The 110,556-nt window shown below is 59.3% G+C and carries 112 protein-coding genes, 1 tRNA gene, 3 pseudogenes and 1 riboswitch (2 of these 117 cut by a window edge); of the genes and pseudogenes, 54 read left to right on the top strand and 62 right to left on the bottom strand.

What is annotated here, in order from left to right; genetic code table 11:
• The 5 genes from ACI5GA_RS12655 to ACI5GA_RS12635 all read left to right on the top strand — a co-directional run.
• Positions 1-141, top strand: partial view of a DUF3613 domain-containing protein gene (locus tag ACI5GA_RS12655; RefSeq protein WP_421422919.1) — the 3' portion only. Its footprint begins 135 nt before the window's first position; only the last 141 of its 276 coding nucleotides appear in the window; its start codon lies beyond the left edge, outside the window; it ends in the stop codon at positions 139-141.
• A 380-nt stretch (positions 142-521) separates the two neighbouring features.
• The gene (locus tag ACI5GA_RS12650) at positions 522-1,007 is read left to right on the top strand and encodes a hypothetical protein (RefSeq protein WP_421422918.1); all 486 of its coding nucleotides are present in this window, start codon (positions 522-524) and stop codon (positions 1,005-1,007) included.
• A 97-nt stretch (positions 1,008-1,104) separates the two neighbouring features.
• Positions 1,105-2,955, top strand: coding sequence for a PAAR domain-containing protein (locus ACI5GA_RS12645; RefSeq protein WP_421422916.1), 1,851 nt, complete (start codon positions 1,105-1,107; stop codon positions 2,953-2,955).
• On the top strand, positions 2,921-3,616 hold the full coding sequence (locus ACI5GA_RS12640) for a DUF2931 family protein (protein ID WP_421422915.1): 696 nt from the start codon (positions 2,921-2,923) through the stop codon (positions 3,614-3,616). Before ACI5GA_RS12645 ends, ACI5GA_RS12640 begins: the two co-directional genes overlap by 35 nt.
• A 28-nt stretch (positions 3,617-3,644) precedes the next feature.
• The gene (locus ACI5GA_RS12635; RefSeq protein WP_421422914.1) at positions 3,645-4,307 is read left to right on the top strand and encodes a DUF2931 family protein; all 663 of its coding nucleotides are present in this window, start codon (positions 3,645-3,647) and stop codon (positions 4,305-4,307) included.
• Positions 4,308-4,748: 441 nt separating this feature from the next.
• Here ACI5GA_RS12635 and ACI5GA_RS12630 read toward each other — a convergent pair whose 3' ends face one another.
• Entirely contained in the window at positions 4,749-5,513 is a 765-nt protein-coding gene (locus ACI5GA_RS12630; RefSeq protein WP_404634032.1) for a response regulator, read from the bottom strand.
• A 224-nt stretch (positions 5,514-5,737) separates the two neighbouring features.
• The gene (locus ACI5GA_RS12625) at positions 5,738-6,208 is read right to left on the bottom strand and encodes a prepilin peptidase (protein ID WP_421422913.1); all 471 of its coding nucleotides are present in this window, start codon (positions 6,206-6,208) and stop codon (positions 5,738-5,740) included.
• 75 nt (positions 6,209-6,283) lie between these two features.
• Between ACI5GA_RS12625 and ACI5GA_RS12620 the strand changes: the two genes are divergently transcribed.
• Together ACI5GA_RS12620 and ACI5GA_RS12615 are read left to right on the top strand one after the other, a co-directional pair.
• Positions 6,284-6,742, top strand: coding sequence for a TadE/TadG family type IV pilus assembly protein (locus tag ACI5GA_RS12620; RefSeq protein WP_404634028.1), 459 nt, complete (start codon positions 6,284-6,286; stop codon positions 6,740-6,742).
• Positions 6,732-9,506 carry an ATP-binding protein gene (locus ACI5GA_RS12615; protein ID WP_421422912.1) on the top strand — a complete coding sequence of 925 codons (2,775 nt, stop codon included), beginning with the start codon at positions 6,732-6,734 and terminating at the stop codon, positions 9,504-9,506. Before ACI5GA_RS12620 ends, ACI5GA_RS12615 begins: the two co-directional genes overlap by 11 nt.
• A gap of 93 nt (positions 9,507-9,599) precedes the next feature.
• Here ACI5GA_RS12615 and ACI5GA_RS12610 read toward each other — a convergent pair whose 3' ends face one another.
• The 7 genes from ACI5GA_RS12610 to ACI5GA_RS12580 form a co-directional block, all read right to left on the bottom strand.
• Positions 9,600-11,462: a TadG family pilus assembly protein gene (locus ACI5GA_RS12610; protein ID WP_421422911.1), complete on the bottom strand. Its 1,863-nt coding sequence runs from the start codon at positions 11,460-11,462 to the stop codon at positions 9,600-9,602.
• Positions 11,463-11,768: 306 nt separating this feature from the next.
• Positions 11,769-12,335, bottom strand: a complete 567-nt coding sequence (locus ACI5GA_RS12605; RefSeq protein WP_404634022.1) for a DUF4136 domain-containing protein — start codon at positions 12,333-12,335, stop codon at positions 11,769-11,771.
• Between the two features lie 27 nt (positions 12,336-12,362).
• Positions 12,363-12,992 (bottom strand): DUF4136 domain-containing protein, encoded by a 630-nt coding sequence (locus ACI5GA_RS12600; RefSeq protein ID WP_421422910.1) that lies wholly within the window; start codon positions 12,990-12,992, stop codon positions 12,363-12,365.
• A gap of 20 nt (positions 12,993-13,012) precedes the next feature.
• Positions 13,013-13,762 (bottom strand): methyltransferase domain-containing protein, encoded by a 750-nt coding sequence (locus tag ACI5GA_RS12595; protein WP_404634018.1) that lies wholly within the window; start codon positions 13,760-13,762, stop codon positions 13,013-13,015.
• Positions 13,759-14,064 (bottom strand): nucleotide pyrophosphohydrolase, encoded by a 306-nt coding sequence (locus ACI5GA_RS12590; RefSeq protein ID WP_421422909.1) that lies wholly within the window; start codon positions 14,062-14,064, stop codon positions 13,759-13,761. Before ACI5GA_RS12590 ends, ACI5GA_RS12595 begins: the two co-directional genes overlap by 4 nt.
• Before the next feature lie 191 nt (positions 14,065-14,255).
• Positions 14,256-15,113 (bottom strand): MaoC/PaaZ C-terminal domain-containing protein, encoded by an 858-nt coding sequence (locus tag ACI5GA_RS12585; protein WP_421422908.1) that lies wholly within the window; start codon positions 15,111-15,113, stop codon positions 14,256-14,258.
• A gap of 36 nt (positions 15,114-15,149) precedes the next feature.
• Positions 15,150-16,505, bottom strand: coding sequence for a 3-oxoacyl-ACP reductase (locus tag ACI5GA_RS12580; protein WP_421422907.1), 1,356 nt, complete (start codon positions 16,503-16,505; stop codon positions 15,150-15,152).
• A gap of 108 nt (positions 16,506-16,613) precedes the next feature.
• On the opposite strand from ACI5GA_RS12580, the gene ACI5GA_RS12575 reads away from it, so the two are divergent.
• From ACI5GA_RS12575 to ACI5GA_RS12565, 3 genes are all read left to right on the top strand, one after another.
• Positions 16,614-17,891: an acetyl-CoA C-acetyltransferase gene (locus tag ACI5GA_RS12575; protein WP_421422906.1), complete on the top strand. Its 1,278-nt coding sequence runs from the start codon at positions 16,614-16,616 to the stop codon at positions 17,889-17,891.
• A gap of 117 nt (positions 17,892-18,008) precedes the next feature.
• Complete coding sequence (locus ACI5GA_RS12570) at positions 18,009-18,815, top strand: AraC family transcriptional regulator (protein WP_404634008.1); 807 nt, start codon at positions 18,009-18,011, stop codon at positions 18,813-18,815.
• 232 nt (positions 18,816-19,047) lie between these two features.
• A complete protein-coding gene (locus ACI5GA_RS12565; RefSeq protein ID WP_404634006.1) occupies positions 19,048-19,941 on the top strand; it encodes a PA4780 family RIO1-like protein kinase in 894 nt (297 codons plus the stop codon).
• 21 nt (positions 19,942-19,962) lie between these two features.
• On the opposite strand, the gene cueR is transcribed toward ACI5GA_RS12565, so the two are convergent.
• The 3 genes from cueR to ACI5GA_RS12550 all read right to left on the bottom strand — a co-directional run bounded on the left by cueR (position 19,963) and on the right by ACI5GA_RS12550 (position 23,200).
• On the bottom strand, positions 19,963-20,382 hold the full coding sequence (cueR, locus tag ACI5GA_RS12560) for a Cu(I)-responsive transcriptional regulator (RefSeq protein ID WP_404634004.1): 420 nt from the start codon (positions 20,380-20,382) through the stop codon (positions 19,963-19,965).
• On the bottom strand, positions 20,379-22,577 hold the full coding sequence (locus ACI5GA_RS12555) for a heavy metal translocating P-type ATPase (RefSeq protein WP_421422905.1): 2,199 nt from the start codon (positions 22,575-22,577) through the stop codon (positions 20,379-20,381). The genes cueR and ACI5GA_RS12555 overlap by 4 nt, the downstream gene beginning before the upstream one ends.
• Positions 22,578-22,819: 242 nt before the next feature.
• Complete coding sequence (locus ACI5GA_RS12550) at positions 22,820-23,200, bottom strand: hypothetical protein (RefSeq protein WP_404634000.1); 381 nt, start codon at positions 23,198-23,200, stop codon at positions 22,820-22,822.
• 154 nt (positions 23,201-23,354) lie between these two features.
• Between ACI5GA_RS12550 and ACI5GA_RS12545 the strand changes: the two genes are divergently transcribed.
• Positions 23,355-23,552 (top strand): heavy-metal-associated domain-containing protein, encoded by a 198-nt coding sequence (locus ACI5GA_RS12545; protein ID WP_404633998.1) that lies wholly within the window; start codon positions 23,355-23,357, stop codon positions 23,550-23,552.
• A 162-nt stretch (positions 23,553-23,714) separates the two neighbouring features.
• On the opposite strand, the gene ACI5GA_RS12540 is transcribed toward ACI5GA_RS12545, so the two are convergent.
• Positions 23,715-25,589 carry a DUF4105 domain-containing protein gene (locus tag ACI5GA_RS12540; protein ID WP_421422904.1) on the bottom strand — a complete coding sequence of 625 codons (1,875 nt, stop codon included), beginning with the start codon at positions 25,587-25,589 and terminating at the stop codon, positions 23,715-23,717.
• Positions 25,590-25,664: 75 nt separating this feature from the next.
• On the bottom strand, positions 25,665-26,153 hold the full coding sequence (locus ACI5GA_RS12535) for a DUF3015 domain-containing protein (RefSeq protein ID WP_404633994.1): 489 nt from the start codon (positions 26,151-26,153) through the stop codon (positions 25,665-25,667).
• 282 nt (positions 26,154-26,435) lie between these two features.
• Between ACI5GA_RS12535 and ACI5GA_RS12530 the strand changes: the two genes are divergently transcribed.
• The 5 genes from ACI5GA_RS12530 (at position 26,436) to ACI5GA_RS12510 (ending at position 31,281) form a co-directional block, all read left to right on the top strand.
• Positions 26,436-28,868, top strand: a complete 2,433-nt coding sequence (locus ACI5GA_RS12530) for a Lon protease family protein (protein WP_404633992.1) — start codon at positions 26,436-26,438, stop codon at positions 28,866-28,868.
• A gap of 185 nt (positions 28,869-29,053) precedes the next feature.
• Complete coding sequence (locus ACI5GA_RS12525) at positions 29,054-29,386, top strand: hypothetical protein (RefSeq protein WP_404633990.1); 333 nt, start codon at positions 29,054-29,056, stop codon at positions 29,384-29,386.
• 179 nt (positions 29,387-29,565) lie between these two features.
• Entirely contained in the window at positions 29,566-30,054 is a 489-nt protein-coding gene (locus ACI5GA_RS12520) for a TIGR00645 family protein (RefSeq protein WP_404633988.1), read from the top strand.
• A gap of 216 nt (positions 30,055-30,270) precedes the next feature.
• Complete coding sequence (locus ACI5GA_RS12515; protein ID WP_404633986.1) at positions 30,271-30,576, top strand: DUF6482 family protein; 306 nt, start codon at positions 30,271-30,273, stop codon at positions 30,574-30,576.
• Positions 30,577-30,663: 87 nt separating this feature from the next.
• On the top strand, positions 30,664-31,281 hold the full coding sequence (locus ACI5GA_RS12510; protein WP_404633984.1) for an FKBP-type peptidyl-prolyl cis-trans isomerase: 618 nt from the start codon (positions 30,664-30,666) through the stop codon (positions 31,279-31,281).
• Positions 31,282-31,372: 91 nt separating this feature from the next.
• Here the strand turns inward: ACI5GA_RS12510 and ACI5GA_RS12505 are convergent, their stop codons facing one another.
• The 9 genes from ACI5GA_RS12505 to ACI5GA_RS12465 all read right to left on the bottom strand — a co-directional run bounded on the left by ACI5GA_RS12505 (position 31,373) and on the right by ACI5GA_RS12465 (position 38,646).
• Positions 31,373-31,615 carry a hypothetical protein gene (locus ACI5GA_RS12505; RefSeq protein ID WP_404633982.1) on the bottom strand — a complete coding sequence of 81 codons (243 nt, stop codon included), beginning with the start codon at positions 31,613-31,615 and terminating at the stop codon, positions 31,373-31,375.
• Between the two features lie 191 nt (positions 31,616-31,806).
• A complete protein-coding gene (gene ychF, locus ACI5GA_RS12500; protein WP_404633980.1) occupies positions 31,807-32,907 on the bottom strand; it encodes a redox-regulated ATPase YchF in 1,101 nt (366 codons plus the stop codon).
• A gap of 21 nt (positions 32,908-32,928) precedes the next feature.
• Positions 32,929-33,513 (bottom strand): aminoacyl-tRNA hydrolase, encoded by a 585-nt coding sequence (gene pth / locus ACI5GA_RS12495; RefSeq protein WP_400600295.1) that lies wholly within the window; start codon positions 33,511-33,513, stop codon positions 32,929-32,931.
• 76 nt (positions 33,514-33,589) lie between these two features.
• A complete protein-coding gene (locus ACI5GA_RS12490; RefSeq protein WP_404633976.1) occupies positions 33,590-34,189 on the bottom strand; it encodes a 50S ribosomal protein L25/general stress protein Ctc in 600 nt (199 codons plus the stop codon).
• Between the two features lie 139 nt (positions 34,190-34,328).
• Positions 34,329-35,270 carry a ribose-phosphate pyrophosphokinase gene (locus tag ACI5GA_RS12485; protein WP_037018241.1) on the bottom strand — a complete coding sequence of 314 codons (942 nt, stop codon included), beginning with the start codon at positions 35,268-35,270 and terminating at the stop codon, positions 34,329-34,331.
• Between the two features lie 47 nt (positions 35,271-35,317).
• Positions 35,318-35,392 (bottom strand) — tRNA-Gln (locus ACI5GA_RS12480).
• Positions 35,393-35,428: 36 nt separating this feature from the next.
• On the bottom strand, positions 35,429-36,295 hold the full coding sequence (gene ispE / locus ACI5GA_RS12475) for a 4-(cytidine 5'-diphospho)-2-C-methyl-D-erythritol kinase (RefSeq protein WP_421422903.1): 867 nt from the start codon (positions 36,293-36,295) through the stop codon (positions 35,429-35,431).
• Positions 36,296-36,297: 2 nt separating this feature from the next.
• Positions 36,298-36,915, bottom strand: coding sequence for a lipoprotein insertase outer membrane protein LolB (gene lolB / locus ACI5GA_RS12470; RefSeq protein ID WP_421422902.1), 618 nt, complete (start codon positions 36,913-36,915; stop codon positions 36,298-36,300).
• A 3-nt stretch (positions 36,916-36,918) separates the two neighbouring features.
• Positions 36,919-38,646 (bottom strand): tetratricopeptide repeat protein, encoded by a 1,728-nt coding sequence (locus tag ACI5GA_RS12465; RefSeq protein ID WP_421422901.1) that lies wholly within the window; start codon positions 38,644-38,646, stop codon positions 36,919-36,921.
• A gap of 258 nt (positions 38,647-38,904) precedes the next feature.
• On the opposite strand from ACI5GA_RS12465, the gene hemA reads away from it, so the two are divergent.
• From hemA to ACI5GA_RS12435, 6 genes are all read left to right on the top strand, one after another.
• Entirely contained in the window at positions 38,905-40,182 is a 1,278-nt protein-coding gene (hemA, locus tag ACI5GA_RS12460; RefSeq protein ID WP_404633968.1) for a glutamyl-tRNA reductase, read from the top strand.
• Positions 40,179-41,261, top strand: coding sequence for a peptide chain release factor 1 (gene prfA / locus ACI5GA_RS12455; RefSeq protein ID WP_404633966.1), 1,083 nt, complete (start codon positions 40,179-40,181; stop codon positions 41,259-41,261). The genes hemA and prfA overlap by 4 nt, the downstream gene beginning before the upstream one ends.
• Positions 41,262-42,095 carry a peptide chain release factor N(5)-glutamine methyltransferase gene (gene prmC, locus ACI5GA_RS12450; protein ID WP_421422900.1) on the top strand — a complete coding sequence of 278 codons (834 nt, stop codon included), beginning with the start codon at positions 41,262-41,264 and terminating at the stop codon, positions 42,093-42,095.
• Positions 42,089-42,844 (top strand): molybdopterin-synthase adenylyltransferase MoeB, encoded by a 756-nt coding sequence (locus ACI5GA_RS12445; RefSeq protein ID WP_421422899.1) that lies wholly within the window; start codon positions 42,089-42,091, stop codon positions 42,842-42,844. The genes prmC and ACI5GA_RS12445 overlap by 7 nt, the downstream gene beginning before the upstream one ends.
• An 11-nt stretch (positions 42,845-42,855) precedes the next feature.
• Complete coding sequence (gene murI, locus ACI5GA_RS12440; protein ID WP_421422898.1) at positions 42,856-43,656, top strand: glutamate racemase; 801 nt, start codon at positions 42,856-42,858, stop codon at positions 43,654-43,656.
• Between the two features lie 112 nt (positions 43,657-43,768).
• Positions 43,769-44,287: an acyloxyacyl hydrolase gene (locus ACI5GA_RS12435; RefSeq protein WP_404633958.1), complete on the top strand. Its 519-nt coding sequence runs from the start codon at positions 43,769-43,771 to the stop codon at positions 44,285-44,287.
• A 167-nt stretch (positions 44,288-44,454) separates the two neighbouring features.
• Here ACI5GA_RS12435 and ACI5GA_RS12430 read toward each other — a convergent pair whose 3' ends face one another.
• The 10 genes from ACI5GA_RS12430 to ACI5GA_RS12385 all read right to left on the bottom strand — a co-directional run bounded on the left by ACI5GA_RS12430 (position 44,455) and on the right by ACI5GA_RS12385 (position 54,112).
• The gene (locus tag ACI5GA_RS12430; RefSeq protein ID WP_404633956.1) at positions 44,455-44,970 is read right to left on the bottom strand and encodes a DUF2878 domain-containing protein; all 516 of its coding nucleotides are present in this window, start codon (positions 44,968-44,970) and stop codon (positions 44,455-44,457) included.
• The gene (locus tag ACI5GA_RS12425) at positions 44,963-46,225 is read right to left on the bottom strand and encodes a class I SAM-dependent methyltransferase (RefSeq protein ID WP_421422897.1); all 1,263 of its coding nucleotides are present in this window, start codon (positions 46,223-46,225) and stop codon (positions 44,963-44,965) included. The genes ACI5GA_RS12430 and ACI5GA_RS12425 overlap by 8 nt, the downstream gene beginning before the upstream one ends.
• A complete protein-coding gene (locus tag ACI5GA_RS12420; protein ID WP_404633952.1) occupies positions 46,215-47,012 on the bottom strand; it encodes a DUF1365 domain-containing protein in 798 nt (265 codons plus the stop codon). Before ACI5GA_RS12420 ends, ACI5GA_RS12425 begins: the two co-directional genes overlap by 11 nt.
• Positions 47,009-48,256 (bottom strand): NAD(P)/FAD-dependent oxidoreductase, encoded by a 1,248-nt coding sequence (locus ACI5GA_RS12415; protein WP_404633950.1) that lies wholly within the window; start codon positions 48,254-48,256, stop codon positions 47,009-47,011. Before ACI5GA_RS12415 ends, ACI5GA_RS12420 begins: the two co-directional genes overlap by 4 nt.
• Positions 48,253-49,029, bottom strand: a complete 777-nt coding sequence (locus ACI5GA_RS12410; protein WP_421422896.1) for an SDR family NAD(P)-dependent oxidoreductase — start codon at positions 49,027-49,029, stop codon at positions 48,253-48,255. The genes ACI5GA_RS12415 and ACI5GA_RS12410 overlap by 4 nt, the downstream gene beginning before the upstream one ends.
• A complete protein-coding gene (locus ACI5GA_RS12405) occupies positions 49,026-49,451 on the bottom strand; it encodes a nuclear transport factor 2 family protein (protein ID WP_404633946.1) in 426 nt (141 codons plus the stop codon). Before ACI5GA_RS12405 ends, ACI5GA_RS12410 begins: the two co-directional genes overlap by 4 nt.
• Complete coding sequence (phrB, locus tag ACI5GA_RS12400) at positions 49,444-50,889, bottom strand: deoxyribodipyrimidine photo-lyase (protein ID WP_421422895.1); 1,446 nt, start codon at positions 50,887-50,889, stop codon at positions 49,444-49,446. Before phrB ends, ACI5GA_RS12405 begins: the two co-directional genes overlap by 8 nt.
• Before the next feature lie 9 nt (positions 50,890-50,898).
• Positions 50,899-51,837 carry a MerR family transcriptional regulator gene (locus ACI5GA_RS12395; protein WP_404633942.1) on the bottom strand — a complete coding sequence of 313 codons (939 nt, stop codon included), beginning with the start codon at positions 51,835-51,837 and terminating at the stop codon, positions 50,899-50,901.
• Between the two features lie 3 nt (positions 51,838-51,840).
• Entirely contained in the window at positions 51,841-52,821 is a 981-nt protein-coding gene (locus ACI5GA_RS12390; protein WP_404633940.1) for a YbgA family protein, read from the bottom strand.
• A 304-nt stretch (positions 52,822-53,125) separates the two neighbouring features.
• Positions 53,126-54,112, bottom strand: a complete 987-nt coding sequence (locus ACI5GA_RS12385; protein WP_421422894.1) for an NAD(P)/FAD-dependent oxidoreductase — start codon at positions 54,110-54,112, stop codon at positions 53,126-53,128.
• 309 nt (positions 54,113-54,421) lie between these two features.
• Here ACI5GA_RS12385 and ACI5GA_RS12380 point away from each other — a divergent pair, with 309 nt between their 5' ends.
• Together ACI5GA_RS12380 and hemH are read left to right on the top strand one after the other, a co-directional pair.
• Positions 54,422-55,324: a TIGR01777 family oxidoreductase gene (locus ACI5GA_RS12380; protein ID WP_404633936.1), complete on the top strand. Its 903-nt coding sequence runs from the start codon at positions 54,422-54,424 to the stop codon at positions 55,322-55,324.
• A gap of 14 nt (positions 55,325-55,338) precedes the next feature.
• A complete protein-coding gene (hemH, locus tag ACI5GA_RS12375; RefSeq protein ID WP_404633934.1) occupies positions 55,339-56,367 on the top strand; it encodes a ferrochelatase in 1,029 nt (342 codons plus the stop codon).
• Positions 56,368-56,539: 172 nt separating this feature from the next.
• On the opposite strand, the gene ACI5GA_RS12370 is transcribed toward hemH, so the two are convergent.
• Positions 56,540-57,820 (bottom strand): uracil-xanthine permease family protein, encoded by a 1,281-nt coding sequence (locus ACI5GA_RS12370; RefSeq protein WP_421422893.1) that lies wholly within the window; start codon positions 57,818-57,820, stop codon positions 56,540-56,542.
• A complete protein-coding gene (gene upp, locus ACI5GA_RS12365; RefSeq protein WP_404633930.1) occupies positions 57,820-58,458 on the bottom strand; it encodes a uracil phosphoribosyltransferase in 639 nt (212 codons plus the stop codon). Before upp ends, ACI5GA_RS12370 begins: the two co-directional genes overlap by 1 nt.
• 198 nt (positions 58,459-58,656) lie before the next feature.
• Here upp and ACI5GA_RS12360 point away from each other — a divergent pair, with 198 nt between their 5' ends.
• From ACI5GA_RS12360 to ACI5GA_RS12345, 4 genes are all read left to right on the top strand, one after another.
• Entirely contained in the window at positions 58,657-59,214 is a 558-nt protein-coding gene (locus ACI5GA_RS12360; protein WP_404633928.1) for a hypoxanthine-guanine phosphoribosyltransferase, read from the top strand.
• A 2-nt stretch (positions 59,215-59,216) separates the two neighbouring features.
• Positions 59,217-59,693, top strand: coding sequence for a WbuC family cupin fold metalloprotein (locus ACI5GA_RS12355; protein WP_421422892.1), 477 nt, complete (start codon positions 59,217-59,219; stop codon positions 59,691-59,693).
• Positions 59,694-59,741: 48 nt separating this feature from the next.
• Entirely contained in the window at positions 59,742-60,233 is a 492-nt protein-coding gene (locus ACI5GA_RS12350; RefSeq protein ID WP_421422891.1) for a hypothetical protein, read from the top strand.
• 68 nt (positions 60,234-60,301) lie between these two features.
• Positions 60,302-60,589 carry a PA4642 family protein gene (locus tag ACI5GA_RS12345; protein WP_404633924.1) on the top strand — a complete coding sequence of 96 codons (288 nt, stop codon included), beginning with the start codon at positions 60,302-60,304 and terminating at the stop codon, positions 60,587-60,589.
• A gap of 115 nt (positions 60,590-60,704) precedes the next feature.
• On the opposite strand, the gene mqo is transcribed toward ACI5GA_RS12345, so the two are convergent.
• From mqo to ACI5GA_RS12330, 3 genes are all read right to left on the bottom strand, one after another.
• The gene (gene mqo / locus ACI5GA_RS12340) at positions 60,705-62,210 is read right to left on the bottom strand and encodes a malate dehydrogenase (quinone) (protein WP_404633922.1); all 1,506 of its coding nucleotides are present in this window, start codon (positions 62,208-62,210) and stop codon (positions 60,705-60,707) included.
• Between the two features lie 51 nt (positions 62,211-62,261).
• Positions 62,262-62,447: a hypothetical protein gene (locus tag ACI5GA_RS12335; protein ID WP_421422890.1), complete on the bottom strand. Its 186-nt coding sequence runs from the start codon at positions 62,445-62,447 to the stop codon at positions 62,262-62,264.
• Positions 62,448-62,939: 492 nt separating this feature from the next.
• Positions 62,940-63,173, bottom strand: coding sequence for a hypothetical protein (locus ACI5GA_RS12330; protein ID WP_404633919.1), 234 nt, complete (start codon positions 63,171-63,173; stop codon positions 62,940-62,942).
• Between the two features lie 224 nt (positions 63,174-63,397).
• Between ACI5GA_RS12330 and ACI5GA_RS12325 the strand changes: the two genes are divergently transcribed.
• Complete coding sequence (locus tag ACI5GA_RS12325) at positions 63,398-63,979, top strand: YajG family lipoprotein (protein ID WP_421422889.1); 582 nt, start codon at positions 63,398-63,400, stop codon at positions 63,977-63,979.
• Between the two features lie 129 nt (positions 63,980-64,108).
• Here ACI5GA_RS12325 and ACI5GA_RS12320 read toward each other — a convergent pair whose 3' ends face one another.
• Complete coding sequence (locus ACI5GA_RS12320; RefSeq protein WP_421422888.1) at positions 64,109-64,312, bottom strand: hypothetical protein; 204 nt, start codon at positions 64,310-64,312, stop codon at positions 64,109-64,111.
• Positions 64,313-64,452: 140 nt separating this feature from the next.
• Between ACI5GA_RS12320 and ACI5GA_RS12315 the strand changes: the two genes are divergently transcribed.
• Entirely contained in the window at positions 64,453-64,722 is a 270-nt protein-coding gene (locus tag ACI5GA_RS12315) for a hypothetical protein (protein WP_404633913.1), read from the top strand.
• Between the two features lie 164 nt (positions 64,723-64,886).
• Here the strand turns inward: ACI5GA_RS12315 and ACI5GA_RS12310 are convergent, their stop codons facing one another.
• Positions 64,887-66,050, bottom strand: coding sequence for a 1-acyl-sn-glycerol-3-phosphate acyltransferase (locus tag ACI5GA_RS12310; RefSeq protein ID WP_404633911.1), 1,164 nt, complete (start codon positions 66,048-66,050; stop codon positions 64,887-64,889).
• Between the two features lie 123 nt (positions 66,051-66,173).
• Between ACI5GA_RS12310 and ACI5GA_RS12305 the strand changes: the two genes are divergently transcribed.
• Genes ACI5GA_RS12305 through ACI5GA_RS12295 form a run of 3 tightly spaced genes read left to right on the top strand, consistent with a single transcriptional unit; the run spans position 66,174 to position 67,288 of the window.
• The gene (locus tag ACI5GA_RS12305; protein WP_421422887.1) at positions 66,174-66,356 is read left to right on the top strand and encodes a CPXCG motif-containing cysteine-rich protein; all 183 of its coding nucleotides are present in this window, start codon (positions 66,174-66,176) and stop codon (positions 66,354-66,356) included.
• Positions 66,356-66,616, top strand: coding sequence for a DUF2007 domain-containing protein (locus ACI5GA_RS12300; RefSeq protein ID WP_404634361.1), 261 nt, complete (start codon positions 66,356-66,358; stop codon positions 66,614-66,616). The genes ACI5GA_RS12305 and ACI5GA_RS12300 overlap by 1 nt, the downstream gene beginning before the upstream one ends.
• Before the next feature lie 42 nt (positions 66,617-66,658).
• Positions 66,659-67,288 carry an SOS response-associated peptidase gene (locus ACI5GA_RS12295; RefSeq protein WP_404633909.1) on the top strand — a complete coding sequence of 210 codons (630 nt, stop codon included), beginning with the start codon at positions 66,659-66,661 and terminating at the stop codon, positions 67,286-67,288.
• 158 nt (positions 67,289-67,446) lie between these two features.
• On the opposite strand, the gene ACI5GA_RS12290 is transcribed toward ACI5GA_RS12295, so the two are convergent.
• Complete coding sequence (locus ACI5GA_RS12290; RefSeq protein WP_404634359.1) at positions 67,447-68,190, bottom strand: methyl-accepting chemotaxis protein; 744 nt, start codon at positions 68,188-68,190, stop codon at positions 67,447-67,449.
• 111 nt (positions 68,191-68,301) lie between these two features.
• Positions 68,302-68,505 (bottom strand): annotated as a pseudogene (locus ACI5GA_RS12285) (HAMP domain-containing protein); the annotation flags it as partial.
• A 1,379-nt stretch (positions 68,506-69,884) separates the two neighbouring features.
• Between ACI5GA_RS12285 and ACI5GA_RS12280 the strand changes: the two are divergent.
• The gene (locus ACI5GA_RS12280) at positions 69,885-70,703 is read left to right on the top strand and encodes a M48 family metallopeptidase (RefSeq protein ID WP_404633907.1); all 819 of its coding nucleotides are present in this window, start codon (positions 69,885-69,887) and stop codon (positions 70,701-70,703) included.
• Positions 70,704-70,770: 67 nt separating this feature from the next.
• Here ACI5GA_RS12280 and ACI5GA_RS12275 read toward each other — a convergent pair whose 3' ends face one another.
• The 3 genes from ACI5GA_RS12275 to ACI5GA_RS12265 all read right to left on the bottom strand — a co-directional run bounded on the left by ACI5GA_RS12275 (position 70,771) and on the right by ACI5GA_RS12265 (position 73,650).
• Positions 70,771-71,355 (bottom strand): TMEM165/GDT1 family protein, encoded by a 585-nt coding sequence (locus tag ACI5GA_RS12275; RefSeq protein WP_404633905.1) that lies wholly within the window; start codon positions 71,353-71,355, stop codon positions 70,771-70,773.
• Between the two features lie 89 nt (positions 71,356-71,444).
• Positions 71,445-71,567, bottom strand: a riboswitch (yybP-ykoY riboswitch).
• Positions 71,568-71,606: 39 nt separating this feature from the next.
• Complete coding sequence (locus ACI5GA_RS12270) at positions 71,607-72,605, bottom strand: methyltransferase (RefSeq protein WP_404633903.1); 999 nt, start codon at positions 72,603-72,605, stop codon at positions 71,607-71,609.
• Between the two features lie 79 nt (positions 72,606-72,684).
• On the bottom strand, positions 72,685-73,650 hold the full coding sequence (locus ACI5GA_RS12265) for a 2-hydroxyacid dehydrogenase (protein WP_404633901.1): 966 nt from the start codon (positions 73,648-73,650) through the stop codon (positions 72,685-72,687).
• A 74-nt stretch (positions 73,651-73,724) separates the two neighbouring features.
• On the opposite strand from ACI5GA_RS12265, the gene ACI5GA_RS12260 reads away from it, so the two are divergent.
• A complete protein-coding gene (locus ACI5GA_RS12260; protein WP_421422886.1) occupies positions 73,725-74,354 on the top strand; it encodes a LysE family transporter in 630 nt (209 codons plus the stop codon).
• Positions 74,355-74,557: 203 nt separating this feature from the next.
• Here ACI5GA_RS12260 and ACI5GA_RS12255 read toward each other — a convergent pair whose 3' ends face one another.
• The gene (locus tag ACI5GA_RS12255) at positions 74,558-75,325 is read right to left on the bottom strand and encodes an AraC family transcriptional regulator (RefSeq protein ID WP_404633897.1); all 768 of its coding nucleotides are present in this window, start codon (positions 75,323-75,325) and stop codon (positions 74,558-74,560) included.
• 91 nt (positions 75,326-75,416) lie between these two features.
• Here ACI5GA_RS12255 and ACI5GA_RS12250 point away from each other — a divergent pair, with 91 nt between their 5' ends.
• The 7 genes from ACI5GA_RS12250 to ACI5GA_RS12220 all read left to right on the top strand — a co-directional run bounded on the left by ACI5GA_RS12250 (position 75,417) and on the right by ACI5GA_RS12220 (position 86,880).
• A complete protein-coding gene (locus ACI5GA_RS12250; protein ID WP_421422885.1) occupies positions 75,417-76,619 on the top strand; it encodes an MFS transporter in 1,203 nt (400 codons plus the stop codon).
• Positions 76,620-76,761: 142 nt separating this feature from the next.
• Positions 76,762-78,438, top strand: coding sequence for a fatty acid--CoA ligase (locus ACI5GA_RS12245; protein WP_421422884.1), 1,677 nt, complete (start codon positions 76,762-76,764; stop codon positions 78,436-78,438).
• A gap of 366 nt (positions 78,439-78,804) precedes the next feature.
• The gene (locus tag ACI5GA_RS12240) at positions 78,805-80,727 is read left to right on the top strand and encodes a DUF1302 domain-containing protein (RefSeq protein WP_404633891.1); all 1,923 of its coding nucleotides are present in this window, start codon (positions 78,805-78,807) and stop codon (positions 80,725-80,727) included.
• Positions 80,728-80,742: 15 nt separating this feature from the next.
• Positions 80,743-82,107: a DUF1329 domain-containing protein gene (locus ACI5GA_RS12235; RefSeq protein WP_421425474.1), complete on the top strand. Its 1,365-nt coding sequence runs from the start codon at positions 80,743-80,745 to the stop codon at positions 82,105-82,107.
• A gap of 312 nt (positions 82,108-82,419) precedes the next feature.
• Entirely contained in the window at positions 82,420-85,179 is a 2,760-nt protein-coding gene (locus ACI5GA_RS12230) for a LuxR C-terminal-related transcriptional regulator (RefSeq protein ID WP_421422882.1), read from the top strand.
• Positions 85,180-85,288: 109 nt separating this feature from the next.
• Positions 85,289-86,611: a type II toxin-antitoxin system HipA family toxin gene (locus ACI5GA_RS12225; RefSeq protein WP_421422881.1), complete on the top strand. Its 1,323-nt coding sequence runs from the start codon at positions 85,289-85,291 to the stop codon at positions 86,609-86,611.
• Entirely contained in the window at positions 86,608-86,880 is a 273-nt protein-coding gene (locus tag ACI5GA_RS12220) for a helix-turn-helix domain-containing protein (RefSeq protein ID WP_421422880.1), read from the top strand. The genes ACI5GA_RS12225 and ACI5GA_RS12220 overlap by 4 nt, the downstream gene beginning before the upstream one ends.
• Before the next feature lie 4 nt (positions 86,881-86,884).
• Here ACI5GA_RS12220 and ACI5GA_RS12215 read toward each other — a convergent pair whose 3' ends face one another.
• Positions 86,885-88,084: an HD-GYP domain-containing protein gene (locus ACI5GA_RS12215; RefSeq protein ID WP_421422879.1), complete on the bottom strand. Its 1,200-nt coding sequence runs from the start codon at positions 88,082-88,084 to the stop codon at positions 86,885-86,887.
• A 355-nt stretch (positions 88,085-88,439) separates the two neighbouring features.
• On the opposite strand from ACI5GA_RS12215, the gene ACI5GA_RS12210 reads away from it, so the two are divergent.
• Positions 88,440-89,084: an MBL fold metallo-hydrolase gene (locus tag ACI5GA_RS12210; protein ID WP_421422878.1), complete on the top strand. Its 645-nt coding sequence runs from the start codon at positions 88,440-88,442 to the stop codon at positions 89,082-89,084.
• Between the two features lie 108 nt (positions 89,085-89,192).
• On the top strand, positions 89,193-89,891 hold the full coding sequence (locus ACI5GA_RS12205; protein ID WP_404633881.1) for an OmpA family protein: 699 nt from the start codon (positions 89,193-89,195) through the stop codon (positions 89,889-89,891).
• A 98-nt stretch (positions 89,892-89,989) separates the two neighbouring features.
• Here ACI5GA_RS12205 and ACI5GA_RS12200 read toward each other — a convergent pair whose 3' ends face one another.
• From ACI5GA_RS12200 to ACI5GA_RS12190, 3 genes and pseudogenes are all read right to left on the bottom strand, one after another.
• Complete coding sequence (locus tag ACI5GA_RS12200) at positions 89,990-90,889, bottom strand: acyltransferase (protein ID WP_421422877.1); 900 nt, start codon at positions 90,887-90,889, stop codon at positions 89,990-89,992.
• A gap of 96 nt (positions 90,890-90,985) precedes the next feature.
• Complete coding sequence (gene pta, locus ACI5GA_RS12195; RefSeq protein ID WP_404633877.1) at positions 90,986-93,079, bottom strand: phosphate acetyltransferase; 2,094 nt, start codon at positions 93,077-93,079, stop codon at positions 90,986-90,988.
• 76 nt (positions 93,080-93,155) lie between these two features.
• Positions 93,156-93,519: pseudogene (locus ACI5GA_RS12190) on the bottom strand (DUF3565 domain-containing protein).
• Here ACI5GA_RS12190 and ACI5GA_RS12185 point away from each other — a divergent pair.
• The 3 genes from ACI5GA_RS12185 (at position 93,488) to ACI5GA_RS12175 (ending at position 95,965) form a co-directional block, all read left to right on the top strand.
• Positions 93,488-93,973, top strand: coding sequence for an FKBP-type peptidyl-prolyl cis-trans isomerase (locus tag ACI5GA_RS12185; RefSeq protein WP_404633875.1), 486 nt, complete (start codon positions 93,488-93,490; stop codon positions 93,971-93,973). The pseudogene ACI5GA_RS12190 and the gene ACI5GA_RS12185 overlap by 32 nt on opposite strands.
• Positions 93,974-94,104: 131 nt before the next feature.
• The gene (locus ACI5GA_RS12180; RefSeq protein ID WP_299607273.1) at positions 94,105-94,587 is read left to right on the top strand and encodes a glutathione peroxidase; all 483 of its coding nucleotides are present in this window, start codon (positions 94,105-94,107) and stop codon (positions 94,585-94,587) included.
• A gap of 274 nt (positions 94,588-94,861) precedes the next feature.
• Positions 94,862-95,965 carry an NADH:flavin oxidoreductase gene (locus tag ACI5GA_RS12175; RefSeq protein WP_404633873.1) on the top strand — a complete coding sequence of 368 codons (1,104 nt, stop codon included), beginning with the start codon at positions 94,862-94,864 and terminating at the stop codon, positions 95,963-95,965.
• A gap of 144 nt (positions 95,966-96,109) precedes the next feature.
• Here the strand turns inward: ACI5GA_RS12175 and ACI5GA_RS12170 are convergent.
• The 3 genes and pseudogenes from ACI5GA_RS12170 to ACI5GA_RS12160 all read right to left on the bottom strand — a co-directional run bounded on the left by ACI5GA_RS12170 (position 96,110) and on the right by ACI5GA_RS12160 (position 99,057).
• Positions 96,110-97,368: pseudogene (locus ACI5GA_RS12170) on the bottom strand (IS256 family transposase).
• Between the two features lie 112 nt (positions 97,369-97,480).
• Positions 97,481-98,647: a glycosyltransferase family 4 protein gene (locus ACI5GA_RS12165; protein ID WP_421422876.1), complete on the bottom strand. Its 1,167-nt coding sequence runs from the start codon at positions 98,645-98,647 to the stop codon at positions 97,481-97,483.
• A gap of 116 nt (positions 98,648-98,763) precedes the next feature.
• Positions 98,764-99,057, bottom strand: a complete 294-nt coding sequence (locus ACI5GA_RS12160) for a hypothetical protein (protein ID WP_421422875.1) — start codon at positions 99,055-99,057, stop codon at positions 98,764-98,766.
• Between the two features lie 171 nt (positions 99,058-99,228).
• Here ACI5GA_RS12160 and ACI5GA_RS12155 point away from each other — a divergent pair, with 171 nt between their 5' ends.
• Positions 99,229-99,837: a hypothetical protein gene (locus tag ACI5GA_RS12155; protein ID WP_421422874.1), complete on the top strand. Its 609-nt coding sequence runs from the start codon at positions 99,229-99,231 to the stop codon at positions 99,835-99,837.
• Positions 99,838-99,876: 39 nt separating this feature from the next.
• Here the strand turns inward: ACI5GA_RS12155 and cysZ are convergent, their stop codons facing one another.
• On the bottom strand, positions 99,877-100,629 hold the full coding sequence (cysZ, locus tag ACI5GA_RS12150; protein WP_404633865.1) for a sulfate transporter CysZ: 753 nt from the start codon (positions 100,627-100,629) through the stop codon (positions 99,877-99,879).
• A 261-nt stretch (positions 100,630-100,890) separates the two neighbouring features.
• Here cysZ and ACI5GA_RS12145 point away from each other — a divergent pair, with 261 nt between their 5' ends.
• Both ACI5GA_RS12145 and trxB read left to right on the top strand, forming a co-directional pair.
• The gene (locus ACI5GA_RS12145) at positions 100,891-101,490 is read left to right on the top strand and encodes a peroxiredoxin (protein WP_404633863.1); all 600 of its coding nucleotides are present in this window, start codon (positions 100,891-100,893) and stop codon (positions 101,488-101,490) included.
• A gap of 158 nt (positions 101,491-101,648) precedes the next feature.
• The gene (trxB, locus tag ACI5GA_RS12140) at positions 101,649-102,611 is read left to right on the top strand and encodes a thioredoxin-disulfide reductase (protein WP_404633861.1); all 963 of its coding nucleotides are present in this window, start codon (positions 101,649-101,651) and stop codon (positions 102,609-102,611) included.
• Positions 102,612-102,701: 90 nt separating this feature from the next.
• On the opposite strand, the gene ACI5GA_RS12135 is transcribed toward trxB, so the two are convergent.
• The 7 genes from ACI5GA_RS12135 to ACI5GA_RS12105 form a co-directional block, all read right to left on the bottom strand.
• Entirely contained in the window at positions 102,702-103,043 is a 342-nt protein-coding gene (locus ACI5GA_RS12135) for a HopJ type III effector protein (protein WP_421422873.1), read from the bottom strand.
• A complete protein-coding gene (locus ACI5GA_RS12130; RefSeq protein ID WP_421422872.1) occupies positions 103,040-103,330 on the bottom strand; it encodes a DUF1244 domain-containing protein in 291 nt (96 codons plus the stop codon). Before ACI5GA_RS12130 ends, ACI5GA_RS12135 begins: the two co-directional genes overlap by 4 nt.
• Before the next feature lie 218 nt (positions 103,331-103,548).
• The gene (folX, locus tag ACI5GA_RS12125; protein ID WP_404633855.1) at positions 103,549-103,920 is read right to left on the bottom strand and encodes a dihydroneopterin triphosphate 2'-epimerase; all 372 of its coding nucleotides are present in this window, start codon (positions 103,918-103,920) and stop codon (positions 103,549-103,551) included.
• A 3-nt stretch (positions 103,921-103,923) separates the two neighbouring features.
• Complete coding sequence (folE, locus tag ACI5GA_RS12120; protein ID WP_404633853.1) at positions 103,924-104,484, bottom strand: GTP cyclohydrolase I FolE; 561 nt, start codon at positions 104,482-104,484, stop codon at positions 103,924-103,926.
• A gap of 21 nt (positions 104,485-104,505) precedes the next feature.
• A complete protein-coding gene (gene folM, locus ACI5GA_RS12115) occupies positions 104,506-105,216 on the bottom strand; it encodes a dihydromonapterin reductase (protein WP_404633851.1) in 711 nt (236 codons plus the stop codon).
• Positions 105,217-105,507: 291 nt separating this feature from the next.
• Positions 105,508-106,077, bottom strand: a complete 570-nt coding sequence (locus tag ACI5GA_RS12110) for an antibiotic biosynthesis monooxygenase (RefSeq protein WP_404633849.1) — start codon at positions 106,075-106,077, stop codon at positions 105,508-105,510.
• A gap of 186 nt (positions 106,078-106,263) precedes the next feature.
• Positions 106,264-106,869 (bottom strand): hypothetical protein, encoded by a 606-nt coding sequence (locus tag ACI5GA_RS12105; protein ID WP_404633847.1) that lies wholly within the window; start codon positions 106,867-106,869, stop codon positions 106,264-106,266.
• A 247-nt stretch (positions 106,870-107,116) separates the two neighbouring features.
• Between ACI5GA_RS12105 and ACI5GA_RS12100 the strand changes: the two genes are divergently transcribed.
• The gene (locus ACI5GA_RS12100) at positions 107,117-107,572 is read left to right on the top strand and encodes a flavodoxin (RefSeq protein ID WP_404633845.1); all 456 of its coding nucleotides are present in this window, start codon (positions 107,117-107,119) and stop codon (positions 107,570-107,572) included.
• A gap of 9 nt (positions 107,573-107,581) precedes the next feature.
• On the opposite strand, the gene ACI5GA_RS12095 is transcribed toward ACI5GA_RS12100, so the two are convergent.
• On the bottom strand, positions 107,582-108,454 hold the full coding sequence (locus ACI5GA_RS12095) for a LysR family transcriptional regulator (RefSeq protein ID WP_404633843.1): 873 nt from the start codon (positions 108,452-108,454) through the stop codon (positions 107,582-107,584).
• A 152-nt stretch (positions 108,455-108,606) separates the two neighbouring features.
• Between ACI5GA_RS12095 and ACI5GA_RS12090 the strand changes: the two genes are divergently transcribed.
• The 3 genes from ACI5GA_RS12090 to ACI5GA_RS12080 form a co-directional block, all read left to right on the top strand.
• Positions 108,607-108,996 carry a CidA/LrgA family protein gene (locus ACI5GA_RS12090; protein WP_404633841.1) on the top strand — a complete coding sequence of 130 codons (390 nt, stop codon included), beginning with the start codon at positions 108,607-108,609 and terminating at the stop codon, positions 108,994-108,996.
• On the top strand, positions 108,993-109,679 hold the full coding sequence (locus ACI5GA_RS12085) for an LrgB family protein (protein ID WP_404633839.1): 687 nt from the start codon (positions 108,993-108,995) through the stop codon (positions 109,677-109,679). The genes ACI5GA_RS12090 and ACI5GA_RS12085 overlap by 4 nt, the downstream gene beginning before the upstream one ends.
• A 177-nt stretch (positions 109,680-109,856) precedes the next feature.
• Positions 109,857-110,556, top strand: the 5' portion of a protein-coding gene (locus tag ACI5GA_RS12080) for a class II aldolase/adducin family protein (protein WP_404634355.1). Its footprint extends 62 nt past the window's final position; the window shows 700 of its 762 coding nt (coding positions 1-700); the start codon lies at positions 109,857-109,859; its stop codon lies beyond the right edge, outside the window.

The raw sequence follows: 110,556 nt of genomic DNA, 5'->3' as shown, positions 1-110,556 counted from the left end.
ACCCCGCAGCCCCAGGCGCCCATCGAGCGCGACCTGAGCATGCAGCGCTGGTTGAACAACTACCAACACCCGATTCCTGAATTCTTCGAGCAGAAGAAGGGCGGGAGTGTGTCGGGCAGCGGTGGGGCGGGCGGGAGTTGAATGCGCTTGGTGCTGCGCAAAATCGCCCGTTGTACAGACACTGCGCTGTTGCGCAGTCAACACGGGGCCCTGTAGAGGTGAGCTTGCTCTGGGCGGCATTCCTACAGGTTTTTGTGTAGCCGGACGGCCATCGATTTTCCAACGGCTAAGCCTGCGCTGAAATCTCAATGTGCCGTCACCCTACTCGTAAAGCGAACATTAAAGGCTTCCTCTTTCTGTAGGAAACAGCCTAGGCCACTCTCCTGCATTTCTGACGCCCTGTATCGGCCATGCCGACATACGCTGCTCGTCTCGTCCTCCACCCTAAGCGCCCAAACGATGCTTGCTCATCCCTATCCCGGATCAGCAGCCCAATTACGCGCTCATGATCTGGAGTTCAAATGAGTACAGCGACACCGCTTTTCTACGACAACACCGTTACAGACGAGCACCTCCGTGCAATGAATTGCGCCACTAATCGCGAACCCGCGTTGGCGGGAGCGGATGAATTCGTGTTCACCACCGCTTGCCGGCCGGGGGTTCCTGTCGCTCCGAACCCGGTCATTGCGATCTATCGACCCGCCAGCGAAGGCAGCCAGAGCCGCGATGGCGGTGTCATTCTTCAAGCCACATCGGCCATCACCTGCGAGACGCGTGAGGGTGAGACGTTGCGCCTCGCGCAGCCGGGCGACGTCGTTACTTACCCCAATGGTACTTGCGCGCAGATCATCACCGGCTCAGGCACTACACAATTTAATCTCGCACTCGTCGGCAGCCGCTTGAGCAACGGGGATGAAATCATCAACACCCGAAATGACAGGTTCGTCTTTGTTGAGCGAGCCGACACGCCATTACCTGATGATTTCCTCGCCGAGCTTGAGGGCTAGAAGTCCCCGGACTGTGCTCGACCGCCGTTGAGTGGCCGACCCAACAATGGCTACACACCACTCGCATGGATGCGTGTTTCAACAGGGAAGCGAACGTATGGCGGAAGGGTATTTCATAAGGAAAGGCGACAAGACTTCATGCGGTGGTGTCGTCATCGATGCGCACAGCGGCGTGAACATGTTCGGCATCGATCATGCTCGTGAAGGCGACCGGGTCACCTGTGGCGTCGACGGCAAAATCTACACAATCGTAGACGGCATCGATTACATCGTCAGCCACGGTAAACGCGTGGCCGGTTCGTTGGACAGTTACAGCTCATGCCCCTGTCGCGCAACGCTAAACCCGTCGTTGTTCAAGTCGTCTTATGAGAGCAAAGCCAATCACGTGGCCGCGAGATCGGCTCCGGGTTATCCCCCCGCGCCGATGGCCTCCGTTCGTCCGCCACCTGCGAACGTGCAGCGCGAGATCATGCCTGCCAACTTGCAACTTGAAGAAGAGGAAGAAGAAGTCGAGCAGGAGCAGCTCATCACCTTGCGCCTGGGCGTGTTCTTCGATGGCACCGGTAACAACCAGGCCAACAGCGAATCCGTAGCGGGATGCATGGCACGGGATGTCGGGCTGGAAAATGAGGCTGACGCCATTCAGCAGTTCTGCGCCGAGCACGGTTATGGCCTCGACGGGAGTGCGCCGGATAGCAGTTATGGGAATGACACGTCGAATGTGGCGCGGTTGTATGACTTGTATAGGGATCAAACGGAAGAACCCATTGGGTCAGAAGATGAAGAGGCATCAATTGCTGTCTATCTGGAGGGGATAGGAACTATCAGTGGCGGCGCTGACGATCTGTGGGGGCAGGGTACTGGAATGGGGAAGTACGGTATTTTGGCTCGGGTTCAGCAGAGTCCATCGTTGATTCTGAAGCGTTTGAAGGTCTTCACGGATAACAACCCTGGGGTAACGATTCGCCGTCTTGAAATTGATGTGTTCGGCTTCAGTCGAGGAGCCGCTGCCGCCCGTCATTTCGCCAATGACATACGAAAGGGCGCCAACAGCTGGCTCGCTAAAGTGCTGCCTTCCAGCTCTTCACTGTTCGTCGAGGGATTTGGCTGGCAAATCCAGCGCGATGTCCACCTGAACTTCATAGGCCTTTTCGACACCGTGCCCGGTATCGTTATGCCTCAGCAGTTGGACTTCAGCCCCGCCAATGCGCGAAACGCGGGCCTCGACCTTGGGTTACCCGCAGGCTGCGCCCGCAAAATCGTGCAACTGGTCGCCCGGGATGAGCATCGCCTGAATTTCGCCATGATCCGCACTGGCAACGATATCGTGCTGCCCGGTGCCCATTCGGACATCGGCGGTGGCTACCGACCTCGCATGCGCGAACGCCTGTTGGTGGCGAAACCCACCAGCAGCCGGGAGCGCAAGACGTTGCCCAACGAACAAGCACGGGCCGTCTCCAGCGCTCGTCAAAGTGTCGGCCCTCTGGTCAAGCGCCTGATCGAACAAGGCATCGAGCCGGAGATGCGCATCTGGTCAGAGGACGAAGCGCGTACCCGGGACAATCTGACGCCTGCCTACAAACAGGTGTACGTCATGAGCACACTTGAGCGTGAGGTGGAGGGAGACCTTTCGAAAGTCTATTTAAGAGTGATGCGGGAGTTGGCGGTACAGCATGGAGCGCCGTTCGATGCGATCAACGACCGAGATCCGCGTCTGGCCTTACCAGAAGACCTAACGCTTATTGCGGCGAAAGTTCTGAATTACGCAACAGGAAGAAAGGGAGCGTTGGAGTTGACCGCCGCCGAAGAGGCCTTGCTACTCCGCCGTTACATCCACCTGTCCGCGAGCTGGAATGCGGTGAAGGACAGGCACAGAACGGACATAAGAGTGCTGTTCATTAACCGACCCGCTGATGATCACCAGCGGATTATTCATGGCAATCAATAGGCTCAAAGCATTATTGGGGGGGGCACTCGCCATGGTTCTCGGCGGGTGCAGCCACGTTAATGATTATGGCGCAGAGCTACCCTACGACGCGTGGCGTCTGGGCTTTCTGGCGCCCAACTACATGGAGGTTTGGATCGAAACCGCAAATGTGGTCGACGTCAAAGGTCGGGTGTTCGGGCGAGCCATGAGTGGCATAGCAGCCATTCAGACGCCGCCCAATCTCAGGGGAAATCCGAGAGGGTGGCCAAAACGACCGGGAGATGGCAAAGGGAAGTATGTCTGGCGCGCTGACGTTCCTCGTCTGATCTATGTGCGTTGGCAATCGTTGGCGGAACCTCAAACCTACGAGGCTTTCATCGATATTCCGGAGGCGACTCGTAACGCCATGATGGAGGTTAAGCAAGACACGTACTGCAGAGCTACCAAGGAACGGATCACGGACCATCGCGAGCTTTTGGTCATTGGCCTTGCCCCCGGTGGCATAGCTAAAACCTGGATCAGAGGGATATGCCTGGATCCGATTGAAGTCAGCCGAGTGCAGGGCCAAATTGTAAAGAAAGGACCCTATGACGGTCTGTCAGACGGTCACTACTACCGCCCGCCTAATCAGGAATCTCAGGCTTACATCGACAAGTTCGGTATTCCCTATGGCTCTTGGTAACGCGCTATCGCCAGCCAGCGGATCACCCATGGTGAAAGCGCTTTTGGGGTGCGCACTCGCCATGGTTCTCGGCGGGTGCAGCCACGTTAATGACTATGGAGTAGAGCTGCCTTATGACGCGTGGCGATTGGGCTTTCTGGCACCCAACTACATGGAAGTCTGGATCGAAACCGCGAATGTGGTCGACGTCAAAGGTCGGGTGTTCGGGCGAGCCATGAGCGGCATAGCGGCCATTCAGACGCCGCCGAATCTAAAGGGTAATCCGAGAGGTTGGCCGAAGAGGCCCGGGAGCGGGGCAGGGAAAGATGTCTGGCGCGCCGATGTTCCTCGTCTGATTTACGTACGCTGGCAGTCTTTGGTGGAGCCGCAAACCTACGAGGCTTTCGTTGATATCCCGGAAGCAACTCGTAAGGCGATGGTGGAGGTCAAGCAGAACACGTACTGCCGAGGCACGAAAGAACGGATCACGGACCACCGCGAGCTTTTGGTCATTGGCCTTGCCCCCGGTGGCATAGCCAAAACCTGGATCAGAGGGATATGTCTGGACCCGATTGAAGTCAGCCGCGTGCAAGGTCGAGTAGTCGAAAAAGGTCCTGACTTGGGACGTACCAACGGAAGGTACGCCCTGGAGTTAGAGCCGGAATCGCGAGCTTACATCGACAAATTTGGCATCCCCTATGACTCCTGGTAACGCGCTATCGCCAGCCAACGGATCACCCATGGTGAAAGCGCTTTTGGGGTGCGCACTCGCCATGGTTCTCGGCGGGTAAAGTGCCGCAATCGGGCGATACAGAGAGTTGAACGTGGATGGGAATCTGACCGATATTGAGGTCGCTAAACTGATCAGCAGCACTGGTTGAACAACTACCAGCACCCGATCCCCGACTTCTATGAACAGAAGAAGGGCGGGAGTGTGTCGGGCAGCGGGGGCGGCGGGGGGAACTGATCGGCTCCCGATATGGGAGTCGCCTGACGACTAGACAACGATCCCCTGTAGGAGTGAGCTTGCTCGCGATGGTATAGGGTCAGTCACTGCAGTTGTGATGGCCAGACCTCAATCGCGAGCAAGCTCACTCCTACAGGGAAAATGTGTTGGCTGCGCGCCAGAGCGGCCGGTAGTTCCCCACAGGCTTTAGTGCGCCGTCACCCGCCCTCGCGCGGTCGCGGTGGGGGACAATGCCAGCGCCAGTTGCGTGCGGTTGTGCATGTGAGTCAGGCGCAGCACTTGTGAAACGTAAAGCTTCACGGTGTTCTCGGTGATGCCCAGCTCGCAGGCGATCTGGTAGTTGGTCTTGCCTTTGCTCACCAGTTTGGCGACATCGAGCTGGCGGGGGGAAAGCTGTTCGAAAATGGACGGGATTTGCACATCGCCCTCGCTGTCCGCCAGCGCCGGTTGAGCCAGTTGCCGCGACTTGTCCAGGTCCTGGCACAGATCGTCGATGGACGCCGCCAGAAATTGCAGTTTGTCGTTGAGATGGCCCAGGTGCTGTACGTTCTTCACGCGTTCTTCCAGTGATTCTTCCTGACGCCGCACGCCGTCGAGCAGCTCGTTCAGGTCTACCGGCTTCTGGTAGTAATCGGCGATCCCCGCGCGCAGGGCTTTGATCACGTCCTGCTTCTCGGCGCGGCCCGTGAGCATGATGGATTCGAAGATCCGCGTTTTCCCCGCCACGCGCTTCATGGCTTCGACCAGTTCGATGCCGTTCATGCCGGGCATGTCCAGGTCGCACAGCACGATGGCGACGGTGGGGTCTTCGCGAAAACATTCGAGGGCTTCGCGGCTTGAGTAACAGGGCACGCACGGGTAGCCACTGTTTTCCAGAAATTCGTGGATCTCATCCACGATGAGGGGCTGATCGTCGACGATCAGAATCTTTAAAGCGGGATGGTTGTTCACGCGCGACTCCCTGCTGCGACTACGGCTGAACCGGGTCCGGCGCCATGCCTATCCTTATGGCAATCCACTGTAGGACAGTTCTCTGCCCGGACGTAGGACTAAACCTAGACTCACTTTTGGACTATGTACATAGCATGAGATGGCATTTCGACTAGTGGGAGATGCATGGGGGCGATCTACCGATTTTCCTGTAGCAGCACGGCCGTGCTGCTACGCATGCGAGTTCAGGAAAGACAGAGTGTCGTCATCAAAAAACCGGTGAACAGGAAGGGCACGAACGGCTGTTTGTTTGACGGCTCGGGGGCGAGCTGGGGATAACGGTTTCTAACCCCTTGAGCCAGATGGGGCCAGATTTTTTGACGCAGCAGCAGCCACATCAAACTGGTGAATCCAGCGCCGACAAACGTGCCCAGCACGTGAATCTGATCGCTGGTCAGCGCAACGGTGACCAGCAACTTCGCGTCCCCGGCACCCAGTTTCTTCAACGCGTAGCCGGGCAGTGTCAGTAACAGCGCCCACAGTACCGCCCACCTTGCCTCTGTCATTGAGGCGCCCAGCCACGTGCTGCCATTCATCAGCAGGTAGACCAGCGCCAGCGCTGCACCACCGAGGGTCAACACGTTGGAAACCCTTCTGTGCCGAGCATCCTGGTCGGCGCAGGCGGCAAACCACAGCAGCAGGATCAGTAAATTCATGGGCTAAAAAACGTCCTGTTTTACGGAAAGAATCTATGCTCCTTGCAAGGTAGCACTGTCAGGGTAGACGTCGGCATGCGCAGGACACCTCGCATATTCCCCCCTCGAAAACAAAAAGGCGCAGCCGCCATCGAGTTTGCGGTGGTGTTCGTGATTTTCTTTGCCGTGTTCTATGGCCTTCTGACCTACAGCTTGCCCCTGCTGCTGATGCAGTCGTTCAACAACGCTGCGGCCGAGGCCGTGCGCCAGGGCGTTGCGATCAGCCCCAGCGTTTCGGGTTACGTCACCGTGGTCAAAAATCAGGCCACGCAAGCCCTGACCACCCAATTGTCGTGGATACCCACGCCGTTCGCGTTCAGCGTGGCGTCCGATACGTCGGTCAGCTTTGACGGCAAATTGCTTCAAGTCAGCATCAACTACCCCAGAAGCAAACTGACCCAAGTGGTGCCCGTTTTAACACTCCCCGGAATCGGTGACGTACCGAATCTGCCGACCTACCTCTCTGCCCAAGCGAGCCTGCAACTTGCCCCTTAAAAACGAAATTCTCAATCGTTGGCTCGGACGCGAGGCGCCTGCCGAACACGAGCCGAAAAAACAGCCCGAACCTGCGGTTGTCGAGCCTGCGTCGGTGATTGCGGACTGGCACATGCAACTGGACGAGGAGGGCCGTGTGACGGGCATCAGCAAACCGTTGCGCAACGCGCTCGGGCTGGCTGCGGTGGTCACGCCTGCACAGCGTTTGATGGGCTATTTGATGCCTGGCAGTGCGCTGGTGGTGGAAGGTGCGCCGGAAGAGTGGCACGGGCACATGCTCGATCTGGACTTCCGGCGCCCCAATGGTCAGGTGCTGCACACTCGGGGCTGGGTGCAGGCGCAGGGCGAAAAATGGCTGCTGCAACTGCTGGACATCGGCGATCTGATGGAGGAAGCCAACGTCGCCCAAAGCCGTCAGCAGTGCCTGAGACTGGCCGGGCAACTGGCGGAAAAAGTGCGTGGTTGCCATGTCGACCGGTTACAGGCCGTGACCGCCGAACAGCTTGAAGAGCTGGCCCAGAGTTACCGCGTGCCTTGCCTGGCGCTGGCATTGGCCGAACCGGGTGGCGCAGGCTGGCGCATCTACGCGCAGTTCAACGCCCAGACCGCCCCGCAATTGTGGCAGGACGGCCAGCGGCTGGGCACCGATCTGGACGCGTTGGTCAGCACCCAGACCCATCAGATCGATTTTGGCGAGCCCACTCAACTCGTCCACTTGCAAAGCGCTTTTGGCAATGCCGACGGATTTTTGCTGCCCCATCACAAGGAAGGCTCGGTCAAGGCCTGGCTGTTGTTCGGCTTCTACAACGCCGCGCAACAGGCGCCGGAACTGGGCGAGCGCGAATGGATGAACCTCTGCTCGGCGCTGGCAGGGCCGATTCTGTATCGGCACGCCGATCAGGCGCATCGTCATCAACTTGAGCGTCTGGCGGTGTTGCAGGACTTGCTGGGCACCGGTTGGTGGGAATTCCTGCCGGACAGCGACGAGGTGCAGTTGGCGCCACAACTGGCCCGCACGCTGGGCTTGCCGGGCAGCAGCGATGTGCTGCCGTTGACGCAGTGGTTGCAGTTGATTCACCCGGCGGACCGCCATGAGCTGGAAAGCCGTCTGGGGCTTTTGCGTGATCGCGGGACAGCCATGTTGTCGTGCGTGCGCTTGCAGCAAGAAGACCCGGCCCAACCTCCGGTCTGGCTGCGGATTCAGGGGCAGGTGCTGGTCAGCGGGCAGGCCCGGCGGGTGCTGGGCTTCATGCTCGACGTCAGCGACATCAAAAACCAGGAAATCCAGGCCGCCGCCGCCCACGCCCGGCTCGATAACCTGATCGCCAGTTCACCGGCCGTGATCTACGTGCTCGGCTATGACCGGGGCAGTTTGGAGCCCACCTTCTTCAGCGCCAGCCTCACGCCGTTACTGGGTTGGACCCAGGCCGAATGCGCCGAGGGTTTGCTCACGCAATACGTCCACCCCGACGACCGCGATATCTGGTTCCAGCGCACTCGCCAGTTGCTGCGCGAAGGCGTGGTCAGTTGCCGCTATCGCCTGCGCGACAAGAAAGGCGAATACCACTGGCTGCTGGATGAAGCGCGTTTGCTGCGTGACGATCTGGGCATGCCGGTGGAGGCGGTCGGATTGTGGCTGGACGTCACAGAAGCGACTCAAGCGACTGAGCGTGTGCGGGAGAGCGAGGAGCGCTACCGGATTCTCGTCGAAGACTCGCCCGCGATGATCTGCCGCTATACGCCGGATCTGATACTGAATTTCGGTAACCGCCCATTGGCCGACTACCTCGAATGCACGCCGCAACAACTGCCGGGCGTCAATCTGGGCAACTGGTTCTCTGCCGAGCAGAAAGAGGCGTTCTTGCGGCGTATCGACGAACTGACGCCGGAGGCGCCGATGAGCACCGCCGAGATTTGTCTGGAGTTGCCAGGCCGTGAGCATGCCTGGTGGGTCTGGGCGGATCGGGGTGTTTTTGATGACAGCGGCAAGCTGGTCGAGATCCAGGCCGTGGGCCGCGACAACACGGAAATCCGTCGCACGCGCATGCAACTCAATCAGAGTGCGAAAATGGCCACCCTTGGCGAAATGGCCACCGGTTTGGCCCATGAGATCAACCAGCCACTCAACGTCATGCGCATGGCGGTGGTCAACGTCCTCAAACGCCTGAGCAATGGCGACACCGACGTCGAATACCTGACCGACAAACTGAACCGCATCGATACTCAGGTGCAACGCGCGGCGCGGGTGGTCAACCACATGCGGGTGTTCGGGCGTCGTTCGGAAATCGAACAGCAACTGTTCGACCCCATTGATGCCGTGGATGGCACCCTGAACATGCTCACCGAGGGCATGAAAGGTAAGGGCGTCGAGTTGCGGGTAGGCGAACCGGGGCCTCGCGTGCAAGTGCGCGGGCACGTCGACCAGCTAGAGCAGGTGCTGATCAACTTGATGGTCAACGCCCGCGATGCGCTGCTTTCCAAGAAAGAAAAGACCCCCGAGCTGGAACCCTGGATCGCGCTGCACGTAGAACAGGACGATCAGACCCTTTGGTTGATCGTCGAGGACAACGGTGGCGGCATCGATCCGCGTCTGCTGGAGCGGATTTTCGAGCCGTTCTTCACCACCAAACCCGTGGGCGTCGGCACCGGGCTTGGGTTATCGGTGAGTTATGGCATCGTCGAGCAAATGGGGGGGCGGCTGAGCGTGAGCAACGCCAGCGAAGGGGCGTGTTTCCGGATCGCGTTGCCGATTGCGCGGGATTAAGACCTGTTTCTGCCCGAAGGGCGTATGAGCGAGGCTTGCCCGCGATCGTCCGGGGTCGCGGGCAAGCGCGCTCCTGCGGGGGAGGGCGCGCATTCAAATCACCAACACCGCCTGCGCCGGGTGGCAACTGAGGTTGGCAGCCACGTTGACGTTAGCGATGTTCACGCCGAGGTTTTTCAGCACCAGGTTCAGCAACGGGTCCAGCAATGGGCCGATCAGGCCACTGACGATTGACGTGACGGTGCTGACCAAGCCATTCACGAGCGAGGTCACGGCGTTGATCACCAGGCCGAGCAAGCCTGCGTTGGTGGCCGAGTGCAGCACGACCGGGTTGCTCAGGCTGTTGCCCAGGCTGGTCACGATGTTCGGGTCGCCATTGAGTGACAGTACGGGCGACGGGGTGGCGCCGATTTCGGCAGGCTGAGCGAAATTCAGCGTTGCCCTGTTCGCTGCGACCGGCAGGTTGACCAACAAACCCACGCCGCCGCCCCCGTAATCGACCCTCGGGTTGCCTGTCCTAATATTCAGCAGCACCAACTCCTGCGGCGCCGGAAGATCAGCCACCGAAGAACTCCACGTGCTGCTGTCGATTTTGCCGACCTTGAGTTTGACCAGCGCTGTATTGGTGTCGGCTGCCAGTGTTTTGGTGGCGTCGGACGCGCAGCTATAGCCGGTCACATGGCTACTGGCGCTGGCGGCCTCCAGGCTGATGTCCAGCGACAGCGGCGCCGGTGCGATCTGGACGTCTGCACTGAGCAGCGAGAGCAGGGTGTTGAGTGATCCGCTGACGATATTGAGCACCGGGCTGAGCGAACTCAAATCCACGCTCGTCAATGTGCGCACCTGCGCGGTGCGCACGTAAATCTGATTGGGGTCGCTGCTGTTGGCGGTCGCCAGTCGCGGATCCCCGGCGGCGGACAGTTGAGAGGGTTCGACGATTTTCACCTTGGTGCTCAACCCCACCAGCCCCAACACGTTGGCGGGGATCGTGGCGTAGGCCCCGCTGTTGCTGTTGGCCACTTGAACGAAGCCCTGCAACAACCCAAACACGTTCAGGTTGGCATTGAGAGCGGAGGATGGCAGGCCGGTTTGCAGGTTCAGCAGGTCTTGCAGTTTGATCGTCGTGCCGCTGGCAATGGTGCTGACGCTGAGCAGGCCGCTGATCGCTGTCTGAACGGCGGAATTGTTTTGCGGCAGCACGGTGGCAGCCGTCGTAAGCAGTTGTTTGACGGAGATGTTGGTGGCCAGCAGTGAGGTGTAGTTGCCGGCCTGGGCGTTGACGTCGATCGCCAGTTGATTCAGGTAACTGAGCAGGTTGATGTTGGCGTTGGCCAGTCCGTTCCAGCCCGCCGCCGAGATGTTGAGCGTGCCGCCGAGCAACCCGCCCCACAACGTGTTGAGCAACCCGGCTTGCGTGCTGTCCACGGTCGCTAGCGAGCTGTTGATCGTCAACTGCGCGAGCGGCGGCAAGGCCGGGGTCGCCACGGCCACGGCGGTCAATTGGATGTCGGAGGGTGTGGGGTTGGTGTCGAACATCGCGCCAATGCCTGCCGCGATGCTGCGTGATACGGTATGGCTGACCACCACTTGAATCGCATCGGTTTTGGTTGCATCGACCGTGAAGGTGCGAAGGCCGTTCGAACCTGTGCTGAGCGTGCCGCAGCGGGTAGTGAGGGTACGTGTGTTGTCTGTGACGGTGAAGCTGTTGCGGGTGGCGCTCTGAGTGGCGTAGGTGCTGGCGGTGTTACTGCCGGTGCAGACGCCGTTCAGGCTCGCCGCTTCCAGTGCGGCCATGTCGGCGACCCGTTGCAGGGTGCGTTTTTCCATGAACAACCGACCGCTGTCGACCACTACTAGCGTACACAACAGCGCCAGGGCCATGGTCAGCGCGGCCAGCAGTCCTATGGCACCACGCTGCCGGCCCCGGCGCGCGCAGGGAGATTTCAGGGGAGACATCCAGCACTCCTTCGGCTACGCCATCGCTACTCACCCGAGGTTGGAGTGTAGTTGGGGCGCGGGGAGCGTGCCGGGAGAAAGATGTTACGCGGGCCTGTTGATGGGGTCCCGGTTCCCTGTGGGAGCGAATTCATTCGCGAAGACGTCGGCAGCCATAGCATCAACGTCGCCTGACACTCCGCTTCGCGAATGAATTCGCTCCCACAGGGTCCTGTGTTTGCCGCGCGTCAGCACGGCACCGACGCGATCGGTTGTCTCCCACAGGGTATCGGGCAGACCGACAATTATGTATCGGTCTGCTATCCATCAATGCGGCGGATACTGCTGCAGGATTTTCTGCACGGTCTGACGCAAAGCCAGTTCTCGTGCAGCCGGGTTGGCGCTGCCGTCGTTCACGACCTGTTCGGTACTGCCGCGCCAGACGAGTTTGCCGTCCTTGCCGTCGAGCATGTCGATTTGCAGCGTCGAGACCTTGTAATCGACGTTACGCGTTTCGGTGCCAATCGGGCCGCCCCAGTAACCGCCCCACGGGTTGCCCCAATAGCCGCCACCGCCGTAGTTGGTGGTGACCATTTGCTGGCGGTTTTCAACGATCAGCCAGGCCTGCACCTGCACATCGGCCTTGGCGCCGGGCGCCGCCATGCGCAAACCCCTTTGGTCGAGTTGTTCGCTGACCGACTGGCGAATGCGTTGTTCGGTCAGGTCACTTTTGATGCGTGGGTCATTGGGTTGATATTGCAGGCCCGGTTCTTTCCAGGCCCAGGTTCTGTACCCGCCGAAGTCGCGCTGTGCGTCGAAATCGCGATTGACGCGATCGGTCTGGCAGGCGGCGAGCAGCAGGGCAACACACACGACAGCGATACAGCGGAGCATGATGGTTCTCCAGAAGCGCGTAACAGGTTACGCAGGGGGATAGGCGGCCAAAGCGCGCTGCACGGCCTGACGCAACGCTTTGGCGCGATCGGACTGATCGCCGCCACTGCCGGTCTCGGCACTGGCGCTCCACACGGGTTGGCCGCTGCGGGCATCGAACAGACTGATGTTCACCACGACCACTTGCTCTTGGTAGGTTCGCACCACCGGTACGGTGGCGTATCCGCCGTAACCGTGACGATAGCCTTTGTAGTAGCCCACCCCGGCACCGCCATAGTACGGATCGTAATAATCGTCGCGCACCTGGCGCAGACGGGTTTCGATACGGGTGTCAGCCGCGACCCGCAAGTCTGCCGCCTGCGGGTTCTGCGAAGGGCGCAGGCCGCGCTGATCCAGGCCGTTGCTCACCGCCTCCGCCACCTGTGCTGAATCCGCCCACTGGGTGCCCGGTGGCAACTGGCCGTTGAGCCAGGTCCAGTTGCGATAACGCCCATAATCTCTTGGTGCGGCCGGGTAGGCGCTCATGTCGATGGCATTGGCCGCTTGCGGCGGGGCAGGCGGGATCGCGGCGGAAACGGCGGTGTAAGGGTTCTGGCTCTGACAGGCAGCCAGTGCCAGGGTCGAGAACAGTGTGAGCGAAGCGAGACGGCGTTTCATAGTGGTCTCCGCAGAAAGCCTCAAACGGGTCGGCACATCCAGTGCAGATAACGTCCCAGTCCGGCGAAACTCGGGTGGCGCCGATGGGCCAGTTCCATTTCCAGCAAGTCCGCCAGATCGGCCTTGGTCTGGAATTCCACCGGCATGTAATCGTGGAACACCCGAACGCCACTCTGGGTTTCGACTCGCCACAGACCTTCAAGTTGCGCCGCTAATTCGCGCGGATCAAGGGGTTCTTGCGGCGTCAGGCTCTGTTTTTCACCGGCCAGCGTGTTACGGCGCATTTTGCGGAAATGGCCCTTGAGCAGATTGCGATAAATCAGTGCGTCACGGTTGTAAAACGCCAGAGACAACCAGCCCTCGGCGGCGGTCAATTGGCGCAGCACCGGCAGGATCGTGAAAGGCTCGGCCAGCCATTCCAGCACGGCGTGGCAGATCACCAGGTCGTAGGGTTCGTTCAGCAGATTTGGCAGATCCTGCCATGGCGCCTGAATGAACGTTGCTGTCTGTCCGGCATCTGAAAAGCGCTGACGTGCCCCTTCGAACATCGGCTCGGCAGGCTCGGCCAGTGTGACATCGTGGCCCTGCTGCGCCAGCCAGAGCGACATGTGGCCCAGCCCTGCGCCGATGTCCAGTACGCGCAAGGGGCGATCCGGCAGGCTTTCGTTCAGGTCCGCCTGCAAAACCGCCAGACGAATCGCGCCCTTCGCGCCGCCATAGATTTTTTCGGCAAAGCGCGTCGCCAATTGGTCGAAGTGACGATCACTCATTTCAGAAAACGCCGCTCGCTGTCCGCCAGCTTGGCGCGGACCACTTCGTTCATGTCCAGACCCAGTTCGCTGCACATCAGCAGCAGATAGAGAACGATGTCGCCCACTTCCTGACCCGCATGGGCCAGTTCATCCGCCGGTAATTGACGGGACTGGTCCTCGGTTTTCCACTGGAAAATCTCCACCAATTCGGCCATCTCCACACTCGCGGCCATGGCCAGATTCTTGGGGCTGTGAAATGGCCGCCAATCGTTGGTATCGCGGATGTGGTGCAGGCGCTGGATGAGTTCGTCGAGGTTCATGGGGCGGGTCTCCTGAAGGTGCGTAGCTTCAGGGGGATGAGGGGAGGAATCAAGTGAAGTCGGTGTAAATTCAGAACGGTGCAAACCCCTGTAGCAGTCCGGTTTGCCGACGGTAGCGGCTTTGAGGACGCCACCGCCGGCAAGCCGGACTGCTACAGATAACGCGTCGTGTGCAAAATCTGTCGTCGGCGTTACTCCCCTGTAGGCTGCCAACTCCCCACCATGTGCACGATCCCTTCCTTGCCCTCCAGCCTCAATTGCCCATGAGACCCCGCCGTGCTGGCTGACAACGTCACTTCGCCGGGCAAGCGCACCGGCTTTTGAAACGTCACCGAGATATCCACATTCGAGGCGGGCAAATGATCGTCCAGCGCCGCCAATGCACGGCTTTTTATCCACATCCCATGGGCGATGGCGGTCGGGAAACCAAACAATTTAGCGCTGCTGGCGCTCAAATGAATCGGGTTGTAGTCGCCGCTGACCTTGGCGTACTGACGGCCGATGTCCGATGGCGCGTACCAGGTGGCCAGCTCGCTCATGGGCAAGGGCGCCGGTTCATACGTCCCATCGGGTTCACCTGCGATCTGCACACCCCGACACAGCATGGTGCTCTCTTCCTCCCAAAGCAGGCCCAAGGCGTCATCGATCTGGGTGATCAGGCTGAACGTCGCCCCTTTGGCATGGGGCTTGAGGTCGGCCACGCGGACGCTGACCTGAGCCTTGATCACACTGCCCAGGGGCCTGCGAATACTGATGCGGTTCTGCAAATGCACTAGCCCCAGCAGTGGAAAGGGGAAGTCTTTGTCGGTCAGCAGCTTCATCTGCAACGCAAACGCCAGCACATGGGGGTAGGTCGGTGGCAGCAGGCTGCCGGGAATAAAGCCGCAGACGTTGGCGAAAGCTTTGACCTTGTCGGGGTCCACCGACACCCAACAGCGCAACCCCTGATCGGGCAGGTGCGTGCCGTGGACCTTGCGCCGCAACGCCGCTTGCATGAACAGGCCCGGCAGAGCGGGTGGGGTGTCCAGATAGCGCCAGTGTGTTCCCATCACGTCTCTCCTCATCTGCCGCTTGTGGCAGGTTTTTTAGGCGCCGATGACGCTTTGCCCGCACACGCGCAACACTTGGCCGCTCACTGCGCCGCTGCCGGGCTGACTCAACCACGCAACGGCTTCGGCGACATCTTGCGGCAGACCGCCCTGGCCCAGTGAACTCATGCGTCGTCCGGCCTCACGCAGCGCGAACGGCATGTGCGCAGTCATGCTGGTTTCGATGAAACCGGGCGCGACGGCGTTGATGCTGATGCCACGCGCCTTCAAGGTCGGTGCCAATGCCCGTGCCAGCCCAATCAACCCGGCCTTGCTGGTGGTGTAGTTGGTTTGCCCGCGATTGCCTGCCAACCCGCTGATCGAGGCCATCAGGATCACGCAGCCATTGTCCCGCAGAGCACCCGCGTCGATCAGCGACTGAGTCAGCACTTGCGGCGCGTTGAGGTTGACATTGAGCACTGAGTTCCAGAAATCGGCGGTCATATTGGCGAGGGTCTTGTCCCGCGTGATGCCCGCGTTGTGCACCACGATGTCGAGCCCGCCCGGCACCTTTTCGATCAATTGCGTGGCAGCATCCGGCGCGCAGATGTCCAGCATCAGCGCCTGACCGCCAAGGCGCGCTGCCAGCGCTTCCAGATCGGACCTGGCCTGTGGCACATCGAGCAGCACAACGTCGGCGCCATCGCGCGCGAGGGTTTCTGCGATCGCAGCGCCGATGCCCCGTGCGGCACCTGTGACCAACGCCTTGCGCCCGGCCAGTGGGCGACTCCAGTCCTGAACCTTCGCAGCGCAAGCACTCAGACGAATCACCTGCCCGGAAATGAATGCGCTCTTGGGCGACAGGAAAAAGCGCAATGCGCCTTCCAGTTGGTCCTCGGCCTCGTCTTCGATTTGCAGCAACTGGACCGTGCCGCCGTTGCGCATTTCCTTCGCCAGTGAGCGGCTGAAGCCTTCGATGGCTTGCTGCGTACTGGCCTCCAAAGGGTCGGTTTGCGTATCCGGCGCGCGAGCGAGAATCACGAGGTGGGCGCTGTGTTCCAGTTGACGCAGGACCGGCTGGAAAAACTCGCGCAATTGACCGAGTTGTGACGTGTGCAAAATCATACTGGCGTCGAACACCACGGCTTTGATCTTCGCACCTTGCTCGGCGGTCCATGGGTGGGCGCCGCTGACCTCGTTGCCGAAGCTGAAGAGCAAATCGGTCATGCGCGGGGCAAAACTGCTGACTCGCTCGGCCACAGGGCCTCCACTCAACAGCAGCGCACCCTCGACAGGCCGCAGACGCCCGGCTTGCCAACGTTCCAGACGCGCCGGAGCAGGCAGTCCCACAGCGCCTACCAGCCGACGGCCGATGTCTGAGTTAGCGAAGTCAATGTAGCGATCAGATGCCATGGAACGCGCTCCTTGAGTCAGGGTTCAAACCAGTGGACCACACGCTGGTGAAGAAAGTCCTACGCTGCATACACCGAATCCCCGCAGGAGCAAGAAGGAGAGATTTGAATGACTCAGACACGTCGCGTGGCTATCGTCGGCGGTAACCGGATTCCGTTCGCCCGCTCCAACGGCGCCTACGCCACCGCCAGCAATCAGGACATGCTGACCGCCGCGCTTGAAGGCTTGATCGAGCGTTACAACCTGCACGGCCAACGCATGGGCGAGGTCGTGGCGGGCGCTGTGCTCAAGCATTCCCGGGATTTCAACCTGACTCGCGAGTGTGTACTGGGCTCGCGCTTGTCCGCACAAACCCCTGCCTACGATCTGCAACAAGCCTGCGGCACCGGACTGGAAGCGGCGCTGCTGGTGGCCAACAAGATCGCATTGGGCCAGATCGAATGCGGCATTGCAGGTGGCGTCGATACGACCTCCGACGCACCCATCGGCGTGAACGAGGATTTGCGGCAGATTCTGTTACAAATCAATCGCGCGAAAAGCACGGGCGACAAGCTCAAGGCGCTGACTCAACTACGTCCCCGCAACCTCAAACCCGAATTGCCGCGCAATGGCGAACCGCGCACCGGCCTTTCCATGGGGCAGCATTGCGAGTTGATGGCGCAAACCTGGCAGATTCCACGCGACGCTCAGGACCAATTGGCACTGGAAAGCCACCAGAAACTGGCGGCGTCTTACGTCGAGGGCTGGCACAGCGATCTGCTGACGCCATTCCGAGGCCTGACGCGCGACAACAACCTGCGCGTCGACGCCAGCCTGGAAAAGCTCGCGTCCCTCAAGCCTGCGTATGAACGCAGCGCCAAAGGTACGCTGACAGCAGGCAACTCGACCCCGCTGACTGACGGCGCTTCGCTCGTGCTGCTGGCCAGTGAGGAGTGGGCGCGAGCGCGCGGCTTGCCAGTGTTGGCCTACTGGCGCGATGGCGAGGCCGCTGCGGTGGATTTCGTCCTTGGCGAAGAGGGCTTGCTCATGGCACCGGTCTACGCTGTGCCGCGCTTGCTGGCACGCAATGGCCTGACGTTGCAGGATTTTGACTACTACGAAATCCACGAAGCCTTCGCTGCTCAAGTGCTGTGCACGCTGAAAGCATGGGAGGATGCCGAATATTGCAAAACCCGTTTGGGGCTCGATGCGCCGCTGGGGTCCATTGATCGTAGCAAACTCAATGTCAAAGGCAGCTCATTGGCGGCAGGCCATCCGTTTGCGGCGACGGGAGGGCGCATCGTTGCCAACCTTGCCAAATTGCTCAGCGTGGTGGGGCAGGGCCGAGGGCTGATTTCGATCTGCGCGGCGGGTGGGCAGGGCGTGACTGCCATTCTGGAGCGCTGATTCTGGGCGTCAGCCCGTAGGAGCGTGGCCCGGGGCAAGCCACGCTCCTACGCCTTCGGCAGAAGCGGGCTAGCATGGGATCACGTACACTGCCGTTCCACGACAAAAGACGCGCCCATGCCCAGCAAAGGACATTCCCCCTCCCGCAGTCCCCAGACCGAGCGGCTCATTCCAGTGTTGGCGGATTTGCCACGCCCGCTCTACGCCCGCGCCGAGAGCTTGAGCGCGGGGTCGTGGACGCCGACACATCGTCACGACTGGGTGCAATTTTCCTACGCTATCAGCGGTGTTCTCGGCGTCCATACCGAGCAGGGCAGTTTCTTCGCTCCGCCGCAGTGGGGTGTGTGGATTCCGGCAGGGCTGGATCACGAAGTCGTCACCTCGACCCGCGCTGAGATGCGCAGCCTCTACGTGCGGACTCAAGATTCATTGTGGGCGCCGGATCGTTGTCGGGTGCTGGAAGTCACGCCTCTGGCCCGAGAGCTGATCAAAGCCTTTTGTCTGCTGCCCGTCGATTATCCCGAGGGGGACAGCCAGCCTGCGCGCCTCGTTCGCGTGCTGCTCGATCAATTGGCGAGCCTGCCTGAAGTCGGTTTCTCTTTGCCGTTGCCACGCCACGCCCGGTTGTTAATGTTGTGCCAGGAACTGGTCGAAGAGCCGGGGCAAGACATCACGCTCACCGACTGGGCGCAACGCCTGAGCATGTCTGAAAAAACCCTGATGCGCCTGTTTCAACGGGAAACCGGTTTGAGCTTCAGAGGCTGGCGGCAACGCGCGCGATTGCTCGCCTCGCTCAACGCGCTGGAAGAGGGCGACAGCGTGACGAGCACCGCCCTCAATTGTGGGTATGACTCAACGTCTGCGTTCATTGCCGCGTTCAAGGGGCTCTTCGGTTTTACACCGGGGGATCTGTTCCGGCCTTGAACAAGGCGGCAGGCGGTGCGCGTACATCTGCTTTCACTCTGTCGCTGTGGTGATCCATTCGCTAGTTTATGCTGTGCCGCGGCATGAAAGGTGCTTGCCTCAATTCAGGGAACGTATGGGCTGCAATTGAATCCATGACTGCATTCCACATGCCCCTACTCGCTGGCAGAGGATTGCCGTATAACGAGCAACGATCGCGTGTTTGGCAACGAAGGACCCAGAATAAAAGCTGATGAAGACTCCCAAACGCATTGAACCCCTGATCGAAGACGGTCTGGTAGACGAAGTGCTGCGCCCGCTGATGAGTGGCAAAGAGGCAGCTGTTTATGTGGTGCGCTGTGGCAAAGAGCTGCGCTGCGCGAAGGTTTACAAGGAGGCGAACAAACGCAGTTTCCGGCAGGCCTCGGAATATCAGGAGGGGCGTAAGGTCCGTGGTAGCCGCGAGGCGCGCGCCATGGCCAAAGGTTCAAAATTCGGACGCAAGGAAAGCGAGGACGCGTGGCAGAACGCTGAAGTTTCTGCGCTATTCCGGTTGGCGAATGCGGGCGTCAGGGTGCCCAAACCCTACGACTTCCTCGACGGCGTGCTGTTGATGGAAATGGTCTCGGACGGCTACGGCGATGCGGCGCCACGGCTGAACGACGTCACCCTCGAACCGGATCAGGCCCGGGAATATCACGCGTTTCTGATTCAGCAGATCGTGCTCATGCTGTGTGCCGGACTGGTGCACGGTGACCTTTCGGAGTTCAACGTGTTGTTGTCACCTGACGGCCCGGTCATCATCGATCTGCCACAAGCTGTCGATGCAGCAGGGAACAATCATGCCTTCAGCATGCTGGAGCGGGATGTTGGCAACATGGCGGCCTACTTCGGTCGTTTCGCCCCTGAACTGAAGAAAACCCGGTTCGCCAAAGAAATGTGGTCTCACTATCAGGCGGGCACATTGTCCCCCGCCACTGTGCTGACCGGCCATTTCGACGATCCGACCAACCAGGCCGACGTCAAAGGCGTGTTGCGCGAAATTGAGGCGGCCCAGCGGGATGAGGCACGGCGTCAGGCCGCACGGCAGGCTGATGACGCGCCACCGGGCAAGGCCGAAGAGCCTACGCCGCCCTGGATGCAGTGATGAACTGATGAGAAGCCCGGCTTATGCCGGGTTTTTTGTGGGTGCACAACATCCGCCTGATTCCAGATCCTTGAGAATCGGACAGTCAGGACGGTGATCCCCCTGACAATGCTCCACCAGGTCTTGCAACGTGTCGCGCAGCCCCGTCAGTTCAGCGATCTTCTGATTAAGCTCATCGATGTGTTGGCGGGCCAGTTCTTTGACATCGGCGCTCGCCCGGTCGCGGTCTTGCCAGAGGGTCAGCAGTTTGCCGACCTCTTCAAGTGAGAATCCCAGATCCCTTGACCGCTTGATGAACGCTAATGTGTGCAGGTCATCCCGACTGTAAAGGCGATAGCCACTGTCGGTGCGATGGGCAGCATGGAGCAGACCGATGGACTCGTAGTAACGAATCATCTTGGCGCTCAGCCCGCTGATTTTGGCGGCTTGTCCGATGTTCATTGTGCGTCTCCCTGATCGTCAGGTTTCCAAGTCTTGAGTAGCAGCGCGTTGCTTACGACGCTGACGCTGGACAGTGCCATGGCGGCGCCTGCGAGCACGGGGTTGAGTAAACCGAATGCGGCCAGCGGAATGCCGATCAGGTTGTAGATGAATGCCCAGAACAGATTCTGACGGATTTTGCCGTAGGTCTTGCGGCTGATGTCTAGCGCCGCCGGGATCAACCGGGGGTCGCCGCGCATGAGCGTGATGCCCGAGGCGTGCATGGCGACGTCGGTGCCACCGCCCATCGCAATCCCGATGTCAGCGGCGGCGAGGGCCGGAGCGTCGTTGATGCCATCGCCCACCATGGCGATCACGCCGGTTTTCTTCAAGGCGACCACGGTGGCGGCCTTGTCGGCGGGCAGGACTTCGGCGTGAACGTCTGTGATGCCCAACGCATCGGCGACGGCGTAGGCGCTGCCGCGATTGTCCCCGGTGAGCAGGTGGCTGCTGATCTGGCGTGCGCCAAGTTGCTTGATGGCCTCGGTGGCACCAGGTTTGAGCGTGTCGCCAAAGGCGAACAGGCCCAGCACGCGACGCTCCGGCTTCAGTTCGATCAGCCACGACAGGGTCCGGCCTTCGGCTTCCCACGTTTTGGCGGATTCGCTCAGCGCATCGGAGGACAGGCCGTTTTCTTCCAGCAAGCGGCGATTGCCCAAGGCCAGTGCGCGCTCCTGCACTGATCCCGCTATGCCGCGCCCGGCCAGTGAGCGGCTGTCGTGAATGTTTTCCAGCGTCAGGCCACGCTCTGCGCACACGTCCAATACGGCCTTGGCTAACGGGTGTTCGCTGCCCTGTTGCAGCGCTCCGGCCAGTTTCAGCAGGGTGTCGTCATCGCCGTCCAGTGCGCTCAGATGGGCGATGCGCGGTGTGCCTGAGGTGAGCGTGCCGGTTTTGTCGAACACCACGGAGGTGACTTCGTGAGCGCGTTCCAGGGCTTCGGCGTCTTTGATCAGAATGCCGTGGCGCGCAGCCACGCCCGTCCCGGCCATGATGGCGGTGGGTGTTGCCAGTCCAAGGGCGCACGGGCAAGCGATGACCAGCACGGCGACCGCGTTGATCAGCGCGGTTTCGACCGACGCACCCGCCAGCCACCAGCCAACCAGCGTGGCAAGTGCCAGCAGCAGGACGACCGGGACGAACACCTGGCTCACTTTGTCGACCAGCTTCTGGATCGGCGCCTTGGCCGATTGCGCGTCTTCGACCAGCCGGATAATGCGAGCCAACACCGTTTCAGACCCCAGCGCCAGCGTGCGCACCAGCAGCCGTCCCTCGCCGTTTATCGCGCCACCTGTGACCTTGTCACCGGGCTGTTTGGCGACAGGCAGGCTTTCGCCGCTGATCAGCGCCTCATCGGCATGGCTCTGGCCCTCGATGACCTCGCCGTCCACCGGAAAGCGTTCGCCGGGTTTCACCCGAACAAGATCGCCCACGTTCAATGCGCTGATAGCGACGTCCTTCTCCTGGCCGTCAATGACCTGAATGGCGCGCTCCGGCCGCAAGGCTTCCAGTGCACGAATCGCGCTGGCGGTCTGGCGTTTGGCGCTGCTTTCCAGGTATTTGCCCAGCAGCACGAGAGCGATCACCACCGCAGACGCTTCGAAATACAGGTGCGGCATGCTGCCGGACGGCGCGGCGAGCCACTGATAAACGCTCAGGCCGTAACCGGCGCTGGTGCCCAATGCGACGAGCAGATCCATATTCCCGGCTTTCGCTTTTACGGCCTTGAATGCCGCCACATAAAAGCGCGCACCGAGGAAGAACTGCACGGGTGTTGCCAGAACGAATTGCGCCCACGCGGGCAGCATCCAGTGAACGCCCAACGGTTGCAGCAGCATGGGGACCACCAACGGCAGAGCGAGGATAATTGCGAGGATCAGGTGCCAGCGTTCGCTGTCGTGGCGTTTTCGCTGATCGGCCTGCTGCGCTTTGCTGTCCTGTTCAAGACTGGCGCCATAACCCGCTTTATCCACCGCCGCGATGAGCGTAGCGGGGTCGATCTGTTCCAGCACTTCGACGTGGGCACGCTCGTTGGCGAGATTGACCGTGGCGTTCTTCACGCCAGGTACTTTGCGCAATGCACGCTCGACACGCCCCGCGCAACTGGCGCAGGTCATGCCGGTGATCGGCAGGTCGAAGGTATCGGGACTGGACATTCCGGGCACTCCTTGAAGGCGATTGCCAGCAAGGATCAACCTTGCCACGTTGGCAAGGTCAAGTCCCGATGTTTTAGTCATGGAGGCAATTATTGTGAGGGTCAACCATGGCTTCGGAGTGACCCGATTTGTGGGAGTCGGCTTGCTGGCGATAACAGACTGCCAGCCAACTCATTAGGGAATGTCACACCGCTTCGCCAGCAAGCCGGCTCCCACAAACAATGCATTCCTGTCGGAAAATTTCAGTAATTCAGCTCGGCTTTCTTCAGGTACATGCCATTGGGCCCGGAGGCGATGCGGTACTTGAGAACGTCGTGGGCATTGATATGCAGCCGGGTGTTGTTCTGCGCTTCGATGCCTGGCGAGCAGCCTGGCGTCTGAGTGGGCAGCACGCGCAAACGCACGGAAACATCACCGGCAGGCAGGTTGAACGAGCGTGTTTCTTCCTGAAACAAGCGGCCCACCAGTTGATCCTGCATATAAATACCGATTTCGCACGGTGTGCCTACTTCCAGCCGCTCGCGGGAAATGATGAGTACGCCGTAATCCTCATCGGCCTGAGCCCAGGAGGCGCAAGCCAGCAGGCCGAGAAATCCGAAAAGACGAGGGGTTGACCAGCGCATGGCCGATTCTCCTGATGATCGTTGATGAAACACTTTGGCTCAGGGTGACGCTGAATGCCAGCCCGGCAGGTTCAAGAGAAACTTGACCTTGCCATGGTGGGAAGGTCAAAGATGCCGTCATTCAATGCTTTTCATTCACCCGAGGAGTCACGACATGCAAGTGTTCAACGTTCAAGGCATGACCTGCGGCCACTGCGTTCGCGCGGTTACCAACGCCATAAAGGGTGAAGACCCGGCGGCGGATGTGCAGATCGATCTGGCCAAAGGCGAAGTGGCGGTGCAGAGCCAGTTGGCTGCCGAGCAGATCATCAGTTTGATCGTGGAAGAGGGCTACACCGCGAAGGTGGTGTGACAACGCTGCTGCTGCCGAAGGCGTTGATCGTTCCCACGCTCCGCGTGGTAACCCCGTTCACACTGTAGGGGTGACGCGGAGCGTCACAGGCTGCGTGCCCACGCAGAGCGTGGGAACGATCAACACGCCTCTGGCAGAAACCGTCCGTTTCGCCTCTTTTTTTCAATAGTGATACCACTTCAATTCCAGCATCACCTCATTCACTGGCGAGGTCATTTCGCTGAACTGCCGTTGTGCGCTCAACCGCAGCCCCAGGTTGCGCGATAATTCCCACTGTTGATTCAGACTGATCGTGCGGCGTACTTCGCCGTTGGTGAAGTAGTCGCCTTTACCCTCAACGCTCAGATTCCCTAGCGGATTACGCCACAACACCCCGGTGTCAAAACCTGCTGCCGGTGACACGAATGCATCGAAATCATTGTTGTGTTCGACCCGCACGGTGCCCAACGCGAAGCCCAAGGCATCGTCCCCCAGTTTCCACGTGCCGCCCGCGCCGCCATTCACATGGCTCACCAGGTTTTCATCACCATGCTTGCCCAGCACCCGCTCCAGTCCGCCCGTCACTTGCCAGGACCAGGGTTGCAGCAGTTCGTTGCGCGGGGTGAGTGAGCGGATGGTCGCCAGATCCAGCCGCTGTACCTGCCACTTATTGTTTTCGTACTGGCGCAGTTTCAGTTGCAGAATCTCGATCTGCGCCCCGAGCGGGAAGCCATAAGCGTTGTCGTTCAAATCGTGATACGCCATGCGCAGGCCGTATTCGGCAAAAGCCTTGTCATCGCGCGTACCGACGCCCAGTTGCCAGGTGCGGGATTCATGGCCGTCTTCTGGCAGGCCGGGGCGTTCGATGTTCAGCGCAGGCGGCGGGTTGGTGCTGATCGCTCGTAACAGGTCGTAGCTGCGCTGCGCCCGCACTGGGTCGCGCTCCTGGCCATTGGCACGATAGCGCTCAAGGCGATAGGCCGCGTCCTGAATCAACGCACGGCGATCTTTTGCCAGCGCCTGATATTCCGAGGTTCGCATCTGTTGCTGATCGGCGCTGATCTTCAGCACCCACTGTTTTTCGTCGTGGCTCAGCGGTTCGGCGCGGCTGAGCAGTTCGCGCTCTTTCGAAGGGCGATAATCGATTTTCTCCACCAAGCCTGCGTCTTTCACCGCTCGCACGGTATCGGTGGGAATGGCGGTCAGGCGAAATTGCGGGGTCAGGTTCAGACTTGGACGCGCGACTTGCAGCAGCTCCAGCAGACGGTACGAACAGTTCTCGTCGAAGAAGAAATAGCCGAAGCGAATCTGTTTGAGTTCCCACACATGCTCGACCATGCGCCGGGTTTCTTCCGGCGTCAGGTTCAGGCGGTATTCCCACAGGTCACGGTTTTCGAGGCTACGGTACTCTGAGAGTTTTTCTTGATACGGCACCAGCGCGAACAGGCCCGGATAGCCCCCCATCAGGCCCTTCCACGCATAGAGAATGCTGTTGTCGGAGCCTTCGATGTAGGCGCCGAAGTTGATTGCGTAGCTGAGCAGTGCGGTCTGATTTTCCTGCACGCCTTTCTGGTCGATGCGCAGCAGGGTGTGGCCGAACATGGAAGACGGACTGTTGAGGTAGGCCGCCGGAAAAATCATCACTGTGCTGTCCGGCGCGACGTCGGAAAACCATTTGTTGAAGTCTTTGCAGTCGGCGGCAGGCAGGTCTGTCAGCTTCAGTTCGTTCCGCAAAAAGCGCGTGCGCGAGGGATAAACGCATTGCGGATGAAGGTCTTCCTTACCTTGCACCACAGGGCGATAGATCGCTTCGAGGGTGGCGGCCAGCTCGGCCTTCGGGTCATGGGCGCCATCGACCGCGAGGAAGAACTTCGGGTCATCGACGTAGCTGCGCCAGCCGCCCAGCTTGGCGGATTCGTAATGGCCGATGGCGATCCAGAATCGGGAGTCGGCCAGTTGCTGCAAACGATCATTGTCGACATGCGGTGCGGCAGAAAGCTGCGCGGCGTACAGCGGGGCACACATGTAGAGCGCCCGCCGGGCAAGGCGTTTGAGCATAGTGTGGCAACTAGTCAGGATTGGACGGAGGCGTTCGACTCCTGCCCTCCGAAGAGGGCAGGGGGATACAGCGTTTTAAGCTTGTGTGGCGTATTTGGCCAGCGTCGGATCATTCTTCAACACGTCCATTGTGTTGGTGTGAACGTCTTCGGCGGTGGCATCAGCCTTGTTGAAGATCTGCGAGTAGTGCTCATGGGTGACCGCGGCGAAATGCGCACGATCTTCAGGTTTCACGCCCAGTACCACCGCGTAGGTGGTCAGCGCTTCGCCCTGGCCCATGGCCATGTCCTTGGAGAGTTCGTCCATCATGCCGTTCATGGCAAACCAGGACTTGCCGCCATAGGTCAGCGCGCTGTTGGTGGAGCAACCGTTGGTGCCCGAGGTCATGCCGAACGTGGCGTTACCGGAGGTGCCGTTGGTGGTGGACGCAAGGAAGTGAGCTGGAGTACCGCGTTGGCCTTCGAACAGCATGTTGCCCCAGCCGCAATCAGGGCCGCCAGGCGCTTGGGCCATGGCGTTCAGGGATGCAGCGGCGAGGAGAGTACCAAGAAGAATCCGTTTCATAGCTTTAGTCTCTGTTGTTTCAACCAAGGGTCGGATGCCTGGCCAGAACGGCGCCAGGGGGGGGCCGGTTTATTGAATTGTTACCGGCCGCGCAGGTTGGAGTTTAGGCACGATCCGAACGTTCCGTGGGTTATTGCAGTTTGTTGCCTGTCGCCCAAATCGCTTGGGTCTTGTAAGTCGCTTCTTCAGGGGGAAAAAGATTCCGAGGGTTCCTGCCTTGCCAGTCTGGTGCAGCGAGCGCCAGAATGCCCCCATCTGCCCCGCCTGATGTAAGGATGTCCGATGCCCGATTCTGTAGCTGCCAGCCTGCGACTAGCGCCTGAGGCGCTGACCCGTCCCTTTTCCGCTGAACAGTTCAGCTTCACGACAACCAACGATCTGGAACCCTTTCGCGGCGTGCTCGGTCAGGAACGAGCGGTCGAGGCCTTACAGTTCGGGGTCGCCATGCCGCGCCCCGGTTACAACGTCTTCGTCATGGGCGAGCCCGGCACGGGCCGTTTTTCTTTCGTAAAACGCTACCTCAAGGCCGAGGGCAAGCGTTTGCAGACCCCGTCGGACTGGGTTTACGTCAACAATTTCGACGAGCCACGCGAGCCACGTGCGGTGGAATTGCCGCCCGGCAGTGCGAGTTCGTTCATTGCCGACATCAACGGACTGATCGACAACCTTCTGTCGACATTTCCTGCGGTCTTCGAGCACCCGTCCTACCAGCAAAAGAAAAGCGGTATTGACCGCGCCTTCAACCAGCGCTACGACCGTGCACTGGACGTGATCGAGCGTCTGGCACTGGAAAAGGACATCGCGCTTTATCGGGACAGCAGCAACATCGCCTTCACCCCGATGCTCGATGGCAAGGCGCTGGATGAGGCCGAGTTCTCACAATTGCCGGATGCTGAGCGCGAGCGTTTCCACAGCGATATTTCGGCGCTGGAAGAGCGTTTGAATGAGGAGCTGGCCAGCCTGCCGCAATGGAAACGCGAGTCCAGCAACCAGATGCGCCAACTGAATGAAGAAACCATCATTCTGGCGTTGCAGCCGTTGCTGGCGCCGCTGTCCGAGCAATACGCCGAAAACGCGGCGGTTTGTGCGTACCTGCAAGCCGTGCAGGTCAATCTGCTGAAAACGGTGGTCGAGCAACTGGTCGATGACAGCAAGAGCGATGCTCAGGCGCGCAAGCTGCTGGAAGAGCAATACTGCCCAAGCCTGGTAGTGGGGCATTCGGCCAGCGGCGGGGCGCCTGTGGTGTTCGAGCCGCACCCGACCTACGACAACCTGTTCGGCCGCATCGAATACAGCACCGACCAAGGCGCGCTGTACACCACCTATCGCCAGTTGCGTCCGGGGGCGATTCACCGGGCCAACGGCGGTTTCCTGATCCTTGAAGCGGAGAAAATGCTCAGCGAGCCGTTCGTGTGGGACGCGCTCAAGCGTTCTCTGCAATCGCGCAAACTGAAGATGGAATCGCCGCTGGGTGAGTTGGGCCGCATCGCCACCGTGACCCTGACCCCGCAAACCATCCCGTTGCAGGTGAAGGTCATCATCATCGGTGCCCGTTCGCTGTACTACACGCTGCAAGACCTCGATCCGGATTTCCAGGAGATGTTCCGGGTACTGGTGGACTTCGACGAAGACATCCCGATGGTCGACGAGAGCCTTGAGCAGTTCGCCCAACTGCTGAAAACCCGCACCTCGGAAGAGGGCATGGCGCCGTTGACCGCCGATGCCGTTGCCCGACTGGCGACCTACAGTGCGCGGCTGGCCGAGCACCAGGGGCGTTTGTCGGCGCGTATTGGCGATCTGTTCCAGTTGGTCAGCGAAGCCGATTTCATTCGCAGCCTGGCCAACGACGAACGCACGGACGCCGGGCATATCGAGCGTGCACTCAAGGCCAAGGCGACGCGCACGGGGCGGGTGTCGGCGCGGATTCTCGACGACATGCTCGCCGGGATCATCCTCATCGACACCGCAGGCGCAGCCGTTGGCAAATGCAACGGCCTGACGGTGCTGGAAGTGGGCGATTCGGCGTTCGGGGTGCCTGCGCGGATTTCCGCCACGGTGTACCCGGGCGGCAGCGGCATCGTTGACATCGAACGTGAGGTCAACCTCGGTCAGCCGATCCACTCCAAGGGCGTGATGATTTTGACGGGCTATCTGGGCAGTCGTTATGCGCAGGAGTTCCCGCTGGCGATCTCAGCAAGCATCGCGCTGGAACAGTCCTACGGCTACGTGGACGGCGACAGTGCGTCGCTGGGCGAGGTCTGCACGCTGATTTCCGCGCTGTCGAAAACGCCACTCAAGCAATGCTTTGCGATCACCGGGTCCATCAACCAGTTCGGCGAAGTGCAGGCGGTGGGCGGGGTCAACGAGAAGATCGAAGGCTTTTTCCGACTCTGTGAGGCTCGTGGCCTGACAGGGGATCAAGGCGCGATCATCCCGCAGGCCAACGTTGCCACGCTGATGCTCGATGAGCGCGTATTACAAGCCGTGCGCGCCGGGCAATTCCACGTGTACGCGGTGCGCCAGGTGGACGAAGCGCTGAGCCTGTTGGTGGGCGAGCCGGTGGGCGAAGCCGACGAAGAGGGGCAGTTCCCTGAAAACTCGGTCAATGGCCGTGTGGTGGATCGCCTGCGCGATATCGCCGAAATGCTCAGCGAAGATGACCTCAAAGAGATCGAAAAAGAGGCGCCACAATTACAGCCTGAGCTGAAAAGTTAAGGGTTTGACGTCAACTAAACCGGGCGTTTGATGGCCAAATGACCATTCGGCGCCCGTTTTGTTTTCGCTCTTTTCCTGTGGGATATTTCTTCGTATTGTCGTGTTACAGCAGTTGTCAAACGGACTGACGCGTTTCCTTCGGTCGTTTCAAGGGAATGAATACTGCAATCAATGAGGAGCTCGCCATGCCGCGCAGCCTCTGTCTTACTCGTCAATGCCTGGGTCTTGTGACCCGTATCGAATGTGTCATTCGCCCGCTGTCTGGCGATAACGGAATGTGGACCTTACTGTTCGCCGCTGGAATGTCGGGTGAACAACCTTCTGCGCTAAAAGCTCAAGGACCGTTTCATGGGCCGGTTGCGGCCGAATCGGTACTGGATGCGATTGCTGAAAGCCTTGCTTTGCATGGCTATCAAACGGCCGAGGAAATTCCGATCTGGAGCCTTCATCTGCAAGGCGAATTGCGCCGGATCAATGGGGGCACGTCTCACGGCCATCGAACGTTCCCACTCAACTGACGGATTACGATCCAGTGAGCGCCACGTCGTTTTTCCTGTGACACAGGGTCGTAGCGTGGCGTGCACTTCACCGCAGGCGGATCTGTCTCCGAGTTAATTGTTTCAAGTTTTGTCGTGATGGGTTGTGCTGCACAGCCTTCGCCCTATACTCGCGAGCTTTCAATTAACTGTGAGTTTCAATGGAACGTTTTATCGAAAATGCCATGTACGCGTCGCGCTGGTTGCTGGCGCCGATCTACTTTGGTTTGTCTCTGGGGCTGTTGGCGCTGGCGCTGAAGTTCTTCCAGGAAATCTTTCACGTCATTCCCAATGTATTTTCGCTGGCTGAATCGGACCTGATTCTGGTGCTGCTGTCGTTGATCGACATGGCGCTGGTGGGCGGTCTGCTGGTGATGGTGATGATCTCCGGTTACGAGAACTTCGTTTCGCAACTGGACATCGACGAGAGCAAGGAAAAGCTCAACTGGCTGGGCAAGATGGACTCATCTTCCCTGAAGATGAAAGTCGCGGCTTCCATCGTCGCTATCTCCTCCATTCACCTGCTTCGGGTGTTCATGGACGCCAAGAACATCGAAACCCAATACCTGATGTGGTACGTGATCATTCACATGACCTTCGTGGTGTCGGCGTTTGCGATGGGCTATCTGGACAAGCTGACCAAGCATTGATAGTTGCTTATTTGTAGGAGCGCGCTTGCCCGCGATTGCTTTAAAGTCAGACGCCTTGATGTTGCCTGATGCGCTGCATTCGCGGGCAAGCGCGCTCCTACAAATCGATAACCTTTCGACAGTGGTCAAACCGGACCAGCGGCACACCTTCCTTCCTTTACTCCAGCCAGACTTGTCACTCGTTCATCTTCATACTGGATCAACGAGGACCCTCTCATGAATCTTCAGGAACTCACCGCCCACGCCAGTGCCGGTCGCATTGACGAACTCAACCTTATCTCCATGGAAGGCGGTATCTACCTGCTTGAAGCGCGCATGCATGGCGCGGCTCACCCGCTCAATGATGCCCACGGCAAGACGATGCACTTGCGTTCGGTCGAGCACGCCCGGGAGGTGTTGCATGCGGTGTCGGACATGCCCTTCAATCTGGTGCACGCCGTGGTTCACGATGAGATGTGCGGAATCCGGGATACCGAAGAGCAAACCGTGCGTGTGCCGATGTCAATCCGCTCGGCGTGGTAAGCCATGACCTGATGCGTCGGCTTGTGCTAGGCTGCTCGGCCTTTTAGTTCAGGGCGCCTGCGGGCGTTCTCCAAGCGGAGCAGCAGCATGTCCGAAGTCAATCTGTCTACCGACGAAACCCGTGTCAGCTACGGCATTGGCCGCCAGTTGGGTGACCAGTTGCGTGACAACCCGCCACCGGGCGTGAACCTGGATGCCATCTTGGCAGGCCTGACCGACGCCTTCGGTGGCCAGCCAAGCCGCGTCAGCCAGGAAGAAATGGCCGCCAGCTTCAAAGTCATTCGCGACATCATGCAGGCTGAAGCGGCTGCCAAAGCCGAAGCCGCTGCTGGCGCTGGCAAGGAATACCTGGCCGAAAACGCCAAGCGTGAGGGCGTGACCACTTTGGCGTCCGGGCTGCAATTCGAAGTCATCACTCAAGGTGAAGGCGAGCAACCTACCCGTGAAAGCAACGTGCGCACTCACTACCACGGCATGCTGATCGACGGCACTGTGTTCGACAGCTCCTACGACCGTGGTGAGCCCGCTGAATTTCCGGTGGGTGGCGTGATCGCTGGCTGGACCGAAGCGCTGCAACTTATGAAGGCCGGCAGTAAATGGCGTCTGCACGTTCCAAGCGAACTGGCCTATGGCGCTCAGGGCGTGGGCAGCATTCCGCCGCACAGCGTGCTGGTATTCGACGTCGAACTGCTCGACGTCCTGTAAAAGCAGCCACAAGCTTCAAGCTGTCAAAGCTGTACGTTGCGGATTGACGCTTTCGCTCAGTCAGCAGCGCGCAGCTTGAAGGTTGAGCTGTTCAATGAAGTTCACACGCCGGGCGCAACGCTCGGGCGTAGCAGAACAGAAACAGGCTTCGTACCATTTCCTTCTGCACACCCGGTTCACACGAACTGAGGCTGTGCACATCCAGATCCCCCTGATCCCGCAGTTCATCGAGTGCGTCTTCTTCCAGCACGGCACACACCTCACCAGTTTCACGGTGCAGGATGCGCAGGTAAGGATGTGGCCGGTCCAGCCAGGCGTCTATCAGATAAGTCATGTTCGTTCTCCTTGAAAATGTTCAATGAGAATAATTCTTATCCGAGGAATAGCAAGGATCTATTTGAGATTAATTCGCATTTTCTGCTCGAATTGACCTGAGTCAGAAAAAATGCCGGGCGAGCGTGTGGCGATTGGCCCACAAAAAAGCCCCCGGAGATGGGGGCTTTCCTGTTACAAAGCGCGCTGCGATCAGACGTTGAAGCGGAAATGCAAAACGTCACCGTCCTTGACGATGTAGTCCTTGCCTTCCAGACGCCATTTACCAGCTTCTTTGGCACCGGCTTCGCCCTTGTACTGGATGAAGTCGCTGTAGGCCACGCACTCGGCGCGGATGAAGCCTTTTTCGAAGTCGGTGTGGATGACGCCAGCGGCTTGTGGCGCGGTGGCGCCGACACGGACGGTCCAGGCGCGGACTTCTTCGACACCGGCAGTGAAGTAGGTCTGCAGGTTGAGCATTTCATAACCGGCGCGGATCACGCGGTTCAGACCCGGCTCTTCAAGGCCCAGGGCTTCGAGGAACATGTCCTTCTCTTCACCGTCGTCGAGTTCGGCGATCTCGGCTTCGATCTTGTTGCAGACCGGCACCAGCATGGCGCCTTCTTCTTCGGCGATGGCGCGAACCACGTCCAGGTGCGGGTTGTTTTCGAAGCCGTCTTCAGCGACGTTGGCGATGTACATCACAGGCTTGGTGGTCAGCAGGTGGAAGCCCTTGATCACGGCCTTCTCTTCGGCGCTCATGCCTTTCATCAGGCTGCGCGCAGGCTTGCCATCGGTGAAGTGGCTGATGAGTTGTTCCAGCAGGCCTTTTTGAACCACCGCTTCCTTGTCACCGCCCTTGGCATTGCGCGCAACTTTCTGAAGTTGCTTCTCGCAGCTTTCGAGGTCAGCGAAGATCAGTTCAAGGTCGATGATTTCGATGTCGCGTTTCGGGTCGACGCTGTTGGAGACGTGAATCACGTTTTCGTCTTCGAAGCAGCGGACCACGTGGGCGATGGCATCGGTTTCGCGGATGTTGGCCAGGAACTTGTTGCCCAGACCTTCACCTTTGGAGGCACCCGCCACCAAACCGGCGATGTCGACGAACTCCATTGTGGTCGGCAGGATGCGCTTGGGGTTGACGATTTCAGCCAGCGCGTTCAGGCGTGCATCGGGCATGGCCACGATGCCGCTGTTCGGCTCGATGGTGCAGAAGGGAAAGTTCTCTGCCGCAATACCGGATTTGGTCAGGGCGTTGAACAGGGTGGACTTGCCGACGTTGGGCAGGCCGACGATGCCGCAATTGAATCCCATGGTGTTTCCCCTCGTGTGATGTCAGGCCTTCTGGCTGTGCAGGACTCGCATCGCCTTGGCGAAGTCGCCTGCGAGGACATCCGGCAGCACGCCGAGGGCAAAGTCGATGCTGGCGTCCAGTTTTTCCTGTTCGGCGCGCGGCGCACGACCCAGTACGAAGTTGGAGACCAATTTGGCGTCGCCTGGGTGCCCGATGCCGAGCCGCAGACGATGGAAGCCGTTCTGGTTGCCGAGCTGCGCGATGATGTCGCGCAGGCCGTTGTGCCCGCCGTGTCCGCCACCCAGTTTGAGTTTGGCGACACCCGGAGGCAGGTCGAGTTCGTCGTGGGCCACCAGAATGGCCGCAGGAGGAATCCGGAAGAAACCCGCCAGTGCCGCAACGGACTGGCCGCTACGGTTCATGTAGGTGGTGGGTATCAGCAGACGAACGTCTTGGCCCTGATGGCTGAATTTAGCCGTCAGGCCGAAATACTTGCGGTCAGCGGTCAGATTGACACGCTGGGCGCTGGCAATGCGTTCAACGAAAAGAGCCCCTGCGTTATGCCGGGTCTGTTCGTATTCGGGGCCGGGGTTTCCCAGGCCGACGATCAGTTGGATGGCGGTCACGTCAGGGGCTCTTCCTTGGGTTGTGGGTGACGATACCGAATATCGTCACTCATGCAACCGGCGTGCGAGTAATGAATTACTCGGCAGCGCCTTCTTCAGCAGCTTCAGCGGAAACGCGTGGCGCGTGAACGTTGGCAACTGCTTTGTCGTCACCGTGAGCCAGAGCCACGAATTCTACGCCTTTCGGAGCTTTCAGGTCCGACAGGTGGATGATGGTGCCGACTTCGGCTTTAGCCAGGTCAACTTCGATGAACTCAGGCAGGTCTTTGGCTTCGCAGGAAACTTCGATTTCGTTTTCTACGTGGGAAACTTCGCCGCCTTTCTTGACCGGAGCTTCTTCGTTAACGAAGTGAACCGGAACCTTGGCAGTCAGTTTCTGGCCAGCGACAACACGGATGAAGTCAGCGTGCATGATGAACTGCTTGGCTGGGTGACGCTGCAGTGCTTTAACGATGACGTTTTGCTTGGTGCCGTCAACGTTCAGTTCGATCACGTGGCTGAAAGCCGCTTCGTTGTCGAACAGTTTGGTGATTTCCTTGGCCACGATGGTCAGGGACTGCGCGTCTTTGTTACCACCGTAAACAACGGCAGGGATGCTGGCGGAGTGACGCAGGCGGCGGCTCGCACCTTTCCCCAGGTCAGTACGCGCTTGGGCGTTCAGAGTAAAGTCAGTCATTTTGTATCTCCAAAATAGCCATGCTCGGGTGGCGTTTGCGACCAGCGCCAAACCCGATATGGGCAAAAAAGCCCCGCCCCAACAGAGGCTGTTGGGGCGGGGCGCTTTTCGTCAACGGAGTTTCGAAAGGGCAGAGCCCTTAGCGGAACATCGCGCTGATCGATTCTTCATTGCTGATGCGACGCATCGCTTCAGCCACTACCGGTGCGATATCCAGTTGACGGATACGGTCACAGGCTTGTGCTGCTGCGGACAACGGGATGGTGTTGGTCACCACCAGTTCGTCCAGCACGGAATTTTCAATGTTCTCGATCGCACGACCCGAGAGAACAGGGTGGGTGCAGTAGGCAAATACCTTGGCTGCGCCGTGTTCTTTCAGAGCCTTGGCCGCGTGGCACAGAGTGCCGGCGGTATCGACCATGTCGTCGACCAGAATGCAGGTACGACCTTCGACGTCACCGATGATGTGCATCACTTCAGAGTGATTGGCCTTCTCGCGGCGTTTGTCGATGATCCCGAGATCGACACCCAGGGATTTGGCAACAGCACGTGCACGCACGACGCCACCGATATCCGGAGAAACGATCATCAGGTTTTCGAAACGTTGATCTTCGATGTCATCCACCAGAACCGGGGAGCCGTAGATGTTATCTACCGGAATGTCGAAGAAGCCCTGAATCTGGTCAGCGTGCAGGTCAACGGTCAGCACACGGTCGATACCGACAACGGTGAGCATGTCCGCAACCACTTTGGCGCTGATTGCCACACGAGCGGAGCGCGGACGGCGATCCTGGCGGGCATAACCAAAGTAAGGGATAACAGCGGTGATACGAGTCGCTGAGGAGCGGCGGAAGGCATCAGCCATCACGACGAGTTCCATCAGGTTATCGTTGGTCGGAGCGCAGGTCGGCTGAATGATGAAGACGTCTTTACCGCGAACGTTTTCATTGATCTCAGCGGTAATCTCGCCGTCGGAAAACTTGCCGACAGAAATGTCACCGAGAGGGATATGCAGCTGACGAACGACACGCCGAGCCAGATCGGGGTTAGCGTTCCCCGTGAAGACCATCATCTTGGACACGCGCAGTACCTGATGTATTTGGGTATGCCTGGATGGCTATAGGAAAATGGCAGGGGCGGCTGGATTCGAACCAACGCATGGCAGGATCAAAACCTGCTGCCTTACCGCTTGGCGACGCCCCTGTATTTGTTGCAACGAATGCCTGGCATTCGGTTCTCTTAGAGCAGTGTTTGTAACTTGCGGTGCAACATCGAAATGTTGCTGCCTTTTGCTACAAACCCTGTAAGGGTCTCTGTAAGAAGGGCCGAGACTTTATCAGCTTCAGCTTTGTTTGGGAAGGCCCCAAACACACAACTTCCAGTTCCGGTTAATTTTGCTTCGGTAAATTTACCTAGCAAATTCAAAGCGTTACGAACATCTGGATAACGCCTTGCTACAACCGGTAAGCAGTCATTTCGACTGTTTCCCTTGGGAACGGGGCGCACTTTAATGGGCGGCGTGTCACGTGTCAACAGTGGATCTGAAAAAATTTCTGCTGTACTTACAGAGGCTTGCGGCACCAGCACGACATACCACAATTCTTCGGGGTCCACAGGGGTGAGGATTTCGCCCACGCCCTCGGCGAAAGCCGCGTGTCCACGTACGAAAACCGGGACGTCGGCGCCCAGTTTGAGGCCCAGTGCAGCGAGGCGATCCTCGTCCCAGCCCAGTTGCCAGAGATGATTGAGCCCTAGCAGGGTGGTCGCGGCATCCGAACTGCCACCGCCAATGCCGCCACCCATGGGCAGGATTTTCTTCAGCCAGATGTCGACACCTTGTGTGCAACCGGACTGCTCTTTGAGCGCGCGAGCGGCTTTGACAATCAGATTGCTGTCGTGGGGGACGTCAGGAATTTCCGTTTGCAGGCGCACTTCGCCGTCTTCGCGCAGTGCGAAACTGAGCTCGTCGCCGTAGTCGAGGAACTGAAAGATCGTCTGCAATTCGTGGTAGCCGTCGGGGCGGCGCCCGAGTATGTGCAGCATCAGGTTCAGCTTGGCAGGGGCGGGCAGGGTCAGACGTGGCGCGTCTTGAGGGGACAGTGACATGCTCATTGCCCCAGCTTGCGCGGCTGCCAGTCTTTGATGACCAGCGTGACGTCCAGGTCCTGGCCGTGCAGTTTCATGCGTTCAGGCAGCCAGTAACCATTCTGCTCTGCGTAACTCAGGTACTCGATTTTCCAGCCATCCTGCTCCAGCCCGGCCAGGCGGCTGTCGCCATCCAGTGTCAGGCTGCTTTTGGTTTCAGGCGCGGGCAGGCCGCGGACCCACCAGACCAGATGGGAGACCGGCAGCCTCCAGCCCAGTTGATCCTTGAGCAGGGTTTCTGGGTCGGGCGCGTCAAAACGCCCCTGATTGGCAACTTCCAGCGACACGGCGCCGGGGCGTCCCGTCAGGCGTGCAGCACCACGACCCAACGGGCCGGACAGGCGAATGTCGTAGTAATCCTGGCGTTGCAGCCAATACAGGGTGCCGCTGCCGGAGTCCTTCGGTGCGCGGATGCCGACCTTGCCGTTGATTTCCCAGCCATCGAGGCTGGCAAGTTGCTCTTTGTTGACCTTCCATTTGCTGGCATCGCCCGTGCCTTGCACGGCCTCACGGGAGGTGATTCCGGCGCAGCCGGCGAGCAGGGCAATCAAGCTGAATACGATGACGTGGCGCAATAACATAAATCAAAGGGTCTCGGAGCCGGTCAGGCGTTTGAGGGTGCTGCGCAGGACCGGGCTATCAGGTTGCTGTTCGAGGGCTTTGCCCCACACTTTGCGGGCTTCGCGCTGTTGGCCTTTGGCCCAGAGCACTTCGCCCAGGTGCGCGGCGACTTCGTGATCAGGGTAGCGCTCCAGTGCTTCACGCAGCAGGCGCTCGGCCTCATCGAGATTGCCCAGGCGATAATTGACCCAGCCCAGGCTGTCGAGCACGGCAGGATCGTCTGGATTGAGCTGATGGGCGCGCTCGATCAGTTCTTTCGCTTCGGCATAGCGCGTCGTGCGGTCGGAGAGGGTGTAACCCAGCGCGTTCAGGGCCATGGCGTTGTCCGGTTCGCGCTTGAGAATCGCCCGCAGGTCGGTCTCCATCTGCTTCAGGTCGTCACGCTTTTCCGCCAGCATGGCGCGGGTGTAGAGCAGATTGAGGTCGTCCGGGTATTGCTTGAGCGCCTGATTCAACACCTGCCAGCCACGGTCGCTCTGGTTGTTGTTGGTCAGTGTTTCTGCCTCGATCAGATAGAGCTGAATGGTGTAATCCGGCTGGTCGGCGCGGGCCTGAGCCAGACGTTTCGAGGCTTCGGCGGTGCTGCCGTTGCTCATCAGAATGTCTGCCTGACGCAGTTGCGCGGGCAGATAGTCGTTGCCTGGCCCGACCTGGGCGTATTCATTCAGCGCGTTTTGCGGGTCTTCGCGCTCTTCATAAATACGGCCAAGGTTCACGTGAGCCGAGTCAACGTGGCTGCCGCGGGCAATGAGGTCTTCCAGATAACCTTGTGCTTCGTCCCACGCTTTGTTTTCCAGGCACACCAGTGCCAGCGAGTAACGCAGTTCGTCGTCGTCCGGGTATTGCTGAACGAGGCTGGAGAATTGCACCTTCGCGTCTTCCATGCGGTTCTGCTCGACGAGCATCCGCGCGTACGTCAGGCGCAGGCGCTTGTCATCCGGGTATTTCTTGATGCTTTTTTCCAGCAGGGGCAACGCTTCCTTGCCACGATTCATGCTTTGCAGCAGGCGGGCGCGCAGCAGAATCGGTGCGACTTCACCCTCTCCCGGAGGATTGTCTTCGAGCAGTTTCAGCGATGCAGCGCTGTCACCTTCCTGCTGCAGCAGCAAGGCTTTGCCGAAGATCAACTGGCCGTTTTTCGGGTATTTGGCCAGCAGGCGATCAAAACTGGCGAGCAGACCTTTACGTGTATTGGAGTCGGTTTCCGCGGCCGAGAGCGCGAGGAAGTCGAAATGGGTGTCGCCTTGCCCTTGCAACACTTTCTCCATATAGCGCATGGAGTCGTCGTAGCGTCCGGCGCGGGCCAGTTGAATGGCGGCAGCGCGCTGCGCTTCGAGATTGGTCGGGTCGTTTCTGGCCCACAGCATCGAGGTGTCCAGTGCAGCCTGATCGGCGCCCAGGTATTCGGCGATGCGGAAGGCGCGCTCGGATATCCCCGGATCCTGCGTCTGGATCGCCTGGGTCACGTAATTATCCAGTGCGATGTCAAAGCGGTTGCGCTGCCCTGCAAGCTCGGCGGTCAGCAGGGCAACGACGGTTTCCTGGGTGAACGAACCATAGACCTGCGGCTTGGTTTCAGGTACGGGCGTCGTTTCTTTCGCGGGGGCCGGAGGCTCCGTGGAAACGGAGGCCGTAGACTGACAGCCACCAAGAACGACAAGGGCAAGGAACAACGCGGAGGATTTATTCATATAGAAGAGAGGGCGGCTTACCTGCGGTTTGAAAACATCATGACACAAGGCAGGGAGCAAACCCACAGCCCGACGGAAAACTACAGACCCGCCATTTACAGCCCGCGCTTGGACAATTTGTCGCAGGGCGCGCGCTGCGAAGCGGAACACTATAGGGACAATAGACGGTCCTGGACGTTCTGAATGTATTGCGGTGGTTGTTCTGAATCTATTGAAGTAGGACAATTGTCGGCTTCACGTCACCATCAGCGACCTTGAATGGCCTTTCTTGCTCTGGGTATCAACCATAAGACTGCATCCGTGGATGTCCGCGAGCGCGTGGCATTTACGCCTGAGCAGTTGGTCGAGGCGTTGCAGCAGCTGTGCCGCCTGACCCAGAGTCGCGAGGCGGCCATCCTGTCGACCTGCAACCGCAGCGAGCTTTATATAGAGCAGGATTCGCTCACCGCGGACGTCGTGCTGCGCTGGCTGGCCGATTATCACCACCTCAATATCGATGAACTGCGCGCCAGTGCCTATGTGCACGAAGACGACGCAGCGGTCCGGCACATGATGCGCGTGGCCTCGGGGCTGGATTCGCTGGTGTTGGGCGAGCCGCAGATTCTGGGGCAGATGAAATCCGCCTATGCCGTTGCGCGGGAGGCCGGAACCATCGGTCCATTGCTGGGCCGGTTGTTTCAGGCGACGTTCAGCGCGGCCAAGCAGGTGCGCACCGACACGGCCATTGGCGAAAACCCGGTTTCGGTGGCATTTGCCGCGGTCAGCCTGGCCAAACAGATTTTCAGCGACCTGCAACGCAGTCAGGCGTTGCTCATTGGGGCAGGCGAGACCATCACGCTGGTCGCCCGGCACCTGCATGAATTGGGCGTGAAGCGTATCGTGGTCGCCAACCGCACGCTGGAGCGCGCCAGCATCCTCGCTGAAGAGTTTGGCGCTCATGCCGTTTTGCTGGCCGATATCCCGGCCGAGTTGGTCAACAGTGACATCGTCATCAGTTCTACTGCCAGTCAGTTGCCGATTCTGGGCAAGGGCGCAGTGGAAAGCGCGCTGAAACTGCGCAAGCACAAGCCGATTTTCATGGTAGATATCGCCGTTCCACGGGATATCGAGCCGGAAGTCGGTGAGCTGGACGACGTTTATCTGTATACCGTGGACGATTTGCACGAGGTCGTCGCCGAGAACCTGAAGAGTCGTCAGGGCGCCGCTCAGGCGGCTGAAGAATTGGTGACGCTGGGCGTCGACGATTTCATGTCGCGCCTGCGCGAGCTGGCGGCCGTCGATGTGCTCAAGGCCTATCGTCAGCAAAGCGAGCGCCTGCGTGATGAGGAGTTGCAAAAGGCACAACGCATGCTCGCCAACGGCAGTAACGCCGAAGATGTATTGATGGCGCTGGCACGGGGCCTCACGAATAAACTGATGCATGCGCCAAGCGTGCAATTGAAAAAGCTGTCTGCCGAAGGTCGCGTCGATGCGCTGGCCATGGCCCAGGAACTCTTTGCCCTCAATGAGGGCTCCACGGATAAACCCCCGCAATGAAAGCTTCACTGCTCAATAAGCTGGACGTGCTCAGCGACCGTTTCGAAGAATTGACCGCGCTGCTTGGCGACGCCGAAGTCATTTCCGATCAGACCCAATTCCGCGCCTATTCCCGCGAATACGCGGAAGTCGAACCCGTGATTCGGGCCTACTCGCAGCTGAAAAAAGTACAGGCCGGACTTGAGGGCGCGCAGGCGTTGCTCAAGGACAGTGACCCTGATATGCGCGAAATGGCCGTCGAGGAAGTGCGTGAGGCCAAGGAGCAACTGGTGGTGCTGGAGGGCGAGTTGCAGAAGATGCTGCTGCCCAAGGACCCCAACGACGGCCGTAACGTGTTTCTGGAAATTCGCGCGGGCACTGGCGGCGACGAGGCGGCGATTTTCTCCGGTGACCTGTTTCGTATGTATTCCCGTTACGCCGAACGTCGCGGTTGGCGCGTGGAAATCCTTTCCGAGAACGAAGGCGAGCATGGCGGCTTCAAAGAGGTCATTGCGCGGGTCGAAGGCGAGAACGTCTATGGCAAGCTGAAATTCGAGTCCGGCGCCCACCGCGTCCAGCGCGTGCCTGAAACCGAGTCCCAAGGCCGCATTCACACCTCTGCCTGCACGGTTGCGGTGCTGCCTGAGCCGGATGAGAAGCAGGCGATCGAGATCAACCCGGCGGATTTGCGTGTGGATACGTTCCGTTCCTCGGGCGCGGGCGGGCAGCACGTCAACACCACCGACTCGGCGATTCGTATTACCCATATACCGACCGGAACCGTCGTCGAGTGCCAGGAAGAACGTTCCCAGCACAAGAACCGTGCCCGGGCCATGGCCTGGCTGTCAGCCAAGCTCAACGACCAGCAAACCGCTGCCGCTGCCAATGCGATTGCCAGTGAGCGTAAATTGCTGGTCGGTTCAGGAGATCGCTCCGAGCGTATTCGTACTTACAATTTCCCACAGGGGCGAGTGACGGACCACCGCGTGAACCTGACGCTGTATTCGCTGGATGAAGTTTTGGCGGGTGGTGTCGATGCAGTGATAGAACCGTTGCTTGCCGAGTATCAGGCAGATCAACTTGCGGCACTGGGTGAGTAAATGACCATCATCGCCAGCTTGTTAAGAAGCGCTGAGCTGCCGGATTCTCCGACAGCCCGACTGGATGCCGAACTGCTGTTGGCCGCTGCCCTGGGCAAGCCGCGCAGCTTTTTGCACACCTGGCCGGAGCGCATTGTCAGCACCGAAGCCGCGCAAGCGTTCGACGGCTATCTTCAGCGTCGTCGTACCGGTGAGCCGGTGGCGTACATCCTCGGCCAGCAGGGCTTCTGGAACATTGATCTTGAAGTCGCGCCCCATACGCTGATCCCGCGCCCGGAAACGGAAATGCTGGTGGAGACCGCACTGGAACTGCTGCCGGGCGCGATTCCTCATCGTCTTCTGGATTTGGGCACTGGCACCGGCGCCATCGCGCTGTCGCTGGCCAAGGACCGTCCGCAGTGGTCTGTCACGGCGGTGGATCGGGTGGCCGAAGCCGTGGAACTGGCCGAGCGCAACCGCCAGCGCCTGCATCTGGACAACGCCCGTGTGCTGGAAAGCCACTGGTTCGGTGCAGTGGAAGGCCAGCGTTTCGATCTGATTCTGAGCAATCCCCCCTACATTGCGGACAACGATCCTCACTTGGTTCAGGGCGATGTGCGCTTTGAACCCAGTACCGCCCTGACGTCCGGCAAGGACGGCCTGGACGATCTGCGTCTGATCGTTGCGCAAGCGCCTGCGCATCTGGAACCCGGTGGCTGGTTGTTGCTTGAACACGGCTACGATCAGGGTGCAGCCGTTCGCGAGTTGCTGAACCAGCAGGGCTTCGAGCAGATTCAGACCCGCCGCGATCTCGGCGAACATGAACGCATCACCTTTGGGCGCGTGCCGTGCTGACCGACGAAGAGCTGCTGCGCTACAGTCGGCAGATTCTTCTGCAACAGGTCGACATCGATGGCCAGTTGCGCCTCAAGCAGAGCCGCGCACTGATCGTCGGTGTCGGCGGATTGGGGTCTCCTGTGGCGCTCTATCTGGCTGCTGCCGGGGTGGGTGAGCTGCATCTGGCGGACTTCGACACGGTCGACCTGACCAACCTTCAGCGCCAGATCATTCATGACACGCAGAGCGTGGGCGTGAGCAAAGTGGACTCTGCCATCGCACGGCTGACCGCGATCAATCCCGACGTTGTGCTGGTTCCCCATCGCGCTGCGCTGGATGAGGACTCCCTGGCGGCGGTCGTGGCGGCGGTGGATCTGGTGCTCGATTGCTCCGACAACTTCACCACTCGTGAAGCTGTGAACGCGGCGTGTGTCGCGGCAGGCAAGCCTCTGGTCAGCGGTGCGGCGATTCGGCTGGAGGGCCAGTTGTCGGTGTTCGACCCCCGTCGTGCCGAAAGCCCGTGCTACCACTGCCTGTACGGGCATGGCAGCGAAAGTGAGCTGACGTGCTCCGAAGCGGGTGTGATCGGACCGCTGGTGGGGCTGGTGGGCAGCCTGCAAGCGTTGGAGGCGCTGAAATTGCTCGCTGGCTTTGGTGAACCCATGGTCGGACGGCTGTTGTTGATCGATGCGCTGGGCACGCGCTTGCGTGAACTGAAAGTCAAACGCGATCCGGGCTGCAGCGTATGCGGCACCCCTCATGAATAGAATGAGCAAGCATGGCTAGAGACAGCGACGCGCCGGTGGGCGTGTTTGATTCGGGTGTCGGCGGGCTGTCGGTGCTGGGCGAGATTCATCAGCTGCTGCCCAACGAATCGCTGCTGTATGTCGCTGATTGCGGGCATATTCCCTACGGCGAGAAAACCCCCGAGTTCATTCGCCAGCGCTGCGTGACCATTGCAGAGTTTTTCCGCGAGCAGGGCGCCAAGGCGCTGGTGATCGCCTGTAACACGGCCACTGTGGCCGGGGTCGCTGATTTGCGCGAGCGCTATCCGGACTGGCCACTGGTGGGCATGGAACCCGCCGTCAAACCGGCTGCCGCCGCAACCCAAAGTGGCGTGGTGGGCGTGCTGGCGACAACGGGCACGCTGCAAAGCGCGAAGTTCGCTGCGTTGCTCGACCGCTTCGCGACGGATGTACAGGTGATTACTCAACCCTGTCCGGGATTGGTGGAATTGATCGAAACCGGTGATCTGGTCAGTCCTGTCATTCGCCAACTCTTATGGCGTTATGTCGAGCCGCTGCTTGAGGCGAGGTGCGACACGATTATTCTGGGCTGCACTCACTATCCCTTCCTCAAACCGCTTTTGAGGGAAATGATTCCGTCATCCATCACCCTGATTGATACTGGCGCCGCAGTCGCCCGCCAATTGGGACGTTTATTGAACCAACGTGATCTTCTTTCCACTTCTCGCCCTGTGGAAGCTCAATTCTGGACGAGTGGAAATCCAGAAAATTTCAGAAACATCCTACCTGTACTATGGAAAAAATCTGACAGTGTGCGATTCTTCGGTTCGTGAAAAAAACGTGAATAGCACTGCTTTTGGATGAACTTTCATTCATTCGAAGATTTCTACAGCTCGTCTGTTGATAAAAATATTTCTAACTGCACTCGAAAATGGGATGTTTCAGATGAAGCGACTGTTTTGTTTGGCTGCGATTGCGGCTGTGTTGACGGGGCAAAGTGCGATTGCACAGGCCGATGGGGTCGAATTCTCGGTGGGCCATACCGGCGAATCGACGATGACCTATCGTCTGGGTGCGCAATTTGATTGGGACAAGAGTTGGTGGCAAACCAGCGTCGGTCGTCTGACCGGCTACTGGAGCGGCGCCTACACCTACTGGGAAGGCGACAAGAACGCGAGCAACAACAGCCTGTCGTTCTCTCCAGTGTTCGTATATGAATTCGCCGGTGACAGCGTCAAGCCTTATATCGAAGCCGGCATCGGCGCTGCGGTATTCCAGCGCACGGAAGTCGAAGGCAACAAGCTGGGCAGCGCTTTCCAGTTCGAAGACCGCATTGGTTTCGGCCTGCGTTTCGCCGGTGGTCATGAAGTGGGCCTGCGTGCGACTCACTACTCCAACGGTGGCCTGACCAGCACCAACGACGGTATCGAGAGCTACGCGATTCATTACACGATGCCGTTCTAAGCATCGTTGTCTGAGACACCGCCTTCGCCAGCAAGCCGGCTCCCACAGGTTCAGCGTCGAACAAGAGATCCGAATCCGATGCAGTCAATGTGGGAGCCGGCTTGCTGGCGAAGGCGTTTGGCCAAGCCACATAGAAACTTCAACAATGAACGCGTAAGTTGACCGGCTCACACCGACACCTCCCGCTGACGCGCCTCGCAAAAATACCCTGCCAGCCAGTGCAACAGCGGAAACACCACCGCCCAGATCACTCCCAGAATCAGCGCGCTCGGCCAGACGCCCAGTGGCAATTGCACGTAGGTCAGGTGCGATCCCGCGAGGTAAGACAGTGGTCCGCCGATAGACCCCAGCAGACTCGCCAGCCACCAGGGGCGTGCGCTCCAGGCCAGACAATGCCGTAACGTCGTCCCCAACAGCGGCCAGAGCAAGGCCAGCCACAGTGGAATCACACGCCCGGCTTCTCCGAAATCGAACAGGCCGATTTTGATCAGCGCGCTGTCCAGCACACAGCCCAAGGCGAAAACCGTCATCAGCAATCGCCCCTCCGTCCGCCAAGTGCCTATCAGCCACAGGTGCCCCAGCACGATGGTCACAGGCAGCAATAGCCAGCCACTGTTGCCTCCCAGCACGCAGGCGAACCAGCCGACTTGAAACAGCGCTGCGTTCAGCAGCCTTTTAAGCATCGAAACGTCCCAGCAGCGGCGCACGCATCGCTTGGGGTTTGGCCAGCAGCAGTTGTGCGGTGCCAATGGTGCGTTCGAGAAAACCGCCCTCGCAGTAGCACAGGTAAAACTCCCACAGCCGCAGGAAGTAATCGTCGTAGCCCCGTTCTTTCAAATGGCCCGTCGCGCGGCGAAAGTTGTCGTGCCACAGGCGCAGGGTACGTGCGTAGTGCAGGCCGAAATCCTCCATGTGCAGCAGGTTCATGTCGGTGTCCTTGCCGACGATCTCCAGCATGCTGGTCACTGATGGCAGTGCGCCGCCGGGGAATATGTAGCGCTGAATGAAGTCCACACTGCGCTTGGCCTGCGCATAGCGTTGTTCGCGGATGGTGATCGCCTGAATCAGCATCAGGCCGTTGTCGTTGAGCAAGCGCGCGCACTGCTTGAAATAGGTGGGCATAAAGCGATGGCCCACCGCTTCGATCATTTCGATGGACACCAGCTTGTCGAATTGGCCGTCGAGGTCACGGTAGTCGCGCAGCAGCAGTGTAATGCGGTCCTGTAAGCCCAGTTCTGCGATGCGTTTTTCGGTGTAAGCGAACTGTTCTTTGGAGAGCGTCGTGGTGGTGACCTTACAGCCATAGTGCTGCGCGGCATAGATCGCCATGCTGCCCCAGCCGGTGCCGATTTCCAGCAAATGGTCTGACGGTTTGAGCGCCAGTTTCTGGCAGATCCGCTCCAGTTTGTTCAGTTGCGCCTGTTCCAGTGAGTCCTCGGGGCTGAGGAACTGTGCCGCCGAATACATCATGGTCGGGTCAAGAAACTGTTCAAACAGGTCGTTGCCCAGGTCGTAATGGGCGGCGATGTTCTTTTGAGAGCCTGCGCGAGTGTTGCGATTGAGCCAGTGCAGCCCCTGAACGAACGGGCGGCTCAGGCGCGCCAGCCCGCCTTCCATCGCGTCGAGCACATCGAGGTTGCTGACGAAGACGCGAATCACGGCGGTCAGGTCCGGGCTGGTCCAGTAGCCGTGAATGAAGGCTTCCCCCGCGCCAATCGAGCCATTGCTGGCAACCAGGCCCCAAGCGGCCGAATCTTGCACGCGGATTTCGCCTAGTAACGATGCGCCTGCTGCGCCGAACACATGATGTTGATCGCCCTCGTAGATCACCAGTTGTCCATGACGTAGATGTTCCAGTTGGCGTAACACACCACGTCGCAAGAAATGGGAGGTCAAGCTGTGGGTGCTCAGACCCAGGGGGAGGCTGTTACTTTTCATGACGTCGAGCCTTTGATTGAGCGGCGGCAGTGCGGTACGAGCCCTCAGCGGCCTGGTGGGAAAACACCGGAATACGTTTCAGAAAAAGTCTCAACGCCTGCCAGTAAATAGCCAGGCAGGTCTTGGCCGTCATCCAGGGAAAATCCAGCAAATGACGATGCAGCGCCGGGCGGTCCAGCGGTTGGCGCTGCAAATTCAGCGTGGCATCAAACACTTTTTTATCGCCCTGCCAGTCGGCCATGTGGACCCCCAAGTGCGCATCGGGCTGGCTAAAACTCATGCGGTATTCAAGATCACGAGGCAGAAACGGCGAGACATGAAAGGCCTTGGCCACGGCAAAGTGCTGATGGCCTTTAGGCCCTGCGGGCAGGACGTAGTGGTAGCGCTCGCGCCAGGGCGTATTGGTCACCTCACAGACAATCGCCGCTAATGCCCCATCTTCTTCGTAGCAATAGAAGAAGCTCACGGGGTTGAACGACAACCCCCAACTGCGGGCCTGGGTCAGCAGGCAAACTCGCCCCATGGGCGCGCGTCCTTGCGATTGCTTGACGATTTCCCGAACGGCGCCGATCAGCGACATGCCTCGACTGGTGTAATCCTTCAGATAATCTCCGGGACGAAACGAGAACGGCGCCAGTCGGCTTGCGCCTGCGAAGGGTGATAGCTTCATCACCGCATCCTGTTCGTCGAGATCCAGGTACAGCATGCCGATGCGGTAGGTGAAGGCATGAGCTTTGGGCACAAAGCGCCGATGAGTCACCCAGCCGCTGTACAGGGCGCTGTTCATAGAGACTCCCCGAACGCCGACGCCACGCGCAGTGCGCTGACCACCCCATCCTCATGAAAGCCGTTGGCCCAATAGGCCCCGCAGTAATAGGTGTGCCGAGCGCCGTGCAGTTCCTGCCAGCGGGCCTGGGCGGCGATGCCCTTGAGGCTGTATTGCGGATGGGCGTAGCGATAGCGCGCGAGAATCTTGTTCGGATCAATGGACGGCGTCTGATTGAGGCTGACGCAGAACGTGGTGTCGCTGTCGATCCCTTGCAGGATGTTCATGGCGTAGGTCACGGCAGCCGATTGATCGCCTGCGCCACCCAGACGGTAATTCCAGCTGGCCCATGCCAAAGGGCGTTTGGGCAGCAGGCTGGTGTCGGTGTGTAGCACCACGTCGTTGTCGGCGTAGGGCAGGGCGCCGAGGATTTCCCGCTCGTTGGTGCTGGGTTCGGCCAGCAACGACAAGGCCTGATCGCTGTGACAGGCAAACACCACTTTGTCGAAGCGCTCGCTGCCGAGGGTGCTGTGAACGGTCACCCCTTCACGGTCGCGCTCGACCCGTGTGACCGGACAGCGCAGGCGAATGCGGTCACGAAACGATGCCGTCAGCGGCTCGATGTAGCGACTCGATCCCCCTTCGATGACGTGCCATTGCGGCCGGTTGCTCACTGACAGCAGGCCGTGGTTCTTGAAAAAGCGCACGAAAAATTGCAGCGGGAACGCCAGCATGTCAACCAGTGACATTGACCAGATCGCAGCCCCCATCGGCACGATGTAATGCTCGGTGAAGCGTCTACCGTAGCCTTCGGCCTTGAGATAGGCGCCCAACGTGGTATCGGCGGCGATGCGCTGGCTTTGCAGGTCTGCGAGTGCCTGCTTGTTGAAGCGCAGGATGTCTCGCAGCATGCCCCAGAAGGTGGGCGACAACAGGTTGCTGCGTTGCGCGAACAGGCTGTTCAGGTTGTTACCGTTGTATTCGATGCAGGTATGAGGGTCGCTCACCGAAAAGCTCATTTCGGTGGGTTTGTAGGCGACGCCCAGTTTGCCCAGCAACTTGATGAAGTGAGGGTAGGTCCAGTCGTTGAAGACGATGAACCCGGTGTCGATGGCGTGCTGCTGGCCATTGACCGAAACGTTGACGGTGTGGGTATGGCCGCCGATCCAGTTTTCCGCTTCGAAAACGGTGACGTCGTGCAGCCGGTTCAGCAGCCAGGCGCTGGTCAGGCCCGAAATGCCGCTGCCAATGATCGCGATCTTCATGGCGCCGCTCCTGGCTGGTCGGTGCGGCGCACCATGCGTTTGCTCAGCGCCAGTTGCAGGCGGTCGGGCAACAGGGCAATGGCCTTGAGCGCCAGAATGAATAGCCACGGGAAGGAGATTTCCAGTGGTCTGCGCGGTGTGTCCAGACGCTCGGCGATGAAGCGCGCCGCTTTGGGCGCGGACCAGCGCATCGGCATGGCGAAATCGTTTTTGGCCGTCAACGGGGTGTCGACGAAACCGGGGTTGACCAGCGTGACGTCGATGCCTTCGTGTGCCAGGTCAATGCGTAGCGACTGAAACAGGTAACGGACCCCGGCCTTCGAGGCGCCATAGGCTTCGGAGCGGGTGAGCGGCAGGAAGGCGACCGAACTGGCCACGCCCACCAAATGAGGCCGTTCGCCCAGGCGCAATAAAGTCAGCGCTTCCTGAACGCAGTAGGAGGTGGCAATGAGATTGGTCCTGATCACCCGCTCGACCAGCTTGGCGTCGTATTGGTGAGTGTCGACGTATTCACACGTCCCGGCATTGAGAATCGCTGTGTCCAGCGCCCCCCAGACCTGCGCGATGCGCTCGCCGATGGCCGTGACTTGCTCGGGATCCGTCACATCGCCCGGCGCCAGCACCACTTGGCGGGGGAAGCGCCGATCCAGCGCTTCCAGTGGCTCGAAGCTGCGCGCGGTCAGCGCCACCTGGTGACCCGCACTGAGCAGCGCTTCGGCCAGTGCGAGGCCGATTCCGCTGCTGGCGCCCGTCAACCAGATGCGTCGTTTCATACCAGTCGCCTCTTGAGCCAGCCAATCATCCTGCCCATCACGGGCAGGTGTTCGTAGAGCAGCGCTCCGGCGTCGAAGAAATCGCGATGCTGAAACACTTTGTTGTCGGTCCACAGCAGGTGCGAGCAGCCGTTGACGGCAATCAGCTCGCCATGATTAAGACGCGGGTGGCGATAGGTCATGGTCCAGCGCAAGTAGCCCTTGCCTTCGCGCACCTGGTCGAATGCATGAAACTCGAAATGCAGGTCACGCACGTTGGCGTACAGCTCGGCGAAATAGTCGCCCAGACGGGTCAGGCCATGGATCTCGTGCAGCGGATCGGTGAAGGCGATGTCCTCGCTGTACAGCTCACCGAGCCGATGCAGGTTGTCCTTGTCGAGTTCGGCAAAGCGCCGGGCGTAGTCGCGCAGGAATTCACTCATGGTCTTGAGTCTCTGGCTGACGATGGGGGAGGGACTTGAACGCTGCCAGGGCCCGCTCGCGGCTGGCCTTCAGGTTCACGATGGGCGCCGGATAGCCTTGTACGCCAAACAGCCCACCCAGTGCCGAGGGGTCGTGAACGTCGCGTTTGTTCAGTTCGGCCAGCTCCGGCACCCACTGCTTGATGAACACGCCTTGCGGGTCGAACCGCTCGGACTGGCTGATCGGGTTGAAAATACGGAAGTAGGGCGATGAGTCGGTGCCCGTCGACGAGCTCCATTGCCAGCCGCCGTTGTTGGCGGCCAAATCACCGTCAATCAAGTGCTGCATGAAGAAACGCTCGCCTTCGCGCCAGTCGATCAGCAGGTTTTTGGTCAGGTACATCGCCACGATCATGCGCAGGCGGTTGTGCATCCACCCGGTCTCCAGCAACTGGCGCATTGCTGCATCAACAATTGGAAGTCCGGTCCGGCCTTGCTGCCAGGCCTCCAGATCCTTAGGGGCGTGACGCCATTTCAACGCTTCGGTTTCCGGCCGGAACGCCCTGTGGCGAGACACCCGCGGGAAACCGACCAGAACGTGTTTATAAAACTCGCGCCACAGCAGCTCGTTGATCCAGGTCACCGCGCCGACGTTGCCGGTCTCGAATTCGCCGTTGTTGCTGCGCAGCGCAGCGTGCAGGCATTGCCGTGGTGAAATCACGCCGGCTGCCAGATAGGCGGACAACTGGCTGGTGCCGGGTCTGGCCGGGAAATCCCGTTCGTCGTTGTAGTAATGCACCGCGTCGTCGGTGAACTGCGCCAGCCGTTTGCGCGCTTCGTCCTCGCCAGCGGGCCAAAGCATGCGCAGCGCCTCGGGAGGCGTGGCGAAACCGTGGACACTTTCTGGAACGTCATCACTCTTGATGTGCAGCTCCGCCTGCGCCGGGGGCAGCCTGCCCACAGACGGAATCGAGTGATGGAGACGCTCGTAGCAGACTTTACGAAACTGGGTGTAGACCTTGAAGTAACCGCCGCTTTTGGTCAGTACGCTGCCGGGCTTGAAAAACAGTTGATCCAGGTGGCGCGTAAAGCCGATGCCGTGTTGATCAAGCATCGCAGCAACGGCCTTGTCGCGATTGTCCTCGTTGATTCCATACTCTTCGTTGACGTGAACGTGCTCGATTTTATGGGTCAGGCACAACTCCAGCAGTGCCTTGGGGGCTTTGTCCCACGTAGTGGCATTGACGATCAGCAGCGGTACGTTCAGTGCCTCCAACCCGTTTTTCAACGCCGCCACATTGCGTAGCCAGAAATCCACCTTGCACGGCGCGTCATCGTGGCTGTGCCATTGTCCCGGACTGATCATGTACACGGCCACAGTCGGACCCTGCTTCATCGCAGCGTTCAATGCGGTGTTGTCGTGTGCGCGCAAATCAGTGCGCAGCCAGAACAATTGCATGATCACTCCTTAAATGAGGTCCAGACGCTGCAGCGCGGCGTGGGCGCTCAGCGGGTCGTCCGCGAGGGTCAGCCCGTTGATTTCCCTGACGCACTCGGCCCATTCGTCCGCATGAATTTGCACCGTCGGGCCGACGATCAGTTTCGGGCAGTCGATGTTGCTCAGCAGGCGCGGCAACGGGTTCAGGTTCAGCGATTTGCTGGAGTACAACAGCACGGCGCGGGGTTTAAGGTACTCACAGGCCAGGCCCAGTTCGCCGACCGGCAGGGGCCAGTCGAAGACTTCCACCGGGCAATCGGCGCTGCTGACCAGCCACGCGGTCAGCCACAGGTGCGGCTCCATGGGCGTATCGGACTGATTGACCAGCAACAGTGGCGCGCCGCTGACCTGACGGTTGTTGTGATACAGCCGCGCGCCGAATTTGCTGCGCAGCCATGAATAGAAGAACGTCCGCTCCAGTTGTGCGCCGAACTGCCCTTGCCAGCGCTGCTCCAGCTCACTGAGCAGAGGCAGCAGCAACTGCTCGCACAGCGTGCGCGGCGGGTAAAGCGACATGGCCTGATTGACGGTGTCGTCCAGCCGGCGTTCCGAGAGGCTGGTGATGGCTTGCAGCAGATTCTGACGCAGCGGTTCCCAGTCGCTTTCGACGCTGGGTGACGCGGCCTGTTGGTTGTCGATCAGTTGCTTGACCTGACTGACCGACACCCCGCGATTGAGCCAAGTGAGGATCGCCAACACTCGGTCGACGTGGGCGGTGCTGTACAGGCGATGCCCCTTGGGCGTGCGATGGGGCACGATCAGGCCGTAGCGACGCTCCCAGGCGCGCAGGGTCACAGCGTTCACGCCGGTCAGGCGGGCGACCTCACGAATCGGCAGCCAGCCATCTTCGAGGGCCTCGGCGTAGGCTTGCGGGTCGTCTTCCATTGGTTCGGTAGTGATGTCGTTCATGGTTCAAATGGCGTTGCGCAGGCTAAGGTTTTCCGGGTGCGGTTGCAGGTACACCTGGATGGCGATGTACGGGTCCGGGTGCTGTCGGAAATGGTGTTTGAGCAGGGTCAGCGGCACCACCAGCGGCACGATGCCTTGGCGGTACTGGTTGATAAGGCCCTGTATTTCCTGTTTGTCCGACGTGTTGAGCGTTTCGCGCAGGTAGCCGCACAAATGCTGCAACACGTTGGTGTGAGTGCGCCGGGTGGCAGGCTTCTTCAATGCGTTCATCAATGCACTGAAATAGCGGGGGGCGATCTCGGTTGGATCGCTGCGGCCCATATGACCGAGCAGGCTGCCCAGTGCCTTGTATTGCACGGGGTCGTTGGCCATCAGTTGGTATTTGTAGCGCGAGTGAAATTCAGTCAGCGCCCGTCGGCTGATCCCCTCTTTGAGCAAGTGCTGCCAGGCGGCGTAGGCAAACACGCGGGTGATGAAGTTTTCCCGCAGGACCGGATCATTCAGCCGGCCATCTTCCTCAACGGGCAGATCAGGGTGCCGGGCGCAGAAGGCCTGGGCGTAAACGCCACGACCGCCTTCATCGAACGGCGCGCCGTTGTCGCGATAAACCTTCACCCGCTCCAGGCCGCAGGACGGGGATTTTTGCATGAAGATGTAGCCACAGATGTCGTCCATGGCCTCGGCCATGTGCGCTCCGTAATCGGCCAATGGCTGCGTGACGTTCAGCTCTTCGTGGACGGTGCCGACGGCTTGGGGGTGTTTGGGGTCGCCTACCAGGCGGATCGTTTCGCGAGGAATTCCCAGGCCGATGGCCACTTCCGGGCAGGCCGGAACGAAATCGAAGTGCTCGTTGAGTGCGCGAGTCAGCAGATGCGACTCTTTGTGCCCACCGTTGTAGCGAACCTCAACGCCCATCAGGCACGCGCTAACGCCCAGCTTGGGCTTCGTTTTGGCTTCCGGTGGCTGATCCAGCGGCGTACGCATGGGTAAAACCTCGACGAGCTTCATGTACAACCCTTGGCGGTTGTACAACTTTTGCTCATCATAGGTTCTGAGTTGTACAAGTCAAACGGTTTGTACAACTTTAATGAACTGCGTCCTGCGAGATTCTATGTTGTCTGGTCAACTGCCTTCGCCACCAAGGCGGCTCCCACAATGACTGCGCTGGATCCAGGTCTTGTGTTCGACGCTGGACCTAGGGGAGCTGCCTTCGTCGCAACGTCTCCCGCATTAAGCTGACACCCACAACGCTCCGCCGCTCTATAGGTTTACGTCCGGGGCAGGCGATTTACTTCAAATGTTCAAGCAAACGACGCGCCGCTTCCTGGCCACTGAGCCAAGCGCCCTCGACGCGACCGGACAGGCACCAGTCACCACAGACATAAACGCCCAGATCAGGATCCGACAGCGCCCCCACTTCACGTCCCCCCGCAGGCCGTGCATACAACCAGCGGTGGGCGAGGGTGAAGGCGGGGGCGGGCATCGCGCAACTGATCATCTCGGCGAAGGCGCCGTGCAAGTGATCGATCACGTCTTCTTTGGACATGTCCAGATGTTGACGGCTCCATGCGCTGGTGGCGTGGAGCACCCACGTGTCCATCGTGCTGTCGCGGCCCGGTTTACTGCGGTTGCGCGCCAGCCAGTCGATGGGGCTGTCCTGCACGAAACAGCCCTCCATCGGCGTATCCAGCGGGGTTTCGAAGGCCATGGCGACGGCCCAGGTCGGCTCCATTTTCACACCGGCCACGACACTCGCCAGTTTTGGCGCGGCGGCCAACAATGTTGTCGCCTGAGGCGCGGGGATCGCAATCACCACCTGACTGAACGGCCCGTGGCTGCGGCCATCGGCGTCGAGCAGGTGCCAATGCTCTTCACCCCGGAAGACTTCATTGATACGGCAGGAAAACGTCACTGGTAGGTCGCCGAGCATCGCCCGGGTGATGGCGCTCATGCGCGGCTTGCCGACCCAGCGGACTTGCTCGTCGGGCGACAGACTCAACTGCCCGCCATGAAAGTTGTAGAGCACCGGTGCCCATTCAGCGACGAAGCCCTCGGCCTGCCATTGCTGAACGACGTTGGCGAATCGACGATCACGGGCGGTGAAATATTGTGCGCCCATGTCCAGCGAACCGGCATCGCTGCGCTTGCTGGACATGCGTCCGCCGCTGCCACGGCTCTTGTCGAAAAGGTGAATGCTGTGCCCGGCGGCGTGTAGCGCGCGGGCAGCTGAGAGTCCGGCAATGCCGGTACCGATGATTGCGATGGGTACAGTCATAGGAGCCTCGTTACCTTGTCTGCACAGACTACGCCGTCGTCAAAACCTGTACAATGCTGTTTTTCGGTATAACTTGTCGTCCTTCGACGCTCAGGACGCTGACCACCCCCGCTGTTGAGCGGGTCAATAGTGAGTCTGACGGTTCGCCAGAATCGTTCAACTGTGCGAACGGATGAGATCGAACGTATGGCGTTCGAGCGGCTCTCTATAACGTGGCCTAAGGTTTCACTGTTCGCTTCGTCTAAAGCACGTTGTGTGTAAAGAAATAGACTACCGATTTGCGATGAACGCCACGCGAGGATCACCGACATGCACATCTTGCTGACCGGCGGTACAGGCTTGATAGGTCGACGCCTGTGTCGACACTGGCGCGATCAAGGGCATCAGCTGATCGTACTGAGCCGCACGCCGGCTCAGGTCTCGCGTCTCTGTGGTTCTGGCGTGCGCGGTGTCGCGCATCTGGACGAAATCGGCAGCCAGCCGGTCGATGCCGTGATCAATCTGGCGGGCGCACCGATTGCCGACAGGCCCTGGACCCGCAAGCGCAAAATGTTGCTATGGGACAGCCGCATTACCCTCACCGAACAACTCCTGACCTGGCTTGAGCGACGCGAGCAGAAGCCGCGTGTGCTGATTTCCGGCTCTGCCGTTGGCTGGTACGGCGACGGGGGCGAGCGTGAGCTCGACGAGACGTCACAGCCAGTCAGCGAAGACTTCGCCAGCCGCTTGTGCATCGCTTGGGAAGAAACGGCGCAACGTGCGCAGACATTAGGCATTCGCGTCGTGTTGCTGCGCACCGGCCTTGTGCTCGCTCACGATGGCGGCATGATGCAGCGCTTGTTGCCGCCTTTCAAACTGGGCATGGGCGGCCCCATCGGCAATGGGCGCCAATGGATGCCTTGGGTTCATATCAACGACCAAATCGCGGCGATTGATTTTCTGTTGAACCGTGACGATGCCGAGGGTCCGTATAATGCCTGTGCGCCATCACCGGTTCGGAACCGCGAGTTTGCCAAGACGCTCGGCTCGATCCTGCACCGCCCGGCGTTCATGCCCATGCCAGCCCTCGCGCTGCGGCTGTTGATGGGCGAGTTGTCGATTCTGCTGTTGGGCGGCCAGCGCGCGCGTCCGACCCGGTTGCTGGACGCCGGATTCACTTTCCAATTCACCGATCTGCACGCGGCCCTGGAAAACATTACAGGCCGCCATTGACCTCAAGGTGCTGCATGACCGATCACGCGTTGCTGCTGGTAAACCTCGGTTCGCCAGCCTCCACCGAAGTTGCGGATGTCCGCCGCTACCTCAACCAGTTCCTGATGGACCCTTACGTTATCGATCTGCCCTGGCCGTTGCGCCGCCTGTTGGTCTCGTTGATCCTGATCAAGCGCCCGGAGCAGTCCGCCCACGCCTATGCGTCGATCTGGTGGGACGAAGGCTCGCCGCTGGTGGTGTTGAGCAAGCGTCTGCAACAGGCGATGACCCGGGAATGGACCCATGGACCGGTTGAACTGGCGATGCGTTATGGCGAACCTTCGATTGAGTCTGTATTGACCCGACTGGCCGCGCAGGGCATCAAGAAAATCACGTTGGCCCCCTTGTATCCACAATTCGCCGACAGCACCGTGACCACGGTCGTCGAAGAGGCCCGCCGCGTCATCCGCGAAAAGCAGCTGAAATTTGAGCTGGCGCTGCTGCCGCCGTTCTTCAATCAGCCGGAATACCTCGACGCGCTGGTGCAGAGCGTCAAACCGCATTTGGAGCAGGATTACGATCACCTGCTGTTGAGCTTCCACGGCCTGCCGGAGAGCCACATCAACAAGCTCGATCCGACTGGCAAACATCGCTTCGACAAAAACGGCAACTGCTGCGATCACTCGAATCCCGAAACCCTCGCGTTCTGTTACCGCGCGCAGTGCATGCATTCTTCGGCCGAGTTTGCCAGGTTGATGGGCATCCCGGAGGGCAAGTGGTCGGTGTCCTTCCAGTCGCGCTTGGGCCGCAACAAATGGATCGAACCCTATACGGAAGCGCATTTGGCGGAACTGGCAGAGCAGGGTGTGAAGAAGCTGCTGGTCATGTGCCCGGCGTTCGTCGCGGACTGCATCGAGACGCTGGAAGAGATTGGGGATCGTGGCGCGGAGCAGTTCAAAGAGGCGGGGGGCGAAGAGCTGATTTTGATCCCGTGCCTGAATGACGATCCGAACTGGGCGAAGGCGTTGAATGCCTTGTGTGAGCGTGCGCCTGCGATGGTTTGAGTCCTGCGCAAATCAGACCTGTGGGAGCGAATTCATTCGCGAAAAATGGTACAGCCGATGGAGATTTATCGGCTGTACAAACGTCGCGAATGAATCCAATCCCACAGGTGGATTGTTGTACGGGCACAAAAAAGGGGCTCATTGATGGCCCCCTTTTTTCGTAGCGGACTAACTACGGCAACTGATCATCCAGATGCTTGTTCTTCCAGCCATCATTGCCCGGCAGGATCAGGTTCAGCAGAATCGCGGTCACGGCGCACAGGGCGATGCCCTTCATCCCGAAGTCATTCGGGCCAGTGCCGGTGCCGATCAGCACGCCGCCGATACCAAATACCAGCGTCACCGAAACGATCACCAGGTTGCGCGCTTCGGCCAGATCCACTTTGTGACGGATCATGGTGTTCAAGCCCACTGCCGCAATAGACCCGAACAGCAGGCACAGAATCCCGCCCATCACTGGCACTGGAATGCTCTGCAACAGCGCGCCGAACTTGCCGATGAATGCTAGCGCGATGGCGAAGATCGCCGCCCAGGTCATGATTTTCGGGTTGTAGTTCTTGGTCAGCATCACCGCGCCAGTCACCTCGGCGTAGGTGGTGTTGGGTGGGCCGCCGAAGGCGCCTGCCACGGTGGTCGCGATGCCGTCGCCAAGCAGCGTGCGGTGCAAGCCAGGCTTCTTGAGATAGTCACGGCCCGTCACGCTGCCCACGGCAATCACGCCGCCGATGTGCTCGATGGCGGGGGCCAGCGCCACAGGGACGATGAACAGAATCGCTTGCCAGTTGAATTCCGGCGCCGTGAAGCGTGGCAGTTCCAGCCATGGCGCCGCAGCGATCTTGGCTACGTCGACCACGCCGAACCAGAACGACAATGCAAAACCCACCAACACGCCGGAGATGATTGGCACCAGGCGGAAAATGCCTTTGCCGAATACGGCCACGATCAGCGTCGTCAGCAGGGCCGCCATCGAGATGGTGATTGCCGTGTGGTACGGGATCAACTCTGCCGCGCCGTCACCGGTTTTGCCCATCGCCATGTTCGCGGCAATGGGCGCCATTGCCAGGCCGATGGAAATTACCACTGGGCCAATGACCACGGGTGGCAGCAGGCGGTCAATGAAACCGGTGCCTTTGATCTTCACGGCCAGGCCCAGGAAGGTGTAGACAAAGCCCGCTGCCATGACGCCGCCCATGGTCGCGGCCAGGCCGAACTGGCCCTTGGCGAGAATGATCGGGGTGATGAAGGCGAAGCTTGAAGCCAGAAAAACCGGCACCTGACGGCCTGTCACCACTTGAAAGCACAGCGTGCCCAGACCTGCGGTGAACAGCGCGACGTTGGGATCGAGCCCGGTGATCAGCGGCATCAGCACCAGCGCACCGAAGGCCACAAACAGCATTTGGGCGCCCGACAATACGGTGCGCCACAGTGGATCGTTGAACTCGTCCTGTTTCATCAGGCGTCCTTTTGCTTGGTGCCGAAAATCTTGTCACCGGCATCGCCCAGACCCGGAATGATGTAGCCGTGTTCGTTCAGGCGTTGATCGATGGACGCGGTGTAAATCTGTACGTCCGGGTGCGCTTTCTCGACGATGGCGATGCCTTCCGGCGCTGCCACCAGGACCATCGCGCGGATGTCGCGGCAGCCGGCTTTTTTAAGCAGATCGATCGTGGCGACCATCGAGCCACCGGTCGCGAGCATCGGGTCAATGATCAGCGCCAGACGTTGGTCGATTTCCGGTGCGAGCTTTTCCAGATAAGTGTGGGCTTCGAGGGTTTCTTCGTTGCGCGCCACACCCACGGCGCTGACCTTGGCGCCCGGAATCAGACTGAGCACGCCTTCGAGCATACCAATGCCTGCGCGCAGGATCGGCACGACAGTGATCTTCTTGCCAGCGATCTTCTCCACCTGAACCGTCCCGGCCCAACCCTGGATGTCGTAGGTTTCCAGCGGCAAATCCTTGGTCGCTTCGTAGGTCAACAGTGCGCCGACTTCCTGAGCCAGTTCACGAAAATTCTTGGTGCTGATATCGGCACGGCGCATGAGGCCGAGCTTGTGACGGATCAGCGGATGGCGGATCTCACGAATGGACATAAGGGGAAGGCTCCAGCGGGCGGGCAAAAAAAACGGCCTAGATTAATCTATTCAGCAGTAACTTGTCCTACAGGTTAAGTTCAGGTTTTTTACATTAATGGGACGCTGGTACAACGTTAGTCCAGAAACACTTGCTCTGACGATGACGGATGCGTACCTTTGCCCGCTTTTCTTGCCCAGCCCCCTTTGGAGAGCACCATGCCCGCTGATCTCGCACACATCCGTCAAGTCATGGACGAGGCTGACTGCCTGTACACGAATGAGGAAGTCGAGGCCTCCATCGCTCGTGTCGGCGAGCAGATCAACAGCGTGCTGGCCGACCGCAACCCGGTCGTATTCTGCGTGATGAACGGCGGCCTGATCTTTGCGGGCAAGCTGCTGACCCACTTGAACTTCCCGCTGGAAGCGTCCTACCTGCACGCCACCCGTTATCGCAACGAAACCAGCGGCGGCGAGCTGTTCTGGAAAGCCAAGCCGGAAGTCTCGTTCATCGACCGTGACGTGCTGATCATCGATGACATCCTGGACGAAGGGCACACCCTGGGCGCGATCATCGACTTCTGCAAACACGCAGGCGCCAGCGCCGTTCATACAGCCGTGCTGATCGACAAGGACCACAACCGCAAGGCCCGTCCTGACCTGAAGGCCGATTTCGTGGGGCTGCCGTGCATTGACCGCTACATCTTCGGTTACGGCATGGATTACAAAGGTTACTGGCGCAACGCCGCAGGTATCTACGCCGTTAAAGGAATGTGAGCATGAGCAGCCCGCGTTACATGGATCGATCATTATTCGAAAGCTTGGCGGCCAAGGCCGATGAAAGCCCGCGCGGGCGTGCACATCACAATTTCCATGAGATGGAAGAGCCTTGTCATCGCATGATGGTGGGGCTGCAACCCGACACCTATATTCCTCCTCATCGCCACCTGAGCGCCGACAAGGCGGAAGCGTTGCTGGTCCTCAAAGGCAAGCTTGGGCTGTTGCTGTTCAGCGACGAAGGCGTGTTGCTGGAGACTCGGTTGCTTCAAGCCGGTGGTGAGTGTGTGGGAGTCGATTTGCCCCCTGGCGTTTTCCATGGCCTGGTCGTCCTTGAACCGGATACGCTGATGTTCGAATGCAAGGCGGGGCCGTATCGACCGGTTAGCGAGGCTGAGCTTGCCAGTTGGGCGCCCCGCGAAGGGGAGCCCGGCGTGCCCGAGTATCAGGACTGGATGCGGGCGCAGTTCAGCCGCTGATCCCCTTCTGCATGCTAGAGTACTCCCCTGATTTTTCGGGGAGTTGCCATGCCATTGTCCTTGCGTTGTAGTGCCGTCGTATTGCTGTTGTCGAGCCTGTCGATGGCAGCTCCTGCCCTTGCTGAACCCATGCACGCCCAGTACCTGCCGCCCGACGAGATGTCGGTGCGCGAAGGTGAGCCCGAGCAGCAGCAACTGTTGCAGATTACCGAGTACGTCATCGTCGCGGGCAGCCAGCGTCAGTCCAATCAGCAACCCATCCCCGTCACATCGCCACTGACGCTGCGCCTGAAAGGTAAGCCGATGAACAAAGGCGCTACGATTGCCGAGGTGCTGATTCATTTCGACGGTGAAAGCAAAAGCCTAAAAAAGCCTGCATATGACGAGCCGAGCCGCACGCTGACGCTGTATTACCCGGCGAGCCAGTACCGCGTGCTGGTCGATTTGCTGCGCAACGAGAAGATGTACGTCCAGTTCCTCAGTTACGCCAATGGTCACGTCTGGGCCGACTTGCACACCGGCAGCGTACGCGCGCGTTGAGCCGGTGACCGAGCGAGGGGTAAACTGCCCGCCCCTGAAAATGTCCCGCAAGTCAGTTGGAGTCAGCAATGCGTAAAGATAAGAAGCAGGTGATTGGCGATGAAATCGGCGACGCCCAGATCAAATTGTTCCTGGATTTCGAACCAGCCGATGCCACTTCGCCCTCGCTGCACAAACTGATCAAGGCCTATCGCGGCCTGCGCATCGATGATTTCGAGCGTTTTCTGGGGTTCTTCAAGGAAGCGGGCTACGACCTCGATGGCAAGGACGAGCACGGCAATGACTTCGTTGCTCTGATCAAGGATCAGCGCAATGCCGAGGATTACATCGAGTTGATCGAAAAAGCGCGCGGCTGATTGCCAGCCTGCGTGGTGTCTGTTGGCGGCGCTGAACCGGCAACAGGCAAAACTGAAGACCCCGCTGCGTGGGCGGGGCCTTCAGTGATATCACTGATTCAAGGCAAGCCCTGAATCAAGCGAAGCTTGCCGCCGGGCTGTTGGAAACCAGTTCCAGGCTTGCGTCGCTCTGGGCGCTGATGCGTTGATACAACTGCGCATCGCTTTCCAAGGCCTTTTCACGTGCCGGGAAGATTTCGTTGAGCTTGGCGGCCCATTCGGTTTTGGCTTTCTCCGGGAAGCAGCGTTCGATCAGTTCCAGCATGATCGACACCGTCACCGAGGCGCCTGGCGAAGCACCCAGCAACGCTGCGAGGGAACCGTCCTTGGCCGAGACCAGTTCGGTACCGAATTGCAGAACGCCGCCTTTCTTCGGGTCTTTCTTGATGATCTGCACGCGCTGTCCGGCCACTTCAAGGCGCCAGTCTTCAGCTTTCGCTTCAGGGTAGAAACGACGCAGGGCTTCCAGACGCTGCTCCATCGACTGCCGCACTTCGCTGATCAGGTATTTGGTCAGGTCCATGTTGTCGCGGGCCACGGCCAGCATCGGGGCGATGTTGGCGGCGCGGATCGACAGTGGCAGGTCCATGATCGAACCGTGCTTGAGGAATTTGGTGGTAAAACCGGCGTATGGGCCGAACAGCAGGGAAGTCTTGCCGTCGACGACGCGGGTGTCCAGGTGCGGAACCGACATCGGTGGCGAACCCACGGCGGCCTGGCTGTAAACCTTGGCCTGGTGGTGCTTGACCACTTCAGGGTTGTCGCAACGCAGCCACTGGCCGCTCACCGGGAAGCCGCCGAAACCCTTGCCCTCTTCGATGCCGGACATCTGCAGCAGCGGCAATGCCGCGCCACCCGCGCCCAGGAACACGAATTTGGCGTCGATTTCGCGGGTGCCACCGCTGTTGACGTCCTTGATGGTGACGGTCCAGCCATCGCCTTTACGGCTCAGGTCGGTAACGCGCTTGCAATACTTGACCTGCGCATCGGGTGCAGCGGCCAGGTGTTTGAGCAACTGGTTGGTCAGGGCGCCGAAGTTGACGTCAGTGCCGTGCATGACACGGGTCGCCGCCAACTGTTGGTCTGCCGGACGGCCCGGCATCATCAGTGGCATCCACTCGGCCATTTTGGCCTTGTCTTCGGTGTATTCCATTGTCGAAAACGCATGGTGCTTGCGCAGCGCCTCATAGCGTTTCTTCAGGTAGGAAACACCTTTCTCGCCCTCGACGTAGCTCAGGTGCGGAACCGGTGTGATGAACGAGCGTGCAGAACCGAAGGTGCCTTTGCGAGCCAGATAGGCCCAGAACTGCTTCGAGACTTCGAACTGGGTGTTGATGTGAATCGCTTTCTTGGTGTCGATGGAGCCGTCAGCCGCTTGCGGTGTGTAGTTCAGCTCACACAGGCCTGCGTGGCCGGTACCGGCGTTGTTCCAGGGGTTGGAACTCTCTGCGGCACCTGAATCCATCAGCTCGACCACCTCGATCTTGAGGCTAGGGTCCAGTTCCTTGAGCAGTACCGCCAGGGTGGCACTCATGATGCCTGCCCCGACCAGTACCACATCGACTGCTTCGTTATGCGCCATTAACGCGTCTCCAAAATCTGCAGCACCAAATTGACGGCATGGCTCCCGAGGTCAGTTGCCGAGGGCGGGCGGCGCGTATTCGCGCAGTGCCTCAAGCCTGTCGGCCGGGAGATCCATGTCCGGTTCTTCGCCATTTTTTGCATCTTCAGCGGACGCTACTGGTAGGGCCTGGTTGATGCTTTTATTAAGAAGCATGAACGCATTTTTCGGCCCGAACAGCCATTCGACTATCGTCAAGACGTCCGGTCATGCAAGCAAATCAGTCGTGAACGGCTTCAGGCTCCGGTTGTGGAGACTGCCAGGCAGTCAGTCCTGTGCGATGGGGCTGGGTCAGACGCTAATGGTGCATTTACAAACGCGTAACTGTTCATTTGCTCGCCACACTCTTGTGAAGTTGTGAAAACCCGTTTTTTTCACGCTCTTTTGGAGACGCGAACCTCAAAAAAGGCCTGCGCGCTGGCAGGGCCTGCAGATCAGGTTCCAACACAGTGTGGGCATTGGTCAGCGCGAAAGGTTCGAATGAATCGAGTTATTCACGCGGGCAAGGCGGCACGCCGGGCTGCACATGTCTGTGTGGAAGGCTCTCTGTGGGCGGAACGAAGGAGCTGACAACAGGTATCAGCGATGCTGCGAGGCCCGATCAGGAGACGTCCTTATAATCGGGGGGAGATTATAGCGATGAAACGCGCAGAATTGATCCAGAAAAAATGACTTTTATTCGCCGTTCGGTCAGATGCTGAGCAATTGTCGGGCGGTAATCGCACGTGCGCGCGAAGCGACACGGGCGCTTGCAGGCAGGGGACGTTGCAGCCAGCACAGCTTGGGTTCGGTGATTTCCACCCAGTCATGGCCCTGTGGCGGCAGTGCACAGTGCTTGAACGACAAACAGACTCCGTGTTGATCCAGGCGAGCGTAGTGACGATGACGGCTTTTCGGGAAAAACAACGACCAGAGAAAGTCCATGACGGGGACTCCGTGTTGGGTAGTTGTTAAAAGTATGTCGTGGGCCGATGACATGGCGATGACGCTGGTATTGCTTGATGATGTCCGAGTGTCGCGAGATGTTGGGATGCGCATGCGCGGGAACCGCGACAGTGGCACTTTGTCGTATCTTTACGCTAGTGAGTGAGCTTGTGAGGTCGCTATACTGCCGCACAATTTGTGCCTTGGCCCATGGAGAAATGAGCATGTTGCGTCGTGTTTTGTTCGGTTTGCTTGCCGTCGGCAGTCTGGCGCTGGTGGGGTGTGCCCACAGCCCGCAGACACTCAACCCGCAACCGAAGTTGACCAGCCAACTCGCGCCTGTCGGGCACGGTCAGCAGGTCGTGGTTCGTGTGGTCGATGGTCGCCAGTCGCAGACCCTTGGTACCCGTGGCGGTCTGTATCCGGAAACCAGCTCGATTACAGTGAGCGGTCAGCAACTGGTACCACAAATCCAGGCTCAGGCCGAAGCCGCTGTTCGTCTGTTGGGCTTCACCCCGGTTCAGGGTGGCAATGGTCCTCAATTGACCATCACGTTGGCCGATCTGAAGTATCAGTCGCCAAAAGAAGGCTTGTACGTGACCGAGGCAAACATCAGCTCGACCTTCCGCGCTGACGTGCAGAACAACGGCCGCAGCTACAACGGTCGTTATGCCGCTTCGCTGGATCAGCGTTTTGGCATGGCGCCGAACGAAGAGACCAACACCAAGCTGATCGGCGACGTGTTGAGTGATGCGCTGACCCGTCTGTTCCAGGATCAGACGATTGGTCAGATGCTGAGCCAGTAACGGCATCAAGCGTCAACGAAAAGCCCCGGTATAGCGAGATGCCGGGGCTTTTTCATGAGCGTTCATTTCTAGGGCTGAACACACATTCCCACAGGGTGAGTCGCCGATTGTCCAGGCGCGTTTTTAGCCTTATGCCGCCTGATAGAAATCCAGAAAGCTGAACCCTGTGACCAGATCTGCCTCGGGCAAATCATGGTGTTGATGCCCACCCAGCGCGCAATACACCAGCCAGTGGCGATCCTGGACGTTGAAAGCCAGGCCGTCGATCAAGGCTTGCTGCTCTTCGCTCGGCGCAATGAGATAGAGGCGGTCCTGATTGTAGGCGTGCAGCATGACGGGCTCCGTGTCCTGTAGGGGGCGTTCGGGGGCCTACACAGTGACCGGTTCAGGTGACGTTAAGGTGACAGGCGATACCGTATTCGGCAGATCCCACCGAATCTTCGGCGCCTTCTATCCGGCGCCATCGAGGCCCCATGTCGCTCTTCCAGCACTCCCCCGGGATGGTCATCAATCTACTGGCGCTGGCAGCGGCAGGCCCTGGCATCTGGTTGCTGCACACTACGCGTGTCCGGGAGCAGCGCGAAACCGCGCATTTGAATAACCTTACCGAACAGGCGCCGATTGATGAGCCTATGCACCTGATGGACGTGCCGACTTTGCGTATGATTCGCCAGAGCTACCGGATTGGAGCGGGGTGTCTGGCGTTTGCGCTGGTGTTGTCGTGGGTGAGTACCAAAATCTGACTGATGCTGAGGGCTGTGGGAGCCGGCTTGCTGGCGAATGCGGTATGTCTACTCCCTCAGGCGACTGACACACCACTTTCGCCAGCAGGCCGGCTCCCACAGGATTGGGTGGCAGGCAATAAAAAACGGCGCCTGATTGTGCGCCGTTTTTCATGATGTGGTCTTTACAACGGCAACCCTGCCTTGACCCGGTACTGGTTGCGCACCGGCGTCGCGTATTGCAACACCAGATAAGGCCGGTGCTCTTCAGGGCAGCCGTCCAGACGACGTTGCCACTCTTCCTTCGCCCGCGCCAGTTCGTCTGCCGGGAACACCTCAGCAGCGCTTGGTACGTTCAGGCCAGGATCAGCATCGGCCCACTGCGCGTACGCCAGGTAATGCACCGGGAACAGGCGGTAGCCACCGAGAATTTGCTTGTCCATTTCAGCAGCCAATTGCTTGGTGTCTTCATAGGCTTCTGTGATCGGCGGTGCGAAATTGACGTGCACGCGGCCTTTATAGCCAGTGATGCCTAGCGCGATGCTGACATCGTCCTCACCCGGCGCCTTGGTGTAGCTGCCGGTGGTGGCGCGGATGTACAGCTCGCGAGCCTTGGCGTGGTCGCAGGGGTCGTATTCATAGCTGATCGAGACGGGCGTCAGGTTCAGCGACTGAATGACCTCGCCGAACGGCTCGTCCTTGCGGCTCATGTGGAACATTTTGAGGATCGCCGACTCAGTGCGATCGTCGCCGTCTTTGGCGCGACCTTCGGCCTGAGCGATCCAGATCGAGGCGCAGTCGTGGCGGATCGAGTGGTTGATGTACGCCGACAGCAACTGATACGCCGCCATTTTCTCGCGACGCCCGGTAATGGAACGGTGCACGATGAAGCTCTTGTTCAGACGCATCAGGTCGCTGACGAAAGGCTTTTGCAGCAGGTTGTCGCCGATGGCGATGCGCGGCGTCGGTAGGCCTGCGTGGTACACGGCGTAGTTCACGAACGCCGGGTCCATCACGATGTCGCGGTGGTTGGCGAGAAACAGGTACGCCACGCCGGACTTGAACTGCTCGACGCCAGTGTAGGTCACACCATCGGTGGCGCGCTCGATGGTATGGTCGACGTAATGTTCGACCTTGTCCTGCAGGGCCGCAACGGACTCGATACCGGCAAACTGGCGACGCAGTTTACGGGCGATGGCCGGTTGCAGGATCCAGCCGAGGGAGCCGGCCAGACGCGGAAAACGGAAATGCGTGAGGATTGCGAGGAACGCCTTGTCACCCAGCAGCCGGTTGAGTACGGCTTTTACTTCGGTGTCGTCGTACGGTCGGATGGCATCGAATTCGCCCATCATGCTCTCTTGTTGGAAACGGCTAGGGTAAATAAGGATTGGCCAGGCTTGTAGATACGAAATGGAAGGCCTGGCCGGCAAACAAGTCGGCGATTATACGCAAATCTGGGCGCGGAGACTGTGATGCAGGAAATACAGGATTATGACTGCCCGTATTGTGGCGAGCCGGTGGAGGCAATGCTGGACCTGTCCGGCGGCGATCAGACGTACATCGAAGATTGCCCGGTCTGTTGTCGCCCGATCATTTTCAGCCTGCATACCGATGGTGAGGACTGGACCCTGGACGTGCGTAGCGAGAACGAATGATGCGCAAAATCTACGAGCCGGAAAACATGATGGAAGGTGAGCTGCTGCAATCGATGCTCGCCAGTGAAGGTATCGAGGCGCACATCACCGGGCGCCATTTGCTCGGCGGAATTGGCGAGTTGCCGGTGTTCGGCTTGTTGGGGCTGGCGGTGGAGGATGATCAGGCCGAGCGGGCGCGGCGCTTGATCACTGAGTACAATGACGCGTTTCCGCTGTCTGGCGAAGAACCTGACAGTTACCCCGATGTGTTGTTGTGCTGAGGTCGGCACCGTCACTTTCTAAAGAAGAGTTACCTAAAACCCATGTGTGGACGTTATGCCCTGTTTCGCTGGACGCCTGCTTTCGCGGCCTTGCCGGGCTTTCCGGCAGACCAGCAGGCGCAGTGGAACATCTCCCCCAATGACACGGTGTTGATCCTGCGTGCCGCGCAAGACGAGCAAGGCGGACGAACGCTGGCGCGCGCTCGGTGGGGGCTGACTCCGCCGTGGCTCACCGACATGTCCCGCACCCCGGCCCATGCGCGGGCGGAAACTTTGGCTGAGCAGCCGATGTTTCGTCAGGCGTTTCGCGAGCGTCGCTGTTTGTTACCGGCCAACGGCTTTTACGAATGGCGTGGCACGGTGCGCAAACGGCCATTTTGGTTGACGCCGGGGGAGGGCTCGGCGCTGTTCTTTGCGGCGATCTGGGAAGCGTATCCGGTGGATGGCCACGACTGGTTGAGCGTGGCGGTGGTGACACAATCGGCGATGAACCAGCGCAGGCCGTTGATTCTCGACGCAGAAGGGCAGGCTGCCTGGCTTGATCCGGAGAGTTCGCTGGCGACCCTGCAATCCCTGCTCGCTGCGCCGCAGATGCAACTGCGTGAGCGGCCGTTGGCGAACATGGTGAATGATCCGAAGCTTAATGCGCCGGAGTGTCTGACGCCGCTTTAAACATTTCGAAGATCCCCTGGGGGGCGCGATTGATCGTTCCCACGCTCCGCGTGGTAACGCCGCCCAGGACGCTCTGCGTCCGTTGCTGGTGTGACGCGGAGCGTCATGGGATGCATGCCCACGCAGAGCGTGGGCACGATCAACGGGGGATGTGGCTTTTAGACCCTGAACTGATTAATCAACCGGCGCTGCTGTTCTGCCAGTTTGGTCAGCTCGGCGCTCGCTTGACTCGACTCATCCGCCCCACCCGCCACTTCGTTGGCCACTTGACCGATGTTGATCACGTTGCGGTTGATGTCGTCCGCCACGGCGCTTTGTTCCTCGGCGGCGCTGGCGATCTGGGTGTTCATGTCGTTGATCACCGACACGGCCTGGGTGATGCTCTCCAGTGCCTGCGCCGCTTCGGCGGCATGGCCCACACTTTCATCGGTCTTGTTCTGGCTGTCTTCCATGACCTTCACCACTTGCCGCGTGCCGGTTTGCAAGGCCTGGATCATGGTCTGGATTTCTTCGGTGGCCTGCTGGGTCTTTTGCGCCAGATTGCGCACTTCATCAGCGACCACCGCAAAGCCCCGACCCTGTTCGCCCGCGCGCGCTGCCTCGATCGCTGCGTTGAGGGCCAGCAGGTTGGTCTGCTCGGCAATTCCGCGAATGGCGGTCAGAATCGCGTTGATGTTCTCGCTATCCTTGGCCAATGTCTGAACCACTTCCACAGCCCGGCCGATTTCCACCGCCAGTTCGCTGATGGAGTTCGAGGTGTTGTGCACGATGCGCATGCCCTGATTAGCGGCGTCGTCCGCATGATTCGCGGCTTGTGCGGCCTGGGTGGCGTTGCGCGCCACGTCTTGGGCAGTAGCGGTCATTTCATGTACGGCAGTGGCAACCAGATCGATCTCGGCCATCTGTTTGTGAACGCCTTTGTTGGTGCGGATGGCAATATCGGCAGTGTGCTCGGACGAATCGCTCACCTTCTGCACCGATGTCACCACCTGGCTGATCATCGCCTGCAATTTGCCGAGGAAGGTGTTGAAGCCCGACGCAATGGAGCCCAGTTCGTCGGCACGGTCGCTGGTCAGGCGACGAGTGAGGTCGCCTTCGCCCTTGGCAATGTCGTCAAGCATGGCGACCATTTGTTTCAGCGGACGCGCGATGCCACGTCCCACGAACCAGACGATCAGCAAGCCCAGCGCCGCAATCAGCAGGCCGACGACGGTCATGCCGAAAATATCGGTGTCGCGTTGATGGGCCAGGTCGCTCTGCAATTTTTGCAGGTCGGCCATGACCGCGCTGACCGGCATGCGGATCATCAGCGTCCAGCGTGCGTCGGTGTTGCCGATACCAAACGGCAGGTACAACTCGATGTGGCCGTGCTCTTTATCGATGTCGTAACGCACTTCGCCTTTGACGATGTTGTTCAGGTTGGCGACTTCGTTGGCGTCGAGGATGTCGCTGGCTTTCTCGCCGAGTTTGCTGGTGTCCTTGGTGTAGGCAACCAGCCGCCCGTTGGTGGCGATCAGGGCCAGATCGCCCGCGCCGTCATACAGCTTTTTATCCGCGCCTTCGAGCATGTCCTGAATGAAGTTCACCGACAGGTCTGCACCGACGATGCCCTGGAATTGACCGTCGAGCATGATGGGTTCGATGAACGAAGACAGCATGACCATTTTGTCGCCGACTTTATAAGGCGCCGGGTCGATCACGCAGGCTTTGCGGGTCTCGCGGGAGCACAGGTAATACTCGCTGGAGCGGATGCCGGTGGAGAGGATTTTGGTGTCTTCCAGGCTGGCCAGCTTTTCCAGATTGAAGGTGCCGTCCGGCTTGCGGTACCACCAGGCCATGAAACGGCCGTCTTTGGGGTCGACACCTGTGATCGGCGTTTCGACGTAGGCGGCGTCATTGTGATCCAGTGCGTTGTGTTCCCAGCCAATGTAGGAACCCAGAATTTTCGGGTTACGTACGACGGTCTCGTGCAGCACGTTGAGCAGTTGTTCACGGCTCATTTTTACCAGTACTTCGCCTTTGGCGTCCTTCATGCCCAAGGTGGCGTTCAACGTCGCCAGACCCGCTGCCGTTTGCAGCGGTGCTTCCAGTTCCCGCTGGATTTCACTGGCCTGCGTTCGGGCGATTGCGGTCAGGCGTTCCTGGATGGCCTGCTCGAATTGGGCGGTTGTCCGCTTTTCCACCAAATCCTGAGTGCGTGCGCCGGAAAACAGCGCGTAAAGAACGAGGGCGGCCACAACGCTGAGCACGATGGCGCCCGCCAGTGCGGCGACTGAAAACTGGATCGATTTGAACTTCATAGGGGCTCCGGACGCGGAAGAACGTCTGAAGGAGATATCGCCTCGGTCCCCTGTTTTATTAGGTGAAACCGACGAAGTGGCCGCTTTTGAAGGCGTTTTGTCGTTTTTTGACATGCTGCCTGATTGGTCTGATTCAAAAGAGAGCATGTCATCCCGAAAGGGAGATGAAGTGTGTTTCAGCGCTGTTACGAATGTGCGATTTTTTTGGCAGGCTTTCATATGGCAATCGGCTGCTATCTGGTGCTCATCGGGCGTACCGCCTAGGATGGGCGCGATTGTTTCGATGGAGATACAAAATGCGTCAGACCTTTGTTCTGTGTGCCTTGAGCGCAGCGTTGCTGGTTGCAGGATGTCAGGCCGTCAATACCACCAGCGGCGATTCGGTAGGCGTCGAGCGCAAGCAGTACATGTTCAGCATGCTGTCGACCGATCAGGTCAATCAGATGTATGCCCAGTCCTATAAAGAGACGGTCAGCGAGGCCACAACCAAAGGCGTGCTGGATAACAGCAGCGCCGAAGCCGCCCGTGTGCAGGCGGTCGCTAAGCGTTTGATCGCTCAGGCGCCGAAGCTACGTGCCGATGCTGCCCAATGGCAGTGGGAAGTGAACCTGATCAAGAGTGACGAGTTGAACGCCAACTGTGGGCCGGGTGGCAAGATCATCGTCTACAGCGGGCTGATCGATACACTCAAGCTCAGCGATGACGAGCTGGCAGCGGTCATGGGCCACGAAATTGCCCATGCCCTGCGCGAGCACGGTCGTGAGGCGATGTCCAAGGCGTATGGCGTGCAAATGGCCAAGCAGGGCGCGGGCTCATTGTTGGGGCTGGGACAGGACAGCCTGGCCCTGGCCGATACCGTGGTCAATTACAGCCTGACATTGCCCAACAGCCGGGCGAATGAAAACGAGGCGGATTTGATCGGTCTGGAGCTGTCGGCCCGTGCCGGTTACAACCCCAATGCGGCCATTACGTTGTGGCAGAAAATGCAGGCTCAGGCGGGAGCATCGCAGCCTGAGTTCATGAGCACTCACCCGGCGTCGGAAAACCGGATTGCGTCGTTGCAGGCAGCGATTCCGAAGGTCATGCCGCTGTATGAGCAAGCACCGAAATCCTGAGGATAGGTAATAACCTTGATCGTTCCCACGCTCCGGCGTGGGAACGATCATCGAAGGGCGAATGGGGTTAAACCCAGCCGCTCACCTGCATCGCCTTGTACACCGCCACGATGGCCAGGATGAAGAACGCACCGGCCGCCAAACGGCGAATCAGCGTCAACGGCAGTTTCTCAGCGGCGAAGTTACCCGCCAGTACCACCGGCACGTTAGCCAGCAACATGCCTAATGTCGTGCCCAGAATCACCAGCCACAGGTAGGAATACTGCGCCGCCAGCATGACGGTCGCGATCTGCGTCTTGTCGCCGATTTCAGCAAGGAAGAACGCGATCAGCGTGGTCATGAATGGGCCGAATTTGCGAGCGGTATTGGCTTCGTCGTCGTCCATCTTGTCCGGCACCAGGGTCCACAGCGCAGTAGCGGTGAAGCTCGCGGCGAGGATCCAGTGCAACATGGCATCGGAGAAGAAACTGCTGAACCAGGCGCCCACGGCACCGGCTGCGGCGTGGTTGGCCAGCGTGGCTGCGACGATACCGGCGATGATCGGCCAGGGCTTGCGAAAGCGAGCAGCGAGGATAAGCGCGAGCAGTTGGGTCTTGTCACCGATTTCGGCCAGTGCGACGACCGCGGTAGGGACCAACAGGGATTCCAGCATCAGGGGTTTCCTAAGGGGCGGGTCAACACGGCTATGACACGTACAGCCTCCCCGCCCCGGGTCAGGATGTGCGTGTCATAGGTCTTGTCAAACCGCCGATCCGTCTGATGCGGATCTGGGGTCGCGCGCACCATGGTCTGAGGACCAAGTATGTTGATGCGCGCCGGACGAGCGTGAGGCTCGTGGGAGACTACTCCCCTAGGACGGAGCGGATTCTGCCTACGGGAATCCGGTTCGGCAAGCGTTAATTTTCACCCACGTTTCGCGCGGTAAATCCGGAATCCATTCCCTTCGGCCAAGATGGCACATACGCCAAGGTGCTGCTCGATGATCGGCTGGTAGCGCAGGAAGCTGTTGGCAACAAGGCGCAGTTCGCCACCTTTTTTCAGATGTTCTCGCGCTTTTCGCAGCAGGTTTTCTGTCGCGGCGTAATCGGTGTGAACGCCGGTATGAAAGGGCGGATTGGTCAAAATCACGTCCAGGTGTTCAGGCGCTGCATCGATCCCGTCGCCGGTCACTACCTCGCCTTCCAGACCATTGGCAGCCAGCGTCAGGCGGCTGCTGGCGGTGGCGAAGGCGTCGACGTCGAGCATCGTCACTTGCATGTCCGGACTGCGACGTTTGACCGCAGCACCGAGTACGCCCGCGCCGCAACCGAAGTCGAGCAAACGCCCGACAGGGAGCTTGTCGATGTGCTCCAGCAACAGGGCCGTGCCCCGGTCCAGGCGCCCATGGCTGAAGACGCCCGGCAGGCTGATCACTTTCAACGGGCCGCCGTCCATCTCGATCTCAAAGGCTTTGGCGAGGCTGTTCAACTCGACGGCGTGCGGTGCGTTCTCCACAGTGACTTGCCAGAGCTGGCAATGGCGGGCGCTGTCAAGTTTGCGGGCGCGACCGAATGGGCTCAGTTGGCGTGCGGCGGCTTCGATGCCGCCGCGCTTCTCACCCACCAGAAACAGTTCGCGACCGGTCAGACGGGAGGCCAGCGCATTGAGCAGATAGTCGGTGAGGTCTTTGGCTTTAGGCAGAAACAGTACGGCGGCCTCGAAAGGCTGGGTCGGCGCTTCGGTGCCGAAGTGGTTTCTGCCATTGAAACGGGCGTCCAGCGCGGCGAAGTCCCCAGCGTGCCAGCTCCAGCCCTGCGCGTTGGGCAGTCGGCTCAGAAGGTCGTCGGCAGGCAGGCCCGCCAGCAGCAATTCACCCTGAAACAACTCGGCCTGACGGAGTAACACTTCACTGCGCGGGTCCATCGTCGGCTCCTGAAAAAAGGGCGGAGTTTAACAGGGGAATATCAGCGCCAGGCGCGTATTTATGTGGGAGCGTGATGTTTCAACTGACCACGCGAATAGGTTGGCCCGCGTAAAACCCACGGGCGTTTTCGTTGACCTGGCCAATGATGCGCTGGCGCGCTTCCTGGCTGCCCCACGCGCTGTGCGGGGTGATGATCAGGCGCGGGATGTCGCCGGACAGCAGCGGGTTGCCGTTCACAGGAGGTTCTACGGTCAGCACGTCGGTCGCCGCGCCCGCCAGATGACCGTTGCGGAGCGCATCGGCCAAGGCTTGCTCATTAATCAGCCCGCCGCGAGCCGTGTTGACGATGAAGGCTTTGGGTTTCATCAGGCTCAATTCATGCGCGCCGAGCATGTCGCGGGTGTGTTCGTTGAGTGGGCAGTGCAGGGTTAGCGCATCGACCTGCGGCAGCAACTCGTGCAGCGGCACGCGATCTGCGCGGGCAGGACGCCCCGGGATCTGCCCCAGCAGCACGTGCATGCCGAACGCTTCGGCCAGTTTCGCCACTGCCCCACCCAGCTCGCCATGGCCCAGCAGGCCCAGGGTCTTGCCTTCCAGTTCCACGATCGGGAAATCCAATAGGCAAAACTGCTTGGATTTCTGCCACTGGCCCTGATGGATCGCCTGTTGGTAATCCGGCAGGCGAGTCGCCAGTGCCAGCAGCAACATCAGCGTGTGCTGCGCGACGGAAGGGGTGCCGTAGCCCTGGCAGTTGCTTACCACGACGCCGTGTTTACGTGCTGCATCCAGGTCGACGTTGTTGACGCCCGTTGCCGTCACGAGCACCAGTTTGAGATCCGGACACGCCGCGAACGTGGCGGCATCAATCATGATCTTATTGGAAATGGCCACCTGAGCGCCTTGCAGTCGCTCGATCACCTGATCGGCTGAAGTGCTGGCGTGCAGCACCAGTTCACCGAAGGTTTCGCGCCATGGAGTGAGATCCAGATCGCCGAGATCCAAAGAGGTGTGGTCCAGAAAAACTGCTCTGCTTTGACTCGACATCAGCTGTACCTTTTGTTCTGTGGGGTGGGAGGGGTAAGGTAGCGAGCCTACCAGAGCCTGCCGGAGCCCTCACAATGTACTGGACGGAATTTTTTACCGTTGCCCTGATTCATCTGCTTGCCGTTGCCAGTCCCGGCCCTGATTTTGCCGTGGTCGTACGTGAGAGCGTCACCCACGGCCGCAAAGCGGGCACTTACACCGCGATGGGGGTGGGAACCGCGATTTTCTTGCACGTTGGCTACTCACTGCTGGGTATCGGCCTGATCGTTTCCCAGTCCATCGTGCTGTTCAACGCGTTGAAGTGGGCGGCTGCGGCGTACCTGCTGTACATCGGTTTCAAGGCCTTGCGTGCCAAGCCAGCGGCGGCGTCGGACGCCCCGGTTGATCTCGCCAAAGGCGAGCGCACGGCACGCGGTGCGTTTACCGCCGGTTTCGTGACCAACGGCCTGAACCCGAAAGCGACGTTGTTTTTCCTCTCGCTGTTCACTGTCGTCATCAACCCGCACACGCCGCTGCTGGTGCAGGCGGGTTACGGCGTTTATCTGGCGGTAGCGACTGGCATCTGGTTTTGCCTGGTGGCGCGTTTGTTCAGTCAAGAGCGGGTGCGTGCAGGTTTTGCGCGGATGGGGCATTGGTTCGACCGCGCCATGGGTGGAGTGTTGGTGGCGCTGGGCTTGAAGCTGGCGCTGACTGAGGTGCATTGATTCGCGCTAATTTTATTGACACGGCTAAATCCCGTGGGAGTCGGCTTGCTGGCGAATGCGATGGATCTGTGACGAATGAGTTGGCTGATGTGCCGCATTCGCCAGCAAGCCGGCTCCCACAGGATTCGTGTTTGCTGCGTGATTGCGCGGCGCCGAGGTGGACTGGCGCCATTGCGAGCAAGCTCACTCCTACAAGGTACGGTTTACCGTTTCAGCTCACTCAACTGTTTCAACGCCCCCAGATATTCCCTCGGGCTTTCCCCCAGCAATCGGCTGAACATCGCGCTGAACGCTCGCGCGCTGCCGTAACCCAGGTCGTTCGCCACCCGCTGCACGCTCTCGCCCTCCAGTAACTTGGGCAGCGCTTCCATCAAACGCACCTGCTGACGCCATGCGTTGAAACTCATCCCTAGTTCCTGCGTGAACAGCCGCGTCAACGTGCGCGAGCTGGCGCCCACCTCCTGCGCCCAGTCTTCCAGCGTGTTGCCGTGATCCGGCGCTCTGAGCAGGGCCATGCAGATGCTGTGCAGGCGCCGGTCGCGGGGCATGGGGATGTGCAGCGGCAGGTTCTCAAGACTGGCGACTTCTTCCAGCATCAATTGCTGAATCAACGGATTGGCCGCGTGGGCATCGCTTTGGGTCGCCCGCACGATCAGTTCGCGGAGCAGGGGCGTGACGGCCAGCACGCAGCATTGATTCAAGCCCGAGGGGCAGCGTTCAGGCGCGATGAACAGTGAGCGCATCAACACCTCGCCCGCCATGAATGTCTCGTGTTCCACCATCGGCGGTATCCACACCGCGCGGGTCGGCGGGATCACCCAGGCCCCGCTCTGGGTCACCAGCCGCATCATGCCACTGACGGCATACAACAGCTGCGCTTGAGCGTGGATGTGCCTCGGGTGATGGCCACCGTCGGGGTAGTCCGCAGGGTGGGCAGTGACCGGGCTGTGACTGAACAGGTTGATCAACATGGCGGATTCGATGACTTAGTTGTCTCAACTGCGAATAGTCGCCAACTTAGCATGAGCATCCCTACCCACTGCAAGTTCAGGATGCATCGCTATGAATAAACCCGAACGACAGAATTCACCCAAACGGGTGATCCACTTCATCAACGCCGCTCACGTCATTGACCACATGTTCATGCTGATTTTCCCCGCCGCCGTGCTGGGCATGTCGGGCGCGTTCGGTCTGGATTACGCGCAACTGATCGGCCTGTCGCTGGGCGGTTTCATCACCTTTGGCGCGTGTTCGCTACCGGCCGGCTGGCTGGGGGATCGCTGGAGTCGGCGGCACATGATGGTGCTGTTTTTCCTCGGCATCGGCGCGGCGTCGATCTTTACCGGGCTGAGCACCAGTACCACGATGCTGGCGGTGGGCATGACGTTGATGGGTGTGTTCGCGGCGATCTACCACCCGGTGGGCACCGCGATGCTGGTGGGGTATGCGCAGAATCGCGGTCGCGAAATCGGTGTCAACGGCATGTGGGGCAACCTCGGTGTGGCATTTTCTGCGCTGTTGACCGGGTTTCTGGTGGCGCAGTTTGGTTGGCGTTCGGCGTTCATTCTGCCGGGCTGCGTGTCGATGGTGATCGGGCTGGTGTTCGCCTGGCAGATCAAGGACGAGCCGATTCCTGTACGTCCCCACACGGCACCGAAAGGCAAAGCCGGTCAGCGCATTTCCATGACCATGGTCTTCAGCGTGCTGGCCATCGCCACGGCTACCGGGGGCGTGGTGTTCAACGCCACCACCATGACCTACCCGAAACTGTTTCAGGATCGCCTGCATGACCTGTTCGCCTCGCCGCAAACCCTTGGGCTGATCGTCAGCCTGGCCTATGCCTTCGGTGCCATCGCGCAGTTGACCATTGGCCGCTTTCTCGACCGCTTCAGCCTGAAATGGCCGTTCGTGATTCTCACCGTGTGCCAGGCGCCTTTTCTGTTTGCGCTGGCTTATGTGGATAGCTGGCCGGTGATGTTGCTGGGTGCAGGGTTCATGTTCGTGGTGTTCGGTCAGGTGACGGTCAACGACGCGATGGTCGCCAATTTCGTCGCCCCGCAGTGGCAGTCTCGGGTGTTTGCACTGCGTTACTTCCTTTCGTTCGGTGCCAGCGCCACGGCCATTCCGCTGATTGCCTTCGTCGAGCCGCGTCAGGGCCTGGTGGGGCTGTACGTGATCCTCGCGGCCTTTGCGGCACTGACCTTTCTGGCGGCACTGGTTTTCCCTCGCACGCCGGCGGACAACCCCTCTGCGCAGCTCGCTTGAGGCGGCTTTGCCCTTTCAAATGGCGCAATGCCTGCACGGTCACTCGTCATTCGAATCATCCCTTTGGCTGATTTGACTGGCGAGTGAAGGCTCTAGAGTGCATATTTTCGGCACCGCCAATGCATCTTGAAAAGGGATTCCTATGCTGCAGACACGCGTGATTCCGCCAGCTGATGGCGCGTACCAGTACCCTCTGTTGATCAAACGCTTGCTGATGTCGGGCAGTCGCTATGAAAAAACGCGGGAAATCGTCTACCGGGACCAATCACGCTACTCCTATCTGACCCTCAATGAACGCATTTGCCGTCTGGCCAATGTGTTGACCGAGGCGGGGGTGAAAGCGGGCGATACCGTGGCCGTCATGGATTGGGACAGCCATCGGTATCTGGAATGCATGTTTGCCATTCCCATGATCGGCGCGGTGATTCACACGATTAACGTACGCCTGTCACCCGATCAGATTCTGTTCACCATGAACCACGCCGAAGACAAATTCGTCCTGGTCAACAGCGAGTTCGTGCCGCTCTACAAATGCTTCGCCAGCAAACTCACCACGGTGGAAAAAACCCTACTGCTCACCGACGCACCGGACAAGACCGCTGATTTGCCAAACCTGATTGGCGAGTACGAAACCCTTCTGGCCGCTGCCAGCCCGACGTATCACTTCGAGGATTTCGACGAGAACTCGGTCGCCACCACCTTCTACACCACCGGCACCACGGGTAACCCCAAAGGCGTGTACTTCACCCATCGGCAACTGGTGCTGCACACGCTGGCTGTGGCCACGATCATGGGCAGCGTCGAAGGGCTGTTGGGCACCGACAAGGTGTATATGCCGATCACGCCGATGTTCCACGTCCATGCGTGGGGCGTGCCGTATGCGGCGACGATGCTCGGTGTGAAACAGGTCTATCCTGGGCGTTACGACCCGGAATTACTGGTCAGGCTGTGGCGTGAGGAGCAAGTCACGTTCTCCCACTGCGTGCCGACCATCATGCAAATGGTGCTCAACGCCAAGGCCGCCAAAGATGCTGACTTCACCGGCTGGAACATCATCATCGGTGGCAGTTCGCTCAACCGTTCGCTCTACGAAGCGGCCAAGGCCAAGGGCATTCAACTGACGGCAGCCTACGGCATGTCCGAGACCGGGCCGTTGGTGTCGGTGGCGCATTTGAACGACGAGTTGATGGCGGGCAGCGAAGACGAGCGCATCACCTACCGGATAAAGGCCGGTGCGCCGGGCGTGTTGGTAGAGGCGGCCATCGTCGACAGCGATGGCAATTTCCTCCCTTCTGACGGCGAAACCCAAGGCGAATTGGTGTTACGCGCGCCGTGGCTGACCGAGGGCTACTACCGCGAGCCGCAAAAAGGCGCCGAGCTCTGGGCGGGCGGCTGGCTGCACACCGGCGATGTCGCGACGCTGGACAGCATGGGCGGCATTGATATTCGTGACCGGATCAAGGACGTGATCAAGACCGGCGGCGAGTGGGTGTCGTCCCTGGAGTTGGAAGACCTGTGCAGCCGCCATCCGGGTGTGCGCGAAGTGGCAGTGGTCGGGGTCGCCGATCCGCAGTGGGGCGAGCGGCCGTTCGCGTTGCTGGTTGCCCATGAGGGCCACGTCATCGACGCCAAAGCCTTGAAGGAACACCTCAAGCCGTTCGTGGAGCAGGGGCACATCAACAAGTGGGCGATTCCGAGTCAGATCGCCCTTGTTACCGAAATTCCCAAGACCAGTGTCGGCAAGCTCGACAAGAAGCGCATCCGCCTGGACATCGTCGAATGGCAGAGCACTAACAGCGCGTTCCTCTCCACCCTCTGACCCTCTCTTTTTCGCGCACATTGTCACGGTTTCGACCGGGACAATGTGTCGTGAAGGTGTCTGGCTTGCGTCTGCCTTGCCAAATTTTGAAATTCAGCCATCCTCCCTGTGCCGCGCAGTCGGTCCGTCGAAATCGGCGGATTAGAGGCGTTGACGCTGTAAATCACACTTTAGAGGGATCAAGCAGTAGCACCTGCTGGCTATAGTCGGCAGTAGGTTGGTACCGGAGAAAAACGCCCCATCGCTTCGCAGCTTCACATGGGCTGCCCGATACGCGTTGACACCCAGGCACTGCGGATCAGTCCACCTGAGTCGTTTCTGGAAGCACCCACTGCCATAAAAATAAAAGCACATGGAGTAGCGTCGATGACATCAGCAAACCTGTTCTGGCGCCGGGCGAAACTGCCTCTGGCCGTCAGCCTCGCTTCCACGCTCGCCGGTCCTGCATTCGGCGTCAGTTTCAACATCGGTGAAATCGAAGGTAATTTCGACTCGTCCCTGTCCATCGGCGCAAGCTGGTCGACGCAGAACGCCAACAAGAACCTGATCGGCTCGAACAACGGCGGACACGGTCTCTCGCAAACCTCCGACGACGGCCACTTGAACTTCAAAAGTGGGGAAACCTTTTCGAAGATCTTCAAGGGCATCCACGATCTTGAACTGAAATACGGTGACACTGGCGTGTTCCTGCGTGGCAAGTACTGGTACGACTTTGAACTCAAGGATGAAAGCCGTGAATTCAAGGACATCAGTGACTCGGGCCGCAAGGAAGGTGCGAAGTCTTCAGGTTTCGAACTGCTCGATGCATTCGTCTATCACAACTATTCCATCGCCGATGAGCCAGGTTCCGTGCGTTTCGGTAAACAGGTCGTCAGTTGGGGTGAAAGTACCTTCATTGGCGGCGGCATCAACAGCATCAACCCCATCGACGTCTCGGCGTTCCGTCGTCCCGGCTCGGAAATCAAGGAAGGCCTGATTCCGGTCAACATGTTCTACCTGTCCCAGAGCCTGACCGAGAACCTCTCGGCTGAAGGCTTCTACCAACTGGAATGGGACCAGACCGTCGTCGACAATTGCGGCACGTTCTTCTCGCAGCCTGACGTGATTGCTGATGGCTGCTCGAACAATCTGGCGGTATTGCGTACCCGGGCCGGTCTGAACTCCGCGTTGCCTGCGGCGCTGCGCAACCCGGTGCAGAACGCACTGGCGCAGCGTGGCGTAGTGTTTGGCACGCCGGATGAGGGCGCGGTGGTGCGTCGTGGTCCTGACCGTGATGCGCGTGACAGCGGCCAGTATGGCTTGGCAATGCACTATAACTTCGAGCCGCTGGACACCGAATTCGGCGCCTATTACATGAACTATCACAGCCGTCTGCCGATCTTCAGCGGTCGCGGCGCACCGGCCAGCGCCTATAGCGGCGCAGGTCTGGTCGGGCAACTGGTGGGCAACGGCGTACCGCTGGCGACCGCGACGGCTCTGGCACCGACGCTGCTGCCACTGGTGGTGGCGGGCAACTCCAGCTACTACGTCGAATACCCTGAAGACATTCACCTGTTCGGCCTGAGCTTCTCCACCACGTTGCCCACCGGCACGGCGTGGAGCGGTGAAATCAGCTATCGCCCGAACGCACCGGTGCAACTGAACACCACCGACATTCTGTATTCAGGCCTCTCGCCGTTGAACTCCAGCGTCTCGCTGCTGCAAGGCACGCCGGGTCAGGACCAGAAAGGCTATCGCCGCAAAGAGATCAGCCAGGCACAAACCACGTTCACCCACTTCTTCGATCAGGTGATGGGCGCCGAGCGTCTGACCGTGGTCGGCGAAATCGGCTGGACCCACGTCGGTGGTCTGGAGAGCACCTCGAAACTGCGTTATGGCCGTGACCCGAGCTATGGGCCTGGTCCGTTGCCAAATGGCCAATGTACGGCGCTCAACGCCAGTACGCTGGCGGGCGCGGCGCAGAACAACCTGAGCCGTTACTGCGAAAACGATGGCTTCACCACCACCGACTCCTGGGGTTATCGCGCGCGCGCCATCTGGGACTACAACAACGTGTTCGCCGGGGTGAACCTCAAGCCAAGCGTGGCCTGGTCCCATGACGTCGACGGTTATTCGCCAGGCCCGGGCGGCAACTTCGAAGAGGGTCGCAAAGCGATCAGCCTGGGTGTGGAAGCGGAGTACCAGAACACCTACACCGCCAACCTGTCCTACACCAACTTCTTCGACGGCAAGTACACCACAGTGGATGACCGCGACTTCGTGGCGCTCAGCTTCGGTATGAACTTCTAAGGAATGACCATGAACATGAAAACAACAAAAGGTCTGCTGCAGATCGGTGTACTCGGTATGTCGTTGCTGGCGACCGGAGTGATGGCGGCTGTTTCCGCCGATGAAGCCGCCAAGCTGGGCAATACGTTGACGCCGATGGGCGCCGAGAAGGCCGGTAACGCGGCCAACACCATTCCGGCCTGGAGCCCGATGCCGACCAACGCAGGAGCGGTGGACGACAAGGGCTTCCTCGCCAACCCGTACGCGAACGAAAAACCGCTGTTCATCATCACTGCGCAGAACGTCGAGCAGTACAAGGACAAGCTCGCGCCGGGCCAATACGCGATGTTCAAGCGCTACCCGGACACCTTCAAAATGCCGGTCTACCCGTCACACCGGGGCGCCACCGTGCCTGCTGACGTGTTCGCGGCCATCAAGCGCAACGCCACCAACACCAAGCTGGTCTCCGGTGGTAACGGCCTTGAGAACTTCGAAACCGCTGTGCCGTTTCCAATCCCCAAAGACGGCCTTGAAGTGATCTGGAACCACATCACCCGTTATCGCGGTGGCAGCGTCCAGCGTCTGGTGACCCAGGCCACACCGCAGACCAATGGCTCGTTCAACCCGGTGTACTTCCACGACGAGTTCGTGTTTCGCGACAAGATGAAGGACTACGATCCGAAGAATCCGGGCAACATCCTGTTCTATTTCAAACAGGAAGTGACCGCCCCAGCGCGTCTGGCGGGTACCGTGCTGCTGGTGCATGAAACCCTCGATCAGGTGAAAGAGCCGCGCTCGGCGTGGGTCTACAACGCGGGTCAACGTCGTGTGCGTCGCGCACCGCAAGTCTCTTACGACGGCCCGGGTACGGCAGCGGACGGTCTGCGCACTTCCGACAACCTGGACATGTACAACGGCGCTCCGGACCGTTACGACTGGAAGCTGATCGGCAAGCAAGAGATGTACATTGCGTCCAACAGCTACAAGCTCGACGACCCGAAACTCAAGTACACCGACATCATCAAGGCCGGGCACATCAATCAGGATTTGGCGCGCTATGAACTGCGCCGCGTCTGGCACGTGACCGCCACGCTGAAGGAAGGTCAGCGCCACATCTACGCCAAGCGTGACTTCTTCATCGACGAAGACACCTGGCAGGCGGCGGTGATCGACCACTACGACGGCCGTGGCCAACTCTGGCGTGTGGCCGAGGCCCATGGCGAGAACTACTACGACAAGCAAGTGCCGTGGTACGCCCTGGAAACCCTGTACGACCTGCAATCGGGCCGTTACCTGGCGCTGGGCATGAAGAACGAAGAGAAGAAGGCATACGACTTCGGCTTCACCGCCACCATCAGCGACTTCCAGCCTAACGCGCTGCGTCAGGAAGGCGTGCGCTGATCCGATGACCGAATTGGCGCAGAGCGGTGCACTGTTGATCACAGCCACTGAGCACTCGTTGTCCTGCGCCGCTTTACCCTATGGCCGAACCCCATGGTGGCAAGAAGAAAACACCCCGATTCGTCGGGGTGTTTTCTAGCACACATCGTTTCAGGCACACCCGTCCCCAAACATATAAAGCAACATTCGCGCTGTTGATTGGATATGTTTTCTTACAGTCTTTCGTCGAACATTCTTCAAAACCCGCACCATAGCCGCTAGTCTCCCGACAGTTGAACGCCGAATAACAAACACTTCCAACAAGAGTCGGCCATGACTGATCTGTCGCGTTTGCAAGGATTCGCAAATCACGCAGTCACTGCACTGGAGGGGCGTTTCTTTCGTCCGCCACTGCCTGAAGGCTATGTGCCCAGGCCGCGTTTGTGCGAGCGCCTGAGTGCCGGTCTTTCAGGGCGTTTGCTGTTGGTCAGCGCGCCAGCCGGGTTCGGCAAAAGCTCCCTCGCTGTTGAGTTCTGCGAAAGCCTTCCTGATCAATGGCAGAACCTGTGGCTGGGGTTGAGTCAGCGCGATAGCGACCCCGGCCGATTCCTCGAACGCCTGCTTTCAGGCCTCCAGCAATTCTTCCCGCAACTCGGCAGCCAGGCCCTTGGCCTGTTGAAAATGCGTCAGCGGCATCAGCCTTTTGCCTTTGAGGAGTGGCTCGACGGCCTGCTCGATGAACTGGCGATGCACCTGATGCTCAGCAAACCGCTGCTACTGGTGCTCGACGACTATCACCTCGTGCAAGGCCCGGTGCTCGACCGCTGTCTGCAATTTCTCCTCAATCACTTGCCTGCCGGGCTGGCCGTCATGGTTACCAGCCGTCAGCGTCCGGATTGGCATCTGGCGCGGCTGCGGCTGTCGCGGCAACTGCTTGAACTGTCTGAGCAAGACCTGCGCCTCACTGACGAAGAGTCCAGGGCGGTGCTCAATCAGCAGAGCAATTCGCTGAGCGAAGACGCGCTGAAAAACCTGCTGCAACGCAGCGAGGGCTGGGTCGCCGGTCTGAGGTTCTGGTTGCTGGCGGCCACCGAAGCCGGGGATAACCCCCTGACCCAGGAACTCAATGGTGGCGAAGGGTTGATCCGCGATTACTTGCTTGAAGAGGTCATCGACTGCCTGCCCGCCGACGTCCAGGCCTTCTTGTATGAAACCGCCTGCCTTGAGCGCTTTTGCAGTGCGCTGTGTAACGCCGCTCGCGACACTCACGACAGCGCCGAAATCCTCGCCTTCCTTCAGGCCCATCAAGTGTTTCTGGTGCCATTGGATGAGCACGGGCGCTGGTTCCGCTATCACCACTTGTTCTCCGACCTGCTGCGTGCTCGGGCCGGAAGTAACGTTGCGCCCCAGCAGCGCCGCCTGCACTTGAACGCCTGTCGCTGGTTCAGTGAACAGGGCTTGCTGGATGAAGCGATTGAGCAGGCCTTGCGCGCAGGCCATCACGACGTTGCTGCGAATCTGGTGCAGAACCTGTCCGAAGAGCAACTGCTGGCCGAGCAAAATGTGGGCATGTTGCTGCGCTGGAAAATGGACTTGCCCGACAGCTTACTGATCAGCACGCCGCGTCTGATCGTGCTGTATGCCTGGGCGTTGGGGCTGGCGTGCCAACTCGATGCCGCCGAAGAACTGGGCAATCACCTCAGTCGCTTTCTACCTGCACCTTCGGCGACGGCGCAAAAGTCCATGCTGGCTCAATGGTTGGCGCTGAGCGGCATCATCGCCCGAGGTCGCGGTGACAGTTACACCGCACAGCGTTATTGCAGCGAAGCGCTGGCCAGTCTTCCGCAAAAGCGCTACGGCCAGCGCTTGTTGTGCCTGTCGACCTTGGCCAATCTGGCGATTGCCGAAGGCGATTTATGGCGTGGTCGCGCACTCAATCGCGAGGCACTGGAGTTGGCGCAGCGAGTGGCCAATCCGCTGTTCGAAGCGCTCGCCCACTATGATCGTGCGCGCACCTTGCAGGCTCGGGGTGAAGCGTTACGTGCGCTGGAAGAGGTGCGCCAAGGCCTGCGACGTCTCAATGGATTGTCCTCGCAACGGCTTTACGCCGTGCGAGCGCGGCTGACCTTGTACGAGGGCTATCTGCTCGTTCAGTGTTTGCAATCCGAGGCCGGACGCGCCCGTCTCGGCGCGGGGCTGACCGAGGCTCGCGCCTGTCGCGACATCAGCGTGCTCATCGGCCACTGCGTCATCGCCGGGCTGGAGGGACGGGAGGGGCGCTTTGCCGAGGCCTTTGCCGAACTGGCCGAGGCTGAGCGGTTGATGCACATCTGGGATGTGCCGCCGGTGTATTACCTCGCGATGATTACCTTGGCCAAGTGCGAGCTGTGGCTGGCGCAGGGGCGCATCGATCTGGCCGACGCCTGGCTGCTGCGTCTGGGCCAGACGTATGGTGGCGATCACCCGGCTGCGGCGCCTGAATGCCTGCCGCAAATGCCACAACACATCGAACTGCTGCGGGCCATTCTTGACCGCATTCAGGGGCGGACCGATGACGCCGCTCGACGCCTGAGCCAACTGAGCGACTACGCCCAGCGCATCGGCGCGGGATTGCTGGGACTGTATGCGACCAGCCAACATCTGTTGCTCGCACTGGCCATGTCGGATAAAAGCCAGGCTCAAGACATGCTCAGCCGCAGCCTTCAGGGCGCGACCGGCGGCGCAGTCCTGCCGTTCTTTGGCATCATTCATCAGCACGGCAACTGGCTGCGCGAACAGTTACTCAAACGCCCACGCTGCCGACTGGTCGACTACCTGCTCAATCAGCTTCCCCCTGGCGCCGACAAAGACATGCCTTGTGCCCGCGACGTCAGCGAACCGATCGCATGCCCCGGCGGCGACCCCCTCAGCGCGCGGGAACTGGGCGTGCTGCAACTCATTGCCCAAGGCTGCTCCAATCAGGAAATCAGTGAACGGCTGTTCATCTCGCTGCACACCGTGAAAACCCACGCCAGCCACATCAACAGCAAGCTGGGAGTGGAGCGCAGAACTCAGGCGGTGGCGAGGGCGCAGGAGTTGGGGTTGTTGGGGTGATAGGCATTTAAATACCGATTTGTTGTCGGATTAACTTTTCTTTAGGCATTAAATTGCCTTTTTTTCGCTGCGGATTTATTTTTTAGGCATTAAATTGCCGGATCCTCCCATGAACCTCACCCTTCAGCTCTACGCATCTGGCCAATGGCAAGACGTCATGCGCATTGAGTTTGAAAAGACTGAGCTTGGCCAAAATAGCCCATGCAACTTCGGTTACGACCAACACTACCTGGTCGAGCATCTGGGGCACTTGGGACGGCCGACTGCCCAGTCCGTCAGCGCCCGTATTCCTTTGGCTTGGGATCTTTATAGAACGCCGGGCTTTCCTGCCTTCTTGCTCGATATTCTGCCCTCCGGCGCTGCTCGCCGTTTTTTGCTGGCACGACTGTCAATTCCGGAGAAGCAAGGTGCGTCTGCTGACTTGGCGTTGTTGCAACGTTGCACTCCCGCTCCGATCGGGCACCTTAGAATCAAAGAGTCTGTCGAGACGTTGGGGCAACATACCGGCCTGGGTTTTGATCGAGCAGAAGTGATCGCCCGCGACAGCCGCTTTCTGGAGTACGCCTATGAGCAAGGCGCTGCCGTCGGCGGGGCTACGGGCGCGGGCGGCGAAGCCCCCAAATTATTGCTTGCTGAAGATGCTCGGGGATTGATGCACCCTGACGCTACGCTGGCCGACGAAGCTGTTCGGCAACATTGGTTCGTGAAGTTCTCTCGTAACAATGGGAATGCAACCGACCGCACGATCCTCAGGAGTGAGTTCTGTTACTACCAGGCGTTGGCGAAAATCGGCATGAACGTCGTGCCATGCGACGGCATGCGTCTTGAAGAGGCGCGCAAGCCGAGCCTGTGGATGAGGCGTTTCGATCGCAAAGTCGATGAGAATGGTGTCAGCCGACTGGGCGTCGAGTCGGTTTACTCGTTGGCTGACGTTACGCGCCCAGGCAGTTATATGACGCATCCTCAAGCGGTTGCAGCGCTTGCCCAAGCCTGGTCTGCCAATGGCCAGCAGAATGAAATTCCCCAAATGGTCGCGGAATACGTGCGTCGTGATTTGATCAATCAGGTTCTTGGGAACAGTGATAACCACGGTCGCAACACGTCCATCCTGCGCGAAGAGACGCGCCTCTCACTGGCGCCCATTTATGATCTGGCGCCCATGGTCATGGACGAAGAGGGCGTGACACGCACCACTAAATGGCCCGACCCCATTGAGCGGGCCGGTGAGGTGGAGTGGCTAGCGGCGTGCCGTTCGCTCGCTGCGTGGGCCGATCCCGATCAGCTTTTTGAGCGACTAAGGGCAGACGCCAAGCAACTGCTGGCGTTGCCCGACTTGCTAAATGAGGGGGGACTGCCGCAACAGACCTTCAAACATCCGCGTGTGGCATTGAGTCGACTGCAGGCGACTTTTCAAACGTGGGGGCTGGCATGACGGATGAAATACGCCAACGCGGGATCATTCTCGATGAGCTTCGGGATCATCTGTCCACGGGCAGCATCAGCATCGGAGAGGCCGTGAAACGGCTGCGCAACGAAGTGACCGGTTTGCGGCAGGAACAGTTTGCCTCTATGTGCAAAATATCCTTGCGTACCCTTCGTCAGATCGAACAGGACGAGGGAAATCCAACGATCCAGACGCTGAATGCGGTGTTCAAGCCCTTTGGAATGCGGGTCGGTATCTTGCCCTTGCAGCGGAGTTGATGACTCAGACCGCCGCATCCCCCGCCCACATTTTCTCAACGTCACGCACGCCCCAGTCCTCGGCCCGTTCGTATTTCACGATGGCGTCATGTTCGTCGGTGCAGGCCAAGTCGACGATTTCCGGCATGAACGTGATGCGGGTGCGGGTGGAAAGAAAGACTTTCACTTTGGGGTGCAGCAGCGATTTCTCGCCCTGTTCCATGACCACCCCCAGGCGCTCGCTTTTCAGACGAACCAGCGCGCCAACCGGGTAGATGCCCACGGTTTTGACGAAGTGCTGGAAAATCGTGTCGTCGAAGTGGCCTTTCCAGGACGCCATTTCGCGGATCGATTGCGCAGCGTCCCAACCTTTCTTGTAAGGCCGGTCTGAGGTCACGGCGTCGTAGACGTCGCAGATCGCCCCCATCTTGGCGTAGATGCTGATTTCATCGCCTTTCAGACCGTGAGGATACCCCGTGCCATCCATCTTCTCGTGGTGATGCAAGCAGACATCCAGCACCGCTTTGGTGGCTTGCCGGGTGTCTTGCAGAATCTTCAGTCCGGCCTGAGGGTGATATTTCATCGCCTCAAATTCTTCAAATGTCAGCCGGTCCGGTTTGTTGAGGATCGTTTTGGGAATCATCATCTTGCCCACGTCGTGCATCAACCCCGCAACGCCCGCTTCGCGCACCTGTTCCTCGTTCAGTTCCATTTGCCGCGCTAGCGCCACCATCAGCGCGCAGACCGCGACCGAATGCATGTAGGTGTATTCGTCAGAGGTTTTCAGGCGCGACAGGCTGATCAGTGCGTGAGGATGACGCATCACCGAGGTGGAAATTTCTTCGACCAGAAGATCGACGTCCTTGGCGTTCATCGCTCGCCCCATGCGCGCGTCGGTGAACATGGTCATGACCGCAGCCTTGGCCCGACCGCAGATGGCCTTGGCCCGAGCCAGCTCTTTTTCCATGGTGCTGGGCGTGGTGTCCGCCTCGCGGGTGCTCGACGGAGCGAAGGCCAGAATCGTCGTCTGCTCGTCGGGGCTTTTGCCGCGACCGGTGTCGATCCATACCTCGCGCGTCGAAGCCTGAATGCGCTGCAACACCGTCTCGTCGCTCAGCTCGCGTTCGACATGCTGAGTCCAGAACGGATCATGAAGCCGCGGGCGGCAGAACTCGTGGATGTACATGCCCAGCCTTAGATCGGAAACCGCGATTTTTCTTAGCATGGAGCCTGCTCGTTACGCTTGGGGGCCTGGCTGCCTTGCGGGGTCATCGAGTGACATCTTATCTACTCGAACGCCACACATTTCGATGGTTGCGCAAGGCCAGTATATGAGCGGTTTTTGGAAAAATACATCAACCGAAACAGGGGGGCTGGAAGGGTGCGTTTTCAGGTTTCTCCTGATTAAACAAACCGTTATTTACAGATGTTCGACGGGCATCAAAGAGTCAGGCAAAAAATAAAATCCTTACCTTTCTGACCATAGTCGAAAAACCACTCAGTTGAGAGGGATGATGGCGTTGCAAGTACATTGGCGTGTTGTAATTGCCTTACACAGTCACCTGATTTTTGGATTGCCTATGAACACCCCTCAACCCACCCTCATCCGCGAAACCTTCCCCGTCGGCCCGCTGCAATGCAATTGCACGATTATCGGTGATCCGGTCACTCAGACGGCCATCGTGGTCGACCCGGGCGGCAACCCCGAATTGATTATGGCCAGGCTCGACGCACATGGCCTGAAGTGTGTGAGCATCATCCATACCCATGCGCATCTGGATCATTTTCTGGCGTCAGGGCAGTTGAAGGAAAAGACTGGAGCGACGTTGCATCTGCACAAAGAGGATCAGTTCTTGTGGGACAACCTCGAAACCCAGTGTCAGGTGTTTCGCGTGCCGTATGTACCCGTTCCGCCGCCGGATCGCTGGCTAGAGCACGATGAGGAGCTGGCCTGTGGCTGCGGCGTGGCCTTGCACACACCGGGGCATACGCCGGGGTCGATGAGTTTCTGGTTCGAAGACGCCAAGTTGCTGATCGCAGGCGACACGTTGTTCAAGCGAGGCGTGGGTCGCACCGATTTGTGGGGAGGCGATCAGGCGACCATTGTGCGTTCGATCAAGCAGCGGCTGTACACGCTGGATGAGGCGGCCACGGTGGTGACAGGCCACGGGCCAGACACACGACTGGGTGATGAAATGCGTGAAAATCCATTTGTCCGGGCGTGAAATCGTTCAGGCGACGTTAAGGAATTTTTGACGGCGAGCATGCTCTAATCGCGCAAATCGCTCGGCCTTTTCAGTGGCCGTGTAAAGCAAAACAGGAGCACTTCCGAGATGTTTACCTTTCGCCGTTTGATCATCGCTGCGACCGCGCTGGCCGTATTGTCTGGCTGCGCATCGCAAAATCCTTACGACAATCAGGGGCAAGCGCAGAATTCCGGCGGGATGAGCAAAACCGCCAAGTACGGTGGTCTGGGCGCATTGGCTGGCGCCGTCGCGGGTGCTGCCATCGATCACAACAACCGCGGCAAGGGCGCCTTGATCGGCGCGGCCGTGGTGGGTGCCGCCTCCGCCGGTTACGGTTATTACGCCGACAAACAGGAGGCTGCGTTGCGCGCGAGCATGGCCAACACTGGCGTTCAGGTACAGCGTGAAGGCGATAACATCAAGTTGGTGATGCCGGGCAATATCACGTTCGCCACCGACTCTTCGGCCATCGCCAGCAGCTTCTACGCGCCGTTGAACAACCTGGCAGGCTCGCTGAAACAGTACAACCAGAACGTGATCGAGATCGTGGGTTATACCGACAGCACCGGCAGCCGCCAGCACAACATGGACCTGTCGCAACAGCGTGCGCAGAGCGTGGCGACTTACCTGACTTCGCAGGGCGTCGATGCTTCTCACCTGTCGGTACGGGGTGCCGGTCCTGATTCGCCGATCGCCAGCAACGCCGATGTCAATGGCCGTGCCCAGAACCGTCGCGTCGAGGTCAACCTCAAGCCGATTCCTGGTCAGCAATATCAGCAGCAATAACCTGACCGCGTTCTATCAGACAACCCCGGCCTTCGTGCCGGGGTTTTTGTTTGCTCGCGAAGGAGTCCTCAATGGATGAGCGCTGCGAGCGACATGAGTCAGCCGGAATACCGCTCACGCATCTGCCCCAGCAACGCATCCTTTTCTTCCCACAGGCGGTTGATCCACTGCTGGAACTCTGCGCGATACGCCTCGTCCTGGTCGTAGCTCTTGCCGATGAACTGCGTCGGAATCTGTACTTCTTCAAAGTGCGCAACCACCTCACGAACGCGTCCGCACAGCAGGTCCCAATAGCCGGGACGACCAAAAGGGTAATGGATGGTCACGTTGACGATGGATTCAAGCTGTTCGCCCATCGCATCCAGCACAAACGCAATGCCACCCGCCTTGGGCTTGAGCAGATAACGAAAGGGTGATTGCTGTTGTGCGTGCTTGCCACGGGTAAAGCGCGTGCCCTCGGCGAAGTTGAAAATGCCCACCGGGTTGTTGCGAAATTTCGCACAGGTGCGGCGCGTGGTTTCCAGGTCCTTGCCTTTCTTTTCCGGGTGTTTGGCCAGATACGCCTTGCTGTAACGTTTCATGAATGGAAAGCCCAACGCCCACCACGCCAGGCCAATCACTGGCACCCAGATCAGCTCTTGTTTGAGGAAGAACTTCAGCGGGCGAATGCGCCGGTTGAGCACGTACTGCAACACCATGATGTCGACCCAGCTCTGGTGGTTGCTGGTCACCAGATACGAGTGCTGATAGTCCAGACCTTCCAGCCCGCTCAAGTGCCAGCGAGTACGGCCCAGCAGGTTGATCCAGGCGTTGTTGTTGCTGATCCACGCTTCGTGAATGTGGCTCATCAGCCAGTCGGTGACTTTCTGCGCCGCAGGGAAGGGCAGGCACAGTTTGAAGATCGCGACGATGAACAGCGGGGTGCAGCAGACAATCGTATTGAGCGCCAACAGCAGCGAGGCGATGACACCGCGCAAAGGGGCGGGCAAGAAATCCATGAGGGACCGAACTCCGAGGGTAAGACAGCCGCCGGTGCGTTCCCGGCGGCGTTATTGTGAGTGAACGATGTTTCAGGACGACAGCTATTGCGACGCCTATTGCGGCAAGGTCGCGGCCTGAATGGCCGTCAGGGCGATGGTGTAGACAATGTCGTCCACCTGAGCACCACGCGGCAGGTCGTTCACGGGTTTACGCAGGCCTTGCAACATCGGGCCGAGGCTCACGCAATCCGCACTGCGTTGCACGGCCTTGTAGGTCGTGTTGCCAGTGTTGAGGTCAGGAAACACGAACACGTTGGCGCGACCGGCCACCGGGCTGTCGGGGGCCAGCTGTCGGGCGACATTTTCGTTGGCGGCGGCGTCGTATTGCAGCGGGCCGTCGATCAACAGGCTGCGCTGGGTTTCCTGCGCCAGTTGCGTGGCTTCACGGACCTTCTCGACTTCCTCGCCGCTGTCGGAGTGGTTGCTTGAATAGCTGATCATCGCCACCCGAGGCGACAAGCCGAATGCAACGGCCGAGTCGGCGCTCTGAACGGCGATTTCCGCCAGCTCCTGTGCCGTTGGATGCGGGTTCATGATGCAGTCGCCGTAGACCAGCACCTGCTCGGGGAACAGCATGAAAAACACCGACGACACCAGTGTGCAGCCCGGCGCGGTCTTGATCAGTTGCAGGGCCGGGCGGATGGTGTTGGCGGTGGAGTGAATGACGCCAGACACCAGCCCGTCGACTTCATCCAGCGCCAGCATCATCGTGCCGATCACCACCGGGTCTTCCAATTGTTGCTCGGCCATCGGCGCGTTGAGGCTCTTGTTCTTGCGCAGGTCGACCATGGGGGCCACGTAGCGTTCGCGAATCACGTCCGGGTCGAGGATTTCCAGCCCCGGCGGCAACTCGATGCCTTGGGCCCGGGCGACGGCCTGAACTTCGTCAGGCTTGGCGAGCAATACACAACGGGCGATGCCCCGGGCCGTACAGATGGCAGCGGCCTGCACGGTCAGCGGCTCGGCGCCTTCCGGCAGAACGATGCGCTTGTTGGCAGCTTGCGCGCGCTGAATCAGTTGATAGCGGAACACGGCGGGTGACAGGCGCATTTCACGCGGGGTGCCGCAGCGCTGGTGCAGCCAGTTGGCGTCCAGATGGCTGGCGACAAAGTCAGTAATGATCTCCGCGCGTTCGCGGTCGTCGATCGGGATTTCCTTGTTCAACTGGTTGAGCTGGTTGGCCGTATCGTACGACCCCGTGCTCACCGACAACACCGGCAACCCGGCCTGCAACGCGCCTCGGCACAGGTCCATGATGCGTGGATCTGGCAAGGTGTCGCTGGTCAACAGCAGACCGGCCAGCGGTACGCCGTTCAACGTGGCCAGGCTGACGGCGAGGATGATGTCGTCGCGGTCTCCCGGTGTCACCACCAGCACGCCTGGCTTGAGCAGTTGCAGTGTGTTGAGCACGGTGCGGGCGCAGATGATGATCTTCGACATGCGCCGCTGTTCGTAATCGCCTGCGTTGATCACCTGCGCGCCCATTAAATCGGCCACATCGCGGGTGCGCGGCGCGTTGAGGTCAGCCTGAAACGGGATGCAACCCAGCAGACGGAAATCGCCACTACGCAGTAACGGCGAGTGTTCTTTCAAGCGCGCCGAGAAGGCTTCCATGCTCTCGTCGGTACGCACTTTGTTGAGGATCACACCCAGCACTTTCGGGTCTTTCGGGCCGCCGAACATCTGCGCTTGCAACTCGACGCGACCGGAAAGCTCGGTCAGCACTTCATTTTCCGGGGCCGACACCAGAATCACTTCAGCGTCGAGCGCTTTGGCCATGTGCAAGTTGACCCGGGCGGCGTAGCTGGCGGTGCGGGTTGGCACCATGCCCTCGACGATGACCACATCGCGGCCTTCGCATGCCTGCTGATAGAGAGTGATGATTTCTTCCAGCAGCTCATCCAGTTGGCCCTCACCGAGCATGCGCTCGACATGGGCCAGTGCCAGCGGTTTGGGCGGTTTGAGGCCGTGGGTGCGGGCGACCAGTTCGGTCGAGCGCTCGGGGCCGAGATCGCCAGGGTGAGGCTGGGCGATGGGTTTGAAAAAGCCGACTTTGAGTCCGGCGCGCTCCAGGGTTCTCACCAGCCCCAGGCTGATGGACGTCAAACCCACACCGAAGTCTGTGGGCGCGATAAAGAAAGTCTGCATGCGGGCTTCTCGAAGGTGAGCGTGCAAAGGTCATCAATGGACCGGGCGAAACAGGACGCTGTTCAAGCGCAGCGTCTCAATGGGGGACAAGGTTATCGTCATCTGCCCCCTGCGCACACCAGCCACAGCGAAAGGATTGGCCTATTTTTTCATGTCGCTGCTGCGCATCGAGTACCCAGGCCCGTGACTGCCATGGCGGCTGGTGGCGCAGATGCTGGGTATGGCCGCAGGACAGCTCGGCGATCCAGTGACCGTCCTCGTCCTGATGGAAACCGGTAATCGTGGTGTCGCTGCCGGGCATCATGGGGTCGCGCAATCGGGGCCGTCCGTCTGAGTTGCGTTCGCTTTCGCGCGAGGGCTTGGTTAGACTTGCTCGCTCATATCTCTATTTGCAAAAGGTCTTGCCCCATGCCGATCGCCGCCAACAAGGCTGTCTCCATCGACTATACCCTGACTAACGACGCTGGTGAGGTCATCGACAGTTCGTCCGGCGGCGCGCCGCTGGTTTACCTGCACGGCGCGGGTAACATCATTCCGGGTCTGGAAAAGGCACTGGAAGGCAAGGATGTCGGTGACGAGCTGAAAGTCGCCATCGAACCAGAAGACGCTTACGGCGAATACTCGGCCGAGCTGGTCAGCACCCTGAACCGCAGCATGTTCGAAGGTGTCGACGAGCTGGAAGTCGGGATGCAGTTCCACGCCTCCGCGCCGGACGGTCAGATGCAGATCGTCACCATCCGTGACCTGGACGGCGACGACGTCACTGTCGACGGCAACCACCCGCTGGCCGGTCAGCGTCTGAACTTCCAGGTCAAGGTCGTTGCCGTTCGTGACGCCAGTCAGGAAGAAGTCGCTCACGGTCACGTGCATGGCGAAGGCGGCCATCACCACTGATTTGTCCTGCTAAGCTCCAATAGCTGGCCAGGCGTCCTCGCGGGCTTTGCGAAAACCACCTTGGTTTCGCGGTCTGACAGGGCGCCTTTTTCTGCCGATGTTTTTTGTTTAGAGAGCAGGGGAGTTTCGTCATGAGTATATTTCACGACCTGAAATTAAAAGCTCTGGATGGTCAGGAACTGCCTCTCGCGCCGCTGAAAGGCAAAGTGGTTCTGGTGGTCAACGTGGCCTCCAAATGTGGCCTTACGCCGCAATACGCCGCACTTGAAAACCTCTATCAGAAGTACAAGGATCGGGGCTTCAGCGTCTTGGGTTTGCCTTGTAATCAATTTGCCGGTCAAGAACCCGGTACCCAGGAAGAAATTCAGGAATTCTGCTCGCTGAACTACGGCGTGACCTTTCCGCTGGGCGACAAACTGGAAGTGAACGGGCCTCATCGTCATCGGCTCTACCAGATGCTGGCGGGCGAGGGGGCCGAGTTTCCGGGCGACATCACCTGGAACTTCGAAAAATTTCTGGTGGGGCAGGATGGCCGCGTACTGGCGCGCTTCTCTCCGCGCACCACGCCCGATGATCCGGCGGTGATTCAGGCGATTGAAAAGGCGCTGCATTGAGCAGCGCTTTCTGATCTGGCACCTCTCTTTGGGCAGACATGATGTTCTTTGTGGGAGCGAATTCATTCGCGATGACGTCGGCACATTGAATATCTTCTTTGCCTGACACTCCGATTCGCGAATGAATTCGCTCCCACAGAGGTGGCGTGGCTCTCTCACGATTCCTCTAGCCTTCTAAACCTTAATCACCCAAATCAATAGTGCTAGGCATCGCAGCCTCGTCGGCTCATTCTGTATGACCTTCATAATATTTCCTGCCGCCGAGGACGTTTCGATGCCAGTCAAAGCCTTGTTCAAACCCTTTCATATGGGCAGCCTGGAATTGCCGACGCGCGTGGTGATGGCCCCAATGACCCGCTCGTTTTCTCCGGGTGGCGTGCCCAATTCCAAGGTGATCGAGTATTACCGCCGTCGTGCCGCGGCAGGCGTGGGCCTGATCATCACCGAGGGCACAACCGTCGGCCACAAGGCCTCCAACGGCTACCCGAATGTGCCGCAATTCTTCGGCGAGGCCGCATTGGCAGGCTGGAAGAAAGTGGTCGAAGCGGTCCATGCCGAGGGCGGCAAGATCGTTCCGCAACTCTGGCACGTGGGCGCCGTGCGTCGCTTGGGCACAGAGCCGGATGGCACCGTTCCGGCTTATGGCCCGACCGAGAAACTCAAGGATGGCAATGTCGTCGTTCACGGCATGAGCAAACAGGACATTGCCGACGTCATCGCCGCTTTCGCCCAGGCTGCCAAAGACGCAAAAGACATCGGCATGGACGGCGTGGAAATCCACGGCGCTCACGGCTATATCGTCGACCAGTTCTTCTGGGAGGGCACCAACCAGCGTACCGACGAATACGGCGGTGATCTGGCGCACCGTTCGCGCTTTGCCATCGAGCTGATTCAGGCGGTGCGCGCCGCTGTCGGCCCTGACTTCCCAATCATCTTCCGTTACTCCCAATGGAAGCAGCAGGACTACAGCGCACGTCTGGTGCAGACCCCGGAAGCGCTGGAGGCGTTCCTCAAGCCGCTTTCTGACGCAGGCGTGGATATTTTCCACTGCTCGACGCGCCGTTTCTGGGAACCGGAATTCGAAGGTTCCGACCTCAACCTCGCAGGCTGGACGCGCAAACTGACCGGCAAGCCGACCATTACTGTGGGCAGTGTGGGGCTGGATGGTGAGTTTTTGCAGTTCATGGTCAACACCGACAAGGTGGCCAAACCGGCCAGCCTGGAGAACCTGCTCAAGCGTCTGGGTGATGACGAGTTCGACCTGGTGGCCGTGGGCCGTGCGTTGCTGGTCGACCCGGATTGGGCAGTGAAAGTGCGCGATGGCCGTGAAGAAGACATCCTGCCGTTCAGCCGCGATGCGTTGGGTAAGTTGGAGTAAGTTTTACGGGGGGGAATGACAATCTGTGGGAGCGAATTCATTCGCGATGACGTCGGCACATTGAACATTCTTTTCGCCTGACACGGGAGTATCAGTTTTTTTGTGTTCGGGCTGGTCTGGCCTGCCGTTAGGCAGGCCGTTGTTTCACCAGCTTGGTCTGGTAAAACGGTCTCCATAGAGAATCGCAAACTGGTTAAGCGCCACTTTCCAGTCGTGTGCCGCACGGCTCCAATCCGCAGTGATATTGCGTAACGCCAGCCAGATCAATTTTGTCGCGGCATCATCTGTCGGGAAGTGCCCACGAGTCTTGATGATCTTTCGCAACTGAGCGTTGATGCTTTCGATGGCGTTGGTCGTGTAGACCACTTTACGGATGGCTGGCGGGAAGACAAAGAACGGGATCACCCGATCCCAGGCACGACGCCACGCAGCGACTACTGTCGGATACTGTTTGCCCCAAGGCCCTGCTTCAAAGGCGTTCAGCTCTTGTTCCGCAGCATCAGCGTTGATCGCCTGGTAAATAGGCTTGAGCGCTTTGGCCAGCGGACGGCGTTTATCCCAAGCCGCGTAATCAAGACTGTTTCGGATCAGATGCACGATGCAGGTTTGCAGCGTGGTGGCAGGAAAAACCGCTCCCAAGGCCTCCGGTATGCCTTTGAGCCCGTCAGTGACGGCGATCAGAACATCTTCAACGCCTCGCGTTTTTAGATCGTTGAACACCTTCATCCAGAACTTCGCGCCCTCTGTGCTCTCGATCCAGATACCCAAGATGTCACGCGTGCCATCCGGCAATACGCCCAGCGCCAGATATATCGCCTTGTTGCGCACCAAGCCCTCATCACGGATCTTCACTCGCAATGCATCGAAGAAGATGACCGGATACATCGGTTCAAAGGGCGCTGCTGCCATGCTCCAACCTCATCCAGCACAGCATCCGTCACCGAGCTGATGAAATCGTGCGATACATCTGTTCCGTACTGCTCCGCCAGAAAAGCGCGTATCTCACGCACCGTCATGCCGCGGGCGTACATGGCGATAATCTTGTCGTCAAAGCCGGTAAAACGGCGTTCGTGTTTGGGAATCAGGATGGGAGCGAAGCTGCCGTCTCGGTCTCTGGGAATGTCCAGGCGAAGCGGCCCATCGTCGGTGAGCACCGTTTTGCCGCTTTTGCCGTTGCGCTGGTTGGTCGAATCCTCGGGGCGCTCCGCGCCCTGAGGATAGCCAAGGTGCTGCCCCAGTTCGGCACCTAAGGCGCGCTCGATCAGCGCTTTTTTGAACGCCATCGAGGCATCCTGAATGGCTTCGGCGCTCATCGGCCCCTTAACGAACTGGTCGATGATCTCTTGGGGAATCGAGGGCAGCTCTCTCGATGTTGCACTGGCAGCTTTCTTTTTGGTCGGCATACATGCACCTCTAGCTACATGTTAGGCCCGAACACAAAATTTCTGACAGTCTCCCTGACACACCGATTCGCGAATAAATTCGCTCCCACAGGGAATCACCTGAAGACTGTCATTACGCGCCTAGAGCGACCCCATCCCGCGTCTCACTGGCATTACGCAAATAGCATTCAAACGCTTCGATCACGCCCGACCAGCCCTGACGGCTCGCGTGCTGACGCGCATTCAAGCGCACTCTGCGCAGCGTTTCGTCGTCCTCCAGCATCCAGCGCGCCGCGTCGATGAATCCCTCTTCATCCCCCGGCATCGCCACGGCGCCGTTATGCCCATGACGAATATGCTGGGCCGCTGCTGCTTCGTCATACGCCACAACTCCCAGTCCGGAAGCCAGCGCTTCGAGCACAACGTTGCCAAAAGTTTCAGTCATGCTCGGAAACAGAAACAGATCCCCCGACGCGTAATGTGCCGCCAACGCTTCGCCGCGTTGCGTGCCGCAGAAAATCGCATCAGGCAGTTGCTGCTCTAATGTCATGCGAATGGGGCCGTCACCTACAATCACCAGCTTGAGCTTTTTATCGGGATAAGCGCTGGCCAGGCTGTCGAAACTGGTCTTGAGCAGGCCCAGATTTTTTTCCGCCGCCAGCCGTCCTACGTGCAAAACAGCCGTGTCACCTGGCTCCAGTCCCCAAGCCTCACGCAAGAGACTGGAGCGACGAGACGGGTGAAAAAGCTGACAATCCACACCGCGCGATAGCAGTTCCAACCGCTCGAAGCCTCTGCGCTCCAGTTCGGTTTTCTGACTGGCACTCGGCACCAGCGTGGCGTTGGAGCGGTTGTGAAACCAGCGCAGATACGAGGTCAGCAAGCGCGTGATGAACCCCAACCCGTACTGGCGCGTGTACTGCTGAAAATTGGTGTGAAAACCGCTGACAATCGCAATGCGCAGCCGACGCGCCGCCCTCAAAGCCGAAAGTCCCAGCGGCCCCTCGGTCGCGATGTACAACACGTCAGGCCTGTTGCGTTGCCAGCGCCGCAACAACTTGTGCATCGACGACTGCCCCCACTGCAAGCCCGGATACCCGGGAATCGGCCAGCCGCGACACAGCATCAAATCATCCCCGGCCGCCCGCAGCTCATCCTCGCTCTGGCGCGGCCGAATCACCTCCACCCGATGCCCGCGCGTGCGCAAACCGTCGCACAACCGGCTCAGCGTATTGGCCACGCCGTTGATTTCCGGTGCATAGGTTTCAGTGATCAGGGTGATGTGCAGGGATTTACTCATGACAGCCAGTTTCAGAGGGCTGCGTTGCGCTTGTGTGGCGGTTGGGTGATGGATTTGTGACGGTTGAACAATGGCGCGATAGCGCTACGTACCATTGTTCAAAAGCCGGTGAGGTCTTATCCGGCGGTGGTAAGCGGCAATATCCGCGACCTGCCAACGCGCTCCAGAGCCGCCGCTTCCGGCACGTAACTCGTCTGCACAAGGTTCAGGCTGATCAGATCCAGATGGCAACGAGGTTTGACCTGTCTTGCCAGGTTTGCGGGTTCCGCTTTCAAGGTCTTGGATGTCGCCGTTTCCACTGCTTCGGCGAGCGCCTGCATGAACTTGGGCGCGTTGGGTTCTGGTTTGGGTTTCGGTTTCAGCAGCACGGACTGAGGCGGGTTCGATGCGTCGACACGATTCATTTCCATGGACATGACACTCCTGATGAAAGCGCCCGGAGTGGGCTTGTCCATGGTTGAACAGGTCAGTTGTGGGATGTTCGGAAGACTTTTGTAGGACTCTTCCTGATTTTTCGGGAGGTGATTAAAAACGCGTTTTGACCGCTAGGATGCGCTGCACTTACTCACCGAGGGAACGATGTGTCTGACGTTTTTTATACGCCGCCTGCTGCTGATTTACAGCCGCCCAGCAATGGCCATCCGGAATTCTTCACGGTCGCACCACGCAAGCTGATCGTGATGATGTTGCTGACTCATGGTCTCTATGTCGCTTACTGGTTCTATCAGAACTGGAAGAACTATAGAAATCGCTCAGGACGAGAGATTTGGCCTTTGGCGCGCACCCTGTTTGCGCTTTTTTACACACCTTCACTGTTCTGCAAAATTGACCGGGCGTCCAAGGTCAAGAGCGCGACAGGTATGCCTTACTGGGGGATCAGTAGTGTTCTGTATGTGCTCTTGCCGTTTATTCCTTTTCTCATCGGCTTTGCGTACGGTATGTACAGAGCGCTCAGCGGCAGTGATACCGCACCAATCGAATTCTGGCTCGACTTCTTCATGGGAACTGCGGTGATTGTGTTTCAGAGCTTGATCGTGCTGAGGGTTCAGCGATTCATCAACCTTGTAAACGAAGACCCGAATGGGATGGCGAATGCTCGTTACACTGTAGGCAATTTCATCTGGATCCTGATTGGCCTATTGGTATGGTTTTCAATCAGTGTGGGGACGCATCTTGCGTTTCAGGCATGATCAAACAAGGCCTCATTTGAGGCCCTTTTTTAACTGCTGTTAAACCCTCTCCGCCAATGTCTCCGCCCCACGCTCTCTGACCCAAAACATCGTCGCCCCGGCCACCGCCGCAGGCATCATCAGGATGTTGACCACCGGGATCAGCAGCGCCAGGTACACAATTCCGCCAAAGCTCATGCTCTGCCAGCGCTTGGCGCGTAGCCAGGCGAGCATGTCTTGCCAGCTCATCTTGTGGTTGTCGGCGGGGTAGTCGATGTACTGGATGGCCATCATCCACACGCCGAAGATCAGCCACAGTGGCGCAGCAACAATATTGACCACGGGAATCCACGACAGGATGAACAGGCCAATGGCGCGGGGCAGGAAGTAGCCCAGTTTGCGCATTTCGCGGCTCAGGGTGCGAGGGATCATTTCGATCAATTCGCCCCAACTGAAGGCCGGGAAGTCGTCTTTTCCGCGTAGCACGACTTCCACTTTCTCAGAAAGAAAGCCATTGAACGGCGCGGCGATGACGTTGGCGATCATGGTGAAGGTGAAAAACACCATCAGGACGACTAGTGCGACGAACAGCGGCCAGAGGATGTAATTAAGGAAGCTCAGCCAGCTCGGCAGGGTGGGCATGAATGAGTCGACCCAGAGGCTGAATTCATGACCGGCGAAATAGATGAGGGCGCCGAACAGCACCAGATTGATGGTCAGCGGCAACAGGACGAACAGACGCAGGCCGGGGCTGAGGATCAGTTTCAGGCCTTCGCGCAGGTATTGAGGGCCAGAGAGAGCGGGTGCAGGCATGTGGGCCTCCAAACGTTGAAAACGCGCCGACCTTACCGGCTTTGCGAGAACGGCGGAAGCTGGATCAGCCTTTGGACATTCGCCGAAACAATCTGACGAGGGTAGAGTCTATCGATACCCCGCGCGTAGCAGCTTGTCGGAATAGGGGCGGTCTATGAGCTGGATTGTGAAACGATATTTCCTTAATCTTCGCCGCCCCGATAAGCTTGCGGGCAACTTTTAGACCTATTCCCATTCACTTTGAACCTCGAAGGAGTTTTGATGAGCGTTCTGGTAAACAAACAAGCCCCTGATTTCACCGCAGCGGCAGTCCTGGGTGACGGTTCGATCGTCGACAGCTTCCAGCTGTCTTCCCTGCGCGGCAAATACGTCGTGCTGTTTTTCTGGCCACTGGACTTCACGTTCGTGTGCCCGTCGGAAATCATCGCCCACGACAACCGCGTCGCTAAATTCCGCGACCTGGGCGTTGAAGTGGTTGGCGTTTCCGTCGACTCGCATTTCACCCACGCAGCATGGCGCAACACCCCGGTTGAAAAGGGCGGCATTGGCCAAGTCCAGTTCACCATGGTTGCCGACATCAAGCACGAAATCACTCGCGCTTATGGCATCGAACACGAAGACGGCGTTGCGCTGCGCGGTTCGTTCCTGATCGACCAGAACGGCGTGGTTCAGCACCAGGTTGTGAACAACCTGCCACTGGGTCGCGACGTTGACGAAATGGTCCGTCTGGTTGAAGCCCTGCAGTTCACTGAACAGCACGGCGAAGTCTGCCCGGCTGGCTGGCGTCCAGGCCAGAAAGGCATGAAGGCTGACGCTTCCGGCGTTGCCGATTACCTGGCTGAGAACGCCAAGAGCTTGTAATACCGTCGCTGCGGTTTCGGCCGCAGCGTCACGATTTCAGGATGGGTGAGCGTACTGTGCGAAGTGGCTCGCCGATCCGTTTTATTCAGCCGGTACGCCGGTACAGATCTCAGTAACTCCGACCACACGTAACGATGGCCGGTCGATAGGAGTGTGTCATGTCTGATGTACGTCATTCCCGAGTGATTATTCTCGGCTCCGGCCCTGCCGGTTACAGCGCTGCGGTGTATGCAGCACGCGCCAACCTCAAGCCTCTGCTGATCACCGGCATGCAGGCGGGTGGTCAACTGACCACCACCACCGAAGTCGACAACTGGCCGGGCGACCCCCATGGCCTGACCGGCCCGGTGCTGATGGAGCGTATGCGCGAGCACGCCGAGCGTTTCGAGACCGAGATCATTTTCGATCACATCAACGCTGTGGATCTGGCCGGTAAGCCGTTCAGCCTCAAGGGCGACAGCGGCACCTACACCTGTGACGCGCTGATCATCGCTACCGGCGCCAGCGCTCGCTATCTGGGCCTGCCGTCCGAAGAAGCGTTCATGGGCAAAGGCGTTTCGGCCTGCGCGACCTGCGACGGCTTCTTCTACCGCAACAAGCCGGTGGCTGTGGTCGGTGGTGGCAACACCGCAGTGGAGGAGGCGCTGTACCTGGCCAACATCGCCAGCAAAGTGACTCTGGTTCACCGCCGCGATACCTTCCGCGCCGAGAAGATCCTGATCGACAAGCTGCACGCACGTGTGGCTGAAGGCAAGATCGAGCTCAAGCTCAACGCCACGCTGGACGAAGTGCTGGGCGACAACATGGGCGTGACCGGTGCGCGCCTGAAGAACAACGACGGCAGCTTCGATGAAGTGAAAGTCGACGGCGTGTTCATCGCCATCGGCCACACCCCGAACACGTCGCTGTTCGAAGGCCAACTGGCGCTGAAAGATGGCTACATGGTCGTCAACGGTGGCCGTGAAGGCAACGCGACCGCTACCAGCGTTGAAGGTGTGTTCGCGGCGGGCGACGTGGCTGACCACGTGTACCGTCAGGCAATCACCTCGGCTGGCGCAGGCTGCATGGCGGCACTGGACGTCGAGCGTTACCTGGACGGCCTGGCGAACGCTTCGTTCTGATCGGCTGTTCCACAACGAAAAAACCGGCTCAATTAGGCCGGTTTTTTTGTGTCTGCGGACAGCTCGCTGTTACAGGGTTTTCATGGTCTTTCAGGCCTTGCGCGACAGGGGCTGGGCAGCGAACTTCACACCCGCCAAGCCATGAGCGATCAACGCACGAATGTTGCCATGATCGCTGCCTTCCGGCGTAGCAACGACCGAACGGTAGTGCTCACCAAACGCCAGCAGCGCCTCTTCGTCGCTCAGACCTTCCAGCAGTGCCAGACCCAGGGTCTTGCAAGAACCTTCGTTCTGTCCCGCAGCGTTTTCCACCGGGCCGTTGCTGAAGGCTTGTGGCTGGTAGTCGTAGTTCGCGGCAACAAAGGCCAGGGTGTCGGCAAACACGTGTTCGCCGGATTTCAGGCTGCTGCGCAGGGTGTTCAGGTCAGTCATTTCTTTTCCTTGGCGAACGCCGCTTGTTGTTCGGCGCTGGCTTCTTTCTGATAAAGGGATTTCCACTCGCTGTACGGCATGCCGTAGACCACTTCGCGGGCGTCATCGAGGCTGAGGTCGATCTGGCGATCATCAGCGGCGGCCTTGTACCACTTGGACAGGCAGTTACGGCAGAAACCGGACAGGTTCATCAGGTCGATGTTCTGCACGTCCTTGCGGCTGTCCAGGTGCGCAACCAGACGACGAAAGGCGGCGGCTTCGAGTTCGAGGCGTTGTTGCTCGGTCATGATGGGCTCGGGCAGAGAAAAGATGGGGCGGATGATAAGAGTGCAGTGGGGAGCGGGCAATGGCATTCGTCAGCCCGGCACGGCCCCCTGTGGGAGCGAATTCATTCGCGAGACTTAAGTGCAGACGATAGAGATGTATCGAATGTACTGGCTAATCGTCGGATCGCCGCCCGGAATGAATTCGCTCCCACAGGGTGAGTGTGCCAGGCCCTGAATCCTTAGCGTTCTGCCGCCAGCGTTATCGACACCGACTCGGCAAAACGCAGCGCATGGGGCTTGTCGACTTCGACTTCGGCATACTGCACTGCGTCGTGAGCCATGACCAGATCCAGCACTTCCTGGGTCAAGCGCTCCAGTAGCGCGAAGCGGTTGTTCTCGACGTGATGAATGATGGCCTTGGTGATGGTCCGGTAATTCAGGGCGTGGTCGATGTCGTTATCGCGCACCGCTTCTTGCGCGGCGTACAGGATCGTCAGGTTGATCAGCACGTCCTGTTTGTTGAGGATTTCCTCCTCGTTGATGCCGATGTAAGTACGCAGGCACAGGTCCTTGACCCGGATGCGTGCGGTGCCTGGTTCGAGTCTGGCCATGAACTACTTGCTCCGTCCGATCAGTTGCAAAAATTCCATCCGTGTCGTGTTCGATTCGCGAAAGGCGCCCAGCATCACCGAAGTGTTCATGGTCGAGTTCTGCTTCTCGACGCCACGCATCATCATGCACATGTGTTGTGCTTCGATCACCACGGCCACTCCGGCGGCTTGGGTCACGCTCTCGATGGCGTCGGCAATCTGGCGTGTCAGATTTTCCTGAATCTGCAGTCGGCGGGCGAACATGTCGACAATGCGCGCGATCTTCGACAGGCCCAGAACTTTTCCGGTGGGCATGTAGGCCACGTGAGCCTTGCCGATGAACGGCAGCAAATGGTGTTCGCACAACGAATACAGCTCAATGTCCTTGACGATGACCATCTCGTCGTTGTCCGACGCGAAGAGGGCGCCGTTGACGATTTCATCCAGTGTCTGCTCGTAGCCGTGACACAGGTACTGCATGGCCTTGGCGGCACGTTTGGGGGTGTCCAGCAGACCTTCGCGCTCCGGGTCTTCTCCCAGGCCGACAAGGATTTCGCGATAGTGCTGAGGCAGTGACAGGGTCATCAAAGGGTTCCTCGGGGCGGCTTACTTGACGTGCCGTCCACCGTTTACGGTCAATGTAGTGCCGGTGACGTAAGGGTTATCCAGCAAGTAGCGCACGCTTTGGTAGATCACATCAGGACCGGGTTCAATCCCCAGCGCGGATTTGGCCAGCGTGCGGGCGCGGTACGCCGCGTCGTCGTCAGGTTGAAACATCAGCATGGCCGGAGCGATGCCGTTGACCTTGATGCGGGGCGCGTAGCGGGCAGCGAACGACAACGTCAGATTGTCCAGCCCGGCTTTGCTGGCGCAGTAGGCAATGTGTTTGCTGCTGCCCTTGCGCGTCACATCGTCGCCGATGTGAATAATGTCGGCCTTCTGCGAGCGCTCTAGCAAGTCGGCGCAATGCAGGTTGATCAGATAGGGCGCGAGCATGTGCACGTTGAACATGCGCTGGAACACATCGGCTTCAGCGCCCTCGGTTTCTGCCAGCCATTCGGAGGCGTTGTGAACGATGGCCCTGAGGCTGTCAGTGCGCTGCTTGAGTTGCGCGATGAAGGTCATCACGCCGTCCTGCGAAGAAAAATCCGCTTGAATCGCATCAGCGCCCAATGCCTTGAGCCGCTGTACGCCGGGCCGTTCGGTGCGGTAGCTGATGATCACGGACTGTCCTTCGTCCAGCAGTCGTTCTGCACAATGCAGGCCGACGCGCTGGCTGGCACCCGTGATCAGGACAGGGGCAGAAGAGGAGTTCATGGCAGCTCACGCGTATTCAGGGAAGAGAAAACGGGCGTGTCGGCTCTGAGAGTGCGGGCGCCGGTTGTGGTCAATGCGCCATCAGAGAACGAACGTCTGGGGCCAACTTAACCCAATGGTCAGTGGTGTACAACTGCGGAGGGGCGACGCAATTCCTCAAGGTGGCGCAATCTTCTGTTGGAAATTCTATGTTGCCTATTCAAACGCCTTCGCCACCAAGGCGGCTCCCACAAGGACCGTGTCGAGTCCAGATACTTCGCTCTACGCCGAAACTGTGGGAGCTGTAAGGTATCAGCGGGTCGACGCCGACTCGGCAGGCGCGACGGGCTGTTGCGTGTTGCTGTGCAACCACCCGGACAACAAATGCGTCGACAGCGGAATGAACCAGAACACCATCAACGGCGTGAGGATCAACGTGCTGATCATGATTCGCGGCAGCAACTCAAACTGGCTGAGCAACGGCCCCAACACATAGTTGAAGATCAGCGAGACTGGGAAAAACGCCAGCCAGATAGCAACCGCCTGCTTCCAGCGCGGTGGACGCTGACCAACGGCACCAAACCAACCGTCCATGCCGCGTACGCGATGCGTGGAGTTCTTGGCAAACAGGCCGCTGCCGCGCACCAACCAGGAGCGTCGGGACGCAGAATGCTCCCAGGCGTGCATGGTGGCTTCATCGGCAAAGCGGAAAATGATCTGAAATTCATCGTCTCCCGGCGGCGGCGCGAGCACGCCTGAACCCAGGTAGCCGGGGAAATCGGTAGCGAGTTGTTCGCCTTCATGCAGCCAGGCAATCAGTTCCTGATAGCGGCCATGGGCGACGCGACGGGCAACCATCAGCGTGACGGGGGACGTAGACATTGTGTATCTCCGATAGACGAGTGAGATTCCCGGATAGGGAAATCACATGGCGCAACGCCGGGGTGATGGCATTGCGTCAGCTTCGCAGAAAAGCGTGCAAATATTATTCCTGACGGCGGTGGCAGGCTACAAGCTGTGAGCGACAAGATGCGCGGCGTTGATCCACGCTTGCAGTTCAACGTCGCTTCAAAAATGCATCGAAGGATGGATCTTGCGGTGTTCCTGAAGGATGTACTGGCGCAGGCGCTCAGTGTCTTCCTTACTGTTCTGGCTCAGGCGATAGGCCGCCAAGCCTTGTTCGGTCAGGCGTTCGAATGTGCCACGCAACGCAATGGGCGCAAGACCGTTCGGTGTGAACCAGGCGGAGAAATATTTCGGCGGTTTGGTCTGCTTGCGGATTTCCAGCAGGATGCCCTTGAACGAAATCTCGTGGACCCACAGTGCAGTGAGTGCGCCTTTTTCAGTCTCCAGCGCGACGGGCTCTGGCAGGATCAGACGCCACGGGCGAATGCGCGGGCCTTCTTCGAAAATGCTCGGCGCACCCAGTTCCAGGTGAAGGGCATGGAATTCGTCTTCGACCAGATGCAGCGGAAAGGTCATCTGCTGATTGTCGAACTGGGCTTGAAGGGTCACTTGCTCATGGGCAGCCAGACGCGTCAGGAGATCCTGAATCTGCACGCCGCCATTGACCACCAGGCTGCGGGATTTGTCGCGCAGGTTCAGCTTGGGGTTGTGCTGCATGTTCTGGATGAAATCCAGTTCATCCTGCGTGAGAAGGTTGTCGCGCTGCATGGTCAAGCTCTGTTAACCGGTTATTGAAAGAGCAGACACTAAATTCAATGTTTGGTTGCTGCCGTTCGTCAGTTGCAAATGGTTACAGCTTCGGCGCCTGACCCTGCCCTAGTCTTGAGCATGAGCTTGCGCCTGTTTCGCGTGCAATTCGACTACTTTCTGCGGCGCGACGGTGAGCGCCATTCTAAGACATTCCCGCGCGCTGGGGCATAATGCCGCACGATTTCAATTATCCACAGGATTGCTTATGAAAGTCGCCATTGTTTCGGGCTCGGTGTACGGCTCGGCCGAAGAAGTTGCCCGACACGCCCAGCAGATCATCAAGGACGCCGGTCACGACGTGCTGTTCAATCCACGCGTGACATTGGCTGACCTGCAAGCCTTCGCGCCAGAGGCTTTTCTGGTCGTGACCTCGACCACTGGGCTGGGCGAGTTGCCCGATAACGTTCAACCGCTGTACTCGCAGATTCGCGACGTCCTGCCCGCCGCCTGGCGTGGCCTGCCAGGCGGTGTCATTGCGTTGGGCGACGCCAGTTATGGCGAGACGTTCTGCGGCGGTGGCGAGCAGTTCCGCGAGTTGTTCATGGAGTTGGGCATTCGCGAAGTGCAGGAGATGCTGCGTCTGGACGCCAGTGAAACCGTGACGCCAGAGACCGATGCCGAGCCTTGGCTGGCAGCGTTCGTCGAAAAGCTGGGCGCCTGATCACGGCTGCTATCGACGAACCAATGCCAGCCACGCCTGCGCGGCCTTGGACAAATACGCGCCTTCACGCCAGATGAAGGCGATGTCCCAGCGCAGGATCTCCGGGGCCTTGAGCGTTACATGCACAACGCCAGGCCTGACTAGCGCCCGGGCCACCACTTGTGGCAGCAGCACTACGCCCTGACCGGCCGCCACCAGTGCTGCAAGGAAATCCGCCTGCCCACTGCGGCCACCTTCTTTTGGGGTAAATCCGACTTGCTGGCAGGCCTGCAACAACCGGTCATTGAGCACGAAGCTGCGTTGATAAAGAAGGAAAGGGGTGTCGGCCAGTTGGCTGAGTTCCACCTCCTTTAAATGCGCCAGTGGATGGTCGGCGGGCAGCAAGGCGTCCAGCGGTTCGTCGCAGAAAGGTTGGGACGCGAAGGCCGGATCGCTGGGCGTCAGGCTTGCTCCCAATTCCAGTTCACCAGTCATCACGGCATGTTCGATGGCGCGGCTGCCGCCTTCGATCAAATGAATGGTGACGTTCGGATACAGCCGACGGTATTCGGCGAAGGCTTTGGCGAACAAGGTATCGCTGCCCAACATGGGCAAACCAAGATGCAATTCCCCTCGCGCCAGATTGCTCAGGTCATCCAGCTCGCGCAGCAGGCCATTGCGCAGCATCAGCATTTCCTCGGCGCGATGCAGCGTGACCCGGCCTGCTGCCGTCAGCGAGACCTGCGAGCCGTGGCGGTCCAGCAGGGTCACGCCCAGGCTTTCTTCCAACTGGGCAACTTGTTTACTCACCGCTGACTGGCTGACGTACAGCGTCTTGGCCGCTTGCGTGAAGCCACCCTCACGTACCACTTCGATGAAGCTGCGCAGTTGTTTGAATTCCATTGTTCGAATGCCTGGCGATGCCCGAATGAAGGGTGGGCGATTCCGGCAGTGTGAATGATTCAATTCCATAATGGAATTGCTTTAAGTCTAACAATTCGTTTTTGGGATGGGGTGCGCGTCGTTAGACTGCAGGTCTCAGAGGACCAAAGATCATGAAACGTTTGTCTCGTCTCGCGCGCCTTGTTGTCGAACTCGTCGTCCTGTTGGCGATTTATCAGATCGGCTGCGAGATCGCGTCGTGGCTGAACTGGCCGATTCCTGGCGGAGTCATCGGCCTGGCGCTGTTGCTGGCGATCTTTGCGACAGGCGCTGTACAACCCTCTTCGCTGCAAACCGGTGCAGGGTTGCTGCTGGCCGAGATGCTGCTGTTCTTCATTCCGCCTTTGATGAGCCTGCTGGATTACGGCGCGTTGGTGCGTCATGAAGGCTGGCGCATCATGCTGGTCATCGGGTGCAGCACGTTGATGGTCATGCTGGTGACTGCGGTGACGGTCGAAGTGGTGTGCCGTCTCAAAGACCGTTCGGCGCAGGAGCAGGCATGAAATTCGAGCCGATGCCGATCTTCTGGCTGCTGATCACGGTGGGCGCTTACGTCAGCAGCCGCTGGCTGTACCGTCGAACCGGACGTTATTTGTTGTCACCGCTGATTCTGGTGCCAACGGTGCTACTGGCCATCGCGGCCCCGATGCACACGGCCTACGCCGAATATTCCACCAACACCCACTGGCTGATGCTGGTTCTGGGGCCGGTGACGGTGGCGTTCGCCATTCCAATCTGGCAGCAGCGTGCCTTGCTGGCGCGGCACTGGCCTGCGCTGCTGATCGGCATGCTGGCGGGCAGTACGGCGTCGATTGCCAGCTCGTTTGGCTTGTCGAAGGCGCTGGCGTTGGACACTTCAGTGGTGATGTCACTGGTGCCGCGCTCCATCACCACGCCTTTCGCGATGCCATTGGCCCATGACTTGGGCGGCGTCCCGGAGCTGACAGCGGTATTCGTGATGTGCACCGGGGTGTTCGGTGCCGCATTGGGTGGCGTATTGCTCAAATGGCTGCCGCTGCGCACGGCACTGGCCCGTGGTGCACTGTTTGGCGTCGGTGCTCATGGCGCGGGCGTCAGCCGGGCGAGAGAAGTGGGCGGCGAAGAAGGTTCTGTGGCCGGATTGGTCATGGTACTGACCGGCCTGCTCAATCTTTTTGCCGCGCCTCTATTGGTGTGGATGCTCTGAAATGCCCGTTCCAGAGCGTTCAGTCAATAACTGACTCGCCGGGCCATTAAGCTGGCTGGCAAGGCAAGTACCGCTTCCGTTTTGGCTGACTAGACTGCTGATCCATTAGAGCAGAATAAATGCCGAGGGAAGCCGATCGTGAAAGTCGCACACGTAGTCGCGGAAACCGTCAGTCACATCAACCACACCGTGAAGGGCCAGGTCAGCGCTGAGGAATGGCAGGCGCGAGTCGATCTGGCTGCGTGTTATCGACTCGTGGCCATGCACGGGTGGGACGATCTGATCTTCACTCACATCTCGGCCAAGGTGCCAGGCACCGAAGACTTTCTGATCAACCCCTACGGCATGATGTTTCATGAGATCACCGCATCCAGCCTGGTCAAAGTCGATCAGGCGGGCAAGAAGCTCATGGACAGCCCTTATGACATCAACCCTGCGGGCTACACCATCCACAGCGCGGTTCACGAAGTGCGCCACGACGTGCTCTGCGTGATGCACACCCATACCGCAGCGGGCGTCGCGGTGTCGGCGCAGAAGCAGGGTGTTCTGCCCATCAGCCAGCAGTCGCTGTTCGTGCTCGCGAGTCTGGCCTATCACGGCTATGAAGGTGTTGCACTGAATCACGACGAAAAAGCCCGTTTGCAAGCCGATCTGGGCAACTGCAATTTTCTGATGCTCAACAATCATGGATTGCTGACCTGCGGCGGCAGTATCGCCGACACTTTTTTGATGATGTTCACCTTCCAGCGCGCCTGTGAAATCCAGGTGCTCGCGCAAGGGGGCGGGGCTGAGTTGATTCCCATCGACGGTCAGATTCTTTCGGGCGCCAAAGCCATGATCGCGGGCGTGACGCGCAGTGCCGAAGGCATGGGCGGCA

Origin of the sequence: Pseudomonas sp. Pseu.R1 (genome assembly GCF_045764065.1) — a bacterium.
Lineage (GTDB): Bacteria > Pseudomonadota > Gammaproteobacteria > Pseudomonadales > Pseudomonadaceae > Aquipseudomonas.
This window is presented reverse-complemented; position numbering and strand designations above follow the sequence as displayed.

Excerpts from the sequence above, each read along its gene's own strand:
- ACI5GA_RS12650 (WP_421422918.1), top strand. The coding sequence starts at position 522 with ATGAGTACAGCGACACCGCTTTTCTACGACAACACCGTTACAGACGAG.
- ACI5GA_RS12645 (WP_421422916.1), top strand. The coding sequence starts at position 1,105 with ATGGCGGAAGGGTATTTCATAAGGAAAGGCGACAAGACTTCATGCGGT.
- ACI5GA_RS12640 (WP_421422915.1), top strand. The coding sequence starts at position 2,921 with ATGATCACCAGCGGATTATTCATGGCAATCAATAGGCTCAAAGCATTA.
- ACI5GA_RS12635 (WP_421422914.1), top strand. The coding sequence starts at position 3,645 with ATGGTGAAAGCGCTTTTGGGGTGCGCACTCGCCATGGTTCTCGGCGGG.
- ACI5GA_RS12625 (WP_421422913.1), bottom strand. The coding sequence starts at position 6,208 with ATGAATTTACTGATCCTGCTGCTGTGGTTTGCCGCCTGCGCCGACCAG.
- ACI5GA_RS12620 (WP_404634028.1), top strand. The coding sequence starts at position 6,284 with ATGCGCAGGACACCTCGCATATTCCCCCCTCGAAAACAAAAAGGCGCA.
- ACI5GA_RS12610 (WP_421422911.1), bottom strand. The coding sequence starts at position 11,462 with ATGTCTCCCCTGAAATCTCCCTGCGCGCGCCGGGGCCGGCAGCGTGGT.
- ACI5GA_RS12605 (WP_404634022.1), bottom strand. The coding sequence starts at position 12,335 with ATGCTCCGCTGTATCGCTGTCGTGTGTGTTGCCCTGCTGCTCGCCGCC.
- ACI5GA_RS12600 (WP_421422910.1), bottom strand. The coding sequence starts at position 12,992 with ATGAAACGCCGTCTCGCTTCGCTCACACTGTTCTCGACCCTGGCACTG.
- ACI5GA_RS12595 (WP_404634018.1), bottom strand. The coding sequence starts at position 13,762 with ATGAGTGATCGTCACTTCGACCAATTGGCGACGCGCTTTGCCGAAAAA.
- ACI5GA_RS12590 (WP_421422909.1), bottom strand. The coding sequence starts at position 14,064 with ATGAACCTCGACGAACTCATCCAGCGCCTGCACCACATCCGCGATACC.
- ACI5GA_RS12585 (WP_421422908.1), bottom strand. The coding sequence starts at position 15,113 with ATGGGAACACACTGGCGCTATCTGGACACCCCACCCGCTCTGCCGGGC.
- ACI5GA_RS12580 (WP_421422907.1), bottom strand. The coding sequence starts at position 16,505 with ATGGCATCTGATCGCTACATTGACTTCGCTAACTCAGACATCGGCCGT.
- ACI5GA_RS12575 (WP_421422906.1), top strand. The coding sequence starts at position 16,614 with ATGACTCAGACACGTCGCGTGGCTATCGTCGGCGGTAACCGGATTCCG.
- ACI5GA_RS12570 (WP_404634008.1), top strand. The coding sequence starts at position 18,009 with ATGCCCAGCAAAGGACATTCCCCCTCCCGCAGTCCCCAGACCGAGCGG.
- ACI5GA_RS12565 (WP_404634006.1), top strand. The coding sequence starts at position 19,048 with ATGAAGACTCCCAAACGCATTGAACCCCTGATCGAAGACGGTCTGGTA.
- cueR (WP_404634004.1), bottom strand. The coding sequence starts at position 20,382 with ATGAACATCGGACAAGCCGCCAAAATCAGCGGGCTGAGCGCCAAGATG.
- ACI5GA_RS12555 (WP_421422905.1), bottom strand. The coding sequence starts at position 22,577 with ATGTCCAGTCCCGATACCTTCGACCTGCCGATCACCGGCATGACCTGC.
- ACI5GA_RS12550 (WP_404634000.1), bottom strand. The coding sequence starts at position 23,200 with ATGCGCTGGTCAACCCCTCGTCTTTTCGGATTTCTCGGCCTGCTGGCT.
- ACI5GA_RS12545 (WP_404633998.1), top strand. The coding sequence starts at position 23,355 with ATGCAAGTGTTCAACGTTCAAGGCATGACCTGCGGCCACTGCGTTCGC.
- ACI5GA_RS12540 (WP_421422904.1), bottom strand. The coding sequence starts at position 25,589 with ATGCTCAAACGCCTTGCCCGGCGGGCGCTCTACATGTGTGCCCCGCTG.
- ACI5GA_RS12535 (WP_404633994.1), bottom strand. The coding sequence starts at position 26,153 with ATGAAACGGATTCTTCTTGGTACTCTCCTCGCCGCTGCATCCCTGAAC.
- ACI5GA_RS12530 (WP_404633992.1), top strand. The coding sequence starts at position 26,436 with ATGCCCGATTCTGTAGCTGCCAGCCTGCGACTAGCGCCTGAGGCGCTG.
- ACI5GA_RS12525 (WP_404633990.1), top strand. The coding sequence starts at position 29,054 with ATGCCGCGCAGCCTCTGTCTTACTCGTCAATGCCTGGGTCTTGTGACC.
- ACI5GA_RS12520 (WP_404633988.1), top strand. The coding sequence starts at position 29,566 with ATGGAACGTTTTATCGAAAATGCCATGTACGCGTCGCGCTGGTTGCTG.
- ACI5GA_RS12515 (WP_404633986.1), top strand. The coding sequence starts at position 30,271 with ATGAATCTTCAGGAACTCACCGCCCACGCCAGTGCCGGTCGCATTGAC.
- ACI5GA_RS12510 (WP_404633984.1), top strand. The coding sequence starts at position 30,664 with ATGTCCGAAGTCAATCTGTCTACCGACGAAACCCGTGTCAGCTACGGC.
- ACI5GA_RS12505 (WP_404633982.1), bottom strand. The coding sequence starts at position 31,615 with ATGACTTATCTGATAGACGCCTGGCTGGACCGGCCACATCCTTACCTG.
- ychF (WP_404633980.1), bottom strand. The coding sequence starts at position 32,907 with ATGGGATTCAATTGCGGCATCGTCGGCCTGCCCAACGTCGGCAAGTCC.
- ACI5GA_RS12490 (WP_404633976.1), bottom strand. The coding sequence starts at position 34,189 with ATGACTGACTTTACTCTGAACGCCCAAGCGCGTACTGACCTGGGGAAA.
- ispE (WP_421422903.1), bottom strand. The coding sequence starts at position 36,295 with ATGTCACTGTCCCCTCAAGACGCGCCACGTCTGACCCTGCCCGCCCCT.
- lolB (WP_421422902.1), bottom strand. The coding sequence starts at position 36,915 with ATGTTATTGCGCCACGTCATCGTATTCAGCTTGATTGCCCTGCTCGCC.
- ACI5GA_RS12465 (WP_421422901.1), bottom strand. The coding sequence starts at position 38,646 with ATGAATAAATCCTCCGCGTTGTTCCTTGCCCTTGTCGTTCTTGGTGGC.
- hemA (WP_404633968.1), top strand. The coding sequence starts at position 38,905 with ATGGCCTTTCTTGCTCTGGGTATCAACCATAAGACTGCATCCGTGGAT.
- prfA (WP_404633966.1), top strand. The coding sequence starts at position 40,179 with ATGAAAGCTTCACTGCTCAATAAGCTGGACGTGCTCAGCGACCGTTTC.
- prmC (WP_421422900.1), top strand. The coding sequence starts at position 41,262 with ATGACCATCATCGCCAGCTTGTTAAGAAGCGCTGAGCTGCCGGATTCT.
- murI (WP_421422898.1), top strand. The coding sequence starts at position 42,856 with ATGGCTAGAGACAGCGACGCGCCGGTGGGCGTGTTTGATTCGGGTGTC.
- ACI5GA_RS12435 (WP_404633958.1), top strand. The coding sequence starts at position 43,769 with ATGAAGCGACTGTTTTGTTTGGCTGCGATTGCGGCTGTGTTGACGGGG.
- ACI5GA_RS12430 (WP_404633956.1), bottom strand. The coding sequence starts at position 44,970 with ATGCTTAAAAGGCTGCTGAACGCAGCGCTGTTTCAAGTCGGCTGGTTC.
- ACI5GA_RS12425 (WP_421422897.1), bottom strand. The coding sequence starts at position 46,225 with ATGAAAAGTAACAGCCTCCCCCTGGGTCTGAGCACCCACAGCTTGACC.
- ACI5GA_RS12420 (WP_404633952.1), bottom strand. The coding sequence starts at position 47,012 with ATGAACAGCGCCCTGTACAGCGGCTGGGTGACTCATCGGCGCTTTGTG.
- ACI5GA_RS12415 (WP_404633950.1), bottom strand. The coding sequence starts at position 48,256 with ATGAAGATCGCGATCATTGGCAGCGGCATTTCGGGCCTGACCAGCGCC.
- ACI5GA_RS12410 (WP_421422896.1), bottom strand. The coding sequence starts at position 49,029 with ATGAAACGACGCATCTGGTTGACGGGCGCCAGCAGCGGAATCGGCCTC.
- ACI5GA_RS12405 (WP_404633946.1), bottom strand. The coding sequence starts at position 49,451 with ATGAGTGAATTCCTGCGCGACTACGCCCGGCGCTTTGCCGAACTCGAC.
- phrB (WP_421422895.1), bottom strand. The coding sequence starts at position 50,889 with ATGCAATTGTTCTGGCTGCGCACTGATTTGCGCGCACACGACAACACC.
- ACI5GA_RS12395 (WP_404633942.1), bottom strand. The coding sequence starts at position 51,837 with ATGAACGACATCACTACCGAACCAATGGAAGACGACCCGCAAGCCTAC.
- ACI5GA_RS12390 (WP_404633940.1), bottom strand. The coding sequence starts at position 52,821 with ATGCGTACGCCGCTGGATCAGCCACCGGAAGCCAAAACGAAGCCCAAG.
- ACI5GA_RS12385 (WP_421422894.1), bottom strand. The coding sequence starts at position 54,112 with ATGACTGTACCCATCGCAATCATCGGTACCGGCATTGCCGGACTCTCA.
- ACI5GA_RS12380 (WP_404633936.1), top strand. The coding sequence starts at position 54,422 with ATGCACATCTTGCTGACCGGCGGTACAGGCTTGATAGGTCGACGCCTG.
- hemH (WP_404633934.1), top strand. The coding sequence starts at position 55,339 with ATGACCGATCACGCGTTGCTGCTGGTAAACCTCGGTTCGCCAGCCTCC.
- ACI5GA_RS12370 (WP_421422893.1), bottom strand. The coding sequence starts at position 57,820 with ATGAAACAGGACGAGTTCAACGATCCACTGTGGCGCACCGTATTGTCG.
- upp (WP_404633930.1), bottom strand. The coding sequence starts at position 58,458 with ATGTCCATTCGTGAGATCCGCCATCCGCTGATCCGTCACAAGCTCGGC.
- ACI5GA_RS12360 (WP_404633928.1), top strand. The coding sequence starts at position 58,657 with ATGCCCGCTGATCTCGCACACATCCGTCAAGTCATGGACGAGGCTGAC.
- ACI5GA_RS12355 (WP_421422892.1), top strand. The coding sequence starts at position 59,217 with ATGAGCAGCCCGCGTTACATGGATCGATCATTATTCGAAAGCTTGGCG.
- ACI5GA_RS12350 (WP_421422891.1), top strand. The coding sequence starts at position 59,742 with ATGCCATTGTCCTTGCGTTGTAGTGCCGTCGTATTGCTGTTGTCGAGC.
- ACI5GA_RS12345 (WP_404633924.1), top strand. The coding sequence starts at position 60,302 with ATGCGTAAAGATAAGAAGCAGGTGATTGGCGATGAAATCGGCGACGCC.
- mqo (WP_404633922.1), bottom strand. The coding sequence starts at position 62,210 with ATGGCGCATAACGAAGCAGTCGATGTGGTACTGGTCGGGGCAGGCATC.
- ACI5GA_RS12330 (WP_404633919.1), bottom strand. The coding sequence starts at position 63,173 with ATGGACTTTCTCTGGTCGTTGTTTTTCCCGAAAAGCCGTCATCGTCAC.
- ACI5GA_RS12325 (WP_421422889.1), top strand. The coding sequence starts at position 63,398 with ATGTTGCGTCGTGTTTTGTTCGGTTTGCTTGCCGTCGGCAGTCTGGCG.
- ACI5GA_RS12320 (WP_421422888.1), bottom strand. The coding sequence starts at position 64,312 with ATGCTGCACGCCTACAATCAGGACCGCCTCTATCTCATTGCGCCGAGC.
- ACI5GA_RS12315 (WP_404633913.1), top strand. The coding sequence starts at position 64,453 with ATGTCGCTCTTCCAGCACTCCCCCGGGATGGTCATCAATCTACTGGCG.
- ACI5GA_RS12310 (WP_404633911.1), bottom strand. The coding sequence starts at position 66,050 with ATGGGCGAATTCGATGCCATCCGACCGTACGACGACACCGAAGTAAAA.
- ACI5GA_RS12305 (WP_421422887.1), top strand. The coding sequence starts at position 66,174 with ATGCAGGAAATACAGGATTATGACTGCCCGTATTGTGGCGAGCCGGTG.
- ACI5GA_RS12300 (WP_404634361.1), top strand. The coding sequence starts at position 66,356 with ATGCGCAAAATCTACGAGCCGGAAAACATGATGGAAGGTGAGCTGCTG.
- ACI5GA_RS12295 (WP_404633909.1), top strand. The coding sequence starts at position 66,659 with ATGTGTGGACGTTATGCCCTGTTTCGCTGGACGCCTGCTTTCGCGGCC.
- ACI5GA_RS12290 (WP_404634359.1), bottom strand. The coding sequence starts at position 68,190 with ATGGCCGAGATCGATCTGGTTGCCACTGCCGTACATGAAATGACCGCT.
- ACI5GA_RS12280 (WP_404633907.1), top strand. The coding sequence starts at position 69,885 with ATGCGTCAGACCTTTGTTCTGTGTGCCTTGAGCGCAGCGTTGCTGGTT.
- ACI5GA_RS12275 (WP_404633905.1), bottom strand. The coding sequence starts at position 71,355 with ATGCTGGAATCCCTGTTGGTCCCTACCGCGGTCGTCGCACTGGCCGAA.
- ACI5GA_RS12270 (WP_404633903.1), bottom strand. The coding sequence starts at position 72,605 with ATGGACCCGCGCAGTGAAGTGTTACTCCGTCAGGCCGAGTTGTTTCAG.
- ACI5GA_RS12265 (WP_404633901.1), bottom strand. The coding sequence starts at position 73,650 with ATGTCGAGTCAAAGCAGAGCAGTTTTTCTGGACCACACCTCTTTGGAT.
- ACI5GA_RS12260 (WP_421422886.1), top strand. The coding sequence starts at position 73,725 with ATGTACTGGACGGAATTTTTTACCGTTGCCCTGATTCATCTGCTTGCC.
- ACI5GA_RS12255 (WP_404633897.1), bottom strand. The coding sequence starts at position 75,325 with ATGTTGATCAACCTGTTCAGTCACAGCCCGGTCACTGCCCACCCTGCG.
- ACI5GA_RS12250 (WP_421422885.1), top strand. The coding sequence starts at position 75,417 with ATGAATAAACCCGAACGACAGAATTCACCCAAACGGGTGATCCACTTC.
- ACI5GA_RS12245 (WP_421422884.1), top strand. The coding sequence starts at position 76,762 with ATGCTGCAGACACGCGTGATTCCGCCAGCTGATGGCGCGTACCAGTAC.
- ACI5GA_RS12240 (WP_404633891.1), top strand. The coding sequence starts at position 78,805 with ATGACATCAGCAAACCTGTTCTGGCGCCGGGCGAAACTGCCTCTGGCC.
- ACI5GA_RS12235 (WP_421425474.1), top strand. The coding sequence starts at position 80,743 with ATGAAAACAACAAAAGGTCTGCTGCAGATCGGTGTACTCGGTATGTCG.
- ACI5GA_RS12230 (WP_421422882.1), top strand. The coding sequence starts at position 82,420 with ATGACTGATCTGTCGCGTTTGCAAGGATTCGCAAATCACGCAGTCACT.
- ACI5GA_RS12225 (WP_421422881.1), top strand. The coding sequence starts at position 85,289 with ATGAACCTCACCCTTCAGCTCTACGCATCTGGCCAATGGCAAGACGTC.
- ACI5GA_RS12220 (WP_421422880.1), top strand. The coding sequence starts at position 86,608 with ATGACGGATGAAATACGCCAACGCGGGATCATTCTCGATGAGCTTCGG.
- ACI5GA_RS12215 (WP_421422879.1), bottom strand. The coding sequence starts at position 88,084 with ATGCTAAGAAAAATCGCGGTTTCCGATCTAAGGCTGGGCATGTACATC.
- ACI5GA_RS12210 (WP_421422878.1), top strand. The coding sequence starts at position 88,440 with ATGAACACCCCTCAACCCACCCTCATCCGCGAAACCTTCCCCGTCGGC.
- ACI5GA_RS12205 (WP_404633881.1), top strand. The coding sequence starts at position 89,193 with ATGTTTACCTTTCGCCGTTTGATCATCGCTGCGACCGCGCTGGCCGTA.
- ACI5GA_RS12200 (WP_421422877.1), bottom strand. The coding sequence starts at position 90,889 with ATGGATTTCTTGCCCGCCCCTTTGCGCGGTGTCATCGCCTCGCTGCTG.
- pta (WP_404633877.1), bottom strand. The coding sequence starts at position 93,079 with ATGCAGACTTTCTTTATCGCGCCCACAGACTTCGGTGTGGGTTTGACG.
- ACI5GA_RS12185 (WP_404633875.1), top strand. The coding sequence starts at position 93,488 with ATGCCGATCGCCGCCAACAAGGCTGTCTCCATCGACTATACCCTGACT.
- ACI5GA_RS12180 (WP_299607273.1), top strand. The coding sequence starts at position 94,105 with ATGAGTATATTTCACGACCTGAAATTAAAAGCTCTGGATGGTCAGGAA.
- ACI5GA_RS12175 (WP_404633873.1), top strand. The coding sequence starts at position 94,862 with ATGCCAGTCAAAGCCTTGTTCAAACCCTTTCATATGGGCAGCCTGGAA.
- ACI5GA_RS12165 (WP_421422876.1), bottom strand. The coding sequence starts at position 98,647 with ATGAGTAAATCCCTGCACATCACCCTGATCACTGAAACCTATGCACCG.
- ACI5GA_RS12160 (WP_421422875.1), bottom strand. The coding sequence starts at position 99,057 with ATGGAAATGAATCGTGTCGACGCATCGAACCCGCCTCAGTCCGTGCTG.
- cysZ (WP_404633865.1), bottom strand. The coding sequence starts at position 100,629 with ATGCCTGCACCCGCTCTCTCTGGCCCTCAATACCTGCGCGAAGGCCTG.
- ACI5GA_RS12145 (WP_404633863.1), top strand. The coding sequence starts at position 100,891 with ATGAGCGTTCTGGTAAACAAACAAGCCCCTGATTTCACCGCAGCGGCA.
- trxB (WP_404633861.1), top strand. The coding sequence starts at position 101,649 with ATGTCTGATGTACGTCATTCCCGAGTGATTATTCTCGGCTCCGGCCCT.
- ACI5GA_RS12135 (WP_421422873.1), bottom strand. The coding sequence starts at position 103,043 with ATGACTGACCTGAACACCCTGCGCAGCAGCCTGAAATCCGGCGAACAC.
- ACI5GA_RS12130 (WP_421422872.1), bottom strand. The coding sequence starts at position 103,330 with ATGACCGAGCAACAACGCCTCGAACTCGAAGCCGCCGCCTTTCGTCGT.
- folX (WP_404633855.1), bottom strand. The coding sequence starts at position 103,920 with ATGGCCAGACTCGAACCAGGCACCGCACGCATCCGGGTCAAGGACCTG.
- folE (WP_404633853.1), bottom strand. The coding sequence starts at position 104,484 with ATGACCCTGTCACTGCCTCAGCACTATCGCGAAATCCTTGTCGGCCTG.
- folM (WP_404633851.1), bottom strand. The coding sequence starts at position 105,216 with ATGAACTCCTCTTCTGCCCCTGTCCTGATCACGGGTGCCAGCCAGCGC.
- ACI5GA_RS12110 (WP_404633849.1), bottom strand. The coding sequence starts at position 106,077 with ATGTCTACGTCCCCCGTCACGCTGATGGTTGCCCGTCGCGTCGCCCAT.
- ACI5GA_RS12105 (WP_404633847.1), bottom strand. The coding sequence starts at position 106,869 with ATGCAGCGCGACAACCTTCTCACGCAGGATGAACTGGATTTCATCCAG.
- ACI5GA_RS12100 (WP_404633845.1), top strand. The coding sequence starts at position 107,117 with ATGAAAGTCGCCATTGTTTCGGGCTCGGTGTACGGCTCGGCCGAAGAA.
- ACI5GA_RS12095 (WP_404633843.1), bottom strand. The coding sequence starts at position 108,454 with ATGGAATTCAAACAACTGCGCAGCTTCATCGAAGTGGTACGTGAGGGT.
- ACI5GA_RS12090 (WP_404633841.1), top strand. The coding sequence starts at position 108,607 with ATGAAACGTTTGTCTCGTCTCGCGCGCCTTGTTGTCGAACTCGTCGTC.
- ACI5GA_RS12085 (WP_404633839.1), top strand. The coding sequence starts at position 108,993 with ATGAAATTCGAGCCGATGCCGATCTTCTGGCTGCTGATCACGGTGGGC.